The sequence below is a fragment of the Paenibacillus tyrphae genome, assembly GCF_000722545.1.
Lineage (GTDB): Bacteria > Bacillota > Bacilli > Paenibacillales > NBRC-103111 > Paenibacillus_G > Paenibacillus_G tyrfis.
Genome location: NZ_JNVM01000014.1, coordinates 57,672 through 161,631, shown reverse-complemented (window position 1 = coordinate 161,631; position 103,960 = coordinate 57,672). Strand labels below are relative to the sequence as shown.

Sequence of the window (103,960 nt, the reverse complement as noted above, 5' to 3'; positions counted from 1 at the left end):
AGGACTGCGTTTGTTGGCGAAGCCCAGCTGAACTGCGGGAACCGCAGGGATCGCTTGCTCAAGAAGAGAAGGATGCTTCTCTGTTCGCAAGAATCCCCCACCTCAGCGCCATTAGCGCAGGTGGTGGGAGTGTTCAATGCTGTTCACTATCTATGATAAGGATCCCCGCGCTGTTTGTAACGGCAGGTCGTAAAAAAGGCCGCCTATCTATCGGCGGCTTTTTCCCATTCAGTAACTTTAATCTTCACTTTGTTTTTCAAAGACTTTCTTAGCAACCGTTAACGCTGAAGCGGCACGCGGCCAACCTGTGTAGAAGGCAAGATGCGTGATGGCTTCCACCAATTCCTCCGGCTTCAGTCCATTCTCCTCAGCTAAGCGAAAGTGGTAGGGGAGCTGTTCGGTCATGCCTCCTGCCACTAATGCAGTAACCGTAATTATACTGCGATCCCGCAGAGATAACTGCTCTCTTCTCCACACGTCCCCGAACAGCACGTTCTCCGAATACATGACGAATGCTGGGGCAAGATCCCCATACGATTCCATTGCCTTGGACTTGATTTTCCGATGCGCCATAGATTACACCTCCTCTGTCGTTCTCTGAAGCATCTGGGCAACGCCGTTCCCGAACGACCAATCCTCGAATTCGGTATCGACGAGCACGACGAACACATCTTCTTTTCTCATGGGAAGAGTCGTCGACAATTTTGTTGCTAGTGTCTTGTATAAGCTAGTCTTCTGCTCGGTCGTTCTTCCTGACTTGCAAGTAATTTGAATGAACAGCAGTCCGTCACTTCGCTCTACGTTCAGATAATTTCTGCTGTAAACGAATTCTTCACGCTTATGGGCATGGAATACTTGGAAGCAATCGTCCACCGGCACATTGAAGTGTGCGATTAAGGCTTCCATAATCGTTTGACTGATCCGCTTTAACTGATGGGATTCATATTGCTGTTCCAAATAACTGACACGAATGAAGGGCATCTTAATCACTCCTTAATTGAGATACCCTCATTGTACTTCCTGTCTATTTATTTGTATAATGGAATAAGATTATAAACTATATCAAATAATTCGATTGAGGAGGCAGATATGGATTTAAAAGAACTGACCGCTTTTCAAACTATTGTTCAAGAAGGAACCTTCTCTCGAGCTGCGGAGAAATTAAATTATGCTCAATCGACCGTAACGAATCAGATTCAGCGGTTAGAGAAGGAACTAGGCGTACAGCTCTTCAAAAGGGGGTGGGACGTACAACTGACAAGTGCCGGACGGGTATTTGCGACGGAAGTGGATAACCTGATTCAGCATTGGAATAATGTCGCCGAACTTGCACGGGCGCTGCAACACGACGAAATCGGCAGTTTGCGAGTCGGCGGAATCGAATCCTTGGTGGACAGCGTGATTTCCCAATCTGTCCGCAGATTCCAGCAGCAAAAGCCACGCATGGCCTACCAGATCATAACAGGGAATACTGATTCCCTTGCGCAATCCCTTCTGCATGACGAGCTCGATTTTGCCATCTGTGGTGAGCCGTCTGAACCGCACGCATTTTACTTCGAGCCATTTTATTATGAGAATACAATTCTCATCGCGGATCGCAATCACCCGCTGTGTCGAAGAAGCCATGTATCCTTCGAGGACGTCTTAGACTATCCGCTAACTGCAGGGGGGAGCACATGCCTATACCATCTGCAGTTCTCCAAATATCTGTCCCGGTACAGAGAGTCACCTCTTCAACTGAATATGATTAGTCGAATCCCTGCCATCCCCAATTACGTCAAAGAAACGCTTGCTGTCGGCGTCGTGCTGGAGTCCACTCCGTTGATTCCGGAGGTTGAGAGGATTGACGTGGAGTTAGAATTGCCCCACATTCCGATCGGCCTTTTGCAGCCTCGCCAGTGCAACTACGCTGCTGAATCATCTGTGCGATTGCTTCAAAGAATCATTAAAGAGGAGATCGGCAATTATAAGGCACTCAATGCCCCCGTTCAAGAATAAGACTAACAGGCATCCAGAATAGAAGGATCGAAGATCAATTCCGCTGGCGGGTCGTTTTAAGTTGACGGGTAGGATAACGCGGTTAACTGTTGAAATAAATCGTTGAATAAAATCATTCGTTTTTCTCTAGAGGGGAGATTTAGAACATCTAATTTTGGAGAAACATGGTGCAAATTAATAGACTGTTTGGAATCATATATCTATTACTGGATAAGAAACAAGCAACCTCAAAAGAATTAGCGGAACATTTTGAGGTCTCCGTGAGAACGATACTGCGCGATATTGAGACTTTATCGGCGGCAGGTATTCCCATTTATACCTTGCAGGGAAAAGGCGGGGGAATATCGATCCTTGACCATTATGTTTTGAATAAGACTGTGCTAACCGAGGAAGAACAGCATCACGTATTATTTGCACTGCAAAGCTTGTCGTCCACAGATCATATTGATGTCAGCGGTATTCTTTCGAAGCTCCGAACTCTTTTTGATAAAACAAGTAATAGTTGGATTGAGATTGATTTCTCGCATTGGGCTAACCGGGAACCGGATCACGAAAGATTTGAAACGTTGAAAGAAGCCATAATCAAAAAGCAAGCCATCTCGTTTTCCTATTTAAACCCCTACGGTGACATTGCCAATAGGACAGCATATCCGTTAAAAGTGATCTTTAAAGCCGCGTGAACGGCGGCTCTGTTACACGAAACGGGCAGGATATATGTATAGCCACAGCAACTTGTGCTGTGCCAACAGCGTTTTATCAGTATTTTTATTGGGAAGGTATGAAGAAAACTATATATTATATCTCGTAGCAAAAATGATAAAATTGGGTCAATAGCCTATGAAGAGGGAGGGGGGGACTCTTGCCAATTATACAATTATCCCTGTTCATTAACGCACCTATTGAGGTATGTTTTGATTTGTCCCGCAGCATTGATCTCCACATGGAATCGACCTCACACACAAATGAAAGAGCGATAAAAGGTCGTACAAGCGGGTTAATTACAGCAGGGGAAACTGTGACTTGGGAAGCTACGCATTTCGGCATTCGCCAACAACTAACATCAATCATTACTGAGTTTGACCCACCTCATAAATTCGTAGATGAGATGGTCAGCGGTGCTTTTAAAAGGTTTAGGCACGAACATACATTTGAAAGACAAAATGGTGGTACGTTGATGACAGATAAATTCGATTACACGTCACCTTTTGGACTACTTGGTAAGTTAACAGACGTGATGTTTTTACGATCGTATATGGAACGTTTACTCATGCGGCGAAACGAATATATAAAAAATAAAGCAGAAAGTGAAAAGCGATACCCATTTTAAGTTCGTTAAGCTAACGGATAACGATAGCGAGGAGCTGCCGTAAGGGCAGCTCCTCTTGATGTCTATTGAAGTAACGGGCAGATTAGTTATAGTCTCTTTAGTACAGGTTGAAAATGATTATAGTAATCATATGCCTTGTTGCCTTGTAAACTTTTAAATATAATCAATGATATAAATCTACGATAACATCAATGATTTTGATTTCGAAATGAACAACCGTCTTGAGAAGGAGGAAGTACGAATGGTCGACATAAATGTATCTTTAGTGGAGCAATTGGTTTCAGCGCAATTCCCACAATGGAGTCATCTCCGAGTCAAACCAGTCGATTTAAGCGGCTGGGATAACCGAACATTTCGACTCGGTCACGAGATGAGTGTTCGGCTGCCGAGCGCGGAGGGATATGCCGCGCAAGTGGAAAAGGAACAACAATGGTTGCCACGACTTGCTCCTCATCTGCCACTCCCAATACCCACCCCGCTGGCGATGGGAGTACCTTCAAACGAGTACCCGTGGCATTGGTCCATTTATGGATGGATTGAAGGGGGGAATGCTTCGTTTGGCAGTATCGATAGTCATAATGATTTTGCAGATCAATTATCCCAATTCATTAGCGCCATGCAGAAAATTGATGCGAGCGGTGGTCCTCAGCCTGGTCCCCATAACTCTTATAGAGGCGCCTCGGTAAGTGTTTACGATGAGCAAACACGTAAGGCAATTTCAATGCTAGACGGTAAGATCAATACAGATGCCGCAACAGAAATATGGGAAGCAGCCCTCAAGGCCACACGGAATATCCCACCCGTTTGGGTTCATGGAGATGTACATCCTACGAATCTACTTGTCAAAGAGGGGCGCTTATGCGCGGTAATAGATTTTGGGTGTTCGGCGGTTGGCGATCCCGCATGCGATTTAACCATTGCGTGGACGTTCTTCTCTGGGGAAAGCCGAGAAACTTTCCGAGCAGGCCTCATGGTCGATGACTATACATGGCATCGCGCCCGTGGTTGGGCGTTGTGGAAAGCGTTGATCACACTTGCCGATCACACAAATACCAACGTATCAAAAATAGAAGAGGCTCAACGAACGATTAACGAAGTTATTTCCGATGAATTATTCCGCTAATAGCAGACGGCAGTGGAATAACAAAAGAGCAGATTGGCTATTATCCCACTTAGTAAATGATATGGAAAAAGAAATCGAAGAAAAAAGGAATCTTCTCCATTTAGATCTTGAATCGAATGGAAAAGAAAGATATTTTTATGTCGCTCTCCACAACGAGAAAATCATCGGGACGATTGAATATGGCCCTTCCAGCAAATTAATTCATGACCTTACACACGGTGCATTGGACATGCTCTTTGAGATTGGGACTGTTTATGTGCATCCCAATTTCCAAGGGCATGGAGTTGCAAATCTGCTGCTGAATGCGATATTTCTTACCTTGCAAGGAAAAGGAATCTCAGAATTTTGTTTGGATTGCGGTTATAAGAATGCTCAACAAATATGGAGAAAAAAATTTGGCGAGCCGACCTATTTGTTCCCTAATTATTGGAACGAGGGGACTGATCATATGATTTGGAGAAAAAGGGTTACAGGTCAGCCATTACGGTTTATTGTTACATAGTTTTTTTACGATACCGCAATGATTCATACCATGACAAGGCTGCCGCGTGAATGGCGGCTTTGTTACACGAAACGGGCAGGATATATGTATAGCGTAAGGAATGATAAACATGAAAGAATTAGAAGCTGCAATTCAATTAAGAGAGTCAGGAAATTTTGAAGAGGCACGATCGTTATTGCTTGAATTACTTGAACAACACCCGTTAAATCCCTCTATTTGGTATCAATGTGCTTGGATTCACGATGTTCTGGAATTAGAAAGTGAAGCAGTGGCTTATTATAAGAAATCCTTAGAACTTGGATTAAAAGAAGAGGAAAGACAAGGTGCATTCTTAGGGCTTGGAAGCTTATGCGAGAGGACATTAATTTCATCTATTACGCCAACGGATACGATAGCACGAGAAGGCTACCGACAGCAAATGGCTCGGTAAATTTTCCATCTACTTTGCCCCTGAGACAGCTACGCTGGTATTACCCCTAGACGATGAAAACTTTTTTGGTGATAATCCCCGAAGGCTACATGCGGTCCTATGTGTTATGCTTCAAACATGCATATATGCATTATGAAGTGCAGTTTTTTTGGAAATACTTGATGATAGGGTCTACAAAGAAAGAGACGCTAACCGTTGGAAGCCGTCTCTTCATCCATTGTTCAAATTGATCGTCAAAACTAGTCAACAGTCACGAGCGGTCCGGCAAGGTCAGCTTTACCGACACGGGACAGATTTGTTGAAGTAAAGGCAATACTTGTCCGCTGATCTGTGGAATCACGTTCCCGTCGCTGTTCCTTCCGGGAAGGGAGGCAATAAAGAGGGGCGGAGCCAAGAAACGATAATAAGCGAGAGGAGACATTTTTGCTATCGCATCAAGTTCTGAAAAGGAGAAATTTCGTGACATGCTCACAGGCATCGCTACTAACATTGCCAGAATAACAAAGTCTGCAGGTAGAAAATCCGTATATCATTTTACGAGAGCGAGAAATTTATCGGCAATAGCGCATTTTGATTCTTTATGGTCAAGCCATCGTATTTTGCCGCACTCTGAAGGCGATCGTCGCTTGGCAATCAAACAAATAAATCTTGAAGGGTTTGAACTAACTGTCAATGCACATCTTCGTATTCCTGCAGCTATGATGGAGGGGGAATGCACCATTGAACAATTCAGATCTTACCTGGACCGGCATGTTTTCTTTTGGCCGACTAGGCAAGAATGTCTCAAGATGCTGACCACTTATCAACGAAGAGAGCCTTCCGAACATTTTGCAGTGCTGGAGCTAGAAGCGAGCCCTCTGTTGTCGACAAACTGGGAGTCTGTGCGGTTGTCCAAGTACGATTCCGGCAGTTCGCCCCGATTTCCGAAGCACTGCAGGTACAGGAAGAGCCCTGAAATGTTTGTATCGCTTGCCGATTTTGGGTATAAGAGCAATTATTCAGTACCCGAAAAGCCGTCAGAAATCAAAGAAATCCTTATTGAAAATCAAGTACGCTTCATTACACGGTTTTTAAAAGCGGTGTATGTCGACAACGTCGAAGATATACCGAACCATTGGCTCGGATTTACCAAATCTTTGCATGTTCTTTTAGAAAAGTAACATCCTGTTTATGAAAAAAATATGGGATTAATCCCCATTCCGCTAAACTGCTCTTTAGTTGAGCTGATGAACGGTAACTAAAAGTGAAACGTGCTCTGTAAGCAGTAAATGATACCTACTTCTTCAAACATCTTCAGTTTTAAATCCGCAATTGCCGTTATATCATCCTCGTTATTTTGAAAACACCTGCTTCAGATAACTGCCCGTCCCTGACTTCCTCACTTTTCATCGGCAAAAACCGCAATTTAAAACTTTTAATCAGCCTATGTCTTGTCACTGAGAGTTGAACAGCCTGTTGTGGTTGCGCAATCGTTCCTCGTTAGCAGTATGACTGCCAGCAATCTTTTTCTCATGAGGATGAACGACCTTTCTTGGCTTTGCTGGATATTCAGTCACATTCAAACCATGTCTGTACTTGGGGCTAGGCAAGTTTTTAATCTGCGGAAAAAACACGTCACCGGCCAAATAATTTTTTGAAGTAACGGATACTTTATAGCTAAATAACAAAAAACGCGGTTGCCGGCATGGTTCGGCAGCCGCGTTGTACTAACGGACAGTTTAGTATCAAAAACAAAGAAGACCGAGAAAGTTATTCCTCGGCTTAGTAATGTTATAACAGATATATCACTTAGAAATAGGCGACATCGGGATCAGCGGTATGAGATTGTTTCGGAAATAGGAATCCTGTGGTGTAAGGTGACGATTGTCCTTTTAGTCGAAAAGCTTTTTCAATTTCAACTGCAGCATGACGTGCATCTTCTACGGTTCGTTTGCCGGTAATGATGTCGTTCATCAAGTTCAAAGCCATAAAATTCGCCGCTTCTTGATCGCATTTAGCCGTAGCTTCACCAGCCGTTCGGTCTGGATATAAACTACCATCAAACTTTGCTAAGTCATCAAAAAATTGAACCGGAACTTTATAATCAATGGTTTGTGCTAAATAATCAAGATGGGGGGTCGGTGTGTTATGAGGTACTGTATGAAGATGAACAACTGTCCGTTTCCAAGGACCATTATTATACCATGTAATTTTTGTCCAGCTTGCGTCATTTGGTAAACCATACTTGTTGATTAACAAATAAACTGTTTTTTTGGGTTCCCCGGTCCACCGCTCCAAAATTTTATTTAACATCGGAGGAATAAGGTGTTGGCCATGATATTCGCTCAACCTACTGTACATTTCGAAAAGTCCCTCCCTCTAACAGATGTAATATTATATGCTGGACATCTGTCCATAGTTTCAAGATATAAAAAAAGGTGTCCCGCAGCCATTTTCATGGCTTTTGGGACACCAATGTAGGTCCATATCATTTATCTGCTCTTTTATATTTCTCTAACTCAGCATTTAATCTAGCATTCTCTTCCAACAACTTTTGTACATCTGGTATGTCCTTGCCGGAAACCCAGCCATTCAAATCGTCTCTTCCTCTATACTCCTTCAACTTTTCGTGAATAACCCACCTAACGTGCCATTCTTCCGCAATATGAAATATGGATACATCTTCCATTACGGATTGCTTAAACTCTTGGAACTTCTCATAGTCTGACATGACGACAAAGTCGTATGGCTTTTGTCTTAGTGCTTCATCGGTTAAAACAAGCGCGAATCTTGGTTTACCTAGTTCTCCGGCATAATCATACTCCCAATGCGTATAACTCTTTGAATCATCGGGAAGCATGGTTCCATAGATTCCTCCGAGTATGAGGATATATACATCGGATTCATCGATCCATCTCTTAATCGTTTCCATGGGGCTTTCCAAAAAGAATGGCTCGATTCCAATTCCAGCAGGAATGTGACCAGCTTTAAGTACAGCTTCTACAGCGGCTTGACGTTCTGCAACCAGGTCAGCAAAAGTAGACGATATGAAGACTTGTAATTTTTTTCTCATAGGCCACCTTATGAAATGAAATTAATATAAATCATACCGTTGGCTCCGTTTATATGTCAATATTTGCTGAGATTTCAGGCTTCAGGTATTGCAGCCGGGGCTGCTTCTTTGCTAATCATGCCCTTTTTTGTATGATACAATCATGAGTTAATAGTCCTTTTTCACAAAAATTCAAATTAGGATGATGATCCAATGAACATTTTGCTTGTGGAAGATGATAAAACTATCGCGTCCGGACTCGAGTATTCTCTACAGCAAGACCAGTTTTCCACGGTTCTGTGCCATGACGTCGCATCTGCGAAAAAGGTCATAGCCGAGCAGTTGGATCAGTTCGCTTTATGTCTGTTCGATTTATCGCTGCCGGATGGAAGCGGGTATGAATTGTGTAAAATGGTGAAGGAGCAAAGTGATATTCCCGTGATTTTCTTGACAGCCGTTGATGATGAAGTCAATGTCGTGATGGGGCTTGATATGGGAGCGGACGATTATATTACGAAGCCTTTTCGAATTCGCGAGCTGCTCTCACGGATAAAATCGGTTTTGCGAAGATATCAGAAACAGCCGCAGGCCAAAACCATCATCGAAGTAGATGCTATCCGGATCAATACACTTGAAGGCAAGGTGTATAAGCATGGCGATGAAATTCCAGTGACGGCTTTGGAGTATCGGTTATTGCTGATTTTCGCGAACCATATCGGGCAGATCCTCTCCAGAAATCAGCTTTTGGAACAAATTTGGGATGTGGCCGGGGATTTCGTCAACGACAATACGCTAACCGTTTACATTAAAAGGCTGAGGGAAAAACTAGAGGATGATCCGAAAGATCCAACGTTCATTAAAACCGTACGCGGTTTAGGATATAAGGTCGGTGAGTAGCATGCTGCGTAATCGCGAGATCCGCCTCGTACTTTTGTTGATGTGCACGATAAGTCTGGTTATGCTTGCCGCCGCGGCTTTTTTTTCGCCCGCTGCCGTGGTCCTCGTTCTAATGACTTCCATTTTGCTCATTGGCTGCAGCTTCCTGTTTACGAGGTTGAGATATCGCGAGATTGAGAAGTTGTCCGGCTATTTGCGGCGTATTAGCGGCGGCGACTATTCCCTTGACGTCCGGGATAATCGGGAAGGGGAATTCAGCATTCTGAAAAATACGATTTATAAAGTAACCGTCACGCTGTCGGAGCAGAGTGCCCTTTTGCATAAAGACAAAATCCATCTTACCGACGCAATTTCGGATATATCCCATCAGCTCAAAGCGCCTCTAGCCTCCATGATGATCATGGCCGACTTATTGGATGACGCCAAGCTGCCCGAAGCGAAAAGAACGGAATTTACGCGCAATATTCGTATTCAGCTCGAACGGCTGGATTGGCTTGTTTCTTCGTTATTGAAGCTTTCGAAAATCGACGCAGGCACCGTACAGTTCAAGAAAGATGAAGTCAGAATAACCAAGCTTATTGAAAAAGCGTTACAGCCCGTTCTCATTCCGATAGACATCAAAGAACAGACGGTTTCGGTAACGGGCGATGACAGTGTCTCATTTCTAGGCGATCTGAATTGGACAACCGAAGCGGTAATCAATATTTTAAAAAACGGTGTGGAGCATACGCAAGCAGGCGGAACCATCGCGATTTCCTTTTTGGAGAACCCGCTATTTACAGAGATTAGGATTGAAGATAATGGCAAAGGTATCTCCAAGGAAGAGATCCCTCATATTTTTAAACGTTTTTATAAAGGAAAGAATGCCGGCGAGGGCAGCAGCGGCATCGGTCTCTCGCTGGCTCACAGCATTATAACGAAGCAGAATGGAGATATAGAGGTCCAGAGTGAACTTCATAAGGGAACCCAATTTCGGATTCGCTTCTACAAGCAAGTCGTCTAACCAGGGCTAAGTGACTAGACTGTCACTTTCAAGTCACTGTAAAGTCACTTCGGGCAGATATACTAAATCCATCGACAAACGTATGGAGGGTTCAGCATGGAAATTCTGAGGATCGAACATCTGTCTAAAGTGTATGGAAAAGGTGACACGGCGGTAAAAGCGCTTGATAACGTATCCTTCTCGGTAGACAAAGGGGAGTTCGTCGCCATCATCGGTCCGTCCGGATCGGGGAAGTCGACGCTTCTACATATGCTAGGCGGTGTAGATAAACCGACAAGCGGAAAAGTATTTGTGGACCGTACGGACATGTACAGTCTGGATGAAACGCAGCTGGCGATTTTTAGACGGAGACAAATCGGTTTAATTTACCAATTTTACAATCTAATTCCGATTTTAACGGTTGAAGAAAATATCCAGCTTCCGCTCTTGCTCGATCAGCATAAGGTGGATCAGAAACAGTTTGAGGATATTGTGAAGACGCTGAATTTGCAAAACCGCTTGAATCATCTGCCCAATCAGCTTTCCGGCGGCCAACAGCAGCGGGTCTCGATCGGCAGAGCGTTGATGAATCAGCCCGCTATCATCCTGGCAGACGAACCAACCGGTAATCTGGACAGTAAAAACGGCAGCGAAATCATTGACTTATTGAAAATGTTCAACAAAAGCCTGCATCAGACGCTGATTATGATCACCCATGATGAACGAATTGCTTTGCAAGCCGACAGAATTATCGCCATTGAAGATGGGAAGATTGCCAAAGACGAGGTCATTCGGCCATGAACATTATCCATAAGCTAACGCTCCGACATTTAATGAAAAATAAGAAGCAAACGCTGGTGACCGTGATCGGAGTTATGATTTCCGTGGCCATGGTGACGGCGGTTATAACGCTTGGCTCCTCTTTTCTGGTGTTAATGCAAAAGCAAACGATTCAAGAGTATGGAGAATGGCATGTCCTGTACAAAAACGTCAACAAAGATCAGCTCGAAGCAATCAAACAGGATGCGGCAACCCAACAATTAATCACTTCCAAGGAACGCGGCTATGCCCTGTTACAAGGAAGCCAAAATATCAACAAGCCTTATTTGTTCATTAAAGCGTTTAATGCCCAAGGCTTTAAAAACTTCCCTATTGCATTGAGTGAAGGGCGTCTGCCTCAACAAGCGAATGAGATCGTCCTTTCGGAAGCTATTGCCACGAACGCCAAAGTCACTTACCGGATTGGCGATCGTCTAACCCTTGATGTCGGGCAGCGCTCGAATCCTGCCGATCCTGGCGATACGAACCTTTCTCAAAACGAACATTTAAGATTCTTCAACGGGACTAGCGCGGAAACCTTAATTCATACGACAACCGAAACGTATACCGTTGTAGGCTTTATTAAACGTCCTTCGTGGGAGCAGACGTGGGCGCCGGGGTATACGGCCCTTACCTATGTCGACGAGAATATGGTGGACACCAACAAAACCGTTGATGCGAGCGTGGTCCTGAAGAAAGTCGATGGCACTGTATTTGCTCATGCCAATGACTTGTCCGCTAAAAACAACATTAACTCGTTTAAAACGAATGAGTCTCTATTGCGTTATTATGGCGTAATGGGTGGCGGGTTAGGCAAAACCTATAACTCGCTATTCGTCATTGTGGTGCTTGTTATTATCATTGGCTCCGTTTCCTTAATCTACAATGCTTTTGCGATTTCCGTCTCGGAACGGTCGCGTTATCTAGGGATGCTGTCGAGTGTTGGAGCAACGAGAAGGCAGAAGAGAAATTCGGTATTTTTTGAGGGAGCGGTAATTGGCATCATTAGCATTCCCTTAGGTATCATCTGCGGATTGATTGGAATCGGCATTACCTTTCGCTTCATTAACTCGATGCTCGAAGCTGCGATCGACGTTACGGAAAAGCTGACGTTGGTCGTTACACCTTCATCGCTCGCCATGACCTGTCTGATCTCGATCGTCACGATATTCATTTCAACGTATCTTCCAGCCCAAAAAGCATCTAAAATTTCTGCTATCGACGCGATTCGGCAAACCATGGATATTAAGCTGACGGGGAAAACGGTGAAAACCTCGAAGCTGGTCCAACTGTTATTCGGCATTGAAGCGGAATTCGGATTGAAAAATTTAAAAAGAAACAAACGCAGGTATCACGCTACGGTCTTCTCACTTGTCATTAGTATCGTGCTGTTTCTATCCGTGTCCTTCTTCACTTCCAACCTGCAGAGATCGCTTGATGTCTCCCAAAAAGGCTATAACTATGATATTGGGGTATACAAGAACGGTGAAGTGGCGACGCTCGATGAGCGTTTGGTGAAATCGATTGTGTCGTTGGAGGGCGTTACGGAATACAGCCTGATTAAACAGTGGTCCGGCGTCTTCACTTGGGTTGCAGAGAAGTCCATTCCTGAAGGGGCGAAACCCCCTTGGGATCCTGATCAGGGGCGGTATAAATACAATCTACAAGTAAATGCTTTAAGTGAAGACAAGCTAAAAGCCTATGCCCAAAAGGTCGGCACCGAGTACGCCAAGCTAACGAATCCCGCTCACCCAACCGCCATATTGATTGATGTCATGTCATATAGAGATAAAAAGGACAAAATTATCGAAACGAGAGGAATTCATGGCCGGGCAGGGGAAATGCTTGATCTCGTCTCCACGGATTCTAATGAGGAATCGGTCAGTAAAGTGGAGCTTGCCGCGGTAACCGATCAATTCCCGATGGGACTTGTTCAAAGCAGCTTTGAAGTTCATCTTGTTGTATCTGAACCGGTTTTCGACCAGTTAATGAAAAAAAGTAAGGATAAAGCGTATTCCGGACTTTACCTGAATAGTAAAGACCCTTTGAAAACACAGCAAGACATCGAAGAAATGAAGAAAGAGCTGGAAGTCTCGAACTTATTTCAACAAAGACAGCGCTCCGAACAAAAGATCCTGTTAATGTCCGTATTTGTTTATGGTTTTGTGGCATTAATTACGGCGGTTTCGATGGCGAATATTCTCAACACGATTTCGACGAGCATTGCCCTTCGCAAACGGGAATTTGCGATGCTGAGATCGGTGGGGATGACGCCGAAAAGCTTTAATAAAATGATGAACTACGAAAGCATATTTTATGGAATCAAGGCCCTAACCTATGGGCTTCCGGTCAGCGCAGTGATTATGGTGTTGATCTACCGATCCTTCATGTATAGTTTTTCGTACGGTTTCATCGTGCCATGGACCAGTATTCTGTATGTGATTGCGGCCGTATTTGTTATCGTGAGCTTGTCCATGTATTACGCGAGCATAAGAGTAAAGAAGGCAAACATTATTGATGCTTTGAAACAGGAGAATCTATAGATTAAGATTGGAAGGAATCGGATGCAAAGCGACAAGTAGGGCAGGTCGGAGAACATTCGGGCAACCGATACAATAGTAAAAACCCCCGTTGGCATAGCTGACGGGGGAAAGCAATAATGAGCTTACGGTACTTTTTTGTTATACTAATGAAATGAAAAGTCATAGCAAGCGTGGAGAGGATTGTTCGTTATAAATCATTCGATATTCATTATGGAAGATGATCAAGCCATTGTAGAAATGGTTGAGACTTATTTAACGAAAGAAGGATATGCGGTGACCGTTGCCGGGGATGGCGACGAGGGACTTCGGAAATTCGAGCAGGCGCAGGGGCGATTCGATCTGTTACTCGTCGACCTTATGATGCCCAAGATAGATGGAATGGAAGTCATCCGCCGCATTCGGGCTTACAGCCATGTGCCGATCTTGATTATGTCCGCGAAGGACAGCGACATCGACAAGGCGTTAGGCCTCGGGTTCGGTGCAGACGACTACATTGAGAAACCTTTCTCGATGATCGAATTGTCTGCGAGACTGAAGGCGATCATCCGGCGAGCGACGCAATACGCGAGCGTTGAGACGAAGGTTGCGCCGAAGCATAACATCCTGAACATGGGCGATTTACGGATCGATTTCGATAATTTCGCCGTCTTCAAGCACGAAGAGCCGATAAAATTGACATCCAAAGAGTTCGAGATTCTGCGACTATTCGCAGCGCATCCCAATCGCGTCTTTACGAAAGCACAAATTTACGCGAAGGTATGGAACGATGACTATTACGGCGAAGAGAACGTCATTAATGTTCATATGAGCAGGCTGCGGGACAAGATAGAAGATAACCCGTCAGAGCCGCGGTATATTAAGACGCTATGGGGCATTGGCTACAAGTGGGAAGGTCGCTAAGATGACGCTCATTCTATTGATGATGATCGCGATTCTTATCTGTTTAGTCATGTATCAGGCTGTTAATCGCGTGGGCCACCGCAAGCAATTGCGCCGGTTGCGATCAGAGATCGAACGCATATCATCCCTCGCTACCCATGAGAAGTTATTGCTCATGACGAACGACCGGGAGTTCAAAGCGCTGCTGATGGAGATCAACCGGCTCTTGGAGACGCAGCATCAGATGTACTCTGACTATGCCAAAATGGAAATATCGATGAAAAAGATGGTATCGAATATTTCGCACGATCTGAAGACCCCCTTGACCGTCGTACTGGGTTATATTGAGATGCTCCATCTCGATCCGGCGATGCATGCAGAGGAGCGCGAACGTCTGCTGGGCAAAGTGTATGTCAAAACCCAAGAGACGCTGGGGCTCATTCATGATTTCTTCGATTTGGCTAAGCTGGAGTCCGGGGATCAAGATATGCCGATGACCCGAATTCTCATGAATGAACGTTGCGGCACGACGATTCTGGCTTATTACGACATTCTTGCGGAGCAAGATTACCTCGTCCATATCGAGATCCCGGATCATCCTATTTATGGCTTCGGTAATGATGAGGCGCTGCACCGCGTGCTGAACAATCTGATCTCGAACAGCATTCAATATGGCAATCACGGCAAGCAGCTCGGTTTGACGCTCCGGGAAGATGAATCTTCTGTCTATGTGGATATATGGGACCGGGGAAAGGGCATTGATGCGATGCATATCGATCATGTGTTTGAACGGATGTATACGCTGGAAGATTCGCGGAATAAGTTCTATCAAGGCAGCGGACTGGGTCTTACCATTACGAAGCGGTTGGTGGAGAGTATGGGCGGGTCCATCCACCTCCGCAGCAAGCCTTATGAGTTAACGGTGTTTACCGTTCAATTGAAAAAAGTACAATACTAGCTCATGAATTGAGGAGGGTTAACTCATTTCATGAGTTTTTTTATGAGCATCATCGCACATAGAGTCAGCTTAAGAAATACGTAAGAGTGAAGTAAGAAAAAAGAGGATTACGTCCTGTAAGCTATAGTTATGAGAGAGCGAGAGGAGAAAAGAGTATGGAGCATATAGTACGAACGAATCGATTGACCAAGGCTTTTCAAGGGCAGGAAGTCGTCTCGAATGTCAATATGAATATGAAGAAAGGCGAAATCTACGGATTCTTGGGTCCCAACGGCGCAGGAAAAACGACAGTGATGAAGATGATTACGAATCTCGTCAAGCCGACGAGTGGGGAGATCGAGATATTTGGAGAGAAGCTAATGCCGAATTCCTATCATCTTCTGGGACGCATGGGAACAATTATTGAATACCCGGTGTTCTATGATAAGCTGACAGCCCGCGAGAATCTGGAACTGCATTGCGATTATATGGGGTACTACAACAAGAAGGCGATTGATGAAGCGCTGGAACTTGTGAATCTGGTCGATACGGGCAAGAAGAAAGTAAAGACCTTCTCGCTCGGGATGAAACAGCGCCTGGGGATCGCCCGCGCTATTACGACCAAACCGGAGCTGCTTATTTTCGACGAACCGATCAATGGACTCGATCCGCTAGGGATCAAAGAGTTAAGAGACGTATTCCGCATGTTGTGCAAGGAATATGGCACGACGCTATTGATCTCCAGCCACATTCTAGGCGAGATCGAGCAAATTGCGGATACAATTGGCGTCATTCAAGACGGTCGGTTACTGCGAGAGATTGCGATGGACGAAATTCGCGGCGAGACGACGAATTACATCGAGATCATGACGACGGATTGCAGCCGAGCTGCTTATGTCTTAACGGATAAACTTCAATTGAACAATATCCGAGTCATCGACAATCAATTCATACGAATCTATGACCAGCATATGGCACAAAGCGAAATTACTAAAACCTTGATCATGAATGAAGTGGTTATTGATTCGATTCATAAACGAAGCGGCTCGTTAGAGGATTACTTTTTGCAAGTGTTGAATGGAGGTGGAGTACATGCTTAATTTGATGAAGCTGGAGCTAAGAAAATTTAAGATCATGGGGTATATTCGCAGCGCGGTGATCGCTACTCTGATCATTTTCGGATTCATGATGTTGATGAGCTATTCGCCGAAGATGTACGGCATAAACGTATTTGAAAATTATAGCAGGGTGTTTTCTATGATAGATGTATTTGTGAGAGGGACATTTATTATTTTCGCGGCCGTCTTGCTGGGGCGATTCGTCATCGATGAGTTCAATCATAAGACGATTACCGTCTTGTTCACGTACCCGATCAAACGTCATAAAATCATTGCGGCTAAGCTTATGGTCGTGATCGCGTTCACCTTTTTATGTATCGTGGCTTCCATGATTATTTTGAGTACGTTGTATTTTGTCATCAACTCATTCACACATTTCGTATCGGGTGAACTGACGCTGACGCTCGTGTTGCAGCACGCTGCGAAATTAGGCTTCCATGCGCTGGCGGCAAGCTTCATGGCGCTGATTCCGCTCTACTTCGGGATGCGCAAATATTCTATTCCGACGACTATTGTATCCTCCGTCATCATCGTATTGCTGACCTGCTCGGACAGTGGCGGATTCAACTTGAATGACATTATTATCGTTCCAATTCTGCTAGCCGCGATTGGCATAGCGGTCGGATACATGGCGATTCGCAAAATTGATCAAATCGATATTCGTTAACTTGGGAGAGTATATTTGATATTTTTACGCGATTCCAAAGATTATTCCTAATCACTGGTTAATCAACAGATCTAATGCAGAAGAAAGGAAGATAAACATTTGAATAACAACATGAAGTTAGCTATGATTCTCCTGGTCGCTGCCAGTATCGTACTCGCTGGATGTACGAAAGAATCCTCCGTCACTAGTACACCAAGTTCGTCCCAGCAAAACTCTTCTATACCGACGAACATAAATGTAAATTCAGAAACATCGGACATTGGAGATGTATCGAATGCAGTACAAGGGGATATTTCTCAAATAGATGTAAATAACATTCATTCCCTAAAAATCAAGAGTAACGCTGCTACAGTTACAGTCATAGGCGACAAACAAATCAATCAAGCAGAATGGGAACTATCCAAGGGCAATTCAAAAGGAATGGATACCAACGTGACTACGTCGATCAAAGATGGAACATTATTGATTATGCTTAAACAGGAACAAAAGAAGAGCATAAATACGGGGCCATTGCCATCGTTAACAATCCGTCTTCCTTATAAAGACTTCAACTCCCTTGAAATAGATAACGGATTTGGCAACATATCCGTTGAGTCAGAATTGTCGGTCCAACACTTAAATGTGAGCAGCAGTGCCGGCAACATCACCGTAACGGATGTAATTGGCATGAAAAGCAGTAACATATCTACTAACCTTGGTAACGTCGAATTCGATCTACCTAATCAATCAGTACCTCTATATGTAAATCTATCAACAAAACTAGGAAAAATTGATAATCGAGTTTCTCTTGAAAAAGAAACAAATACCACAACGGTTGTTTCCAATGAACTTCATGGATATGTGGGTGAGGCTCAATCCGAGAGTGCAACGCTCAACATTTCCACACAGACGGGCGAAATTCTGTTCAAAAATTGAAAAGAGGCACAGTACTCGATATTGACTCATCAAGTACAGGAAAAGTGGATCTCGTAAACGAAAGTGGGAACCCCTTTGATCAATACAGGAAAATTGTAGGGAAGGAACGAGGCACCGTAATTATCAATCTATATGATGGTAGTCGTAATAATCCCATACTTAAAGGTAAAATCTACATTCACGTGGTTGAATAGTAACCATCAGAACCCCCGTCAGGGTATCGGCGGGGGATATTTTTTGTATGTAGGATTGCCCTCCCAGTGGGGGGAGTACCAGCGTAGCTGTCACCACCCGCAAGGATTAAATTGAGAATTTTGTTTATCACCACGTTATATTCGAATTGTGCGTCAGTAATGCCAGCTTCGAATAGCTACTGCTTTAATTTCAGTCGCTTATTGAAACTTATGAAGTTCGAATTGCTTATGTCATGTGTTTAATCTGGAGAGAGAGCAGTATGTGCGGGCAAACATCCTGTTTTTCAAAATAATAGAGGCTCGTAATAATTTTACGCTTACAAAATAAATGTAAACAGACGCAACTGATCAGATGTCAGTTGCGTCCTAACCACTATAATATTTTTCTAGAATATTAAGCACAGACTTTACTGCTTCTTTTGTAATAGTAGTTTTTGCTTTTGTTCTTGCATTTTGAGTAACAGTAACAATAAGATTTCTATATGTGTACGTCGCCATATCAGTTCTATCCAATAATTCAGGATCGGCTCCGTCATATCCAGAAGTCGACTCCCAAGCAACCAAGTTTTTTCCCATATCTACTGCTGTATAAGCAAATCGTACATATAACTGGACTGATTTATCGTTATTTTCAAATATAAATTGTTCTTGTGTTGGATTAAGATCACTAACTCCACCTCCAAGAGTTATTGTGTCTTTCTTGTTAAATGTAAAATCTCTTTCTATTAAAAAAATTGTCTTTATTGGTGGAGTTAAAGAGAAACCATTTATAACTATATTGTTTTTAACATCCTCCATTAATTTTGTGAAATCATCGTAGTTTGGTTTGTGTTCAATTTCTATATTGCTGCTGTTGGATGCTTTGCTTGGTGGTATTTGTTGATTAGCTTCATCCTGACAACCTACTAGACAGATGGAAATTATCAAACTGCTGATTAAAAGTAACGAACTCTTTCTCATAATGACCTCCATTACATAAAATTTACTTATAAATAAAATGTTACATCCTTGTAGAACTATAAATACAAGTTGCCTTGAAAATTTTCATTAGTTCTATCATTTCAAGCTGAGTATCTGCTTTAGGTTCGGAGAAATCGTCAGGAAACGTCTGTGTTTCTAATTCTTCTTGCAGCGCAGTAAATTGCTTCTAAATTTCACTTTTCGTCACGTCTGCTTTAATAAAGAGTGCAATTTTCAGGGTCAGTGTCTGCATTGCTGTCACCAGGGGAAAAGTAGAAGAATACTTAAATAGATCAAGAATTCTCTAACAGTATTTACTCGTGTCAATCGCACTTGGTGAATCAGCATTACTTAGTGTAAGCAGCCTGTTGAGAAACCCTCAACAGGGAGGGGAAGGCAGACCAAAGCCTGCCTTCCTTTTTTCATTTTCATTCATTACTTCGATTTTTGTTTATAAGTTCTTGTTCCAATCACAATTAATGCAATTGAGAGTAGGAAAATTGGAATTCCTGTATTAAGTTTCCCATAAAAAGAAGAAATTGCAGCCGCAAATATGATAAGGAATGTTATGCCTATCAATACCATGTCAGCTTTTTTTGGACTACTTCTTAGCACGAACTTCACACCAAGTACGATAATCAACGCAGACAATAAAAGAAATCCGATGATTAGCGCTGTTGTTCCAAACATGTTGCATCCCTCCTTTATTGTCATTATATTACATTAATTATTAGTTTGCGATCATGAGCGCTCCGGCCGACATAACAGCGGCGGTGATTGCTCCAGCCTGAGCACCGGGAACAAAGGCTAAGATTGCCGCAAGAAGCGCACACTTCCGGTCGCTCTTGTCCACAGGAAATTTTGATTTGAAGCCGCTTCGCAGCGGATATTTCCCGCGGACAAACGCGAACGCTATCGCTCCTCCAGTGCATACCCCGCCTCCGTATGCTTCTCTATTTCAGCCAAAAACCTCTTTCTCAACACTCTGACCCAACGAATAAGCTCATTTTTTGTCGAAATCATAAATCTCAGCAAGAATCAGATAAATAATTCCGACGATTAGAGTGATTATACTGTAAGTGGTTAAATTCCCCCCTACATAATCTAACCATTGTTTGAAAGAATCTGCGCCATAAACAGTGCTAGGTGATGATGTTGAATAAATGGATGCAGTTAAGTATTTGACTCCTGTAAGAAAAGCAGAAATAGCTAAAAGAATAACCCCAGCCGCTCTCCTGCTCATATTCATCACTTCCTTTCCTTAATACATAACAATACCATAATATTACTGATATTTAAAAAATCCCCACGCGTAAAGGTGGGGAAATAACAATTTTCTTAATTTGATGGAGGGGTAATATCAAAAACAGCAAAATGTACTCCAGTGGGTTTTTTTCATAAAAAAATCCCTCCCATTCTATTTCTAAAATACAAAAATGGGGCAAGCAATTTGCCCCATTCTCCTATGTCTATTTCGGGGTACGATAGTGTTTTCCCAATCTCCAAATTTCGTACTTAGTCGAAGCGTATTGTCGCAAGTCACCTTGTCCAACGGCTTCAAAATTGTTCATACCCTCATGAAAATAACCCTTGATAACAACAAAACCAATTTTAATCCCATTTTTATCAAAAAAGTTTATAGTCGATTCAAGATTATCGGTGTAGGGCATATCCAGTACGCCAGAAACTCTCGTTTGATCGGCCTCTTTCGTCATTATAAGATTGCCTAGACTTACACCGTCACCTTCAGAATTAATTTCCAATGTGCCTTTGCTTTTCATATACACTGTACCACTTTCTTGCTCGTATGCGACCACACCCCCTGTATTCTCTGCAACAAAACGAATTGGCACATATATGTGGTCTTTGTACATTATGGTGCCGTATTCTTCTCCAAGTTCTCTATTTGTCCCGTCAATGTTGTACTTAACCGAGGTCATCAAGAGAGCGCTAATCGTTTGGTTTATCGTGTCGCCAGCAAAAACGCCCAAACTGAAACCAAACAATGTTCCAAGACACACTAAAATAATCACAACTTTCTTCATACAATCTCTCCTTCTCATTTTATAAAAACAAGAAAAATAGTACATAAGCATTGTATTCAGTGTTGGATTTGTACAATAACCATTTATTATTTTTAAGGTTTTCAAAGGGAAATAACCTAGCTAAAGTTCATATCAACCCTAGCTAGGTTACATATTATGGCAAATTCAAATTAATGTCAACAGAGTAATCATAATCATAAGAATTTGGATTGTATTGCACAGTTCTTGCTTCATCATCAGTTCTTTTCTTATCCCGGTGGGCAGTGTAATTCGAGGTCCACAAGGTAGAAAAGTTATTGTTATAAAGGTAGGCATTTGAGAAACGACCTCCCCTTAAATACGATCCGTCCGTTAAATTCTTTACATTCTTAAATGCCAGCGAGAAACCAGATGACATTTCAATATTGTTTCCATTTTGATTAAATCCTCTCCCCGGCAACCAGTAGGAAACCCCCGAAATAGGATTATACGTAATAGGATCAAATGCATCAATTTGTACTTGACCATCAAAAGGAATCTTGTATACAAGATACACTTGGGAAGGAAGGTCTACTTGCCCACTAACCCAAAGGTCTTTAGTTTGATCTTCTTTGTCCTTTCCGCCATTTATGCAGAGTCTCCATCGGCCATCTTCCCAAAAAGCCCCCAAATCTACTCCATCAGGATAATCTCCTTCACCGCGTTTGTAAAAAATACCCGCCAATACATAAGGGACAACCCCCTTATAAGATGCAGAGTATACAGAAGGCAGTGTAACCATTGCTGAAACTTTAGAGAATCCTGTGTTTGCATCGATGTTAAAATAAGGTCCTGTATCAACGCAATGTTTTCCGGTCCATACTTTGCAAGACTCCAACGCCGCCTCAGTATTTTTTGAGGAAATCTTATTACGCGCATTGCTTGGCACCGCAATTGTATGTCCATTAGGAAGTGTAACTTCCCCATTCACCGCTTTTGCGAAATACATCTCTTTTGGGTCATATTTGCCTTGAGCCACCTCCTTCGCTCTCAAATTGGATCGAATTAATCCATTTGAAAGATTTGTCGCCTGTGTCATGTTCAGATTATTCACAGAAATCTCGCGGGCAACAACATCTACGTCATTTCCCAACTTTTGAATAATATCTTTAGGAAGCCCAAACGATTCGAGTTTTTCAATATCATTTTTTTTCTTCTCTGTAAGAACAATTGTGTCGTTAATAAACAAACTTTGTTCAGTTTCCTTTGGTGCATCAGCAGAGACAGAGCTTCCCGATAGACACAAAGTCAGCGCTAACGAGGCAGACAAAACGCTTTTTCTGATATTAACGGCCAAGAATAATCCCTCCAAATTGAGTGATTTTGAACAATGGTCGGCCGACTGTTTGTCCAAACATAATTTATCACAATGTTATAAAATATGGGATAGGAATTGGTGGCTATTTTTTGTTCTCATGATTAGTAGATATAAGCAAAGTACTTGCAGTGATTACCAAACAATCGCTTCTACTTTGTAAAAATTCATCGAATCGCTGTATTTCATGTAAGAATTAGACGATAATCGAAATAAACAGTTCATTGTAAGATGAAACTGACTTTGCTATAATTAACCAATGTAAAATTATAGAATAAAAAGGAAGATTATGTATATGGTTGATATTTTAAATCACAATAAAACCATCTCCGATATTATCTTCCAACTTAGAAAAGAGAAAAACTTGACATATGCAGAACTTGAGGAGTTAACGGGTGTGGGTAAACCTGTACTTCAAAAACTCGAAAAAGGATCGACCAAGCGTCCTGAATTTAAAACGGTCAAGGCAATCACAAGTGCTTTCCCCGAAGCTTACCAAGAACTGATAGAATGCTACATCACAATAGAAAATCGAACGGAAGTTTTATATGAAGTTCTGCAAGATGTATTATCAAGCGAGAAGAAGCCAGCGCTAGCTTCTAAAGTCGCGTTGCGGTTGCTTGAAAACCCTAGTAACGAAACGGAAGACTCTTTGCAACGACTTTATTACTTTACGCAAGAGGTTAGTGATTCTAGCCTAAGATTAGAACTGTATAACGTCATTGTGAAATATTCGAGAAAGCATGGCGTTATGAACTATATTGCGAAAGGCTTATTACAGAAGTATTTGATCGAACGAGCAGATTTCAAACGTATTGACCAATCATTCCAACAAGGACTAGAAATCGTGCATTATACTGATTTCTTAACTAACGATGAAAACGTAATCTATCACTATAGGATGGCTTTACATGCTTATGCTACAAAAAACTATAGGGAATGCATTGAATTTGCTGAAAACGGACTGGTGCTAGAAAGAATGCAATCGGAATTAAAGGCGAGAGTACACCTATCTATGATTAATTCCCATTTAGTATTGAAGAACTATAATAAAGTTGAAGAGTTATTAGATGTTTTTGAAAAATACGAGTACGATTTTGTTTACGAGGCGGCTAAAATTACACGGGGAATAACCAAAGCAAGAAAAGGGGAATATGATACTGCAATCCCTCAACTTGAAAATCTCCTTGAAAAATGTAGTCAGCAGTATCGTTTACATATAGTAGACGAGCTTTTGGAGATTTATTTAAAGATGGATAATTTGGATGCGTGCTCGAAACTTTTAGAAAAAGAGAATGAAATAATGAGTACGTGTCCTGATAGCCCTAATGCTTGCAGAGCGAAAGGGAAGTACCATCGACACAAAGGACATTATCAGTTAACTATTGGTGTAATTGATGAGGGAGTAAAGAGTTTCGCCAGTAGTCTGCAATATTTGAATAAGATTAATGCTTTTGAAGAAAAAGATGCTTGCATGCGCGAGTTTTTTTATTGTTTAACCAAAAATTCAATAATACTTAATAAGGAGTTTATGGATATAATTTATATTATGGCATATAATGTAAATGAATAAGCGTCAAGGAGGGAAAAGATTATGAAGAAAGCAATTTTTTTTTCCATTATTCTGTTTTTATCTTTGAGTGGCAGCTTTTACAATACCCCAACTTACCCCATAGAAAAGCAAACTCAAATTATGATGTATAGTGAAGTAGATCCGGGATATTAATTTCTTTATGTTGTATTTGCTGTTGCTGATTCGATAAATAGAATAGAACAAATGAACAGGCATATTTGCCTGTTTTTTTCTTTTTCAGAGTAAAATGTTTCTCATTTCTTGGATTAACTGGAAAATAAGAAAGATGATTTAGACTTATATTATAAAAAACGTTTTAGGAGGAGGAGCGGTGAATAGTCTAGTAGCAGATTGCAGCGACGAAATATTACATCACGATATGAAAGCCATCCTACAGAAAATGGACAGGGCAGTGCGACAAGGCGAAAGCTTAACGAGTGAATCGATGGTTCGATTGAGTCAACAATTAGATACATACGTTTTAATTGCTCAAATTCGAAAAATGCGGTGTGTGAGCTAGAAATCGTTATTTGAGGTGTGTTTATGCAAGAGGATAGAAGAACTGGAATTGTTAGAGTAGTGGACAATTTAGGAAGAATCGTAATTCCTACGGAACTTAGGCGTATGTTGAATCTTAATCCCGACGTTAAGACAGAGTATTTCTGCGATGACAAGAGAAAGGCGATTATGGTTTATAGATATCATTGCAATGAATGTTTGTTTTGTTCAGGTAAGGAACAAACCATTTACTTCAAAAAATTTTATATTTGTATGCCCTGTATTCAAGGCCTTCCGGCACTTCAAGTTTTCTTAGCGCGGGTAGAACGTGAACGAGCCAACGAGAAAAAAAAGATAAAAAAAATTACCGAAAGAAGAAAAGAACTATTGGATCGACTGCATAAAGCGATGAAGGAAAATCCGGAAGCTTCGCAGAGAAAAATAGCCGAAATCTTAGGAGTTTCACAATCATGGGTTAGTCAATTGATTAGGAACCAACCTATAGATGGGTCGGGTGTCGGGTGCTAAACACCATATAAAAGGAGTCCTGGATGTCGGTCCGGGGCTCCATTTATTTTCTCAAAAAATATGAGATTTTTTCGCAAATTGATTGCGACGCAACACCTTAATCAATCGTCGTAGTCACTATTGACCTTTTAATCTCCGCTTATTTGGACAATATTGCATAGCCTAATGAAACAAGGAACTCCAAGCGACCGTCGGGGTAGATTCCAACCCCAATTATAAGCGTTCATTAATTTTGATCAGCAATTCCTTTAAGGTTCGCTTCTCCTCTGCGGTAAGGGCTTGAACGATTTCGTCCTCCACGCATTGGAAGGAATCATTAAAGTCTTCAATCAATTCAACAGCTTTGGGCAAAACATATAGATTTTTTTGCCGTTCATTATTGGCAGGGATCTTGCGCTCGATAAATCCTCTTTTCTCAAGGCCCTGAAGCATGCTTGTAATACTGGCTCCTCGCACGTGAAACCGATCGGCAAGGTCCTTTTGAATAATATTTTTATCTTGGTTTTCGTAGATATAGTCGATTATTTTTCCTTGTTGAGCGTTTAGACCCAACTCTTTTATGCTCTCGTCCGCTCTTTTCTTTAACTTAAGGCCGATAATCTGAAACAAATCCAGATAAGGCGTATCCTTACGGGGCTTCATGATCGTACCTCCTCAAATTATTAGAAGGCTAACTGTCGGTAAATAGACTATACAGAAAACTAGCATACACGTCAAGAAAAACTTAGTTTATTGACAGTTAGTATTCTAACAATTATACTTCTAAGTGATAAAATACCACGCTAAGGAGGAATAAGAAAATGAAGAATGTAACTCAATACTCTCCGTTAGAAAAAGTGACTGCAATTACGAATGTGCGTATTTTCGATGGAGAAAAAGTGATCGAGTCAAGGAGTGTTGTCATCAAAGGGGAAACCATTATTGCGGTGGGCGGCGACATTCCGGCGAATGCAACTATCATCAATGCTGAGAATTCAACATTATTGCCCGGCTTGATTGATGCGCATGTCCACACTTCCATCGGTGGATTACGAGATGCATTAAATTTCGGCGTGACGACAGAACTCGAAATGAACGGTGATTTTACGGAAAGAGGGCGCGTGATCCAATTGAAAAATGTGGATGACGTCGCCGATGTCCGTTCCGCAGGCACGGCGATCACCGCTCCGGGTGGTCATCCGGATGAATTGCTGCCAGATGGGGATGAGATTCCAGAATTCGTATTAAAGGAATTGGAGAAGTTATCGAAGGAAGACCGGGAAGCTATGCTAGCCGCTTACGCCCACGATCACGAAGAAGTGCCGCAAGTAACGACGGTGGAAGAAGCGATCAAACATGTGCATACCCAGGTGGAGAATGGCGCCGACTATATAAAAATCATGATTGAAGAAGGAACAGTCATGGGTGCCCCTGGCCTGCCTGTTTTAAGCGACGAGATTCTAAAAGTAGCCGTGGAAGAAGCCCATAAGTTCGATAAAGTCGTTATCGCCCACGTCTTGACCGCTCATTCTTCGCAAACCGCCATCGATCTTGGAGTGGACGGATTGGGCCACCTGTTTATCGACAGGCCTGAGTATACGTCGGAGTTAGTGCAATCCATCGTCGATTCTGGCGCGTTTGTTACACCGTGCTTGGTGTTGAACTCATCCATTCTTGGGAACCCAGCATCGGAATTAGCGAATGACCCGCGTGTTTATTCCAAATTAAGTCCGGAATGGATCGATATTTTGAACTCTAGCTTCAATACTTTCCCGCAAGGGAAAATGGAAAATAGCTTTAAAAATGTGATGGATCTTCACAGTGCCGGAGTGGATATTCTGGTCGGGACGGATGTCGCCCCCGTTCCCGTTCCGAATCTTGGCGGCCTTGCTCATGGAGCCAGTGTACATCATGAATTGCAATTGCTGGTTACGGCCGGGTTCACTCCAATAGAAGCGCTTCAGTCGGCTACCTCGAAACCGGCCCGTCGGTTCGGTCTTCATGATCGTGGCCGTATTGCCGAAGGTGCGCGCGCTGACCTAGTACTGGTCAATGGCGATCCGACAACCAATATCTCGGATACCCTATCCATTAAAGCCGTATGGTTCAAAGGTGTGCAAAAACTAAGTTAATCATTTTTACTCGTCTTTGTAATTAAACTGCTCGTTAGTTCAGTAATAAAAAGCTCTACGTCGAAGCCTTGTGTTTGTATCCGTTATCGAAAAACAGGCAAGAGTTGACTAACAAGCCATCATGTAAACGTCCAACGATTGACATTATGCCGCACTGTCCTTATAATTTGGTTGGTTGACCAACTAAAAAAGGCGGGATCGGATGAGTACACAGGAGAAAAGACAACGATTAATCGACGCGGCTTATAAAGTATTCGTAAAAAAAGGGTACCTTAACGCATCGATCAAAGATATTGCAAGCGAGGCCGGAATGACGTCGGGGCTGGTTCATTATTATTTTAAAAATAAAGAGGAGCTGCTGCTTTCCGTACAGGAAGAGGTCCAACAACGTTACCACAAGCAATATGACGGGCAGCCGGATGAGGCCGCAACCCCCGAAGCCGTGCTGCTCGAAATCAAATCCAGAGCGGAAGACCATCCCGACTGGTACCGCTGGCGGTATGAACTGTATTCGCTTGGGATGAAAAGCGAGAGCGGTCTTCTGGAACGGGAAGTCGCGTCGATTCTCAAGAACGGAAGGGAGAGCCTTTCCGCGCCGCTGCAGCACTTGGTGGGCGATTCCGCTAACGGCTCCGCGCTTGCAAGTATCCTATTGGCCTGCTTCGACGGGCTGGCGCTTCAGAAAATCGTCGACAACGAGTTTGATCTTGACCGGTCATATCGATTGTTGATCGAGCTTCTTGAGCTTTATGTAAGCAAGAGCGAAGGGGAAAGCAGATGAAGAAAATAGTCATCAGTCTGTTCCTCTTCCTGCTCACGGCTCCTTCTCTTTCACTAGCGGCAGAAGAGCGTAATCGTGATACGGCCCGACAAATCGACGCATTGATGAACAAAGCGCTGGCGAAATATCATATTCCGGGGGCTTCGCTGGCGGTCGTGCATCGCGGGCAGACCATCTATCAAGAGAGCTGGGGGACCATGAGCGACGGGTCGGCCGTCACGGCGGACACGACTTTTCTGATCGGTTCGGTCAGCAAGCCGCTGACGGCGCTTGCCATGATGATGCTGGCGGAGGAAGGCAAGCTCAAGCTGGATGAACCGATCGAGACGTACATCCCTTGGTTCACGTATCAAACGGACAGCGGTAAATCGATAGCGGTACGCCATCTATTGGAGCAAACGAGCGGGATCGGCGCTTATGACGGCATGAAGGTAACGGACCGGGAAGATCGCGATCGGGAAAAGGGGATTGCGCAAGCGGCTGCAGAGCTGAGCGGGGTCAAGTTGGGCCATACTCCGGGCGAGGCCTACGAGTATAATTCGGCGAACTATTTGCTTTTGGGGGCTATTGTTGAGGCGGTATCGGGTCAGTCGTTCTCGGCATTTATGGATACCCGTATCTTTTCTCCTCTTGGCATGAACCGCACGGCCGCCGATTACGAAAGCGCGGTTAGAAAAGGATTCGTGCCCGGTTATCGTTCATGGTTCGGGAAGCCGGTGAAAGGCGAAGGGCTGTATGACCCATCAGGAGCGCCTTACGGCTATATGTCCTCAAGCTCGGCCGATCTGGCCAAATTCATCAAATTCATGCTGTACGGCGGAGAATTGATATCGGAACAAGGTCTGAAGCAATTACGAACGCCGCCGGAATCTAACAGACGCTACGGCCTGGGCTGGCACTTCCCGAGATCGGGGGAGAAGTATCCTTACCATACGGGGGCAACGCCGGAATACCGCTCGGAGCTGTTCATTATGCCTGAGCAGGATCTGGGTGCCGTTCTATTGATGAATAAATACCACGAGCTGGAAGCCGTCGCGTATTTAAGCATCATGGAGGGAATCCGCTCCATCATGAAGGGCGAGAATCCCCATTTGGCAGAAATGAACGACAGCACCCAGTGGTTGACGCTCGGGGTTGTCATCTTGTTTGCCGCGGTATCCGTACTCAGTTTCATCCGCCTGCAACGCAAAACGGCGATAAATCAACCGTTGTGGGTGTCAGTGGGAGTTCTCTCTCTGGTCCTTGCAGCCGCGCTTATTCCATTATTTACCTATAGTATGGGCGTCTCGTGGAGAACGGTCGGCCTATTCCTGCCGGACATCGAATTTCTCATGCAATGTCTGATCGCGGTATTGGCCGTGCACGGGCTAGTCATTTTCCTCTTCCTTGCCATGAAACGAAAACGGCAAATCAAAAGGGCCTGTCCGAAGGTCTAAGCAGACCTTACGGACAGCGCCCTTTGCGCGTTTCTTAATCCGTATCGTTCGACCACTTCAGCACATCGAACAACTTGAACACCAAGCTGAGCAAAATCGCCACAACCGTAGCAAGGGCCATACCCTTCAGCTCAAGATGCCCCCATTTGAACGCCGCCCCGCTTAGACCGACGACCAGCACAACCGTAGTCAGAATCAGGTTCGCAGGCTTCGAATAATCGACCTTCGTCTCGACCAGCATGCGGATGCCGGATGCGGCAATAACGCCGAACAGCAGCAGCGAAACGCCACCCATCACCGGGACGGGAATGGTTTGGATGAGCGCCGATAGCTTGCCGACGAAGGAAAGGACGATAGCCATGATCGCCGCCAGACCGACGATCCAGACGGAATAGACCCGGCTGATCGCCATGACGCCGATATTTTCCCCATACGTCGTATTGGGGGTGGAGCCTACCGCCGCGGAGATCACGGTGGAGACGCCGTTGCCGAGCAATGACCGGCTGAGTCCCGGGTCCTTGGACAGATCTTGGCCGACAATGTTGCCGGTCACAATCAGGTGGCCGATATGCTCGGCAATGACCACCAGCGCGGCAGGGGCAATAATGGCGATGCTCGTCCAATCCCAAGCCGGCGTATAGAAGGTTGGCAGCGTCAGCCAGCCTGCTGCGCCGACCGCCTCTTGGACATGCACAAGCCCGAGCACGCTGGACAGCACATAGCCAACGATGATGGCGATCAGGATCGGAATGATTTTGAGAATTCCGCGAAACAGCACCGACCCGAGCGTGCCGACCAGCATCGTGACCACAGAGACCGTGACGGTCGTGGCATCCGGGGACCAACCGGCGGGCGCGCCGTCCGGAGCGATGAAGCCGGCCATCTTGGAGGCCGTCGGAATGAGCTCGAGCCCGATCACCGCGACGATCGCCCCCATGGAAGCCGGAGGGAATACGACGTCGATCCAGGCCGTTCCCACATAACGGATCAGCAGGGCGACGATGATGAAGATGACGCCGACCACCAGGAAGCCGCCGATCGCGGCGTTGTACCCTTTTTGCCCCAGAACGACGAAAACGGGTGAGAGAAAGGCGAAGCTCGAGCCGAGGTAAGCAGGGATTTTCCCCTTGGTAATGAACAGGTACAGCAAGGTCCCGATGCCGTTCATCAACAGGATTGTGGCCGGGTCGACCTTGAACAGGATGGGCACAAGAACCGTGGACCCGAACATGGCGAACAGATGCTGCAGCCCCAGCGGCAAGCTCTTCCAGAAGGGCGGTCTCTCATGAACTTGGATGATTCGCGACATTGAAGTTCCCCTTTTGATCGTTTGAATTATTGTTATCTACCGTATTATAGTGCATGCACAGAGGCATGAAAAGCCGAATTTGCACAATCGCGTCGGCGAGGAGAGGCAGGGTAGAAAAGCTAGGCGATCAGACATATTGACCAGATGGTCAGCATATAATACAATGTTACTAACCAATTGGTCAGCAACGTGAAAAGGAAGTGAAGCATCTGCCTTTACAGCTGTATGAACGGGAAAAAATCCTCGAGGCCTGTTTGTCTGTCTTTGCGCGCCATGGATACAAGAACACTTCGACGGAGATGCTGGCGGAGGCGGCCGGTATTTCCAAGGCTTTGATCTTTCATCATTTCACCAGCAAAAAGAAGCTGTATTTCAGCCTGTTGGAGCATTGCTTTGAGAAGGTCAGGACGGCGGTGCAATTTGATGCGGTTTCGGAGCATGATGATTTTTTTGAAGTGATAGACAGACTTGGCCGCGTCAAGCTCGACTACTTTCGCAAGCATCCCGATGAATTGAAGTTGGTGTATGAGGCTTTTTATTCGCCGCCGAATGAATTAAAACAAGATATTGAGGAAAAGTATGGTCAAGCGATTACGGAGAGGAATCAAGCATTAGAGAAGTTATTTGAAGCGGTTCCCCTTCGGGAAGGGGTGGACCGGAAGCAGGCGTTCGAGCTGATTACGATGACAACGAAGCATTTCGAAAATAAGTTTTCTGCGGCGTTCTCGGATATCGGTGTGATGGATGACGAGGCGGCTGACCGCCTGTTCGATGAGATGAACCGTTTTTTTGGCATGATCCGATATGGAATTGCAGAGTAGAGGAAAGGGGTAAGTGATATGGAAAAAATCACTGGCAGCGATTTTGCCTCACCGGAAACGATGCATGATTTCATGGCGTTCTATAAGCGGCTTGCCGGGCAGCAAGAGCCTCTCTACCGCCTCGATGACTTTTTCGGGATGGGAGGAGCATGGCTTGCTTTCCGGCACGAGGATGTCGTTGCGATCCTGAAGGACCCTCGGTTTGTCAAAGATGTGCGGAAGCTCGCACCGCCGCAGGATCAAGGGGAGCCCGGCCAGAAGTACGCATCCGTGAGCAAGTTCAGGCAATGGTTCAAAGAGATGCCGAATATGCTGACGGTCGATCCGCCGGACCATACCCGCTTGCGCAGGCTGGCGTCCAAAGCCTTCACGCCTCACACGATCGAGGGCCTGCGTCCCCGGATTCAGCAGATTGCCGACGAGCTGCTCGATGCCGTGCAGGAGCGGGGAAGGATGGACCTGATTACGGATTTCGCCTATCCGCTTCCCATCACAGTCATTTCCGAGATGCTGGGAATTCCCGTTGCCGATCGGGACCAGTTCCGCGAGTGGACCCGTAAGCTCTTGAATGCTTCCCTGGACCCGAAACAAGAGGATACCGTCAGTGAAGTTCTGGATAAGTTTGTTGAGTATATCAAAACATTGCTGGCCGAAAAGCGCGCACATCCCGGCAATGACATAACAAGCGGCCTAGTCCAAGCTCACGATGAAGGAGATCAATTAAGCGAGAACGAGCTTCTATCGACCATTTGGCTGCTCATAGTCGCCGGGCACGAAACGACGGTAAATCTGATCGGCAACGGCATCTTGGCTCTGCTGAAGCATCCCGAACAAATGCGCTTGCTCCGCAGCGATCCTTCCCTGCTCCCCTCCGCGGTCGAGGAGCTGCTGCGCTATGCGGGCCCCGTTATGATTGCCAGCCGCTTTGCGAGCGAGGACATCCCCATGCACGGCAACGAAATTCGTAAAGGGGAGATCGTTCTGGTCTCGCTGGCGGGCGCCAATGTGGACCCGCACAAATTTTCCCATCCCGAGGTGTTGGATATTACGCGGGAAGAGAACGAGCATCTTGCCTTCGGCAAGGGCATCCATCTCTGCTTGGGAGCACCGCTGGCGCGTCTGGAAGGGCAGGTCGCTTTCGGCACGCTGCTGCAGCGGCTGCCTCATCTGCGCTTGGCAGTCGAACCGGAGCAATTGACGTATAACCGCAGCACATTGCGGTCTCTTACGAGCCTGCCGGTGCTGTTCTAGCCCGTAACGGTAATAGCTGCTTCTTGCTGCTCTTGATGAGCGGCAGGAAGCTTTTTTGTTGTTTCAAACGACAGGAGAGCTGCATCCTCAAAACCCGAAGCGGCAGCTATTCGTTAGCAGGTTCCGATCGATCCGCAAGCTTTTTAAATACCTCATTGATTATCCTCATCCGCTCCTCCACTTTCTTCGCAGCCGCGTCCAACGTAAAGCCGTCGTCCAAAAGCTCCTTGACTAAAAGAATTTTTTTTATACTGAGATAATCGTATTTTCTGGTCGTCCCTTCGCCTTCCTTAAACGATTGAATAATCCCTTTCTCTTCCCAGTAGCGAATTTGCCTCTGCGGAACGCCTGTAATGTCCGAGACTTCTCCAATACCAACAACTAATTTACTCAACAAATCAAAATCCAATAACGCATTGTCCAACGGTTCGTTAGGGTTCATAGGTTCACCTTCTACTTCAATGTTATTGAAAATATTTTACTACAATCGAATTATACTTACAATCAAAATTATATTATTGACAATGATTGTAGAAATGTTACAATCAAGGCGTGATATTTACGAAAATCGGTTTGCTTGAGGAGATGATGTTACGCCAATCAATCAACGTCTACAACGGTAGGAAGGGTTTACTGGGGAAATGAAGCACAATGCCTTGCAGACGAATAAAAGGAGGTTGCAGGATGACGGAATTCGTTGGGAAAGTCAGGCTATCATCCGAAAAAAATTATCCATGGATGACGGCCATACTCGTATGGTGCGCCCTGGTTGTAGTGTCAAGTTTATATATCACCCTGCCGATGGCATCCGTTTTTGCAAGCACATTTAAAGTCACGCCGGAGATCGCGGCATGGACAAGCAGCGCTTTTTCATTCGCTTATGCTATAGGCTTTCTATTATTCGGTCCTTTATCCGATCGATACGGCCGAAAGCAATTGATGCTTTCCGGTTTAGTTGCGCTGCTGTTCATTACACCGCTGCTTGGCCTCATGACCAGTCTGTCCGGGCTCATCGCACTCCGCGTTGTACAAGGCTTAGCCGCAGCGACTTTTGGCCCCTCGGCGCTTGCTTATGTTGCAGAAATGTTCCCGCTGGAAAAAAGAGTAGCGACAGTCGGCTTTGTCAGCACCGGTTTTTTGATGGCAGGGATTGCCGGACAACTATTCAGCAGTCTCGTTAGTCAAAATCTGGGCTGGCCTTATGTGTTCTATATCCTTGGGGCCTTGTATTTCTTATCGACGATTCTGCTCAGTAGCTTCCTTCCAAAAGGGGAGGCTCGCGGAACAGAAGCAAATGTACTGACCCCGTTCAAGCAAATGGTCGCTATACTATTCCGGAAGCCGTTATTCTTCTGCTACGTCATTACCGGGACACTGCTGCTTTCGTTTGTCGGCATGTACACAACGCTTGGAAACTACCTGACCCAAGCTCCGTTCGCACTAACTGCAAATCAAATTTTAACGGTGCGAGCCGCAGGAATTTTGGGTATGATCTTATCGCCTTTTGCCGGGCAGTTAGTAGCGAGGTACGGATTGAAGCCGGTACTGCAGGCAGGACTCATCTTCGGCGCAGCAGGTCTTACAGCGGTTGGAATTAGTTCCAGCCTTCCCGTTCTCATTGGCATGAGCGTTGTATTTGTTGCGGGGATTTCCATCACAGTGCCTACGCTGATCTCGTTGATTGGAAATTTAGCAGGGGAAGCGCGCGGCGCAGCCGTCACGTTATATACGTTTATTTTGTTCATAGGAGCGACGCTTGGCCCCATTATCGCCTTGTACCTGCAAAAAACAGGAAGCTGCGTCCTTACTTTGGAAACGTTCGCTCTTCTTTTGGCCGCGGCCTTTGGTTTATCGTATTTTGTCAAAACTCAATAAACGAGGAGGATCTCCATGGTTCATCTGCAAATCCCCGAAGGGTATGTGTTAAGAAGCAAGCACAATCAAAAGCAAAATCATCGCGATGTTCAAGTATTTCGGTATGAAAAAGCTTTCGGAGAGAACAACGGTCTGGGGGGCGAACACTATTCCTATGTCGTGGACAACAGCGATGATAAACTCATCGGGTTTACATGGATGGATCAAAGCTTATGCACAGGCGTGCTTCCAAGCAAAGAGGAGACAGCGTCCGCAGCCAAGGCATTTTTGGATAAAGTGGAACCAGGCTTGTTTGAAACGCTGCAAAATCTATGGATTGACAAGCACGACGAAATGATTGCCGTGAAGGACGATACGGGCCGAAGCCGCACGATCACGGTATCAGGGATGAAGTACAAATGCTATCTAAAAGAACAGGACGACTACGCTTGGGTGATCGTAGGCCCTGGTGGGAAGATCATTACCTTTGAACAAGGAATCCTATGGAACAACGGACGAGTGACAGAAAAATGGCTGCATGATAGCTGGTTAAAAAATATTTGCCCATCCGGCCAAATCTAAGGAGGAACCTCAAATGTCCATTCAACAACATCCTTTCCACGTATCTACCGGTGAAAAAGAAGCGCTTGTTTTCATTGAATACCAGAATGAATGGCTCTCAAAAGACGGAAAAATTCATCATTTGATCGAGGATCATCAACAATTTGCCGATTCGGTTGAAAGCTCCAAAAGATTACTGGAGGCAGCAAGGAAAAGCGATATCCAAATTATTCACTGCGGCCTGTTCTTTGATGAAAACCATGTGGAACTAGGCAATACAACGTATGGTTTGCGCGCCGGCATTTCCACATTCAAAACCTTTATTAAAGGGACGCCGGGAAGCCGGTTCGGAGAAGCGTTCACACCTGAACCTGGGGAGTTTGTTGTATCGGGCAGAACCGGGGCCAGCGGGTTTGCGGGATCCAATTTGGATAGCTTCCTTCGAAATCAGGGGATCAAAAAAGTATACATCGCAGGTTATGCGCTTCACGTTTGCGTAGAATCTACTCTCAGACACAGGCACGACCTTGGTTATGAAATGACGGTTATCGAAGACGCGACAGCCGCTTTTACACAAGAACAAAGAAAGCATGTTCTCGAACACGTCGTTCATCATTTCGGAAAATCGATTACCGTGGATCAATTCATTGAGATGCATAAGATTTCAACGATCTCTGAAAAAAGGAGATAAAGTAAACAGGCCGGAGATGATCTCTCATTCGAGGGATTCCCGGCCTTTGTTCTGCACTTAACTGGCTTGAAGCTGGCGCCACATGGTCACCATATCGATCCAGCCGCGGTGCTCGGCAATTTTGCCATCGACGACGCGATATTGGCGGTACAGCGTGACATCGATGGAGTTGCCCGTAGGGGAGGCTCCGAAAAACGTTCCGGTATGCGTGCCTTTCACGGTCATTCGGACAAGGACCTTCTCCCCCTGGGCGATCATCTCTTCCACGGTGTAGCGCTTATCGGGAAAGGCCCCCAATATTTTGCCGGCAAATTGCTTCAGCCCTTCTTTGGATTCATAAGTGAGCTCTTGATAATCGTCCGATAAAAACAGGTCCGTACATTCCATGTCGCTTTCATTCCAGAATGCCTCGATAAACGCCGTAACGGTTTCGATATTTTTCTGCTCGATCGTTTGCATCACCCAACATCTCCTTCCTTTCGGTTTAATTGGCTTGAAGCTGGGGCAGCAGCGTTCCGGTATCGAACCACCCGCGATGCTCGGCAATCTGGTCGTCGACGACGCGAAATTCGCGGAACTGCGTGATCTTTACCGATCGGCCCGTAGGCGCTTTGCCGGCAAACACGCCTTGATGCATGCCTGTGATGACAATTCTGGCCGTGACCTTCTCGCCTTGCGCCAAAATTTCGTCTACCGCATAATGCCGATCCGTAAAGGCTTCGCCGAGCTGCTCCGCAAAAAATTGATCCGTGCGATCCAGCTCGCTTCGATTCCCGGCAGCTTCGATAAACGCGGTGACGATTTCGATATTTTTCTGTTCCATCGTTTTCATGGCAAGCATCTCCTTGGTTGTTCGATTATATAGCTGCTTCAACTCCGGCCGCGAGCTTCCGGATGAGGTCTACGAACATCCCGACCGCACTTTCGACTCTTCCCCGTATTCCCTCGTCCGACGGATGACCTTCCGAATCAAAGCTATGGAACCCGGCTCCGATGGAAATCCACTCGGGACTGTTAACGCCATGCAAATTGCGCACAATACCTTGAAGATGCAGCAGCGAGCTGACCCCCATCGGACCGCCGGCGGAACTTACGGAAAGCACCGGCTTCCCGGCAACCAGACCGGCATGCATGTAGTCCAGGGCGTTTTTCAGCACTCCCGATATGGAGCCGTGGTATTCCGGGGTCGCGAGGATGAGGCCCTCGGCGTCCGCGACCGCTTCTGTTAAACGCTGGACATTGGGGTGAAGCGCTTGGTCATCGGGGGAATACAGCGGCAAGGGCAGCTCCCGCAGATCAACCAACGTGACCGATATATTTTGGGCTTTCAACAGACGTTCGATGGATCGAAGAAGAGACGTGCTCGTAGCGACTTCGCGGTTACTGCCGGCAATCATGGTTATTTTCATAGGAAACATCACCTTTCACTCTCATTTTGATGGTTGCAAACCGATGGGTTTGTGATAACATGTGACTATATTGTCACTCTTATAATATGTGACCATATGGTAACATGTCAAGGGGCAAAAAATAAAATCCTAAAGCTTGCTGTCTCAGAAGGAGGTGTTCTTATTGGAAAATGAAATCTTCAAGGCATTGGCCGACCCCAGCCGGCGCACGCTCCTCGATCTGCTTCACGCCTCCGACGGGCGAACGCTGAACGATCTTTGCGCGCCTTTGCAAATGTCGAGATTCGGCGTCATGAAGCATCTGAACATTTTGGAGGAAGCCGGTCTCATTACGACCCGCAAAGTCGGCCGGGAAAAGCTGCATTATTTGAATGCGGTACCGATCCGTCAAATCTACGACCGGTGGGTTAGCAAATACGCCGAACCTTGGGCTATCGAACTAACATCTCTGAAAACCGAACTGGAGCGTGAAACGACTATGGACAATAAACCCCGGCATGTCAACCGGATTGCCATTAAAGCGACACCTGAACAAATCTGGCAAGCCATCACCGATCCGGCCAAAACCTCGAAGTTTTGGTTCAATTGCTCGATCCGATCCGATTGGGAGGTCGGATCTCCTTTCGAATTGCGGAACCCGGAGGGGAAGAAGCAAGTCGAAGGCACCATTCTCGCCTTGGACCCTCCTCATAGGCTGACGATGAGCTGGAAGTTTCTTTCGTTCCCTCATGCGGCCGGCGATTCCCCGTCACGCATGACATGGGAAATCGATCCGCATGCCGAGCTGCAGGGAGTGACTCTCGTAACGGTCGTGCATGATGAATTCGAGCAGGCTTTGAATACTGCTGCCATTCTTGAAAATGGCGTGCCGATTGTCCTCTCGGGCATGAAGACATTCCTTGAAACCGGGGCAACTCTTGCCGGGGATTAACAGCAGGCGGGTGGGAATCCGCTGGAGAAAACATAAAAAGAAGGAGTAAAAATCGCGTGGATTTTTACTCCTTCTTTTTCAATTAATGCTGGTTCTTCACGACTTCTTGGCCACGAACATTCCAAGTTAGGGCAAAGATCACGGCTGCAATCGCGCAAGAAGCGGTCAGCAGCATAAACCCTGCGTCCCACCCGGAGGCGCTGACGCGGGTTGGAAAAAATGAGGCCCGTTCTAATGAGTCTAGTCCGAAGGTTTGCAAATAGGAACAGACTATGACAGTATAAGTCTAATACGAACGAATGGAGCTAGAGAAATTATGTCTAATTTGCCAAATTGTCCGAAATGTAATTCAGCGTACACTTACGAGGACGGAAGCCTTCTGATTTGCCCGGAATGCGCCCATGAGTGGACGCCAGAAGCAGATACGGAACATCGCGAAGACCACAAGATTGTCAAAGACGCCAATGGAAATATTTTAAACGATGGCGATACGGTAACGGTCATCAAGGACCTGAAAGTAAAAGGGAGCTCATCGGTCTTGAAAATGGGAACAAAAGTTAAAAATATCCGTTTGGTTGACGGGGATCACGATATTGATTGCAAAATCGATGGTTTTGGAGCGATGAAATTAAAATCCGAATTTGTTAAAAAGATTTAGTGCGGTTTAAAGGTTTAAAGGAAACTGGCGAATCTATATTTGGAGGCCCTCTGTTGCGGAGGGCTTTTTTGCTGTAAAAAACAATGATCATGCCGTCATACACAGACAGATCCGCCGAATAGATGATAAGATGGAGGAAGAGGAAAAGATTACTTTTTTGGCAGGAAGGAAAAGAAAAAAACTTGAGATTCCTATCCCGTTTTGTCCAGCGCTTCCGTCGATTGCAATGGAAGTTGACCTTGTTTTACATTCTCACAACGATGGTTGTTCTGCTCGTGCTCGAAATGGTGGGCGTTCTGATTATGTTTGGCATAGCCAAATATAATGTCAGACAAACGCTTGCCTACGAAGTAGGGATGGTGGCACAGAACGTAGGCTCCAACTTCACGGGACCCTTCATCAATCGAAATCAACTATACGAAGCTCTGAGGGATTGGCGCCTGGAAAACGGCACCGAATTTCAGGGGTTTTCCGCCGTGATCGATCCTGAAGGGCAGCTGATCGCTGTCGCAGGAGAGCATTGGCCCGAGGCGGGCGGGTTCGGGGCAGGATTGCCTGCAAGCGTGCAGCAGCACATTCGGACGGCACTGGCTTTGGAACCCGCCTCGATTCCCATCATGAACACGTCTACCTACGAGGAAAAGGGCACCATCTACGTTGTGGCTCCGATTGTCAATTCGAAGGCGACCAAGGGGGCCTTGGTGGTGAAAGCCGAACAGGTCCGGTCGTCTGCGAACAATTTGTGGGAGTTTATACCGAAAGCCTTTCAATTTTTCGGCTTCAGCATCATCGCCTTTTTTATAGGCGCGGCGCTTGTCGGTCTCGCTTTCGGAATCGTAACGTCGCGAAGTCTTGTGCGGCGTTTGCGAAGGATTCTGACGTCGGCTGACCGATGGAGTCAAGGCGATTTTACCACCTTTGTTGACGATCCCTCCGGCGACGAGTTGGGGCAGCTGGCGCACCGGCTTAATCAAATGGCGAAGCAGCTCCAGCATCTGCTCCGGACGCGGCAGGACCTTGCGGCGCTGGACGAGCGCAACCGGTTGGCCAGAGAGCTGCACGATAGCGTGAAACAGCAGATGTTTGCTGTCTCGATCTGGGTGAATACGGCCAAAACTTTGATCGGTCAGGATGAGCAAGCGGCGCGGTCGCATCTGGTCGAAGCGGAAAAGCTGATACGTCAAACGCAGCAGGAACTGCGCGCGCTCATTCATCAGCTGCGTCCGGTGGCCTTGGAGGGCAAGGATCTGGCGCATGCCTTGGAGGATTATGTGAAGGTCTGGCAAGAGCAGACGGGGATTGCTGTAGAGGTGGAGGCGCACGGCGGGCAGCAGGTGTCTCCGCTTATAGAAGAAGCCTTCTTTCGCATCACCCAGGAGGCGCTGGCTAATATTGCCCGCCACAGCCAGGCGAGCGCGATGAAGCTCTCTCTGGCATGCGGCGAGACGGTGACGCTCTCCATCCGCGACAATGGGTGCGGATTCGATGTCCGCCTCGCAGACCGGCAGGGCGTCGGCCTGTCCTCCATGCGCGAGCGGGTGCAGGCGCTGGGCGGCCATATCGATATCCGCAGCGAGAAGGGACACGGCACGACAATTGTCATCCGCTGCAAGCAAACGGAGATTCAAGCGGTGTAAAAGAACAAGATTCCTTATTCGAATGGAGCGGGCAACATGACAAAGACGGAACCGATCACAATTCTGATTGTCGACGATCACTCGATTGTACGTCAGGGCTTGTGCGCATTGTTCAAGATTCAGCCCGATTGCCGGGTCGTAGGCGAAGCCGATTCGGGAGAAAGTGCCGTCCGCTTAGCCGCCGAGCTTGTGCCTGACGTCGTTCTCACGGATCTGGTGATGCCCGGCATGGACGGCGTAGAGGCTACGAGACAGGTCAAGCAAGTCAGCCCCCGTTCCCAGGTGATTGTGCTGACCTCTTATCATGAGGACGAGCATATTTTTCCTGCTCTGCGCGCAGGAGCGCTCTCCTACGTGCTTAAGGATATCGAACCGGAACAACTGGTCGAGACCGTGCGCAGAGCCGTACATGGCGAGTCGATGATGCATCCGCGCGTGGCTGCGCGGGTTGTTCAGGAGATACGCGATACGCGTCGGACGGATGACAGCCCGTTCGCCGAGTTGAGCGACCGCGAGCTCGAAGTGCTGCGCCTGATCGCGGGCGGGCTGACGAACGCGGAGATTGCCGAGCGCCTGATCATCAGCGAGAAGACGGTGAAAGGCCACGTCAGTAATATTTTAAGCAAGCTGCATATGCTGGACCGCACCAAAGCAGCCGTTTTCGCTTGGCAGCAGGGACTTATGCGCCCGGACGAAGAGTGAATGCTGCTTTTTTCATTCGATTTCTTTCAGCATGCACCTATCCAATCCACCGGCTCCCCTTTTAAGGGGAGCCGGTTTTGTTTATAACGGACCTCTGGTCGGGGGGATAAACAGATCTGCAGACGCGTCCCATTTCAGCTTGACTGCCCTATGATTAAGGAGGAACAGGTCACATTTTCCATATTGCGGAATGGTCCGCTGTGGATGGCCGGTTCGTAATTCGATTCTTAGAAATAGGGAGTTGTTCTTGATGGATACCGTGAAAAATCCTCTCTTGCAAGCAACCGGCAATCCGTCTTCGCGGGTCGTACGTTGGCCGTCCTGGATCGGCTACGCTGCGGCTGCTTGGTCATTGGTTTACGGGCTGCTTGGCTTGTACTGGGCTTTAGGGGGCAGCGGCTTTCCCTTCGGCGAAGGGGATTCCCAGCCCAATATGTCGTTCTTGGGCGGCATACATGCGAATAGCGGAGCGCCGGTAATAGCCGTTCTCGGTTTCGTTGGCGCTTTAGTGGCAGTAGCGGCAACGCGGCTGCAGCAGAAAGGAATCGTTCATGCGGCCGTTCTGGCTTTCGCTTGCGCCGCTTCGGTCATCCTGTTGATCGCCATTCCGGACGCCAGAGTCATTATGGCCGTTGGGTATGCGCCTATATGTCTGATCGGCGCTCCCTTCGGCTGGCCACCGGTCAATTATTGGGAGAAAGCCCTCCCTTGGGAAGTGATCAACCAGTTCATTTGCATGGCAGGCGGGTTCCTGTGGGTCGGGACAGCCCTCGCATCCTACCGCCGATCCCGGCAAGCCTGCGGGAGCTGCGGCCGGACCGGCAGCGGCGCCGCTGCCGGCTGGACAACACCCGAAGCTGCCGCGCGTTGGGGGAGATGGGCCGTCTACGTGGCGTTCATTTTACCGTTCGGCTATGCCGGGATGCGGTGGGCGTGGGCATTCGGCATTCCTCTCGGAATTGACCGGGAGCTGCTTCAGGAGCTTCACACCAACGGCCTATGGTTGGCCGGCGCGGGCTTGGCTACCGTAGCGGCTGGCGGCTCGGTCCTTACCTTGGGGCTCATCCAACGCTGGGGCGAGATCTTCCCGCGTTGGACGTTAGGACTATCCGGCAAGCGTGTTCCTCCGGCGCTTGCGATTGTTCCCGCAACCTTTATTACCGTCGTGGTGATGACCGGCGGGCTGACGGTCATTCGCATGAATTGGTCTGGTTTTCTCAGCGGCGCTTTTATGACCAATCCGATGATGTGGTGGCCGGTTTGGGGGATCTCGCTGGGAGCAGCCACGCTCGCCTATTATTACCGCAGGCGTGGGCAGTGCCCGGTGTGCGGCCGTGAATAATCGCTCGAACGAAGAGGAGGATCGGTATGGATAGGATGTCGCTTCAACTTAAGAACAAACCGGGAATCGGCTTCAACCGGTGGCCGTCCTGGATCGGATCTGGCGCGATCGTCTGGTCGGCGCTCTATGGAGCTCTGCATCTCTACTGGCTGCTAGGAGGGCCCGGGTACCCCTTCAAGGATCAGCCGCTGGGATTGTTCTCAGCCATGGTGACCTATCTTCCGGCCCAAGCCGGAGGTGCTGTCTTTGTCGTTCTGTGTCTATTGGGCATCGGCGTTGGCCTTGCCATGCAGCGGCCGTGGGGAACGGTCGTCCCCCGATGGCTGATTCTCGGCTATGCCTGGGGAATGGCTGCCGCCTTGCTTCTCTTGGTGCCGGATATCGGCATGATTATGTTCATGGCCTATGCCTTCCTGCTCAAAGCTCAGTGGAGCTGGCAGCTGTCGAATCAGCTCCTGTGCATGATCGGCGCGCTCCTATGGATCTTTGCCGCAATGGCCTATCGGCGAAGAGCGCGTCATGCCTGCGAATACTGCGGACGAACGGAGAACGGAACATCGGTTCCGCTTGTCCGCTGGGGGCGCTGGATGACCTGGATCGCCGCGCTCGCGCCGCTGCCTTATGCCATGTCGCGCTTTGCCTGGGCGCTGGATATCCCGTTAGGGATCGATCCGCAGGACCTTCAGCATTTTTCAAAAGCAAACGAAGCGGCCCATGTCATAGAATGGGTGTTTGGAACGGTATGTATCGGCGGCGGCCTCCTTACGCTCGGATTGATCCGGAAATGGGGGGAGGTCTTTCCCCGCTGGTTTCCGTTCATTGGCGGCAAAAGGGTACCGATTCGGCTCGCGGTGATTCCCGCCACGGGCGTAGCTATTGCGGTGACTGCGGCAGGCTTTGTCTTTACCGTATCTTTTTTCGCCGCCACCCTTCGCCTCATGCCGGTGGACCAGATTGTGCTCCGTCAGCTCTATGGCGCAGTAGGCCCGATGCTGTCCTGGGTGCCTTGGGGGGTGGCCCTTGGTCTTGCTGCTATGACCTACTATTACCGGCGGCGCGGTCGATGCAACCATTGCGGGAAGGCGTAAGACAGGGCATCTTATAGCCGCTTCCCGAGGCGCCCAACTGCACGGTAGAGCGTGACCATATCAAATGTTAATAAAATCTTTATCTTTACCTTACTTTTTTTTAAACGTTACTCTTTATCCTTACAGAATGAAAGCGTAAGGAGGAAACGTAGATGAAGAAGTGGGTTTTTTTGCTTGTCATGCTTTTGCCGCTGGGGTGTGAAGCCATTCAACAGGAACCGCAAGCCGTAAACGTGGAATACAGCAAGGCGGGCGACCAAGTTCAAGAGGCGGCTCCCCAAAAGAAGACTCAAACAAAGACTCAAACGATAAAAGTACCCAAAAGCCAGATTTACCAAGGCAATCTGCTGTTGGTCAACAAGCAGTATCCGGTGAGTGAAGAGGGCGTTACGGCCGATGTGGTCAACCTGTTTCAGCATAAGGAGCTGGCCCAGGGATACGTGCTGCTCGATAAGACGATCCGGCTGTCGCAAGGCGTGGCGCAAAAATTTCAAACGATGGTCGATGCCGCTGCCAAAGAAGGGGTAAGTCGTTTTATGATCAGCAGCGGTTACCGGGACAGCCAAGAACAAGCCCGGCTGTACAAAAGTATGGGCGCCGATTATGCGCTGCCTGCGGGCTACAGCGAGCATAACTTAGGCTTATCCCTTGATATCGGATCGACGCAAACGGAGATGAACCGCGCCCCGGAAGGAAAATGGCTGCAAAAAAACGCCTGGGCTTACGGGTTTATTTTGCGATATCCCAAGGACAAAACGGATATCACGGGCATTAAATACGAGCCGTGGCATTTTCGTTATGTAGGCTTGCCGCATAGTGCGATCATGCAGGAGAAAAACTTTACGTTGGAGCAATATTTGGATTTCCTGAAGGAGCAAAAGAAGGTTTCGGCGACGGTAGAGGGCAAAGCCTACGAAGTCTCGTATTATCCCGTGTCCGGTAATACGTCGATTCCGGTGCCGGCCGGTCGCAGCTATGAACTATCGGGAAACAATATGGACGGCGTCATTGTGACCTTGCTTCCTTGATCGGAACGCATACGGCCTAAGAGGGGCGTATTCCCCGTATTGCGGCGGGGGATAACCGCTTTTGTTCTCGCTGCTCAGCCAGCAGATGCAGCATCCAAGCTTGAACGCTTCTTGTATACGGCGTTGCATAGAGAGGATGCGCCAGGTTGCACGTTTCCATGGGATCGTCGGTCAACAGATAAAGCTCGTATTCGTCGTGCTCAGGGGTTGTTTTGACGTGCTGGCAGGTTTCGTCCTTGAGTCCGGGATGGCTCCAGAATTGGATAATGTCAAAATAGCGGGCAAGCTTCCATAATTCCCGTCTGCCATTCAGGTAGAGGGCCGCGGTGACCGACTCGACATGATTAGGCTGCACGACAGACGGATAGGGCTCTCCGAGCGGATTGATCTGGTGCTGTCCCCGGGTCACATCGTCGTCGGTCATGAAATAGACCGGCTCCTCCGCGATGGCCGTCTGGTTCTGCCCAGCAACCAACGGGGTGAGGTCGCGTCCGGCCAAGGGCCGGGCCTCGCTGAAGCGGCTTTGCAACTGCTCCCTTATCTGGTCAACGGGAGCATTCGCCAGTCCGAGCATCGTGGGCAGGAGATCAACATGGCTGGTAAGGGCATGGACATGCTTCGGCTGCGGGAACAGACGCCGGTTATGAATGACGAGCGGGACATGCAGAATTTCCTCGTAGGCACAGTAAAATTTCTGATGGAGGCCGCCATGCGCCCCCAGCAATTCCCCGTGATCGGAAGTAAAGATCACGATCGTATTGTCGTAGAACGACGAGCGGGTAAGCGCTTCGAATACCTTGAGCATTTGCCGGTCGGCGTTCTTTTGCAGCTGGTAGTAAAGTTTACGGTAGAACGGATGATCGGTAATCGGCTGCAAGGCTCTCGGATAAATATCCCGGTAGCTGGCTTGGCAGCGCGGCTTCGTGAGCAAAGACTCGTGCATCGTCGGTGCAGGAGCCACCTCCGGCATCGGCTCCACCTCGAAGCGGAACACGGGGAGCCGCGCCGTAAGATCGCCGTATAGCACAATATCGTGCGGGTTCACGAACGAAGCGACGATTAGCCAAGGCGGGGCGTCTCGATCCTGCTGTTTCCGGGCATCGAGAGACGCGATCAGCCCGGCGGCCTCCGCGGCATAGATTTCGTCCCGGCCGCTCAACCCGATGGCAGCGGAAGAGCCGGAGTTCCGGGGATTTTTGCCGTGAGGCTCCGGGCCGATCCAACCGGAAAAGCCGTAGTTGTCCAACCGATTCGCCCCGTCATACAGGTCCTCCAGCGTTTTGTCCGGTACGCCCGTTAACGGATCGTAGCTGGGCAGGCCCGCATGCGTGCCCGGCACCGTGATATTTTCGTACGAGACGTGCCATTTTCCTTTATAGTAAGTCTCGTAGCCGGCCGCCCGAAAGTAATCCCCTATAGTAGGCACGGTGTTCCGGTCCAGCCAGAACATATCCGAGTCGAAAGCTTCTTTGGCGATTCCGTCCGTCTGGCTGACGCCATGGAGTGAGGGGAAGTGGCCGGTCAGCAGCGTTGCGCGGCTGGGGCAGCATGCGGCGCTCCCGATATAATGGCTGTGGAATTCCAGCCCGTGGGCCTTCAACAGCTGATGCGTCCAGAGGTTGTGCCTGCGCCAGTCCCGGATTTCCGCGTTTTCGTAAACGGGAGGGTACCGTTCCTCGTCGACAAGAAGTACGAGAAAATTAGGCTTTTCCAGAAGCTGCGTCATGACAACACATCCCAAGGTTAGTTAGTTTATCTTAAGCTATGTCGCCGGACGCCGAAATAGTAGCGTACCGGTGCATGCAGCGCCGGAAGTTCTGGTACAATGGAATGGTTAACTCTATGCAGAGGGTGAATGCGATGAAGCGTATCACGATTTTGATCGCGGATGACGAGATGGCGATTGCCGATTTGATCGGACTGCATCTAACCAAAGAAGGCTACCATGTGATTAAAGCAGCGGATGGGCAGGAAGCGATTCAGGCCGTTCAGACGCAATCGATCGATCTGGCGATTTTAGATATTATGATGCCCAAAGTGGACGGTTACGAAGTGACCCGGCAAATCCGGGAAACGAATCATATGCCGATCATTTTCTTGAGCGCCAAGACATCCGATCTGGACAAGATCGCAGGCTTGGTGAGGGGGGCGGATGATTATATGACCAAGCCGTTCAATCCGATGGAGCTGATCGCCCGCGTGAACGCCCAACTGCGGCGTTCCAGACTGCTCAGCCAATCGTCGGCGGAGAACAAACCCGTGCTGGAAACAGGAGGCTTGGCCATTTATCCCGATCAGCGCACGGTTACTTTATATGGCGAATCGGTCGATCTCACGCCGAAAGAGTTCGATATTCTGTATCTGCTGGCCAGCTATCCGAAGAAAGTGTTCAGCGCGGAAAATATTTTTCAGCAGGTATGGGGCGAAGATTACTATGAAGGCGGCAATACGGTGATGGTTCATATCCGGAAGCTGAGGAAAAAATTACAAGAGGATGAACGTAAACATAAGCTGATCAAAACGGTATGGGGGGTGGGATATACATTCAATGGCTAGCATGGTGCGCACCTTTCGGTCCAAAATGATCCTGCTGCTCGGTTTAAGCATGCTGTTCGCGGGCACCATTACGTATTTGTTCTATAAAATCCTACAGTTTTATTACCGAACGTTCGTGAAGTTTGAGGATCCGCTGGCTTACGTGCGCATGTTCATCAACATTGTCGGAGATATTAACTTTTTTTTGCTGTTTTTCATTCCGCTCGCGACGTTGTTTTTCTTTATCCTCACCAAGCCTTACGCCACTTATTTCAATAAGATTTCCAAGGGTATTCATCATCTGGCGAGCGGCGATTTTAAGCAGCGCGTCCACATTTCCTCCCGCGACGAGTTCGAGGACATTGCGACGGACATCAATCTGGCGAGCGAAAAGCTGCAGCAGGCCGTCGAAAGAGGAGACTTTGCGGAGAACAGCAAGGATCAGTTGGTCCTGAATTTGGCGCATGATTTGCGCACGCCGCTGACTTCGGTGATCGGTTATTTGGATTTTATTTTGAAGGACGAGCAGTTGACCAAGGAGCAGGTCAGACAGTATGCGGATATTGCTTTTCAAAAATCGCAGCGTCTGGAGAAGCTTGTCGACGAGCTGTTCGAAATTACGAGAATGAATTACGGTATGGTTGCCTTCGAGAAACAAACCATCGATCTCAGTGAGCTGCTGGTCCAGTTGAACGAGGAGCTGTATCCTGCCTTCGAAAAGCATCAATTGACGGCCCGGCTGCAGGTGGCCCCCGGTTTGTCGGTATTGGGCGACGGAGACCTGCTGGCGCGCGTGTTCGAGAATCTGCTGACCAATGCCATCCGTTACGGAAAAGACGGCCGGTTCGTGGACATGAACGCTTATTCCGAAGCGGAAGCGGTCGTAGTTCAAGTGATCAATTACGGGACTCCGATCCCGTCCGGTGAGCTGCCGCACATCTTCGATATGTTCTATACCGGCGACAAGGCGCGCACGTATCAAGAGGGGAGCACGGGTCTCGGCCTATATATCACGAAGAACATTGTGATGCAGCATGACGGAACGGTGACCGCCCATAGCAGCGCGAACCGCACCATCTTTGAAGTGCGTCTGCCGCAAACAAATTAAGAAAAATTTTAAGATTACCCTACTTCTTTTTAAACAGTATTTCCTATCCTAAGAGTGAAGGAAAGGACAGTGCTGGGGATGAAGAAGCGGGTTTTTTTTGTTATCACGCACAGAAAGCGGGAGTGATCCGATGAACAACAGGAAAGCTGCCATGCGGCTTGGCCATGACGGTCAGACGGCGATTGCCGATTCATGCTGAAGCCAGGAATGAAACGATGGACCCGGAGCGATGCGGCGGCGGCCCTGCTGTTTCTCGCGCCGAGCGTCGCAGGATTCGCGCTGTTCTACCTTACTCCGTTTGCCGCGGGGGTGTACGACTCCTTCCTGGATCGCCCGGTCGGGGGCCGATTCGTTGGGCTGGCGAATTACAGCGAGCTGCTTACGGGCGGTTCGTTTCGGAAAGCGGCGTCCAATACGTTCTATTTTACCGCGGTCAGCGTGCCGCTCATCATAGGGCTGTCTTTAGGACTGGCGCTGCTGCTGAACCGGAAGATGTACCTACGCAATATGCTGAGAACGGCTTACGTGCTGCCACTTGTCGTCCCCGTAGCCTCGGTTGTTCTCATCTGGCAGATGCTGTTCGACTGGAACGGTTCGCTTAACGCGTGGCTGAATTACTTCGGGCTCGCACGTGTGGATTGGATGAAGACGGAGGCGGCCCGGCATGTGGTTATGGTCATTTATTTATGGAAAAACGTTGGCTACAACATGATTTTATTTCTGGCCGGGCTTCAGCAGATTCCGAACGATTACTACGAAACCGCCCGGATGGAAGGCGCCGGACGATTCCGACAGTTCGGCAGCATTACGCTCGTATATTTAACGCCGACGATGTTTTTCGTCGTCATCATGTCCATCACGGGCTCGTTTAAAATATTCCGGGAGACGTATTTGATTGCGGGCGATTATCCGCACGACAGCATCTATACGCTGCAGCACTATATGAACAATATGTTCATGACACTTGAGCTGCAGAAATTGACCGCGGCGGCGACATTGATGGCGGGCTGCATTCTGCTTGTGGTTTTCGCGTTGTTTGCGCTGGAGCGCCGTTTCCGGCAGTTTATGGAATAGCGGGAGGAGAGTCTGCTGCGAAGTTCAAGAGCTTGGCAAAAAGGAACGTTAACGGTCGTCATGGCCGTCATCGCGGCGGTGCTGCTAATGCCCATCGTGATTACTTTCACAAACTCGCTGATGACCGAGCAGGAAATCCGCGTCAATTATGGGCTGATCGGGAAAATGAACGACGTTGCCGCAGGGAACGCGAACCGGTTTGTGAATTTAAAGCTGCTGCCGGATCTGGCGTCGCTGGAGCAGTATGCGAGCGTGCTGGTCCTCGATTCAAGCTTTCTGAGGATGTTTTGGAATTCGGTCTTCCTGGTGGTGCCGATCATTGCGGGACAGACCATCGTCGGCGCGCTGGCGGCCTATGCCTTCGCCAAGCTGCGTTTTCGGGGCCGGGATGCGCTGTTTCTCGTCTATGTCCTGACGATGCTCATGCCGTTCCAAGTGACGCTGGTGCCCAACTATATGATGGCCGATAAGCTGGGGCTGCTGAACAGTCCGTCTGCGGTTATATGGCCCGGCGTGTTCGCGGCATTCGGCGTGTTCATGCTCAGGCAGTTCGCGCTGCATATTCCGTTTTCCTATATCGAGGCGGCCAAGATGGACGGGGCCGGGCACGTGCGGATTTTCAGCGAGATCATTGTCCCGATGCTCAAGCCGGGGCTGGGGGCGCTCGTTGTTCTGCTGTTCGCGGATTATTGGAACATGGTGGAGCAGCCGCTTATTTTTCTGGACGATTCGTTCAAGCAGCCGCTGTCGGTTTATTTATCGAAAGTGCGCGAAGGCGAACGAGGGATTGCTTTCGCTGCGTCCATGCTTTATATGACACCGATGGTGCTGCTGTTTTTGTATGCGGAAACTTACTTTATCGAAGGCATCCAGCTGTCCGGCATCAAGGGGTAGCTTTGTACGGTTAGGAGACGGAGGACGCGGAAATGGGACCGAACGAAGAGCCTGTAGAACGTAGTCGCAAAAGAAAGCTTCGCGCGGTGTTCGGCAGCTTTATCGCGCTGCTCGCGCTGTTCACCTTATTCGGCAATACGCTGCAGTCGTTGACCTTGCCGAAGGTCAGAACGGAGAAGCCGACGCAGGAGGGCTTTGTCTATACGCTTGAAGGAAGCGGGAACCTGAAGCCGATCGCGGAGGCCAGGCTAACGAATCCCGGCGGCTGGAAGGTCAAAGCGGTTCACGTGAAGGAAGGGGAGCGGGTGACGAAGGGGCAGGCGCTTGTCACCTATGACAGCACCTCCGCCGAACGGGAATTGCAGGATGAAAAGGCGCAATGGGAAAAGCAGCAAATCGAGCTGCAAAATATCCAGGACCGCTTCATTGTATCGGCACAGGAAGCGGACGAGATGAAGAAGCGGAGCGCTAGCCGCGATCTGGAGAAGCAAAAACTCGATCTGGGCATCCAGGACCGCAAAATCAAGCAATTGGGCGACCGTCTGGCCAGCCAAAAAGAAATTTCCGCCCCGTTCGACGGGATGGTTACGAAATTGAATGCCGTCGTGGGCTTGGCTTCCGCGGGAGAGCCGGATCTTGTGATCACGAACGAAAGCCGGGGCTACCGGTTCGAGTTTATCGCCGATGCGCCGCTGTTGACCAATCTGGGGATTACCCTGGAGGACAAGGTGCAGGTCGAAGTTCAGGCCATAGGAGATCAGCAGCCGGCCATGCTGGAAGGCGCCATTCTGGAATTGGCGGATGCCGAGCCGCGCATGGGGGGCTCATCCGGCAAGGCGACCAATCCAACCGCTGCGATTGCCCGGAAAGTGGTGCGGGTGAAGGTGGCGGACTCTGAACTGAAAGGAGGTGAGCAGGCACGGGTCAAGCTCACGAAGCGCTCGCAGCAAGAGGGGTTGTTGATTTCGAACGAGGCCATACATGAGGATCGTGACGGCAAGTTCTTCTATAAAGTGGAAGAAAGGAAAGGCGCTTTGGGTAATGTGTTTATTGTGCGCAAGGTACAAATTCGTGCCACGGAAACGAACGACAAAGTAACGAAGATTCCGCGGGACAGCGTGTACGAGAACGATCTAATACTTCTGGAAAGCAGCGAGCCCTTGCAGGATGGCAACCGGGTGCGGCTGCAGTAGCCGCGCACCAATATAATCATTCGATGGAAGAGAGGAATCTACGATGAAAAAACGATTGGGGCTTGGATTCGCCTGCGTGATTCTGGCCGCGACAACCGCATGCGGAAACAGCAAGGAGACGATGGCAAGCAAGGAGACGACGGCAAGCAAGGAGCAGCCGAAATCGAAAGAGGGAAAGACGGTCGTGACCTTATCTCTAAAAGAGCCGAACCCGTACTACGAGGCGGCTGCGAAGAAATTCAAGGAGAAGTATCCCGACATCGACCTGCAAATCCAGAGCTTCAAGCAGCCGGGTGAAGAGCGTGTCGATATGGAGAAATATATTAAAACGACAAATACAGCACTGCTATCGGGGAAAGGCGCGGATATTATCGAAGTGACCAGCTTGCCCGTCGATAAATATGTGAATCAAAAGCTTCTCTTGAACATGAGCGATATGCTGAACCAGGACAAAACGGTGAATAAAAGCGACTTGCAGACGAACGTTTTGGACGCGATGAAAAGGAACGGCGGCTTGTATACGATGCCTGCCAGTTTCTTCTTGCGGGCACTCATAGGGGACGGGGACGCTCTGCAGGAGGCGAACGTGAAGGTCGACGACAAAAGCTGGAGCTGGAAGCAGTTTGGAGAGATCGCCCGAAAGCTGGTGCAGCAGACCGAGAGCGGCAAGGACCGCCGCTATGCCTTGGGGAATGAGTCGCCGGAAGTCATCCTGCAGGAATGGGTGGTGGACAGCTACGGAGAATTTGTCGACCCCTCGACCCGGAAAGCCAAATTCGACTCCCCGGCGTTCACGGACTTGCTGCGGCAAGTTAAAAAGCTGTATGACGACAAAATCCTGACGGCCCGACCGGTGGACAACGAAAGGCCGCTATTCACCTCCGCAAGGATATTCTCGCCTGCCGATTTTATCGGACATTATACGAATCCGAAGCTGCTGCAAAAGCCGCACCCGGAAGGAAAAACCGGCGGAATCCGGATTGTTACCACCTCGGAGCTTGCGATACAAGCCAAATCTGCGGTCAAAGAGGATGCATGGAAGTTTATGGCCTTCTTGCTATCCGAAGAAGTGCAGTCGTCTCCCTACGAGGAAAGATTTTCACTCCTGAAATCGGTGAACGAAAAGAAGTTGGATGAGCTTCAGAAGCAAACGAAGGGCGGAGTGTATAAGCTTGCGGATGGAAAAACGGCGAAGGTGTCGGAGGAGGATTTTGCCCGATTCAAGCAGTTCCTGCATACGGCTGATGGTTATAGCGACTGGGACGTTAAAGTGCTGAACATCATATATGACGAGGCCGAAGCGTTCTTCAGCGGCCAGAAGTCCGCGGAGGAAGTCGCGAAGCTGATCCAGAACCGGACGACCACCTACTTGAACGAATAAGGAGTAAGCATGGCGGGAAAAGCCGACGTATGCCGCAACCGTAACGATTGCAGTCGCAGCAGCGGCAAAAAGCCGCTCCGCGTAATATAATGGATCAAGATGCGGAAAAGGAAGGACGGTATCTTTTGAGAAAATATATTATAGCTTCGATCGTCTGCGTATTCGTAGTGATTACCGTTGCGGCTTACGGGGCAAGCTCCTCTCTGGACTTTCTGACGTCTGAGAAATTCGTCATCAACGGGGCAGACAAAAGGTTGTCCGTGATCAACTATAACGGACACGCCTATGTTCCGCTGCGCTTCGTGGCGGAACAGATGGCAGCGGACGTTTATTTCCGAGAGGACAAGCGGACCACTTATATTCAGCAATACAGCGTCAAATTCGACGAACGGATCTTGACGCCCGTTCCCTCCGTTGCCTATGAGAAGAAAACCGAGAGCGGAATCGTCTGGATGCAGGAGATTCCGCTGCTTGATGGCAACGCATGTTGGACGGATTGCTTCAAACCCTACACGTGGCCCAGCCCGGCATCCGAAATTATCAAGCAAGCCGAATACCCTCCGGTGGCCGTGAAGCCGGAATCGGATATTGTCATTACCTACCCGAAGGGCATGAAGCCCTTGATGCTGGAGATTACTATGGTGTCCGAATCGGACGCCGGCAAAAAAGAGGGTAAGGCGGTGCCCTTGGACGGGAATCGGCTGCACTTACCCAAACAACCCGGACGCTACACGATCTCGATCAATGCCAACTGGGATCAAGGCCAAGCGAGATCTATTTTTGCAATCGATGTGAAATAAAGTTAATAAACTTCGTAGCACTGGCCGGTCTGTTTGCCTTCGATGCTCTTCTGATACGCGGCGGCCGCTTTGCCGGCGGGAACGGGCACGAATCCGGCAAAATAACCGGCATAATCGTTCCACGATTCTTCCAGCACATTTGGACTGACGGTGTTAATCCGGATGCCCCGCGGCATTTCGATCGCAGCCGACTTGACGAACGCCCGGATGGCGCCGTTGGCCATCGCGGAAGAGGTTCCTTGCGCGATAGGATCGTCCATTAAAATGCCTGACACCAGCGTAAAGCTGCCGCCGTCATGGACATAATTCAATCCGAGCAGAACGATATTGACCTGGCCTTTGAGCTTGCCGTCGATGGCAACCTGATTATCCTCCGGGGTCATATCGGCCAGTGGAAGAAACTTGGCACTTCCCGCCGTGACAACGACCGCATCGACTTTTCCTACTGCTTCGTACATCGCTGCGATGCTCTCCGTTGATGTCATATCTACGGTCACATCGCCACCGCGCCGTGCCGCTTTTATAATCTCGTGGGTATCCTTCAATCTGTCGACGACAGCTCTGCCAAGCGTTCCCGTAGCGCCAATAACTAATATCCTCATCGGTTAACCGCCTTTCAGTTATATTCATACAAATTCTACCATGCATTTGAGTCCGGTTCAATTGCGCCTCCGGATGATCGAAAAAGCAGCCGTCCCCCGATGCGCCGGGAAACGGCTGCTTTCTATGGTTGCTGCGGCGAAACGAATTTCGCCCCGATCTGTTTCAATACAATCGCCACATCTTCACGGGTAAATTGACCGTCTCCGTTCAAGTCATTGTGTCCGTACGGCGAGTTCAAATAAGCGAGAACTTCACGGATGCCAATCCCGTCATGATCGGTATCGAGATCGGCCAGCCTGCGCTGCATTTGCTGTATGGCGTCTCCGTAGACTACCTTGAGGCTTACGGCCGCGTTCGTCTGCCCGCTAAGGCTGCTTACCGCGCCGGCTTGGATACGGAATTCCAGATCATCCCCCGGCTGCAGCGGACCGCTCGCGGTGAAGCCTGCTTCAGCGTCTCCCGGCGTGTAGACGACATCGGTTACCGACAGCGCCGTGTTGCGGCTCATATTGGTGACGCTGAAGTAGGACGCATCCGCAACGGACCGCAGCGGCTCGGAGAAGGTCAGCCGCACCTTCATCCCCTCCATGACCAGCTTCGTCAGCACCGGCGTTCCGGCTTGAGTCACGCGAATGGTGTACAGCTGGTTCGTCCCGTCCTGTGCGGTAACCAGCACTTCGATGACATTTTGTGCGCCGGATATCAAGGGTAGCGCCGGGCTGTCCATGCCGCTTTGAACGAGAACGTAGCTGCCGCCGTTGATTCGGACCTGAACCGTAGCGGCCGGGTTGCCATCCGGCAAGACGGGCTTCACCGTGAGCGATGGGACGGAACGGCTTACCGTCATGGAATAGTCCGTTACCTGGCTGGAAAAGTCAAGGTGTCCGGGCGAAACGGTTAAGTCGGACAAGCTGGCCGCGCTATTCTTTAGTCTCGTTACGGTGAGCGTATATATTTTTTCCACGGACGGGTCCTCGGCCAATACCTTGATCTCCAGCGTATTGCTGCCCACCGTCAGAGGCAGGGTAGCCGAAGAGCCGCTCGCCGCCGGTATGTAGCTGCCTCCGTTGGCGCGAACGTAGACGGAGGCGTTCGCATCGGATAACGCGGGCGTTACCGCCAAGCTGGACGTGGAGTACGGGACGTCCGCCATCGTATAGGCCAGCCTATCGTATGCGAACGGTTCGTTCAAGGTCCCCGGGGTCACGCCTAGCCCGCTTATCCCTGCGTTGTTGCTTTGCCGCTTCACGGTCATCGTATAGGTCGTCGTTGCCGTTCCGTTTTCCGCGACCACTTTGACTTGGATGCGGTTGTCCCCGACGTTCAGGGCAAACGGCTGGCTGGGCAAGCCGCTGCTAACCGTTGTGAAGCCTCCGTCGTTGATCTGAAGCTGCACGGTCGCTGCCGTATCGGCCGTCGTCGGTGTAACCGTCATTTCCTGGGTCGCATAGCCGACATCCGCCAGAACATACCCCATAAGCTGCGGTTCAAAAGGGGGACTTACTGTGGTCCCGGAGACGGTTAAAGCGCTCAACTTCGCATTCGTGCCAGGCGCAGCCCGCATGACCGTAACCGTATACGTTTTATTGACCGTTTTATCGTTCGATGTGGTCTGCACCGTAATCGTATTACTGCCGACGTTCAAAGGAACTGGGGTGGACGCCGTCCCGTCGGTAGCTGCCGACCCGTTGATGCTGAAGGAGGCGGCGGGGTCGTCCAATACCCCGGTGAGCGACAGGCTGCTCGTCGCATAAGGAACGCTTGCCGTGTAGCTCGTCGTGGAAGCCTGGAAAGGTGGGGTTAACGCCGCTCCGCTTATACGCAAATCGCTCAAATCCCCATCGTTCGTCGCAGGGAAGTACACATGGATCATGTACGTTTTGATCGTGGATGAATCGGCCGAGGTAACTTTGATTTGAAACTTGTTGTCTCCCCGATTCGTCGCGATATAGCCGGTCGACGTATTTTCGCCCAGCGTGATCCAGGCGCTTCCGTTCATCGAGTACGCCATCGTCACCCCGGAATTGGCAGGAACGGCGGCGGTGTAGAAGCCTTGTTCGGAGCTGCGCATCTTCACCCAATATTCCGTCACGTTTGGTGAAAATGCGGGCGAGAGCGCCCCTGCGCCCTGATGAATGCTTGTCAGATCGGTATCTGCTTCGTTACCTGCCGCATGCGTATGCCAAGGGAAAATAACAATAAACATCATAGCCGTTATCATGACCATCAAAAGCTTGGAAATTCGCACAAAACGTCCTCCTTCATGATGATAACCACCATTGTAAAAAAATGTATGGCATTCTCGTTGCCACGTTTCGAATGCTTGGGAAAGCAGGAGGTTTCCATGCTATGACCGGGTCAGCCTTCCCGGTAGTCCTCGACAATGACCTCGACCGCCCCGGTCTCGGGGTCCATCACGAAGCCGTGAACAGGGATCGCTTGGGGGAAAAGCGGATGTCTGCGGATCATTTTGACGCTGTGCATCACGCCTTCCTCCGCACAGCTAAAGCCGCGCAAAAACTTTTCCATGCGAATGCCGGAATTTTCAAGCGTCTCGATTACTAGAGGATCGATGCCATGCTCCGCGAATTTGTTCACCATGCGCGCTGGATCAATCTCTGTCATGCCGCAGCCGTGATGTCCGATCACGATCACTTCGCGCGCGCCCAGTTCGTAGACGGCGACCAGAAGGCTGCGCATGGCGCTGCCGAACGGCTGGGTCAAAATCGCGCCCGCATTTTTGATGAACTTCGCATCTCCGTTCTTGAAGCCCAGCGCCTTCGGGAGCAGTTCGCTAAGCCGCGTATCCATACAGGTCAGCACGGCGACTTCTTTATCGGGATATTTGTCCGTTAAGTAATCTTCATACCGTTTCTCGGCAACGAATTTTTTATTGAACTCCAGTAAGCTCGGGACAATTGACATTGTGTGTGACCTCCTTGCTGCACGCTAGATTCTTATGTTTAAGTCTAGCATCAAATGCAGGAGAATGAATAGTAAAAATCTGTTTAACATTGGTGCGGGATTCCGGGGAGAGTGTCAGACATTGGGCAAAAAAAGCCAAAGCTTCCGCGGCGTACGTGCCGGAGAAGCTTTGGCTTTAGCTGTTTCTGCTGCGGAGACGAAGGGTTTCGAGTTTACACAAATACGGACAGTAATTTGCCGACCGCAAGCTCGGCGTCGACATCAACGCAGACCCGGATCGGGCTGCCGATCGTAGGATTACGACGCAAATCTGCGACGGTCATCCCCCTGCATAACGTGCTTTCGCATTCGACTTTTACCTTCATCGTCCTGGCGGCCATCATCGCTGGTTCCACCGCGGCCAATACGGTAAGCGGATCATGAAGCGGAGCGGAATCGAGAAAGTAGTTCGACGCCCGGTAGTAACCGAAGTAGAAGGGCATCGAATCGCAAATAAAATCGACGATTTTCCGGTTTTCTTCCTTGCCATGACGCTGTAAGAAATCGAGATGGTGCCGGGTCAACCGCGTTTTCATGGTGACGTCCAAGCCGACCATCGTCACAGGCAATCCCGAGCTGAACACGGCGTCCGCCGCCTCGGGATCCCCCCAAATGTTCGCTTCGGCTACCGGGGTGACATTGCCGGGAGAATGAATCGTGCCGCCCATGACATACACGTGCTTGATTTTGGCCGGGAGCGCCGGATCTTTGGCCAGCGCCTGCGCCAGATTCGTCAGTCTTCCCAACGTGACCAGCACCAGCTCTTGGTTCAGCTCATCCGCCTTGCGGATGATAAAGTCATCCGCTGCTTCCGCCAAAGGCTGTTGGTCGGCTGGAGGGAGCTCGACATTGCCGATGCCGTTCACCCCGTGCACATGGGTGGCAAAGCTGCCTTCAAGCTTCCGCACCAGCGGTCCTTCCGCGCCTTGAACGACAGGCACCTCATAACCGGCATCGGCCAGCCGAAGGAGCCGCAGCGTATTGTCCGTCGCCTGCCGGACGCTGATATTGCCGAAGACGGTCGTAATCCCTTCCACTCGAACCGCAGGAGCTTTGAGCGCATACAGAATGGCTAGGGCATCGTCGATTCCGGTATCCGCATCGATTATTATTTTTTGAACATGATCCATGTGATCGGCCTCCTTAGTATTTCATTATTCCTTGATTCCCGTATTCGCAACGCCTTGAACGAAGTAGCGCTGGGAAGCAGGATCAGCACCGGGATGATGATCGCGATTACGGTCATAGCGAACATCGCGTTCCACAGCGCTGTCGTAAAGTCGCTCAAGGCGACTTGAATAACTTTTAATTTCTGGGAATGCGTAACGAGCAGCGGCCAGAGCCAACGCGTCATCGATATCGCTTCCGATATCCGTATCAATAAGAATCCGGTTTATGATCAGGTCCCTTTCTTGTATCTTCTCCGAAGTTCTATGCTTTTACCGTCGCAATAGATCGTGGGGCCTCAAACTGTAATCGCTTACACAAGCCGTGCTGTAACCTCCCTATATTTCTAATTTGGTTATTGTAATGATATGATGATAACAAAAAGGACGGTAGAACATTATATCTTTTCGGTCAATTTGTTATAGGATTCGGCTAAATAATAGTTAGAAGAGGGCGCAGCGATGAACGAGCTGAATTTTATTTTCTTCATAAAAAATCCCGAACAAACCTATATCCAAGCCCATCAGCACGGATGCTGCGAGCTCGTCTACTATTTTCAGGGAGACGGCATTACCCAAATCGGGTCCAGGCAGCATACATTTCGGGAAGGGACGTTTGCGCTCATCTCTCCCCACGTGTTGCATGACGAGAATCACAAGAGCGAGGAATCGGAGGTGATATGCATCGGCTTCCATTCCGGCTATCCGGGTATGAAGGATTTGAATAGTGTATATGAGGATGACGAGGATCGGACGATCGGGCAGTTCCTCCTTCGCATGAAGCGGGAGTTCACAGAGCAGCGGGAGGGGTATTCCGAGATGCTCGATTTGATGGTGGCCGAGCTGATTATCCATCTTCAGCGGCTCCTGAGAATCCATGTGATGCCTCCGACGCAGGAAGATCAGATGCAGTACGTCATCAACTTCATGGACGAACATTTTCAACAGAACATATCGGTGGAGACGCTGGCCACGATGTCCGGCTATAGCTATGACCGCTTCCGGCATCTGTTCAAGGAAAAGACCGGCGCGGCACCGCTAAGATATTTGTTTCTCAAAAGGCTCGAACTGGCCAAGTCGCTGCTGCTGAATACGAAGATGCTCGTATCGGAAATCGCTTCGGAAACGGGATTCATTAACGATGCCCAGTTCTGCAGCATATTCAAGCGCGAAACGGGGCTGACCCCTAAAACGTTCCGCAACAAATTTGTGTAATTCGATCTTATAGGAGAGGAGGCGGCAGAGATGAACAAAACGGATCGTTTGTTAGCCATCGTCATCGAATTGCAGCGCAAAGGGGTGCTGCGGGCGGAGGATTTGGCGGCCCGCTTCGAGACGAGCACACGGACCATCTACCGGGACATTCAAGCGCTTAGCGAGGCGGGGGTTCCGGTTGTCGGCGCTCCGGGGCAGGGTTATTCCTTGATGGAGGGGTATTTTCTGCCTCCGGTGAGCTTTACGGTGGAAGAAGCGGTGGCGCTGCTGATCGGATCGGACTTTGTCGAACAAAAGTTCGATACCGGATACGGCGCGAAGGCGCAGAACGCCCGGGGCAAGATCGAAGCCGTCTTGCCGGAGAGCGTCCGCAGCGAGGCGTCCCGGATTCGCGCGACCATGCGGCTGCTGGCTGCGGGCGACGCGCCGATCAGCGGGCGGGAGAAGCAGTACTTGGAAGCGCTGCGTCAGGTGATATTGGAGCGGAGGAAGGTTAAGTTCCATTACTCCAAAAACAGGCCGGAGGTTGACGGGAGTCGCCATAGCCACCGCACGGCCGCCCCTTACGGGCTTATCCTTGTTCGCGGTACCTGGATCTTGCTGGCGCATTGCGAGCTGCGGCAGGAGCTGCGCCATTTCCGGTTATCCCGAATGAACGGCCTGGCTGTTCTGGAGGACCCGTTCTCGTTTCCTCCGGATTTTCAATTGCAGGATTACTTGCCTACGGATGACCGGAACGTCCGGGTACGTATTCTGGTAAGTCCGGCGATCGTGGATCGGGTGAAGGAAACGTGCAGCTTTTACCTGGAAGCCTTCGAGGATCGGGAGGAAGGCTTGGTCATCACGTTTCGCGTCCGGCAGCCCGAGGAGCTGCTGCATTGGGTGCTCGGCTGGGGGGCGAATGCCGTGGTGATGGAGCCGGAGGCGCTGAAGATCCGGGTCCGGGAAGAAGCCGAAAAGATGCTGAAACGCTACTGACATACTGTTGTCAGTAGCGTTTTTGTATAGTAAGAGCAGATGATGAAAAGGAGCTGGGATAAGCTATGAATACAACGGAAATTTTGCGGAGTTTTGAGGAAATTACGGAGCATTACATTCAGGAGCTGGAAGGCTTCAGTATGGAACAGTTGAAGCAGCAGCCGGGAGAGAACGAATGGTCTCTCGGACAAATGTACCGGCATTTGATCGGCGCCGCATTGTACCTGCAGCTTGCCAACGCGGAGCGCTGCCTGGCGCCAGATGGGAATGACGCCGTATCCGCAGGCGAAAAGACGGAGGTGGGGGCAGCCATATTCGAGCAAGGAAGCTTGCCGCCGGTGCGCATTCAGGTCCCGCCTTCACCGCAATACACGCCTCAGCAGCCCGAAAGTAAAGAGCAGCTTGTCGAAGGACTGAAATCCGTCGTGCGCCGAATGTACGAAATCGCACCAAAGCTGGAAAATGCGCCACTGCACCATACCGTCGCCCATCCTCGCTTTGGGGGACTGACCGCGGAGGAATGGTTCAAGCTCGTTGAAATGCATTACCGCCACCATCTCATGCAGAAGGACCGCTTGAAGCAAGCTCTCTTGCTTAACACTTAACTGCGGCGAGAATGAACAGGAGGAATGACAAATGCCGGACCAATCGGTACCCGGGCAAGAGCGCTACTGGATCGGCGTCGTCTCCGCTTCCCATGTAAGCCGGGGCGTGCAGGGCGGGTTCGCCCAGCTGTGCCACGGCAAGTCTGCGCCGCTCCGGAGGATGCGCCCCGGAGACTGGCTCATTTATTATTCTCCGCGTACGGACATGAAGGAAGGGGAGCCGCTGCAAGCTTTTACCGCTATTGGACAAGTGGCGGACGACCGGGTTTACGAATACCGGATGTCCGATTCCTTCGTGCCGTTCCGCCGGGATATCCGCTATGTGCCCTGCAGCGAAGTGAAAATCGCCCCGCTGCTGGATCGACTCAGCTTTACGCGCGGGAACCGGCATTGGGGGTATAAGCTCCGCTCGGGCCATTTCGAGATCGCCCGGGAGGATTTTCTGACAATTGCCGGAGCGATGCTGGGTGAGGCGGGAACTCTCAAAATAGAGACCGGAAATATACCCATATCTTGAGGCTGGACTTGCCCAAGCGACGAGCTTGGGACGGTCCGGCTTTTCTTTTTTTTAGGGAGACTGTAACTTACCCACCGACGTTCTTGTTCGGGGAAGTCAAGGGCGGATTTTCTACCTTGCCCGGATGGGCGCAATCTTTGAAAAGCTTTACGGCATAAAGGATTACATGACGCGGTATACAGAGCATCAACAAAGTGGAGGGTTCGCCGCCCGAAGATTGGCGGAGCTTGGCTATAGCGACGAGCAAGTTGAGAAACTGTTACGGAGCGATTGTTTTTTATAGAGTAAACAAAATGGGAAACTAAGCCAAAAAACCACTTAGTCAGTACTACCGATTATCGACGTGGTGGTTTTTTTAGCCCTTCTGTTCAATTTATTGACCAGCTATTTTCGTCCCCACAGTGCCATTGCAATAATTTCTATTAAACCCACTACGATAAAAACTATTGATCCTACCATAAGAGATGTTTGAAGATCTACGTTCAAAATGCTAGGCAAAATTGTGAATAAAATAATAAAATTCAAAATATTCCATGGTAGTCTTTTTTTAAAAAAATTAAGTAGTACTTGTTTCATTGTACAATTTCTCCCTTTTAATTTTGTTTAAATTTTACCATATTATCGAATTTCTTGCGCTATGCTAACTACTGCATCTGTTACAGGAACAATTGCTGCTATGCAAGCAACTATGCTTTTCTTTTCGGTGACTCCTCCTGCTTGGTTTGCTTCTGCGGTGACCGCCGTTGCAGCAGCAGGAGCATGGATGCTTATAAACACAGACAAAGGAGCAGGCACTTACATAGACTTTTATGGATGGAACCATTGGTATAACAGTCCCAGTTCCTATTTTCCACTCTTATTAACTCTGGGCGGCGATTTTGAATTCGTGGAATAATGCAAAAAACGGCTCTTGTTCGCGGCAAGAGCCGTTTTTTTTGTTTTTCTTCGAATTTATTATCGAAGTCCTTGGCTTCTCAAACGATAGGTATGGGTCCCCCTGTTCATCGGCCCTAAAACCCAAGCGATCACAGCCTCGGGTTCCGTCGGTATTTGTTACGGGCCTCGTAGGGTAACTTTTTACGGTATGGCTCTATGGGGCAGGCCGCGGCCAAGCCCCAAAGAACTGCGGACCTCTCCGCCGGGTTCCCATTACAGCGTCTGTCCGCTGTCGACCGTAATGATCTGGCCGGTCATGGCTTCCTGTTCCAAGGCGGCGCAGATCATGCGGGCGATATCCTCGGGCGTGGAAATGCGCTGTAGCAATAGCTGCGGAGCCAATCGCTTCATTTGCTCTTCTTTGCCTTCCCACCACCGGGTCGCGACGGCTCCGGGAACGATGCAGGAGACGCGGATATACGGTGCCAGGGCGCGCGCCAAAGATTTCGTCAGGCCGTGTACGGCCGCTTTCGATACGGCATACGGCAGCGAAGAGCCTAATCCGGTGATCCCGGCGATGCTGCCTACATTCACGATGGCTCCCTGCTTGTTGCTTTTCATGAAAGGGGCCACGGCTCTCGCGCAGAAAAACATCCCCTTCACATTGACGCCGTAGAGCTCGTCCCATACCTCGTCCGTTGCCGCTTCCAGATCGTCCATCGGAATGTGCCGGGTAATCCCGGCATTATTCACGAGCAGATCCACGGTCCCGAATTGCCGGACCGCCTGATCGACCATATGCCGCACTTCCCGGTCTTGGGAGATATCGGCCTGGATAGCTACCGCTTGACCACCCTTGTCCTTGATGCTCTGAACCGTTGCTTCCGCGTCGGCAGCGGATCGCGAATAATTTACGATAACGGCCGCCCCCCGTTCAGCCAACGCAAGACAGGCCGCTCTGCCGATCCCCGTACCTCCGCCCGTGACCAGCGCTACTTTATTCTGCAAATTCATCGAAAATGCCCTCCTTATGCTTCGCTGCTTGTTATAAGTCGATTGTACGCCAGGAATCACATTCTGTATAATTGAATTAAGTGAATGCTGAGTTCATAAAATTTGAATTCGATAACCCGAGGGATGAGAATGGACCTGAAAATGCTAAAAACCTTTCACACAATCGTGCAGCACGGCAGCTTCATTCGCGCCGCGGAAGAAATGAATTATGCCCAGTCGACCGTCACGATGCAGATGCAAAAGCTGGAATCCGACTTGGGCGTTCAGCTGATCGAGCGCGGGAAGAAAATCCGGCTAACCGAGGCGGGGCGGCTGCTCTACGAACAAAGCCTACCGATTGTCAGAGACATGGAGCGGGTACAGCAAAATATGTCCGAGCTGCAATGGGGGATGGCGGGAAGCCTTCGTTTGGGCGTGACGGAACCGACGGCAAGTTACCGGCTGCCGGGCGTTTTGAAGAAGTTTCTAACTCTCTATCCGAAGATTCGCATTACGGTGGAGTTTGGAAGTACGCCGGCGCAGAGCGAGCGGCTTCTTCAAGGCGACATCGACTTGGCACTTTGCTCCGCGCCGGATTTGGGGGCCGAGCTCTACTTCGAGCCTCTGTTCAAAGAGCCGTTTCTCGTCTTGATGCCCGAAGACCACCCGCTGGCGAAGCAGGAGGTCGTCGAACCGGATCAGATCCGGGACTATCCGCTGCTCATCACCTCAACCACCTGTCCGTATCGGCGGAAGCTGGAGATGGTCATGCAGGATGCCGGGGGTATGCCGTTAAACACGATGGAAATCGGCAGCATGACGGCTTTGAAATATTATGTCGCCGGCGGATTAGGCGTTGCTCTGGTGCCGAAGATTACCGTAGATTCGCTGCCGGAAGGAACGACGGCCCGGGCCATCAGCGGCGATCTCGTCGAGATGACCCTCGGCCTGCTCTGCAAAACGTCGGAGTATCCTCTGAAGCTGGCGGGGGCTAAGCTGTATCAATTTCTCAAGCAAGAGCTCCGGTAGACAAAACAAGCCCCCGCCGCAAAAGGCAGGAGCTTTTCCTAGCTCATTTATAAGGGAACTGCGAGGAATACCCGCTGAACTGCTGCTGCGCTTGCTGAAGCTTCTGCTGCTCCTCGGCCTCCAGCTTATACCATCCGTTCTGAAACATCAGGTTGAACAGGTCGCGGGCGCTTTGATGCGTTTCCGTCAAAATCTGAAGCATATCGGTATGAAGCTGCTCGTGGCTGGCCTCGCGGACGGCCACGTTGAAGTTGTCGGTCAACAATTTGCATGTGGCCAGTCCGTCGTTAAGGAAGTCGCGGTCGTTCATCTCCGGTCCTTTAACCTGCGGCAGCTGTCCGGATTGCGGGTTGGCGATTTCGTTAGGGTTCTGGGCTTGCTGGCCTGGCATCGGCTGCATCCTCCTTACATTTGAATTATTGAGACGCCTGCTGCGGACGCGGCAGGTTGGCCATAGCGGTGGTATTGTTCACTTGCAGATGCGTAAGCAGCTTTTCATAATGGCGCTGATGCATCTGTCCGGCTTTGTCGAGCGCCTGCTTGATTTGCGGATTGGTCGCCTGCTGGGCAAAAAAATGAAATTTCTTAAAAGCCGAGAGTTCCCAAGACAGCGCGTCCTTAAGGTAAAGCAAATCTTTCGTTGTAATCACGCGCGGCGGAACGGGAATCGGCGGCTGCGTCTGCTGAGCGGGAGGGGTCATCGTCGCTGGCATAAGCTTGCTCCTTTTCTGGTGAATTGGCGTACATGGTATAGAATGAGCCATTCAGGGACGAATATGCTTGGCGGAAAATGGAGAACCGGCAAGTCGAGCGGGCCTGTCTTTCCAAGCCTTATAGGATCTTCCACGATCCTGTAGGGCTTATTTGTATAGCTTGAACTGACTTGGAAAAATTTTGTGTCACCTTAACTTACATAGACAGTCAAAAAAGCTATGAAAAACGATTGATTTTTTAAGAAAAGTGAGTATAATCGAAATTAACAAAATATTTAAAAAAGAACCACTGTACCGATAATAGGTACAACAAAGGGGGCGGCTTATAAGCTTCCATCATCTTGGAGCCCGGAAGTGACGCGGGAAGGACCATTTGGGATTTGGGATGAACGGATAGCGCTACATGAACATCTCCTTCCATGCGCACAATAGCTACGATGCCGTTACTTATTTTTTACAAAAGGGGGTAAGAGATGGTGGTTAACTACATCCTTCGGCGAATCGTGTTTATGATTCCGGGGCTGATCGGGATTGCACTGATTACATTTATTATCTCAAGAGTCCTGCCCGGCGACCCGGCGGTGATGCTGGCAGGCGAACAAGCCCCTCCGGCTGTAGTTGAGAAAATTCGTCAAGAGATGGGGCTGAACAATCCGCTCTACGTACAATTTATCGATTACGTCAAGCAACTGCTGCAAGGGGATTTCGGATTGGCCTGGCATACGGGCAATACGGTGCTCGGTGATTTTGCCACACGCTTCCCCGCCACGCTGGAGCTGACCATTGCGAGCTTCATCATTGCCGTCCTCGTTGCCGTTCCCGTCGGTATTATCGCCGCTACGAAGAAAGAATCGGTCGTTGACCACATTTCGCGTATTTTCTCACTTATCGGGGCCTGTGTTCCCGTCTTCTGGCTCGGATTGATCCTCATCTCCATTTTTTATTCCAAATTAGGCTGGGCTCCGGCGCCGCTGGGCCGCATCGGCGAAGACATCAACCCGCCAACCCACGTTACCGGATTATACTTGCTCGACAGTCTGCTTTCGGGAGATTTCATTGCCTTTCAGAAAGCGCTGTCACATCTGATTCTGCCTGCTATCTGCCTTAGTACGGGGACGATGGCGATCATCGCCCGCATGATGCGCTCCAGCATGCTGGAGGTGATCGGGCAGGACTTTATCCGCACGGCCCGCGCCAAAGGGATTTACGAACGCACCGTCATTCTGAAGCACGCCCTCGTGAACGCGCTGATTCCTACTTTAACCGTGCTCGGCTTGCAGTTCGGCTATCTGCTGGGCGGCGCAGTCATTACCGAAACGATCTTCGCTTGGCCGGGGATCGGCGGCTATGTGACCGAATCGATCCTGGCTACCGACTATGCGCCTATTCAGGCATTTACGCTAATCAGCGCCGTTCTGTACAGCGTCATCAATTTGGCGGTGGACCTGCTCTACGGATTTATTGATCCGAGAATTCGATATGAATAACCGCCGGGGAAAGGAGAGATCGACACGTGAGTAAATCTACAGCTTCCATTCCGGCTGCCAAGGCAAAAATGCGGGAAAGCAGCAAGGCGGCGGCGACGTTCAGGCTGCTGCTTCGCAACCGGCTGGCCGTGATCGGCCTTGCGTTTATTGTCATCTGGTCCGTATTGGCTCTGCTCGCGCCGGCCATCGCTCCATACGGGCCGAACGAGACGAATACGGCAGTTAAGCTTCAGGCTCCGAGCGCGGCGCATTGGTTCGGAACGGACAATTTCGGCCGGGATATTTTCAGCCGGGTGCTCTACGGAGCGCAAATTACGATCTGGTCCGGCCTGATCGCCGTCGGCATTTCCTTCTGCGTCGGCGTTCCGCTGGGCGGGATCGCCGCTTATTACGGCGGGATGCTCGGCAATATCATCATGCGGATCATGGACATGCTGCTCGCATTTCCTTCCCTGGTGCTGGCGATGGCGATCGCCGCTTCCATGGGGCCGGGACTGACCAGCGCGATGATTGCGGTCGGCATCGTCGGCGTCCCCGAATTCGCGCGGCTGATGCACGGGCAGACCATTTCGCTGCGGGAGAAAGAATTCGTCGAAGCGGGGCGGGCCATCGGTTTGAAAGACTCCGTCATTTTGTTCCGGCATATTTTTCCCAACGCCTTGGCTCCGCTTATGGTGCGGGTGACGCTCGGCATGGGCTTCGCGATCCTGACGGCGGCCAGCCTGAACTTCCTGGGGCTTGGGGTCAAGCCGCCGACGGCAGAATGGGGCGCCATGATTTCCGAAGGCCGCGGCTACATTATTTCCGGCGACTGGTGGATCGTGACCTTCCCGGGCTTGGCTATTGCCACCTCGATTCTCGGTTTTAATCTGCTTGGCGACGGTCTGCGCGACGTGCTGGACCCGCGGCTTCGCTCAAGCAAGTAACTTTATATGCTGGACCATCTGACAACTTTGAGGGGGAAGAACACATGAAGAAGCACCAATGGTTAGCCGGACTTGCCGCAAGCGCATTGCTCTTGACGGCCGTGGGCTGCAGCCCGAATGCGAACCAGAAGCCCGACGCCTCCGCCGCGCCGGAGCAAAGCAAGAAGGACAAAATCATCACGATTGCCTACTCGGACGGCGGTACGACGATGGACCCGGCCGAAGCGAGCGACCTGACCTCCGACACGCTGGTCGTCGCCGCGTACGACCAATTGGTGACGTACGGGGTCAAAACCGTGGACGGCGGGCAGGTGGCGAAGACCGACGAGATCAAGCCGATGCTGGCCAAAAGCTGGACCGTATCCGACGATAAGCTGACCTACACCTTCAAGCTGCAGGAGAACGCCAAGTTTCAGAGCGGGAATCCGGTAACGGCGGATTCGGTCGCCTTTTCGCTCGACCATCTGAAAAACTCCAAAGCAGGCAGCTTCCTCTACCAATTGTCCGGCATTAAAGCTTACACCGTGAAAGACGCGCAGACGATCAGCATCCAACTGGAAAAAGAAAACCATACGTTCCTGCAAATGCTGGCACTCTATAACTTCTCCGTTCTGGACGAGAAAGTGATCAAAGAAAAGGGCAATGACTTCTTGGCCAAAAATGCAGCCGGTTCCGGTCCGTTCGCCATCGAAAAATGGGACCCGGCCTCGGAAGCCGTCATGACGGCAAACAAAAACTACTGGCAGGGCGCTCCCCAGGTGGACAAAGTGACGATGAAGTTTTTGAAGGAAGCTTCGAACCGGGTCATGCTGCTCGGCAAAGGCGATGTCGACCTGGCAATCGAGATTCCTCCGAAGGACGTCGCCGATCTGAAAAACAACGCCAACCTGACGGTCAAGTCCGATGCGAGCAACCGGATTCTGTATTTTGCGCTCAATACGACCAAGAAGCCGTTTGATAACGTGAAAGTCAGACAAGCGCTTGCCTATGCGGTTCCTTACGATCAATTGGTGCACGATGTCATGTACGATCAGGCCAAGCAGCTGAAAAGCGCGGTGCCGAGCAACACGCCGGGGTACTCCGATTCCGGATTTACCTATAAGCATGACTTGGATAAAGCGAAGCAACTGCTGAAAGAAGCCGGCTATGAGAACGGACTCAGCTTCGACCTCACGCTTGGATCGGGCTTCCAGGATTGGGAGGACGACGCCGTCCTGATGCAGGCCGAATTCGCCAAAATCGGCGTCACGATGAACATCCAAAAGGTCGCACGCGCCCAATTCCTGCAAATGCAAAGAGAGCGCAACCTGACGGCTTACATCTCGAAATGGACGTCTTTCGTCAACGATCCGAGCTACCATCTGGGCTTCCTGCTGTACGGAAAAGGCAGCTCGAACTACGGCAACTACAAGAACGCGAAGGTTGACGAGCTGTGGGAGAAAGCCAACAACGAACCGGATCAAGCGAAGCGCAACGAGATGTACAAGCAAGCGCAGGAGCTGATTACGGCGGACGTGCCTTGGCTGTACCTGTACGAATACAACCGCATTGTGGGGATGAACAAAAACCTGAAGGGCTACGTGTACTACCCGGATGAAATTCTCCGCTTCTATCCGATGAGCAAGGGGCAGTAACAGTTCCAAGCAGAAGGGAAGGCTAAAGCGATGGATTGGAAAAAGACCGTACTGGAAGAAATCGATAAACGTCAAGACGAGCTTATAGACTTGTGCTGTAAATTGATTCAATTTCCAAGCGAAAATCCGCCGGGTGATACCCGCGACATCAGCAAGTTTATTACCGATTACTTGAAGGAAGCCGGAATCGAGACGGCCACGCACGAGTCGGAGCAGCATATGTTCAATCTGCTGTCCACCGTGGGGACGAAGAGCGACAAGCATTTGCTCTTCTGCGGGCACACCGATGTCGTGCCAGCGGGTGACTTGTCCCGCTGGGACTTCTCTCCCTTTGCCGGGGAGGTGAAGGACGGCTACATTCTCGGCCGCGGCGCTTCGGACATGAAATGCGGCTTGGGTGGACTGATCTTTGCCACGGCATTATTGAAACGTCTCGGCGTGCCGCTGGCGGGGGAGCTGTCCTTGTTTATCGTGCCGGACGAGGAAACCGGAGGACACTTCGGCGTGCCGTGGGTGCTGGAGCGGGGCTTGATTACGGGGACGGCGGCGGTTATCGCCGAGCCGTCCTCTCCGGAGCATCCGACCATCGGTCAAAAAGGCAGCGCCTGGTTCGAGTTTACGGTCGAGGGAACGCCGGGTCACGGCAGCCTGTCGCCGTTCAAGGGCGACAGCGCGATCGTCAAAGCCGCCAAAGCGATCGAAGTGCTGCAGCGGCTGACGGACATGAAGCCGAACATTCCTGAGGAAATGCGTGACATTATCGAAATTTCGAAGAAATATGTCCGCGAGCGGGAAAAGACCGATGTCAGCGCCGTCTACGATCACGTGACGGTCAATATCGGGACGATTCACGGCGGGACGAAAGCGAACGTCGTCGCAGACCGCTGCACGATCGAAGTCGACTCGCGCGTGCCGTTCGGTATCGACTACCGTGATGTATTGAACGAAGCGAAGCGTCTGCTGCTTGAAGTCGGGATCGACGCCGAGCTGAAGCCGATCGGCTTCCGGGGCAATGCGAACTGGACGCCTTCGAGCGAGGAGATCGTACGTTACTTGGTCGAAAGCATCACCGATGTCAGCGGGAAGGAAGCTTACGGCGTGCTGCAGTGGGCGTCGAGCGATGCCCGCCACTTCCGAAATCACGGGATTCCGGTGCTGCAGTACGGGCCGGCGGAGCTGTCTACGATCCATAACTTCAACGAGCGCGCGCCGGTTTGGCAAGTCGTTCAAGCGGCCAAAGTGTATGCGCTGACCGCGATTAAATATTTGGGCACGACCGACGGCAGCTAACGGGAACCCACCCAGAAAAGGAGGACGGGGCAATGAACGCTTTACTAGAGGTTCAGGGACTGCAAACGGAGTTCGTCACCCGTTCCGGCGTGGTGAGGGCGGTCGACGGGGTCGATCTGGTGCTGCACAAGGGGGAGACCTTGGGGGTCGTCGGCGAATCGGGCTGCGGCAAAAGCGTCACCTCCATGTCCATCATGGGGCTGCTTCCCAAGGGGGTCAGCCGGATTGCCGGCGGAGACATCCGATATAACGGCACAAGCCTTCTCTCCCTGTCCGCCGCGGAGCTGCGAAAAATTCGCGGCAACAAGATGGCCATGATTTTTCAAGAGCCGATGACTTCGCTCAACCCTGTGTTCAAGATCGGTTCGCAAATTGCAGAGACGGTCCGCTTCCATATGAAGGTGAGCAAGAAGGAAGCGTGGAGCAAGGCGGTCGAGATGCTGACCAAGGTAGGCATTCCCCGTCCCGAGCAGATCGCCATAGAATATCCGCATCAGCTGTCGGGAGGGATGCGGCAGCGGGTCATGATCGCCATGGCGATGGCGTGCGGCCCCGAGGTGCTGATCGCCGACGAGCCGACGACCGCGCTCGATGTAACGATTCAAGCGCAAATTCTGGACCTGATGCGCGAGCTGCAGGAAGCGCAGGGGACGGCCGTGCTGCTCATTACCCACGACCTCGGCGTCGTGGCGGAGACATGCCAGCGGGTCGTGGTAATGTATGCCGGGCAGGTGGTCGAGGAAACCGACGTGAAGACGCTGTTCCGGCAGCCGAAGCATCCGTATACCCGGGGGCTGCTGGCTTCCTTGCCGCAGCTCGCGGGCGAGCAGCACCGTCTGGAGCCGATTCCGGGCAGCGTGCCGAATCCGGCGGAGATGCCCAAGGGGTGCCGGTTCGCTCCCCGCTGCGCTTTCCGGACGGACGTATGTGATACCGTGCCTCCGGAGCTGACGGAGGTCGAGGCCGGGCACAAATGCCGCTGCTTGCTCGTTCAGGAGGGACTATTATGAGCGCATTGCTGGAGATTCGTAATCTGAAGAAGCATTATCCAATCCGCAAAGGCTTATTTTCCAAGCAGGTCGGCGTCGTCAAAGCGGTCGACGGCGTCAGCTTGACCATCGAAAAAGGCGAGACGCTGGCGATCGTCGGGGAGTCCGGTTGCGGCAAATCGACGACGGGCCGTTCGATACTGCGCCTCATCGAGCCGACCGAAGGCGATATTATCTTCGAGGGAACCGACGTGCGCAAGCTGTCGCCGGAGGAAATGCGCAAGTTCCGTACGAAGATGCAAATCGTGTTCCAGGACCCATACGCTTCGCTCGATCCGCGGTGGACCGTGCAGCAGACGCTGGAGGAGCCGCTCCGTACACACGAGAAGCTGCCCGAGGACGAGGTTAAACGCCGCGTAGCGGAGCTGATGGAAGTCGTGGGACTGTCCTCGTACCATGCTCACCGTTACCCGCACGAGTTTTCCGGTGGGCAGCGGCAGCGGATCGGGATAGCCCGTGCGCTCGCGCTCAAGCCAAAATTCATTGTATGCGACGAGCCGGTATCCGCGCTGGACGTGTCCATCCGGGCCCAGGTGCTTAATCTGATGCAGGAGCTGCAGGAGCAATTTTCGCTCACGTACATGTTTATTTCCCACGATCTGTCCGTCGTGAAGTTCATCAGCGACCGGGTCGGGGTGATGTACTTGGGCCGCATGGTGGAGCTGGCGCCGACCCAGGAGCTGTACGACAAGCCGCTGCATCCTTATACGCAGGCGCTGATGTCGGCCCTGCCCGTGCCCGATCCCGAGACGAAGCGGGAGCGAATTATTTTGACCGGCGACGTGCCGAATCCGCAAAATCCCCCCGCCGGGTGCGCGTTCCATACCCGGTGCCCGGTCGCCAAGCCCGAATGCGGGAGCGTCCCGCCCGAATGGAAAGAAGTCTCTCCCGGGCGGAGCGTGGCTTGTCACTTGTATTCATGATAAATTTAAAAGTGATGGGCAATTATGGGTTTGGGGGCAATAGGTCATGCTGAAAACGTTAGATAATGCGCTGGAACTTTTGGAGTATTTTACAAGGGAAACACCGTCTTGGGGAGTGCGGGAATTGGCGAAAGAGATGGACATGAGCCACTCGATCGTTCACCGCATCTTGACGACCTTCGAGTCCCGCGGATTCTTGATTCAGAACGACGAAACGAAAAAGTACGAGCTGGGAACGAAGCTGTGGGAATACGGTTCGATTATTAGGGATAACCTCCGTATTTCCGATGTGATCCTGCCCGTTATGCATACATTGTCCGAGGAAACGGGTGAATCCGTTTTCCTCACTTGGCTGGACGATCACGAAGGCATCTGCGTGGAAATTGCGGAAAGTCCGCAGCGAATCAAATATGCGATGTCCTCGGTCGGAGACCGGACGCCGCTTTATGCCGGAGCCTCCAACAAGGTCATTATGGCGTATTTGCCGAAGGCCGCTCAGGAGGCGATCATCGACAAGGGCTTGAAGCCCAAAACCGGCAAGACGGTCATCGATCCGGAGAAGTTGATGGAAGATTTGGCGGCGATTCGCAAGGCGGGCTGGGCTTACTCTGTTGGGGAATACTCCGACGCGACGTTCGGGATTGCGCTTCCGATTTTTAACAAGCAGCGCGAAATCGTGGCGTCGCTTACGCTCGCCGGACCGGAGTACCGGATGCCGGAAGCGAAAGTGTCGGAGGTGCTGGATATGATGCGCAGAAAGCGCGACGAGATTGAAGCCTGCCTGCATAAGCTGAGCATCTCGTCGGTCGCCGGACGGCGTCATCCGATATCCTGACAAGGAATGTAAGCATTCCCGCCCGCTGATCGCCGATTGCCGACCGATCGGAAAAACGCAAGTTTTTGAAGAGGAGAGGGGAATGACACCATGTCTTTACAGCAAACGTTGCTTGTCTATGAAACGATGGATAGCGCCTATGTTAACGGGAACCAAATCAAGGAGCTGTTCGCAGCCTATCCGGAGGTAGAGGTCACCGTCCAGACGGTGCACGGGGAGAAGGGCTCGACCGATTTTGTCAAAATCGTCATCCCGGGTATAAAAGGGAAGTGGAACGGTGGGTCTGCGCCGACGTTCGGGATTATCGGACGGCTCGGCGGCATCGGAGCCCGCCCGTCCCGGATCGGCATCGTGTCTGATGCGGACGGCGCCGTGGCAGCGGTAGCCAGCGCGCTGAAGCTGGCGGACATGAAGCGGAAGGGCGATCATCTCCGCGGTGATGTGATCGTCACGACCCATATCTGCCCGGATGCGCCGACCCGGCCGCATGAGCCGGTCGATTTCATGGACTCCCCCGTCGATATTTTGACGATGAATCAATATGAGGTCGTACCGGAGATGGAAGCGATCCTGTCCATCGATACGACAAAGGGCAACCGGGTCATCAACCATAAAGGCATCACCATTTCGCCGACGGTGAAGGAAGGCTATATTTTGCGGGTCAGCGACGATCTGCTGCGCATTATGGAGATGACAACCGGTCAGTACCCGGTCACCTTCCCGATCACGATGCAGGACATTACGCCTTACGGCAACGATCTGTACCACATCAACAGCATCCTGCAGCCTGCGGTCGCTACGAATGCACCGGTAGTCGGTCTGGCAATCACTGCGCAATCGACCGTTCCGGGCTGCGGCACGGGGGCAAGCCACGAGGTGGATATCGCCGCTGCGGTGAAATTTGCCATCGAAACGGCGAAAGAAGTCACGAACGGCACCTGCTCTTTCTACAGCAAGGATGAATTTGCGAAAATTCAGCAGCTTTACGGCTCGATGAAGGTTCTTCAGACGATGGGCGGCACGTCCGTCAACGCCTAATACCCGGTCCGGAGCGGATACGCCGGCAGAAACGGAGATGGCTGAAGTGAAGAAATTAGGTACCGTTACCATCGGGCAGGCGCCCCGCCCGGACGTGACGCCGATTTTGGAACGGCACTTGGGAGATCGGGTTGAACTGCTGCAGGTCGGCGTTCTGGACGGGATGACGAAGCAAGAGATCGCCGCCTCGCTGTCTCCGGGCCCGGAGCATTATGTGCTGACCTCGCGGCTGGCCAACGGCGATGCCGTCGTGATGGCACGGGAAAAAATCGCGCCGGTGCTCCAGCAAAAGATCGATTGGCTTGAGGAACTGGGCTGCCGGCAAATTCTTGTTCTCTGCACGGGGGTATTCGACGGATTGACGACGAAGAAGGCCCGTCTGCTGGAGCCCGACGTGCTGCTTGCTCCAATCGTCGCGGCGATGGTTCGCGGGATGCGGTTTGGCGTCCTCGTTCCTTTGGTCGAGCAGGAGGAGGCCTTGGCGGAGAAGTGGCGACATTGCGGGCTTGACCCGTTCATCGCGGCCGCTTCGCCGTACGATTTCAGGGAAAAGCAGGCGCTTGCCGCATGCATGGAGCTGAAGGGCCAGGCGGACATCGTGCTGCTCGATTGCATGGGGTACACGGAAGCGATGAGGGCGTTTGTCGCGAGGCATACGGGGCTGCCCGTGATTTTATCCAATGCGCTGATGGCCAAGGTGATTTCGGAGATGATCTGAAAGGCAAGTCAAATTCGCAAGATAGGAAGTTATGCTATGGATACGTCTTTGATCAAAGTAAGCTCCGGCCTGCTGCAAAGCTGCCTCGGGCTCAAGCCGCACGAGAAGCTGCTGGTGGTCGCCGACGACCGGAAGAAAGACATCGGCGAAGCGTTATACGAGGCGGGGAAGCAGCTCGGGGCCGAGGCGATGCTGATGGTGATGAAGGAGCGGGAGAAATCGGGACAAGAGCCGCCCTCTCCGGTTAGCGAGGCGATGAAGCAGGCTGATGTCGTCATCTGCGCGACCGAGCATTCCCTCACCCATACGAAAGCACGCAAAGAGGCGGCCGCCCAAGGAGCCCGCTTGGCAACGATGCCCGGCATTACCCGGGATATGTTCCTGGAAGGCGCGATATCGGCCGATTACGATAAAGTCAAACGGGTCACCGAGCAAGTGGCCGATCTCCTAAGCCGTGGCAAGCAGGTAAGAATCGAGAAGGACGGCAAGACATTGGCCTTCTCGATCGAAGGGCGCAGCGGCATTCCGAGCACCGGCGTCTACGTGAATCCGGGAGAGTCGGGGAATTTGCCGTCCGGAGAAGGCTATATCGCCCCGGTGGAAGGGACCGCTTCGGGACAAATCGTGGTCGACGGCTCGATTGCGGACATCGGCAAGCTCTATAGTCCGGTGACGATCACGGTGGAAAACGGACGCCTCACCGAGGCGGAGGGAGAAGCTGCCGAGGAGCTGCTTCGGAAGCTCGGTGACGGCCATGGCCGGCTCCTCGGCGAGTTCGGCATTGGCACCAACGACAAGGCCAGAATTACCGGCGTCGTGCTGGAAGACGAGAAGGTGTATGGCACGATCCACGTGGCCTTCGGCAGCAACCACACGTTCGGCGGAACGGTCGAAGCCGGAGTCCATATTGATTTGGTCGTGAACCGGCCAGACGTCTATATCGACGACGTGCTTATTTTAGACAATGGCAGGCTGCTGGTTTAACCCGATAGGTCTGCTCTAAACCGAAGCGCCGTTAAGGGGGGACGCGATACGTTCCTTTCCTTAACGGCGCTTTTCTTTTCGAGACAAGGTCCTTAAGGGAATTGGCAGTGGCGAATACGATCGCAGAACGGATCGGCGATATGCCTCAGCTTCGGCCCGAACTTGCTTCGAGGAGCCATTTCCATTTAAAATTTGTCTTTGAGGAGAAATCGGCCGGTTGATTCCATGATGTGAGGTGCATGTTATGTCATTGAAACCTGTCACCGCTTCATTTTTTCAGCAGCCGACGCTGGAGCTGGCCCGTTCCTTGCTCGGCATGCTGCTTGTGAAGGAGACCGAAGCCGGTACGGCATCGGGCTGGATTGTCGAGACCGAGGCCTACATCGGCCCGGAAGATCGGGCGGCGCACAGCTTCGGCAACCGAAGGACGCCCCGAACGGAAGTGATGTTCGGCCCTCCCGGCCACGCCTATACCTATGTGATGCATACGCATTGTCTCATCAATGTGGTCAGTGGGCCGGTGGACCATCCGCAGGTGGTATTGATTCGGGCAGTTGAGCCATACACGGGAACGGAGCTTATGTACGAACGCCGCGGCCGGGATAAGAAGGAGCGGGAGCTGACCAGCGGCCCGGGGAAGCTGACGAAAGCGCTCGGCATTACGATGGACGATTACGGCAGGCCGCTCTTTGAATCGCCGCTCTATATCGCCGAAGGAAAACAGCTCGGGCCGGTGGAGACCGGTACCCGGATCGGGATCGAGAACAGCGGCGAAGCCCGCGATTATCCATGGCGTTTTTGGATCGGCGGCAACCGGTTTGTCTCGAAGTAGAGGAGGTAGCTAGCGTATGAACCCATTTACGCAGCGGGTCATCGAGATTATTCAAGGCATTCCGGAAGGGTATGTCATGACCTACGGTCAAATCGCCGGGCTGGCCGGAAGTCCGAGAGGGGCCAGACAGGTCGTGCGCATTCTTCATTCGTCAAGCGGCAAACACAGGCTGCCCTGGCACCGGGTGGTCAACGCCCGAGGGGAAATTGGAATCCAGCAGGAGGAAGGCCGCATGCTCCAAATGCTGTACCTGCGGGGCGAAGGCGTCGAGGTTGCCGACAACGGACAACTTGATTTGGACCGGTGGCGCTTCATTCCGCTTGACGAGTAACGGCTCTGCAGCGCAGATCATTATGCCATTCCCGGGAGAAGGTTCATGTTCAAAAAAATTAGCTTAGCCCTCCTCTACCTTGCCGCGGCTTATCTCATCTACAGGTACGGTGAAGAGATCGTGAGGTGGTTTCAAGCCTCCAACCACATGGCTCTGGTCATCCTTGCGGCAACGGTCCTGGCCTTATTTCCGGTCATCCCCTATCCGGTTGTCGGCGGGGTCATCGGCGCAGCATTCGGGCCGGTGCTCGGTGCGGCGATCACATGGACGGGCTCGACGGCGGCTTCGTTGCTCATGTTTTTATTTGTCCGTTACGGGTATCAGGAATGGGGCCAGCGAATGCTGTACCGCTACGAGCGTCTCGGCAAGCTGACCGTTCTATTCGAGCGGAACGCCTTTTTGACCGTCCTTTTCGCCCGGCTCATTCCTTTCATTCCGTCCGTTATCATCAATGCGTATTCCGCTTTAAGCCGCGTTTCCTTTGCCGCTTTTACCGCGTCATCCGCACTGGGTAAAATCCCGGCGATGCTCTTGTTCGCATTCGTGGGCAATACTTTGATGACGGAGCCGGGAGCGGTATGGCTTGCCATTGGAATTTACGGGGGCTTCCTCGCGGCCACACTACTGGCCTACCGGCTATGGAAACGAAGCAAGGAGCCGGTCCCAAGCGACCGGAAGGCATAAAAAAGAGAGGCGCCGCCAAATGGTGGCCCTCTCTTTTTGCTCTATAGACAAGACTTACCGCTGAGCGGCAGGCCGGCGGCTAAGCTCCGCCAGTGCTTCCGACTGCATAATTCTTTCTTCAATTCGATCGAAGCCGCGAGCGGCTGCGCCGCCCTCGAAGCTGTACAAGAAGCGGGGCGCCGAAGGCTTGACTTGGGCTTCCACTTTCTGAGCGCGGGCAACAAGCTCCGTGCGCTTCTCCTGCATGGCTGCGTAGGCCGCTTTCGTTTCCTCCAACTGCTGCGAGAGCTCTTCCAAGCGCTGCTTGGCGGCTTCGTACCACTCCGAGCATTCCAGCGACTTGTCCAGATAATGCAGCTTCGCTTCCATGGCTTGGCGGGCCTCCTCTTCGCGGCCGTCGGCCAGCGCTTCGGCCGCATTTTTCTCGCATTGGGCAGCCAGTCGGTTGTAGGCGTCGATTTGCATTTTCAGCGACCGTTCCGCGCCGGACTGCTTATTCAGCGTTCGCTGGACCTCATCGATTTCCTCCTTCATGGTGCGGAGGTAATGATTAAGCATCATCACCGGGTCCTCCAGTTTGCTCAGCGCCTCATGTGCGGCGGCTCTCGATAGATCAGATAGTCTGGTTAAAACTCCCATGGTTGTTTTAGCTCCTTTTGTCATATTTTATAGTTTGATGTAGATTTGCGTAGATTAGTAGTTATGATAAGGGTTCATGACCGCGTAGTCGTCGTACGGCGCTTTCGGGACAAGCAGGCTGAGAACAAAATAGATCAGCGTGACAGTTCCGAAGCTGCAGAAGGCGGCGATGACGACCAGCAGGCGAACGAGCGTCGGGTCCAGGCCGAACCAATGCGCGAGACCTCCACAAAGGCCAGTCAGTCTGCTGTTGCTGCGGGAGCGGTATAATTTTTTGTTCATAAAACATTCTCCTTTTTCGAATATATATCTTTCATTTTCGTTAGTCGGTTGTTTTGTGCTTGCTTCATGTCTTTATTGTAGTCTGCATTCGTTCTTGCGAAAACCGACCTGTGGCGGTTTTTGAACTGGACCTAAGGAGGGGAAGGTATTCAACCTAAGTCGGAGTAAATGTAAATTTTTACCTTCAACAATTCCATAATTTGTTTATACTAGTGTTATTATCCTATTAAAGTTGGGGAGTAGAGTATGAAAAACGATCAAGGTTCTGAGAACGTTCCTAAAGCCAAGGGGGAAAAGGGGGAAAGGTTTACGTCAAGCGGCTTCATTCTGGCCGCGATCGGGAGCTCGGTGGGGCTCGGCAACATGTGGAAGTTTCCTTATATTACGGGCAAGCATGGGGGAGCGGCATTTTTTCTGTTGTTTATTGTTTGTTTGATCATCGTGGGGCTGCCGGTACTGCTGGCCGAGATGACGATCGGCCGGGGCGGCCGGGCGAACGCTTCGCTTGCCTTCTACAAGCTGACCAATAAAAAGGTATGGGGCTACTTCGGTTTTTTATCTGTCCTTACCGCTTTTTTGGTCATGTCCTACTACGCCGTTGTTGCCGGGTGGACGCTGCATTATACCTTGGAATCGTTTACAGGATTGCTGTTCCAGCAAGGCGCCGATTATAAGGATAAGTTCGTTACGTTCGCGGGCGGGTATTGGCCTTTGTTCTGGCAAGCCGTCGTTATGATCATCACCGCCTGGGTTCTTGTGAGGGGCGTCTCCGGGGGGATCGAGAAGTTTAATAAAATTTTGATCCCGGGCTTCCTGATCATTTTGCTGGTGCTGATGTTCCGTTCGCTTACGCTTCCTGGCGCCGGTGCAGGGGTCGAGTTTTTCTTGAAGCCGGATTTCTCCAAACTGGATGCGGAGTCCGCTCTCATTGCCTTAGGGCATGCCTTCTTCTCCTTATCGCTTGGGATGGGCATCATGATCACGTACGGATCGTATGTCGACAAGAGACAATCCCTCGGCAGCGCAACGCTGGCGATCGGGTTCGGGGATCTGATTTATGCGTTTATTGCCGGGATCGTTATATTTCCGACCGTCTTTTCTTACGGTTTGAAGCCTAGCGAAGGGGTAGGACTGGCATTCATGGCGCTTCCCGCCGCGTTCGCCCAGATGCCGTTTGGCGCAATCTTCGGAGGGTTGTTCTTCCTGCTGCTCGCGATCGCCGCATTGACCTCCGCCGTCTCCATCCTGGAGGTACCGGTTGCGTATGCGATGAACCGCTGGAGCTGGACCCGGAAGAAAGCGGCGGTTATCGTGTCCATTGCATGCTTTATAGTCGGCATCCCGTCCGCCCTCTCGGTCGGCGGTGTGCTCGGCACTTTCACCCCCGGCGGAAAGTCGATCTTCGATTGGGTGGACTTTATGACGGCTTACGTGCTCATGCCGATTGGCGGCTTGGTCGTTACGCTGTTTACGGGCTATGCGTGGAAATTGGCTGGGGAAGAAGCTGGCCTCAACGGCTTCTGGTACCGCGCTTGGATGTTCCTGCTGAAGGTCGTATCGCCGATTATGATCATTCTGGTGTTCCTGTATTCGGTCGGTCTTCTGTCCTTTTAGGACGGTAGAGGAGGGTCTTCGGCTCTCCTGAGGTTTTTGAGAAAGTGGTCAATTGAGGTAATAGAGGTGCACGAGGGGGTGGAGTATCTACTTCCGGTCGCTGTTGTCTGCAGGAAATCTTTATTGGAAGCCGCTTAGCAGCGGATATTTCCCGCAGACAAAGGCGAACGCTACCGCTCCTCCAGTAGATACCCCACCTCCGTATGATCTCTATTTTATTCAGAAACCACTTTCTCAACACTCTGAGGAGGGCTTATGGCTCTCCTCTTTTTGCTATGTCAGCGGCCTTAGGGTCTGTCTTGCCTGGCCGGCTCCGGGACAGCCTTCCTTATATAGGCGCCATAATGAGGAAGAAGCCGCTGGTAAGCAGACATGACCTCCTCGGGGATGTCGACATGGACGATATATCCTTTGCCCCGGGGGCCGTAGCCCTCTTCGTTATCGCAGAGCCGGGGAATTTCCCCCATGATTAGGGAGATGAAGCGCTCTATTTCCCAGACGGGTCCGATCCGTCCGGGCAAATCGTATGTCCATGTTTTCCCTTCTGCCTTCAGCTGAGGGACAAACGCCGCATAATTGATAAATTCAATATCCGACAAGCTTCTCCAAGCTTGCTGGAACGTAGCGAATGTTCGCTGCTGCATGGTCGGGTCCTGCATCAGGATCACGCGCCGGGGAGTTCTACCCATCTTCTGAAGAACCGCCAGCGCATTCGACGCATTATTGCCGCAATGGGTCGATTCGGTCTCAAGTATGATCTGTTCCTTACGGACGCCGGCATGGATAACGGCAGCATCAAGCAAAATTTCCGCCTCCGATCGATGCTGCACATTGATAGCCGCATACTTCGCCGTTTGCTTCACGCTTTCTTGCAAAAAGGAGGTCGAGTGCCCCGTCCCGCCGACAATCATGAATTCTTTGGCTAAACCGTTCTGGAACGCTTCCGCTGCTTGTTCGACGGTGTTCAAAATGCTGCTGCCCAGCAAGATGAGCAGGTCGGCTTGTTCGGTCCCGCAGGCGTTTAGCAGTTCGCTGCGGGATAAAGTCGTCAGATCCCTGCGTGCCAAGAACCGGGCGATTCGATTCAGATCGGCCGTGGCTTGCGCCTGTTGTGCTTCATTGTCCCACTGCATCGTTATCGTCTCCCTTTTGCCAATATACATTTATTATGAAGGGCCGATATCGGCTTTTCAATGGAACGCGGGGGTTGAAACTAAGTTTAATATCGGTCGGACCTAATTTTTTAACTTGTAAAATAGTAAATAATTGGGTACCATGAAGAAAATTATTTTAGGGAGCTTTTGCAGATGAAACAAAGCTTTAAAAATACATTATTTTCTCTAGCTGCCGTCTCCGTCTTATCTTTTAATATAGCTTCTGTCTCTGCGGTAGCTCCTGCAGCAAATGGAGCACAAAAACCTGTTGATGCTGTCACGAATTATTTTAACGCACTTAAATCGGAAAAAATCGATGACATGATCCATCACTCCATTGATACAAATTACGCTGATGAAGCCTCTCAAAGAAAAGGCTATACCCAAGATTTCAAAGATGATCAGCTTTTAGGGTTCGAGATTGTGTCTACTAGAACTATTGATGACAATACAGCGGAAGTAAATGTTAAGTTAAATTACAAGGAAATGCGCCAAACCCCTGCTTTACCTTTCAAGGTCATTAGAGCAAACGACAGATGGAAAATACTAATTGAACCTTTTGAAATTAAATTAGATAAAACAGTTGTGAAGGGTGCACCTAAACAATTCATTAAGTACGACGACAATCTTTAACTTGCGTACTCTTCTAAAGTAAGAGGATCCGCCATGGCGGGTCTTCTTTTTATCTTCTTCCAAATATATATAGCCGTGCCGCGACTAACGGTAGAAAGTTTACTTCATTCCTTATAAGTATTAAAGTAAAAAGAAGGGAAGAGAGTCGTTTTCGGAAAACATTTGCCCGATGGGAACAAGGGTGTCGTGAAGGAGAAGGTAACGATGAGTTATGAAATCAACGCCAGCCGGGAACAGACGGGGCTGCGCGTATTGGTGATAACGGCCGTTCCGGCCGAGAGGGATGCCGTGCTGCGCGGGCTGCGGGGCGACGCCAGGTTCGACGTCGTGGCCGGAGGCGTCGGCCCGGCCGCGGCGGCGGCAAGCGCTGCGAAGGCTTTGGCCGCGGCCGAGTACGGCCTGGTTGTCAGCGCCGGGATCGGCGGCGGCTTCCCCGGCCGGGCGGAGATCGGCTCGCTGGTAGTGGCCGACGCGATCGTCGCCGCCGATCTGGGCGCCGAGACGCCCGAAGGCTTCCGCAGTGTGGACGAGCTGGGCTTCGGCTCCAGCCGGATCGCGGTCGACGCCTCTCTCGCTGCGCGGTTGACGGAGGCGCTGCAAAGAGCCGGGCTGCCGGCGCATACCGGTCCGGTGCTCACGGTGTCCACCGTGACCGGCACGGCGGCGACTGCCTCGGAGCTGGCGGCCCGGGTGCCGGGGGCAGCGGCCGAGGCCATGGAAGGCTTCGGCGTGGCGGTGGCTGCCCGCGACCTCGGGATACCGGCGCTTGAGCTTCGCGCCATCTCGAATGCGGTCGGCCCGCGCGATCGCGAAGCCTGGCGGATCAAAGAGGCGCTGGACGCGCTGGAAGCGGCGGGTGCAATTTTACTGGAGGTGTTACGATGAAGATCGCTTTTTCTCCTTGCCCGAATGATACGTTTGTGTTTCACGCTTGGGTTCACGGGCTGGTGCCCGGTGCTCCGAAGCTTGACGTGACGTACGCGGATATCGATATTACCAATCGGCTCGCGGCGGAGCCCGGGGGACCGGATGTGCTCAAAATATCATTTGCGGCGCTGCCTTGGGTGCTGTCCGAATACGCACTGCTGCCCTGCGGGGGCGCGCTTGGACGAGGCTGCGGACCGCTGGTGCTCACGAACAATCCGGCGGTCAGCGCTGAAGGTCCGGCCGCTTTGGCCGGCCGGCGGGTCGCGGTGCCGAGCGACCGCTCGACCGCGTATTTGCTGTTCCGCTTGTGGGCGGCCCAGCAGGTTCCGGGCGGTGTGGGCGAGATCGTTGTGATGCCGTTTCACGAGATTATGCCTGCGGTGCGGGACGGTCAAATCGATGCCGGGCTGGTCATCCATGAAGCCCGGTTCACGTACCCTTCATACGGCTTGACCCTACTCTCCGACCTGGGCAGCTGGTGGGAGGCGGATACGGGCCTGCCCATTCCGCTTGGGGCAATCATCGCCCGCCGGTCGCTGGACCGCACGGCGATCGTCGAATGGACCCGCGCCTCGGTCAAGTACGCGTGGGAGCATCCTCAAGCCTCCCAAGATTACGTGATGAACCATGCGCAGGAGCTGTCTCCGGAAGTCGCCCGCGCGCATATCGACCTGTACGTGAACGAATACACGGCGAATCTGGGCGAGAGCGGTTACGGCGCAGTGGAGGCCCTGCTTGGCCGGGCGGCGAAGGAAGGGTTGGCTCCGTTCTTCGACTTGTCCCTCCTGCGTTGAGGCACGGGACGAACCAGTCAACCGACGGATAGATTACATGGCCCGGGAGGCGAGAGACGCATGTCCAAGAAAGAAAGCGAGCTGCCGATCTTATTATTTGCAGACCAACCGTCTTGGGAAGCTTGGCTGGAGCAGAATCATGTCGCATCGGCCGGAGTAAGGCTGCATCTGGCGAAGAAGCAAGCGGATGTCGTGACGTTAACGTATCAGGAGGCGCTGGAAAGCTCCTTGTGCTACGGCTGGATCGACAGCCGGAAGGAAGCTTACGACGAGAGTACTTGGCTTCAACGGTTTACGCCGCGCGGCGCGAAGAGCATCTGGTCCAAGGTGAATAAGGACAAAGCGGAAGCGCTGATCGCAAGCGGCCGGATGCAGCCCCCCGGTCTCCGGGCGATTGAAGCCGCGAAGCAGAACGGGCAGTGGGACAAGGCGTACGAGTCGCAAAGCCGCGCCACGGTACCCGATGATTTGCAAAGCGAGCTGGACCATAATCCGCAAGCTAAAGCTTTCTTCGAAACGCTCGATAGCCAGAACCGATACGCCATCCTGTTCCGGATTCACAGTGCGAAAAAGGTGGAAACGCGGGCGAAACGAATTCAGCAATTCGTGACGATGCTGGAGCGAGGCGAGAAGATTTACCCGTAGAAGCAAACAAGCGAGGCCTTCAGCCCGAGGGTCTCGCCAAATTTTTAATCTTATTTTAATCTTCGCTTCAGCTAAAATTAAGGCAGACCAGTTACGATAGGCCACAAGAACGGAGAAGGTGTGCTATTCGCGCTCCATTACACTACCATGTGTAGTGTATCCGGCGCCGATGATGCTATACTGATGAAGCGGGACTCGATGTTTTTTTGCATCAGGCGTACCGTAAGGGAATTTTTTTTCGTTAATTACACTACATGTTGTAGTGTAATTTAGGGGGTCAAGCGAATCTGCCCATGAAGAAAACAGGCTGCACCGCAGCTAATATGATGAAGGAGGAATAATTATTATGAAATTGAAGTTGGTCGCTTTTGCCGTAGGTGCTGTCGTAGTCGTCGGAGGGGGATATGCCGCTTACGATTATTACGCGGGGAACCATGTGGCGGTACAGAACGTGATTCCTGCGAATGCCACGGCGCAGGCTGCCGGGGGGGCCGTTGAAGCAAGCAAGCTGGACGGGCAGTGGAACATCAGCCCGGATTCCAAAGTATACTTCTCGGTCACGACCTCCAAGGAAACCGTGAACTTCGAAGGCAGCGCAGTGAAAGGGAGCTGGACGCTTGATTCGTCCGATCCGTCCAAGATGAAAGCCGAGGCGGCGCTCGACCTCAAATCGATCTCGTCCGGCAACTCGCAGAGGGACGAGCATGTCCAAGGGGAGAAGTTCCTGAACGCCGCTGCGAACCCCGAAGCCAAATTTACACTAAAATCGTTCGAGAACTTCCCTAAGACGTGGAAAGAGGGGGAGAAGGTTTCTTTCGACATGACCGGTACGCTTACCGTGAATGGCAAACCCAAGGACGTCACGTTCAAGAGCGACGCGGTTTACAGCCAAGACGCGATCCGTATGGAAGGCAGCACGGTCGTTACCTTTGAAGATTTCGGCTTGAAAAATCCTCACGCGGTTGTCGTATCCACCGAGAACAACGTGACCGTGCAATTAAGGCTCATCTTGAAAAAATAGACTGCCCGTACACCGCAATCGCGCATTCGTTGGCTGCCGGACACGAAGCCACAACGGCCTGCAGCCACGAACCGGCGCGTTTTTTTTGCGCTCTCGCATCCGTTCTCAACAGCCGCCTTCCCCAACCCTCCAATTACCATGGAAGTTAATGCTTTTAGACCATCCAAAAGTTGCCCGATTTGTGTCCTTTTCATCTTGTCAGTGCGGTTCTCTTTGATTATAGTGTGAGCATACCGAAGAATAAGGAACCTAGACGATCTTGCTTTTCACTACGTACAGCATGAAGGCGCAGATAGGACGGATAACCGATGTGGAAAACGCAAATCAAGAAATTGCAACGTGTACCCCTGCGCGGAACGGTGCTGCCGGTCTACGATTTGCGGCAATGCTTGCGTCTGCGCCTACCGGAGGAGAAGCCGACGGCAAAATCGCGTGTGATTGTAATGGAAGCGGAAGGTCGGGACGTAGGAATCGTGATCGACGAGGTGACGGAAGTGCTGCGCGTTCGGGATGCCGAGATCAAAGCCGCCGGCTCCGTTATGCGGATCGATGACCGGTACCTTCGCGGAATTTATCGGCAGGACGACCGCTTCTTTATTTTGCTCGACATGGACCGTCTGCTGGAAGGCGCGGCGGCCGGGGAAGCCGTACAACCGTAGCGCAGCGCTCAATCCGGACGGCAACTGCCGGTTAAGCTTGCCAACCGCCTGTCCGTTATGGTAGAGTTGTAAATAACTTGAACAAGAGGAGGTGAGGTAGGATGAATCACGAGATGGTGAACAACCGTATTAGCCAGCTGTTGATGCTTTTGGCTGGCATTGTGCATGCTTTTTCCGTCAACGGGAGAGGTCTGTCCAAAAATGACTATACGGTTTCACCATTCGCGAAAATAATCCTACCTTAACCGCAAACGGATGCCAGTCCGAAGAGCCGTAGGGATTTTTTCCTGCGGCTCTTTTTGTTGCATACAAAGGTTAGGATCACAACAAGGAGGATTCCTTAAGATGATCGTTAACTGTCAAAATATAAAAGCGTACCATGGCGCACAGCTTGTTCTTGAAGATGTAAACTTGGATATTCAGCAAGGCGAACGCATCGGACTGATCGGTCGCAACGGCAGCGGCAAATCGACTTTATTGCAATTGATCGCCGGGCAGCTTCGTCCCGACGCCGGGCAGCTTACCGTACGGAGAGGAACCCGAATCGGCTATTTGACGCAAATTCCGGCGGAGTTCGAAGGCCGGACCGTCTATGACGTGCTGGCCCTCGGCCATCGGGAGCTGCTGGAGTGCCGTTTGAAGATGACGGAGCTGGAGAAGCTCATGTCGGAGCCGGACGCCGCAGACGGCCCGGACCGGCTGGCCGGGTGGCTGGAGCAGTATGCGGCGCTGCAGGAGAAGTTCGAGCGCGGGGGTGGCTACGAGCTGGATGCCGTCATCGAGCGGGTCGCGGACGGCCTGCGGATTGACCGCGGCAGCTATACCCAGACGTACGCCACGCTGTCGGGAGGAGAGAAGACCCGCATCAATCTGGCCTCGCAGCTGATTCGCAAGCCCGAGCTGCTGCTACTGGACGAACCGACGAATCACCTTGACCTGCACGGCGTCGAATGGCTGGAAGATTATTTAACCCAATACGACGGTTCGTGCCTGATCGTCTCGCACGACCGGTATTTTCTGGACCGGGTCGTCACGAAGATCGTCGAGCTGGAGGACGGCGAATCACAGTCGTATTTTACCAACTATACCGGCTATATGAAGGAGAAGGAGGCGCGGCTGCTTCAGCAGTTCGCCGACTATCAGGAGCAGCAGAAGAAGATCAAGAAGATGACGGAGACGATCAAGCAGTTGGAAACGTGGGGACGGATCGGCGATAACGGGAAGTTTTTCCGGCGGGCGGCTTCGATGCAAAAAGCACTGGACCGCATGGAGAAGCTGAAGCGGCCGGTACTGGAAGCGAAAAGCGCCGATTTCGGCCTGACGCAGGCGGACCGTTCGGGGCGGAAGGTTGTGACGCTGGAGGGCATCGGCAAGAGCTACGGGAGCCGGAAGCTGCTGGACGCCGTCGACGGAGCCCTGGCTTACGGAGACAAGGTTATGCTTATCGGGAAGAACGGATCGGGAAAATCGACCTTGTTCAAGCTCATCCTTGGCGAGGAAACCGTCGACGAGGGCCGCTTCGAATGGGGCGCGCGCGTGGACATCGGCTATTTGGCCCAGCAGGAGTACCCGGATGCGCCGAAGAAATCGGTGCTGGATTATTTTCGCAGCGAAGCGGGTCTGGAGGAAGGGGAGGCCCGGGGGATTCTGGCCAAATATTTGTTTTACGGCCCGGATGTGTTCAAATCGGTCAATCTGTTGTCGGGCGGGGAGTGGACGCGGCTGAGGCTGGCGCTGCTGGTGCTTCGCAAGCCGAATCTGCTGCTGCTCGACGAGCCGACGAACCACCTGGACATCGCCTCGCGGGAAGCGCTGGAGGAAGCGCTGGAGACATTCCCGGGTACCGTGCTCGCCATCTCGCATGACCGCTATTTCATCAACCGGCTGGCCGGGCGCATCTGGGAGCTGGACCATGGCAGGATCACCGTCTATCTGGGCAGCTTCGACGAGTATCAGGAGAAGCGGAAGCAGCGCGGAAGCTCGGGTGGGATTTTTGCCGTTCAGAGCGGGGACGCCACTCCTCCTACGGCCGTGAAGGCAAAGCCTGCGGTTCCGGCCTCGGCTCAGGGCAGGGCGGACGGGCGTGGGAAAGCGCCGGACCGCAGTAGGGAGCGCGACATGCTAGAGCGGTCCATTGCCGAGGCGGAAGAGCGGCTCGCCGCCATAGATGCCGCCATGCAGGAGCAGGAGGCGGGTACGGACGCCCTTTTGCTTAGCGAGCGATGGGCGGAGCGGGAAGCCGCGCAGGAAGAGCTCGACCGCCTCTATGAGCAGTGGTTGGCAGAGGGAGAGGAATAAGCGGGGCAAAGACGAAGGACCGTTTCGCGCCAGAGGATGAGGCGTGGAACGGTCCTTTTTTGGTTAAAATATATTCAAGCGCTGTCGGTCAGAAGGCCGAGCGTCTCCCGGCTTAAAGCAATTCGTTCGCCGGAGAGGCGTTCCAGCGTGAAAAGCGGAACCAGTTCAGTCGCTTTTACCGGTTCGGGGCGGTGAAGCAGGCCGGCTGCATAAGCCAAGTGGCCGATCAGCCGCTCCGGCGGAATGCCGGCAGTGCGGAGAGTGGCCAGAGAGAGGCTGCGATCTCGCTTGGACAATCTGCCGCCCTCCGGCCCACAGAGCAGCGGAACGTGGCAGAAGCTCGGCGGGGGCGTCTCCAACAGCTCGTACAGGACGAGCTGCCTCGGGGTCGAATCGAGAAGATCTGCTCCCCGCAGCACATCGGTGATCCCCATGGCGGCATCGTCGACGACGACCGCCAGCTGGTAACTGAACTGTCCGTCCGCGCGTTTGACGACAAAATCGCCAAGAGCGCCGGGCGGCACGTGCTGTATGCCCGCCATGCCGTCCTCGAAGGAGAAGGAGCGCTCCGGAATGGCCACCCGCAAGGATGGTGGCTTAAGCTGGGCCTTGCGCCTGCGCTCCTCCTCGCTGAGCGCCTTGCACAGCCCGGGATAAACGGCGCCTTCCGAGGCAAGGCCGTGCGGGGCGCTGGCGGCCAGCTCCGCCCGGCTGCAATAGCAAGGATAGAGCTGTCCGCTGCGCTGCAAGCACCGGACCGCCTGCTCGTACAGCTCCAGCCGCTGGCTTTGCAGATAGGGGCCGAAAGGGCCGCCGGTGGCCGGACCTTCGTCCCAGTCCAGTCCCATCCAAGTTAAATCTTCTACGATGAGCTGAGTATATCCCGGGCGGGAGCGAGGCCCGTCGATATCCTCGATACGCAGCACGAACGTACCGGAGGCGTGCCGCATTTGCAGCCAGGCGAGCAGCGCCGTGAAGGCGTTGCCGATATGCATCGGTCCCGAAGGCGTCGGGGCGAACCGTCCGCGTCTCATCGAATCACCTCGCAGGTATACAAAAAAGAGCAGGATCTCCCCTGCCCGGTTGGTTATGTATGATGAATGTGATCCCTTAGTAAATCAATGGCGGAGCCGACGGGATACTCTCCGTTTCACTCCGAGACTGCGAAGTAACGCTATCGAAGTAAACGCTCCGACGAACCCTATGGGTTCTCATCCCTTTGCAATGAAGTTAATCAATGGCGGAGCCGACGGGATTCGAACCCGCGGTCTCCTGCGTGACAGGCAGGCATGTTAGGCCTCTACACCACGGCTCCGCGTTAGGGACAACAATGATAATAACACAGCCGCCCGATTTTGGCAAGTAGCTCGGAGAGAAGAATAGGCTGGATGAAGGAAGCCGCATCGGTCCCTGAAAGTAATCTACACCCGCTCTTTTCCCAGTTCTTTCGGTTCCTGACTACAAATGGACACATTCCTGAAATTGAACGTTGGTTAGTCACAAAATATTCACAAATGTCGAAATTTGTTTTTCCACGGCTCCCTCTTCGGAGGTATAATCTATAAGTATATAGGGTTCCGTTTCGACCTGATCATGCTCCCGAAAATGTGAAAATTGTAACAAGCGTGAGGGGAGGCCTCCGAACGGGCTTCTCCTCGCTTCCTATATTTTCGAGAAAAACATGATGTTTGCATCGCCTGACCAGGTATCGACACAATTAACGGACTTCTATTCCAAAGTAAAGGAGGACGTTCTCTAATGTCAGTAGCATCCACTCAACAAGCGGTAGTTGCAGCCGAGCCCACCCGGGAATCCTTGGATGTGCTTGATCAGTTGATGAAGCCCGAGGTGCAGGAATCTTTAACGGTATTGGTCGAGAATTTGCCGAAGCTGGCAGAAATGGTGACCATCCTCACCAAAACGTACGATTTGGTGCAAAATGTAGCCACGGACCGCGTATTTATCGAAGACATCAAAGGCGGCGTCGAAGAATTCGTGAAGCCGATTCAGGACACAGCCAAAGGTCTGGCGTCCGCGGCAATCGAAGCGAACGACCGTGCACAGGACGAATCCACAACGATCGGTCTGTTTGGTTTGCTCAAAATGCTGAAAGACCCGCAAGTACAAAAGATGTTCCGTTTTTCTCAGGCATTCTTGGATGTCTTGGCTGAGCGCCAGCAGCGTCAATAATAAAGGAAAGCTGAATCAAGGAGCGGATGAACAGGATGGCTAAGCAAATTTTGATACTAGGCGGCGGCTACGGCGGATTGCTGAGCGCCCTGACGGCCCGGAAGTACATGACGGCGGAAGAAGCGACGATTACGGTCGTCAATCGTTATCCGACGCATCAGATTATTACGGAGCTGCACCGGCTGGCTGTGGGCAACCTGACGGAAAAAGCGGTTGCCCTGCCGTTGGAAAAGCTCTTGCGCGGCAAAAATGTCAATCTTCAGATCGATACGGTCGAAGAGATTCGCCCGGACCAGAAAGAAGTTCTGATGGCCAGCGGCAAAACGTACGATTACGACGTGCTCGTTATTGCTCTCGGCAGCGAAACGGCGTTCTTCGGCATTCCGGGTCTGAAGGAGCACAGCTTCATTCTGAAATCCGTGAACGACGCCAACCGCCTTCGCGCGCATGTGGAAGCTCGCATCGACGAGTACAGCCGCACGAAAAACAAAGCCGATGCGACATTCGTTGTCGGCGGCGGCGGCTTGACCGGCATCGAGCTTGTCGGCGAATTTGCGGACATGTTGCCTAAGCTTTGCCGCAGCAAAGGCGTCGATTTTAACGATATTTCCCTTTATACCGTGGAAGCGGGTCCGTCCATTCTGGCCGGCTTCGCACAAGAGCTTGTCGAGCGTGCACAAACGAGCCTCGAAAAGCGCGGCGTGAAGTTCTTGACCGGCGTTGCGATTACGGAAATGCAGGAGAATACGGTATTCCTGAAGGACGGCAGCTCCATCGAGACGAACACACTCGTATGGACCGGCGGCGTACAAGGCAACTCCGTCGTGGCCAACTGCGGTATCGAAGTCAACCGCGGCCGCGCAACGGTAACGGAAGGCTTGCAATCCACGTCCCATAAAGATATTTTCCTCGCCGGCGACAGCGCGGTCGTTATGGGCAACGAAGGACGTCCTTACCCGCCGACAGCGCAATTGGCTTGGCAAATGGGCGAGACGATCGGACATAACATTTTCGCTTACTTCAACAATGCGCCGATGGATACGTTCACGCCGGTATTTTCCGGTACGCTGGCGAGCCTCGGCCGCAAAGATGGGATCGGCACCGTCGGCGGAAACCAAACGCGCCTCAAAGGCCTTCCGGCTTCGCTGATGAAAGAAGCAAGTAACATGCGCTATTTGACCCATATTAACGGTCTGTTTACATTGGCTTATTAATTTTTAACTAGAAGGCACCCTGCCGGGTGCCTTCTTTGTTTATGTTACTCTTGCTTTTTAGTTAGCATTCACTTACAATATGGTCATGATGAAGAAACCGCATATCGATAGCAAGAAAAAAGATATTTTGCAGGCGGCCATGCGTCTGTTCGCTACCAAAGGGATCGACGGCATTTCCGTCAAAGAGATTGGGGATGCGGCTGGCGTCACTGATGCCGCCATTTACAAGCATTTTAAAAGCAAGCAGGCGATGGCGCTCGAAGCGTTCTCCCATTACTGCGGCGGCTATACGCGCTTGATCGACTATATGGGCGGTCAACCGGGGACATTCCACAGCCGGTTCCACCGCTTGATCGACGAAGTGCTGCGCATGCATGATGAGGAGCAGTACGGCATGCTGCTGCTTGCCCAGCAGCACGAAATTTTCGCGGAAGCCAGCCGCAGCGGGGAGAGACAGCTATTCGACGCCCTCGTTGCCTTCATCGAGCAAGGCATCGAGCGCGGAGAGCTTCCCGATCAGGATGCCAGGTTGTCAGCCGTGCTGATTCTTGGCGCATTCAATCAAATGGCGCTTTCTAGCCTGCACGGGGAGCTTCCGGCCCGCTTGGAGCCGCTGGCATCGGAAGTGAAACAGAGGTTTTCCCATTTATTAGGTCAGCTTTGACCTTTTCTTTTTACATAAAAAGTTAGTGAATGCTAACTAAAAGGAGTGAGTTTAGTCATGAAAAAAGTTTTGATCGTACAAGGAAATCCGGTGGAGCACAGCTACGGATGGGCGCTGGGGGATGCTTATGTGGAGGGGGCCGCGGCTGCCGGGGCCGAGGTTCGGGTGATTCGTTTGGCCGAGCTTGACTTTAACCCGAATCTATCGGGCGGTTACAAGAATAAGCTTCCGTTGGAGGACGATCTGGTCAAGGCGCAGGAGTCGATCCGGTGGGCGGAGCATCTGGTCTTTACGTATCCGATCTGGTGGGGTGGTCCGCCTGCGTTGCTCAAGGGCTTTCTTGACCGCGTCTTCCTGCCGGGCTACGCTTTTAAATACAAGAAAGGCTCCCCGCTGCCCGATCAGCTGCTCAAAGGCAGAACGGCGAGGCTGATCGTGACGATGGATGCGCCTGTCTGGTATTACCGGCTCGTGCAAGGCCAACCGGGTCATCGGATGATGAAGGTGTTCACGCTGCAGTTTTGCGGCATCCGGCCCGTCAAGGTCACCTCGATCGGTCAAGTTGGCAAATTGACGGACCCGGAGCGGGAGCATTGGCTGGTGAAGATGAACCGTCTGGGACAAGCTTTGGCGTAAGCGAAAAAGAAGCCTGTGCCCTCCACAAAGGGGACACAGGCTTCAAGCGCATATCAGTGGGAAGCCGCCGCTTCGGCCGCCGGGTCCAGCTTCTCCTTGCTCATCGCGAAAGCTGCAACCAGCGCCAAGCCTGCCGGGATCAGGCTCCAAGCAAACGTCAGGACGACCGAGGACGATAGCCCTTCCGTAATCGTACCCAACGCTTGCGGAGGGATCTGGGCGCGGGTGGCCGGGTCCAACAGCGCATGCGGGTCGCTGAAGTCGATGCCCTGCGGGACGGCGGCTTGACCGCTACCTGTAAAGGCATACGTCAGCTTCCGGGTCAGCGCATGGCTTTGGATGATGCCGAACAGCGTGATGCCAAGCGTCATGCCGAGCGAGCGAAGGAAATTGAGCGTAGACGTCGCCGCCCCGCGCTGGCTGGCCGGGAACGACTGGATCGCCGCGTTGCTGAGCACGGAAAAGGAAGCTCCGATTCCGAGGCCTGTCAAGATCATGTACAGCGTGACGATAAAACGCGGCGATTCCGGCGTCAAGGTCGTGAGAAGGGCAAGACCCAGCACAAGCAGGGCCAGCGTCGGAATCATGATCGACCGGAACGGCATTTTCGTCATCAAGAAACCGCCCAAGGTCGCCGTCACGACCGAGCTGAGCATCATCGGAAGCAGCATAAGGCCGGAATTGGTGGCCGTGCCGCCAAGCACGCCTTGGATGAAGATCGGAATGTACACGGAGGCCGTGATGAACGCCGCCCCGCTCAAGATCGCAACGGCATTGCTTGTCGCGTAGAGACGGTTCCGGAACATGCCAAACGAAATGATCGGCTCTTCGGCGCGCTTTTCCACGAACAGGAACAGCAGGGTAAGGACCGCAAATCCGGCGAACAAGCCCAAGATTTGAACCGAGCCCCAAGCATACTGCTTGCCGCCGAACTCCATCGCGAACATGAGGCAGACGACGGCTCCGACCAGCGTCATGGCGCCCCACCAGTCGATCCGCTGCTTCGAATGAACCGGCGACTCTTTATAGAAGAGCGCAATCATGATGAGCGAGATTAAGCCAAGCGGCAGGTTGATATAGAAAATCCAGCTCCAGTGGATGTAATCAGTAATGTAAGCCCCGAGCAGCGGACCGAAAATACTGGACATGCCGAATACTGCGCCGAATAGCCCACCGAGCTTTCCCCGGTTTTCCGGTGTGACGGTGTCGAACATGATTGTGAACGCAATCGGCACCAAGGCCCCGCCGCCAATGCCTTGAATCGCGCGGTAGATGCTTAATTGTACGATCGAAGTGGCTGTTCCGCAAAGAACGGAGCCGAGCATAAAGACGATGATTCCGAAGACGAAAAATCGTTTACGTCCATACATATCGGATAGCTTGCCGAAGATCGGCATCCCTGCCATTTCTGCCACCATGTAGGCGGAGGTCGCCCAGACGAATTTATCGAGTCCGCCTAGCTCGCCGACGATCGTTCCGATCGCGGTCGCCATGATGGTATTGTCCATCGAGGCCATCAGGATTGCAAGAAGCAGCCCCGCTACGACCATCCCGGTTTTGTTGGTTGATTTGCCCATGAGTTGATGTCTACCTCCGATATGAAATGTTTTAAGCTTTATATACATACTATACCTTAGCCTAACTGACAACTGGTTGTCAGGATTCAAAAGTTGGATATAAAGTTTTTTTGAAGATATGGGATCGCATTGGTTACAGGTATCGCATGCCGATAGGGCGTACCATAGCCCCTTAAAAAAAGACGCTCCCGCTCAATAAACGAACGGAAGCGCCATTATAACGAATCAAGCCTCGTCTTCCTTGATGCGGAAGCTGCGGGCAATGTAGAGCACCGGCGTCGAAGCGACGGAGATGACGAATTTGAATAAGTAGGTCGTCAGCAAAATTTGCAGCCAGACGTCCAGCGTGTACACCCCGGCGAAAGCGATGGTGCAGAAGACCAGCGAGTCCACAAGCTGGCTGAGCCCCGTACTGCCGTTCGTCCGGATCCAGAACTGGTTGTACACCGGAAACCGCTTCTTCAGATAGCTGTACACCCTCACGTCGAGGAACTGGCTGATAAAGTAGGCGCATAGACTGCCTGCGGCCAGCCGCGGCATTAAGCCGAATATCGTCTCGAGCGAGCTCTGTGCGATGTCGCTTTCCTGCGGCGTGAACACGAGCGCCATCTGCATGATGACCGTCGAAGCGACCAAGCTGAAAAAGCCAAACCATACCGCCTGCTTGGCTTCCTTCGTCCCATACTTCTCGTTGAGCAGGTCTGTCGACATGTAGATCGACGTGTAGACGGTGTTGCCGAGCGTCATCACGATGCCGAGCATCTCAATCGTTTTGACGACTTGGATGTTGGCCAGCACGGTGGCGAAGCCGATCCAGGCATACAGTCCTTTCTTCCCGAACAAACGATAGCAAAGTAGAAACAAAGCAAAATTCACGACGACAAACAAAATTCCCCATGCCAAATTAAACATTTACCGTTTCCCCCTTAGTTTTGATAACGCGGGATGGTCTCGAACCGCGGATGGGCCAGATGCCCGATCGAATACCAGAATAGCAGAAACGCCCAAGAAAAGGAATGGAACGATTTTACATAAAAAACCCCCTGAAAGCCGCAGCATCGTTTGACAACGCGCGGTTCAGGGGATTTTCGAGCGGTAAACAATAAATGGGTCCGTTAGAGAAAGCCCTTATTTCTTAGCGGCGAGCCAATCGCTGATGGCACTGGTATCGGTATCGGACAGTCTGCCCTTGAATGAAGGCATTCCTCCTCTGCCATTCGTCACAATTGTCGCAATTTGGTCTTTGGAGTACTTGCCCCCTACCTTCGTCAGGTTGGGACCGACGCCGCCTTCAAAGTTCACGCCGTGACAGCTGATGCAATTTTGCTTATAGATCGCTTGGGCATCCACGGTAGTGGTTCCGCCTCCCGGGGCGGGGGTTGCGGCTCCTTGATCCGCAGGCGGCGGCGTTTTGGCGGGTTGATTACAAGCAGACAGTGAGACGACAAGGAGAAGGGCGACACAGACGAATGTTTTGTTCATTTGGCGAGCTCCTTTGGGAAAATGCTTGAGCTTGTCGGCCGAGGAACCCTGGCCATCAACAAGCTTCGATCCCTGTCCGTTCAGGGACGTCTGATCTAGGTTTTCCTGCGCCGCTTTTTTCATGCACGGCTGCGGCGGACAAGACGCTCGATCCAGGCTGCGGCCCTTGCTATAATAGAGCTGGAACGGGGAGCTGTCCGTTCGAAAAGGAGAAGGGGGAGAAGCGCATGCTTTTCATTGACAATAACGGCATTACCGATCCCGCATTGAACCTGGCGCTGGAGGAATATGCTCTAAAGCAGCTTCCGACGGACCATGATTATTTGTTGTTTTATATCAATGAGCCGTCGATCATTATTGGGAAAAACCAGAATACGGCGGAGGAGATCAACCGGGAGTACGTCGAGGGTCGCGGCATTCATGTCGTGCGGCGTCTGTCCGGCGGCGGGGCGGTATACCACGATCTCGGCAACCTTAATTTCAGCTTCATTACGAAGGATGACGGCAAGTCCTTCCACAACTACCGCAAGTTTACCGAGCCGGTGATCCGGGCGCTGCATCGGCTTGGCGTCGAGGCGGAGCTGACGGGGCGCAACGATATTCAAGTCGGGGAGCGGAAAATATCCGGCAATGCGCAGTTTGCCACCAAAGGGCGGATGTTTACCCACGGCACGCTGCTGTTCGATTCGCAGATGGACCATGTCGCATCCGCGCTGAACGTCAATCCGGAGAAGTTCAAGTCGAAGGGCGTGAAATCGGTCCGCAGCCGGGTGGCGAACATTACGGAATTTTTGAGCGGGCCGATGACGATTGAGGCGTTCAAGCAGCATTTGCTGGACTCGATCTTCGAAGGATCGGAGGTTCAGCGGTATGAGCTGAGCGCAGCCGATTGGGATGCGGTACGGCAGCTTGCGGACGAACGGTACCGGAGCTGGGACTGGAACTACGGCAAGTCCCCGGCATTCAACGTTCACCGCGTGAAGCGCCTGTCTGCCGGCACGTTCGACGTCCGGCTGTACGTGGAAGCGGGAGTGATCCGCGAGGCTGCAGTATATGGCGATTTCTTCGGCCAAGGGGATGCGGCCGAGTTTGCCGCCAAGCTGCAAGGCGTCCGTTACGATACGGCTGCACTGACCGGGGTGCTGGACGATGTGAATTTACAGCACTACTTCGGACAAGTGACCAAGGACGAGTGGCTGGAACTGCTGTTATAAGCGGTGTATTTTGACCGGATGCTTCGGGAAAAAATGATTGTAAACCAATCGTTATCTGCCGGAACCTTCTCCACGACGGTATACTAAAGACTCAAATGGTAACGAAGTGGGGGACAGCGGATGAAATTGATCGAGAAACAAGGACTCTCGGAGCAAGAGCTGCGCGATATTCGGGCACTCGCAGACCTGTGTAATGCTGAGGACAGCATTACGCTGAAGCTGAACTGGGAAATGCTTTCCGAACGGCCGGCCGGGGTAACGAACGACTTTTTGATGTATGAAGGGGAAAAGCTTATCGGGTTTCTGGGGATCTACTCTTTCCGGTCGACGGAAGCGGAGATCAGCGGCATGGTGCATCCGCAGCACCGGCGGAAGGGCGTGTTCACCCAACTGGCCGATGCGGCGACCGAAGAATGCAGGCGCCGCGGGATTCCGAAACTGATCTTTATATGTCAGGAGCGTTCGGTTTCGGGCAAAGCGTTCCTGCAGGCCCGGGGAGCGGTCTATTCGTTCTCCGAGCACTGGATGGAGATGCGGGTACCGGACGGGCAACCGCCGCAAGTTCCGGATACGCGGCAAGCGGAAGCTCTGGAGCTCCGATTGGTGACGGCGGACGATGTCGAAGTACTGACGGAGCTCAATCGGCAGGGGTTCGATATGTCGTATGAGGATGCTAAAGTATTCGCGGAGAAAACCGTGACTGACGGGAAGGAGAACACGTATGTCGCGGAGCTGGGCGGCAAGCCGATCGGCAAGCTGGCTGTACGCGTGGATGAAGGTGCCGCCTTTATTTTCGGCTTCTGCGTATTAACGGAGTACCGGGGACGCGGATGCGGGCGGGAAATTTTGGCCCGGACGATAGAGCGCATATACCGGGAAGGCGGAACGGTGCGCTTCGAGCTGGAGGTTGCGGCGGACAATCCCCGGGCGCTCGGGCTGTACGAGTCGTGCGGCTTCCGGGCGCTAAACGCAAACGATTATTATACGATTGAGCTCGACGGATAGGCGGGGATTGATCGGCAGCAGAACGCAGGTGCCTCGGGACGAGAGGCCGCCTGCGTTCTTTTTATAGCGTAAGGGTCGGCAAGCACGGCTTTAACACACCGTTCGCCGCTGCTGCCGAGCGCATTTTGCATTGACTTTTAAACCTACATGTAACTATAATTGTTACAACCAAGGGACCGTAGAATAGAGAGAAGATGCCTCTGTCCCAATTACGGATAAGAAAGAGATGTGTGGTTTTATGAATCGGGTAGGAAAGGTTGTGCTTGACCAAAATCGGATTGCGACGCTGATGATGGACAATGGGCGTCGGACGCGGAACGGAGGCGTGGGCTTATGAGCCGGATCGAAGCTTCGGCGCAAGGCTCCGTGCCGTCGCGCCGGATATGGATGGTGTTCATCTTAGGCTCATTGTCCGCATTTGGGCCGCTGTCGCTCGATATGTATTTGCCCGCATTGCCGAAGCTGGCGGGCGATCTGAACAGCAGCACGTCGATGGTCCAGCTTAGTCTGACGGCTTGTCTGCTCGGGCTGGCTCTCGGCCAGCTGTATGCCGGGCCGGTCAGCGACGTGCGCGGCCGGCGGCTGCCGCTGCTGATCGGTCTGATCCTCTACGGCGTGTCTTCGGTGCTCTGCGCCATCGCGCCATCTGCAGAGCTGCTTGTATTGCTGCGCTTTATCCAAGGGATGGCGGGCTCCGCAGGGATCGTCATTTCACGGGCCATCGTGCGGGATATGTACTCGGGAACGGAGCTGACGAAGTTTTTCTCACTGCTGATGCTAGTGAACGGGGCGGCGCCGATTCTTGCGCCCATCGCGGGCGGGCAGCTGCTGGAAGTTACCTCTTGGCGTGGCGTGTTTGTCGTGCTTGGCCTGATCGGCGTTCTGATGCTGATCGTGGTCGTGCTGGCCCTGCCGGAGACACTGCCGCAGGAGCGGCGGTCCAAGGGAGGCTTGGGAAATACGCTCACGACATTCCGCCGTCTCCTGAGCGACCGAACATTCATGGGCTATGCCCTGGCGCAGGGCTTCGTCATTGCTGCTATGTTCGCTTACATTTCGGGCTCGCCCTTCGTGCTGCAGGATATTTTCGGCGTGTCGCCGCAAGGGTTCAGCGTCTGCTTCGCGATTAACGGCCTCGGCATCATTCTCGCAGGGCAAGTCACGGGCCGGCTGGCCGGACGGGTCAGCGACAAGCGGCTGCTGGTCAGCGGGCTGGCGCTCGCTTCGGTCGCCGGTGTGGCGCTGCTGATTGCGATCGTGTCGGGAGCCGGGCTGTATGCGATTCTGGTGCCTCTGTTCTTCGTCGTATCCAGCGTCGGGATCGTATCCACGGCCGGCTTCTCGCTGGCGATGCGCAACCAGAGCGAATCGGCGGGAAGCGCCTCGGCTCTGCTCGGCGTACTGTCGTTTATCTTCGGCGGAATTGTGGCGCCGCTGGTCGGCATCGCCGGCAATCAGACGGCCGTGCCGATGGGGATCGTGATCGCCGCAGCCGATGTCAGCTCGGTGCTGTGCTATTTGCTGCTGGTACGGCGGCATGAGAATAAAGCTTAATGGTTAAGAAGCCTTCCGCAGGGCATGGGTTGGGACCGACCTCATGGCGGAGGGCTTTTTTTGTATATTTTGCAGCTTGGAACGCCGCGAAAAAGAACGAAAAATCGCGCAGTGTAGCGCTCTATCGGATAAAATCGTTTCACGGGGAACATTGTCGGAAAAAGTCCTTTTCCAGGTGCAGGAAACCATTTTTACAGCGCGAATTTATCGGTATATGCATAGGATACGCCTGCCTGCTTCGGAAGCAAGTTCGTACGTGATTCGACAGCTCGGGAGCGGAAATCCCCTTGATTACGGCGTGCTGTCGAAATCCGCTTTGTAGAATCCTGTTATTCGACATGGCGAAGGAGAGAAATCGAGTGAGGTTTTGGTTCCAATTCCGCAAGCTGTTTTTCTCCGTCTTCCAAATCCGTATGAGAACCTTGTGATCGCCACCGGGCTGCTGGTGCTCACAAGCTCGGTTCTTATGCCGATTCTGGAGCCGGAGCAGTTTCCCCGGGTTTACGACGGACTGTGGTGGACGGTCGTTACGCTTGCTACGGTCGGCTACGGGGACGTGTTTCCAAAAACCGATCTTGGCCGATTGTGGGGCATTCTGCTCATTGTCGGCGGGGTCGGTTTGTTTACCTTATTTATCGGGAGGCTCTATGAAATGGTGGTCGAACGGCAAGAGAGAAGGAAGAACGGAGACTTGGATTATACGAAGCACGGCGGCGGCCATGTTGTCGTCATCGGCTGGAGCGGCCGCGCCCGGATTACGATCAAAAACATCCTCAAAAACGAGCCGTCTACGGACGTCGTGCTGATCGATGACCGGCTCGCCACAGCGCCGCTGGATGAACATAACTTCTTGTTTATCCGGGGGATTCCTTCCAGGGACAAAACCTTGCACCGCGCCCGGGTGGCGGAAGCCCGGGAGATCCTTATTTTTGCCGACGAGTCGCTGAAGGTGGAGAACCCGTATAATGCCGATGCCCGTACGGCGTTCATTCTGACAAGCGTCGAACGGATCGCGGGGAAGGTTCAGACCACGCTGGAAGTGGTGCTTGAAGAAAACCTGTCCAATTTCACGAAAATTGCCTCGAATACGCATTTCAAAATATCCGATCAGTCGTTCGCCGAGCAAATGTATTCGGGACCCGAGCGAAAGGCGGCGGAGCGATAACGGCACCGGCCGGTCCGTCAGTTAGAACAAACAACCCCTTCTTCCGCTACGGATCGAAGGGGTTGTCTATGGGGCAAATCGAGGATCAGTTCACCCACTGCACGACTTGCTCAAGCGATTGCCTTGTTTTCGGACGTGGTTCACTCACGCGGTAGCCGAAAGCGGCCATGCAGGAAATGCCGAAGTTGCCTTGAAGAATCCCTTCTTCTCTGAGAACCTGCTCCGCTTTGGCTTTGTCGAACCCTTCGATCGGGCACGAATCGATGCCGACTTGAGCGGCTGCCGTCATCATGTTACCCAGAGCAATATAGGTTTGCCGGGCTGCCCATTCGAACATCACGCGTTCGTTGTCGAGCAGGTCGAAATCTACTTCCAGAAACTTGTGATAGATGCTGGTAAAGTGGGCGCGAATCTCTTCCGGAAACTGCTTGACGTTCGTCAGCATGTTTTGAATATAGTCTGAATTGGCGACCATATCGGCTTTTGTGCGGGAGAGGATGACGACAAAATGGCTGGCGGTCGGCAGCTGCTTGGAGGCTCCCCAAGCGAACGGCAGCAGCTTTTCGCGAATTGCGGGATTCTGCACGACGACAAATTTCCACGGTTCGAAGCCAAAGGAGCTTGGCGACAGTCGCCCGGTTTCCAAAATGAATTGGAAATCGGCATCGCTTATTTTTTTGTCGCTGTCGAATTCCTTGCACGCATGCCTGAACTGAAACGCCTCGATAATTTGCTGTTTTCTTGCTTCCATAAATAACGCCTCGCTTTCGGATAATAAGAGTTCCTGTTCAGCATTATACCCTTTCGTATCCGGATGCATAAGTACGCACATTTTTGTTATATAGTTCTCATTTGTATACCGTGATGACAAAGAGGCCCGCGGGAGCTGTCTCCCCGGACCTCTTTGTCATCACGCCTTTTTGCACGGGGTGGCGAACAGTAAGGGTTAAGACGCGGCAGCCTTGGCTTCCCGGGCGAACTCGATGCGCACCTTGAAATAGTCCCCGTCGATGTCGATGCGAAGCTGTCCGCCCTGCAGCTCGACGATGCTTTTCGCAATGGCGAGCCCAAGGCCCGAGCCTTCGGTATTCCGCGACGTGTCCCCACGCTTGAATCGTTCGAAAATTTCATCCACATCGAAATTAAGCTCATAGGCGGCAACGTTATTGATCATAAAGACGACTTTGTCCGCTTCCTCGGTTAGCGTGAGGTGTACCCGGGTATGCGGCATCGCGTATTTGAGCGCATTGCTGATCAGGTTCTCGAAGACGCGCCATGTCTTGCGCCCGTCCAGCGGAGCGGTTACCTTCGGGTTATCCACCCGGACGCGGAAGGTGAGCGTGGAAGCTTCGATTTTGTCGCTGAATTCGGCCAGCGCCTGCTGCAGCAGGTCGGCGACGTTGACGTGCTCCAGCGCCAATTCGACGGACCCGCTCGCCATTTTGGACGCTTCGAACAAATCGTCGATCAGCACCTTCAGCCGCTGCGTTTTCCGGTCCAGCACCTCGACATAGCTCGCGACGGTCTCCGGGGGCAGGTCCTTATGCTTGAGCAAATCGACGTAATTCATAATCGAGGTGAGCGGCGTCTTCAGATCGTGAGATACGTTCGTAATCAGCTCGGACTTGAGCCGTTCGCTTTTCGTCTCGCGTTCGACGGAGGTCTTGATGCTCTGCTTGATGTTGTTCAGCAGGTGCGCCAGCCGGGCCAAGTTGCCGCGGCCCTTCTCCTCGATCGTATGGTCGAACCGGCCGGAGGCGATGGCTTCCGCGCCGGTCATAATCCGAGCCAGCTGCCGGATTCGGCGTAGGAGGTAGGGGACGACGACACACGAGTAAAACAGCACATAGCCGGCCGACAAAAAGAACGGGCTAAAATTGCCGCGGAACCGGTTGTTCATCATATAATCGACAGCGGTGATCAGGATAACACCGAGCAGCAAGGTCAGGACAAAGATCAAGCCAGCCTTGAACAGGATGTTTCTATGGATCAGAGCATCCCGAAAGTAGCTCTCCAGCTTGCGGCATAGCCCCGCGTTCCACTGTTCCCGAAGTGCCTGCGGATTGCGCAGCAGCAGTACGGTGTCGCCAAGCAGGAGGCCCAAACAGCCGATCAGCAGCGCCAGCAGCGTCCATTGCGCGAAATGGTTCGGACCGATAGGCAGCCGGAATAAGGCGGCGTAGCTTCCGTAGCTTAACGCAAACACGGTCAGAACATAAAAGAGCAGCAGGCGAAGCTCCAGCGGAATCTGGCGGATGACAGCCGTATAGTTCTGCTGTACAACCTCGATCCCAAAACGATTTCGGCGC

At 51.5% G+C, this 103,960-nt stretch carries 111 protein-coding genes and 1 tRNA gene (1 of these 112 running past the window's edge); 77 read left to right on the top strand and 35 right to left on the bottom strand.

Annotated elements, in window-relative coordinates:
- Positions 1–237 precede the first annotated feature (237 nt).
- Complete coding sequence (locus tag ET33_RS18125; RefSeq protein WP_036684723.1) at positions 238–573, bottom strand: carboxymuconolactone decarboxylase family protein; 336 nt, start codon at positions 571–573, stop codon at positions 238–240.
- Between the two features lie 3 nt (positions 574–576).
- Positions 577–981 (bottom strand): tautomerase family protein, encoded by a 405-nt coding sequence (locus tag ET33_RS18120; protein ID WP_036684720.1) that lies wholly within the window; start codon positions 979–981, stop codon positions 577–579.
- A gap of 108 nt (positions 982–1,089) precedes the next feature.
- Between ET33_RS18120 and ET33_RS18115 the strand changes: the two genes are divergently transcribed.
- From ET33_RS18115 to ET33_RS38490, 7 genes are all read left to right on the top strand, one after another.
- Entirely contained in the window at positions 1,090–1,998 is a 909-nt protein-coding gene (locus ET33_RS18115) for a LysR family transcriptional regulator (RefSeq protein WP_036684717.1), read from the top strand.
- Positions 1,999–2,162: 164 nt separating this feature from the next.
- On the top strand, positions 2,163–2,678 hold the full coding sequence (locus ET33_RS18110) for a helix-turn-helix transcriptional regulator (protein ID WP_051775422.1): 516 nt from the start codon (positions 2,163–2,165) through the stop codon (positions 2,676–2,678).
- Between the two features lie 179 nt (positions 2,679–2,857).
- Positions 2,858–3,325: an SRPBCC family protein gene (locus tag ET33_RS18105; protein WP_036684715.1), complete on the top strand. Its 468-nt coding sequence runs from the start codon at positions 2,858–2,860 to the stop codon at positions 3,323–3,325.
- A 241-nt stretch (positions 3,326–3,566) separates the two neighbouring features.
- Positions 3,567–4,448, top strand: a complete 882-nt coding sequence (locus ET33_RS18100; protein ID WP_036684713.1) for an aminoglycoside phosphotransferase family protein — start codon at positions 3,567–3,569, stop codon at positions 4,446–4,448.
- A complete protein-coding gene (locus ET33_RS18095; protein ID WP_051775420.1) occupies positions 4,432–4,950 on the top strand; it encodes a GNAT family N-acetyltransferase in 519 nt (172 codons plus the stop codon). The genes ET33_RS18100 and ET33_RS18095 overlap by 17 nt, the downstream gene beginning before the upstream one ends.
- Before the next feature lie 109 nt (positions 4,951–5,059).
- Entirely contained in the window at positions 5,060–5,380 is a 321-nt protein-coding gene (locus ET33_RS18090) for a tetratricopeptide repeat protein (protein WP_179223733.1), read from the top strand.
- A 464-nt stretch (positions 5,381–5,844) separates the two neighbouring features.
- Positions 5,845–6,540 (top strand): DUF7002 family protein, encoded by a 696-nt coding sequence (locus ET33_RS38490; RefSeq protein WP_152570665.1) that lies wholly within the window; start codon positions 5,845–5,847, stop codon positions 6,538–6,540.
- 628 nt (positions 6,541–7,168) lie between these two features.
- On the opposite strand, the gene ET33_RS18080 is transcribed toward ET33_RS38490, so the two are convergent.
- Together ET33_RS18080 and ET33_RS18075 are read right to left on the bottom strand one after the other, a co-directional pair.
- On the bottom strand, positions 7,169–7,720 hold the full coding sequence (locus ET33_RS18080; RefSeq protein WP_036684708.1) for a hypothetical protein: 552 nt from the start codon (positions 7,718–7,720) through the stop codon (positions 7,169–7,171).
- Between the two features lie 127 nt (positions 7,721–7,847).
- Positions 7,848–8,432, bottom strand: a complete 585-nt coding sequence (locus ET33_RS18075; RefSeq protein ID WP_036684706.1) for a DUF4062 domain-containing protein — start codon at positions 8,430–8,432, stop codon at positions 7,848–7,850.
- A gap of 192 nt (positions 8,433–8,624) precedes the next feature.
- On the opposite strand from ET33_RS18075, the gene ET33_RS18070 reads away from it, so the two are divergent.
- The 9 genes from ET33_RS18070 (at position 8,625) to ET33_RS18030 (ending at position 18,168) form a co-directional block, all read left to right on the top strand.
- On the top strand, positions 8,625–9,308 hold the full coding sequence (locus ET33_RS18070) for a response regulator transcription factor (RefSeq protein ID WP_036684704.1): 684 nt from the start codon (positions 8,625–8,627) through the stop codon (positions 9,306–9,308).
- 1 nt (position 9,309) lies between these two features.
- Positions 9,310–10,311 carry a sensor histidine kinase gene (locus ET33_RS18065; protein WP_036684702.1) on the top strand — a complete coding sequence of 334 codons (1,002 nt, stop codon included), beginning with the start codon at positions 9,310–9,312 and terminating at the stop codon, positions 10,309–10,311.
- Between the two features lie 96 nt (positions 10,312–10,407).
- Positions 10,408–11,091 (top strand): ABC transporter ATP-binding protein, encoded by a 684-nt coding sequence (locus ET33_RS18060; RefSeq protein WP_036684700.1) that lies wholly within the window; start codon positions 10,408–10,410, stop codon positions 11,089–11,091.
- Entirely contained in the window at positions 11,088–13,652 is a 2,565-nt protein-coding gene (locus ET33_RS18055) for an ABC transporter permease (RefSeq protein ID WP_036684697.1), read from the top strand. Before ET33_RS18060 ends, ET33_RS18055 begins: the two co-directional genes overlap by 4 nt.
- Positions 13,653–13,862: 210 nt before the next feature.
- Entirely contained in the window at positions 13,863–14,552 is a 690-nt protein-coding gene (locus ET33_RS18050) for a response regulator transcription factor (protein ID WP_036684695.1), read from the top strand.
- Between the two features lies 1 nt (position 14,553).
- Complete coding sequence (locus tag ET33_RS18045) at positions 14,554–15,489, top strand: HAMP domain-containing histidine kinase (RefSeq protein ID WP_036684692.1); 936 nt, start codon at positions 14,554–14,556, stop codon at positions 15,487–15,489.
- A gap of 155 nt (positions 15,490–15,644) precedes the next feature.
- Positions 15,645–16,568, top strand: a complete 924-nt coding sequence (locus ET33_RS18040; RefSeq protein WP_036684690.1) for an ABC transporter ATP-binding protein — start codon at positions 15,645–15,647, stop codon at positions 16,566–16,568.
- Entirely contained in the window at positions 16,561–17,253 is a 693-nt protein-coding gene (locus ET33_RS18035) for an ABC transporter permease (protein WP_036684688.1), read from the top strand. The genes ET33_RS18040 and ET33_RS18035 overlap by 8 nt, the downstream gene beginning before the upstream one ends.
- A 99-nt stretch (positions 17,254–17,352) precedes the next feature.
- Positions 17,353–18,168 (top strand): DUF4097 family beta strand repeat-containing protein, encoded by an 816-nt coding sequence (locus tag ET33_RS18030; protein ID WP_036684686.1) that lies wholly within the window; start codon positions 17,353–17,355, stop codon positions 18,166–18,168.
- A gap of 560 nt (positions 18,169–18,728) precedes the next feature.
- Here ET33_RS18030 and ET33_RS18025 read toward each other — a convergent pair.
- The 5 genes from ET33_RS18025 to ET33_RS18005 form a co-directional block, all read right to left on the bottom strand.
- Positions 18,729–19,322 (bottom strand): hypothetical protein, encoded by a 594-nt coding sequence (locus ET33_RS18025; RefSeq protein ID WP_036684685.1) that lies wholly within the window; start codon positions 19,320–19,322, stop codon positions 18,729–18,731.
- A 435-nt stretch (positions 19,323–19,757) separates the two neighbouring features.
- Positions 19,758–20,012 carry a hypothetical protein gene (locus ET33_RS18020; RefSeq protein ID WP_036684684.1) on the bottom strand — a complete coding sequence of 85 codons (255 nt, stop codon included), beginning with the start codon at positions 20,010–20,012 and terminating at the stop codon, positions 19,758–19,760.
- Positions 20,013–20,325: 313 nt separating this feature from the next.
- Complete coding sequence (locus ET33_RS18015; protein WP_036684681.1) at positions 20,326–20,565, bottom strand: hypothetical protein; 240 nt, start codon at positions 20,563–20,565, stop codon at positions 20,326–20,328.
- A 226-nt stretch (positions 20,566–20,791) separates the two neighbouring features.
- The gene (locus tag ET33_RS18010; RefSeq protein WP_036684679.1) at positions 20,792–21,367 is read right to left on the bottom strand and encodes a stalk domain-containing protein; all 576 of its coding nucleotides are present in this window, start codon (positions 21,365–21,367) and stop codon (positions 20,792–20,794) included.
- Positions 21,368–21,521: 154 nt separating this feature from the next.
- Complete coding sequence (locus ET33_RS18005) at positions 21,522–22,682, bottom strand: hypothetical protein (protein ID WP_036684677.1); 1,161 nt, start codon at positions 22,680–22,682, stop codon at positions 21,522–21,524.
- Between the two features lie 313 nt (positions 22,683–22,995).
- Here ET33_RS18005 and ET33_RS18000 point away from each other — a divergent pair, with 313 nt between their 5' ends.
- The 3 genes from ET33_RS18000 (at position 22,996) to ET33_RS36480 (ending at position 25,299) form a co-directional block, all read left to right on the top strand.
- Positions 22,996–24,273 carry a helix-turn-helix domain-containing protein gene (locus ET33_RS18000; RefSeq protein ID WP_036684675.1) on the top strand — a complete coding sequence of 426 codons (1,278 nt, stop codon included), beginning with the start codon at positions 22,996–22,998 and terminating at the stop codon, positions 24,271–24,273.
- Positions 24,274–24,294: 21 nt separating this feature from the next.
- Positions 24,295–24,426 (top strand): hypothetical protein, encoded by a 132-nt coding sequence (locus ET33_RS40275; RefSeq protein WP_268808325.1) that lies wholly within the window; start codon positions 24,295–24,297, stop codon positions 24,424–24,426.
- Positions 24,427–24,816: 390 nt separating this feature from the next.
- Entirely contained in the window at positions 24,817–25,299 is a 483-nt protein-coding gene (locus ET33_RS36480; protein WP_051775419.1) for an AbrB/MazE/SpoVT family DNA-binding domain-containing protein, read from the top strand.
- A 213-nt stretch (positions 25,300–25,512) separates the two neighbouring features.
- Here the strand turns inward: ET33_RS36480 and ET33_RS17985 are convergent, their stop codons facing one another.
- Positions 25,513–25,941 carry a MarR family winged helix-turn-helix transcriptional regulator gene (locus ET33_RS17985; protein WP_036684671.1) on the bottom strand — a complete coding sequence of 143 codons (429 nt, stop codon included), beginning with the start codon at positions 25,939–25,941 and terminating at the stop codon, positions 25,513–25,515.
- 158 nt (positions 25,942–26,099) lie between these two features.
- On the opposite strand from ET33_RS17985, the gene ET33_RS17980 reads away from it, so the two are divergent.
- The 3 genes from ET33_RS17980 (at position 26,100) to ET33_RS17970 (ending at position 29,627) form a co-directional block, all read left to right on the top strand.
- Positions 26,100–27,410, top strand: a complete 1,311-nt coding sequence (locus ET33_RS17980) for an amidohydrolase family protein (protein ID WP_036684669.1) — start codon at positions 26,100–26,102, stop codon at positions 27,408–27,410.
- Between the two features lie 202 nt (positions 27,411–27,612).
- Positions 27,613–28,191, top strand: coding sequence for a TetR/AcrR family transcriptional regulator (locus tag ET33_RS17975; protein ID WP_036684667.1), 579 nt, complete (start codon positions 27,613–27,615; stop codon positions 28,189–28,191).
- Positions 28,188–29,627: a serine hydrolase domain-containing protein gene (locus ET33_RS17970; RefSeq protein ID WP_036684664.1), complete on the top strand. Its 1,440-nt coding sequence runs from the start codon at positions 28,188–28,190 to the stop codon at positions 29,625–29,627. Before ET33_RS17975 ends, ET33_RS17970 begins: the two co-directional genes overlap by 4 nt.
- A 34-nt stretch (positions 29,628–29,661) precedes the next feature.
- On the opposite strand, the gene uraA is transcribed toward ET33_RS17970, so the two are convergent.
- Entirely contained in the window at positions 29,662–30,936 is a 1,275-nt protein-coding gene (gene uraA / locus ET33_RS17965; RefSeq protein WP_036684662.1) for a uracil permease, read from the bottom strand.
- A 200-nt stretch (positions 30,937–31,136) separates the two neighbouring features.
- On the opposite strand from uraA, the gene ET33_RS17960 reads away from it, so the two are divergent.
- Both ET33_RS17960 and ET33_RS17955 read left to right on the top strand, forming a co-directional pair.
- Positions 31,137–31,757 (top strand): TetR/AcrR family transcriptional regulator, encoded by a 621-nt coding sequence (locus ET33_RS17960; RefSeq protein ID WP_258959098.1) that lies wholly within the window; start codon positions 31,137–31,139, stop codon positions 31,755–31,757.
- 18 nt (positions 31,758–31,775) lie between these two features.
- On the top strand, positions 31,776–33,008 hold the full coding sequence (locus ET33_RS17955) for a cytochrome P450 family protein (RefSeq protein WP_036684659.1): 1,233 nt from the start codon (positions 31,776–31,778) through the stop codon (positions 33,006–33,008).
- Positions 33,009–33,114: 106 nt separating this feature from the next.
- Here ET33_RS17955 and ET33_RS17950 read toward each other — a convergent pair whose 3' ends face one another.
- The gene (locus tag ET33_RS17950; protein ID WP_036684657.1) at positions 33,115–33,450 is read right to left on the bottom strand and encodes a MerR family transcriptional regulator; all 336 of its coding nucleotides are present in this window, start codon (positions 33,448–33,450) and stop codon (positions 33,115–33,117) included.
- Positions 33,451–33,692: 242 nt separating this feature from the next.
- Between ET33_RS17950 and ET33_RS17945 the strand changes: the two genes are divergently transcribed.
- Genes ET33_RS17945 through ET33_RS17935 form a run of 3 tightly spaced genes read left to right on the top strand, consistent with a single transcriptional unit; the run spans position 33,693 to position 36,114 of the window.
- Positions 33,693–34,883 carry an MFS transporter gene (locus ET33_RS17945; RefSeq protein WP_036684655.1) on the top strand — a complete coding sequence of 397 codons (1,191 nt, stop codon included), beginning with the start codon at positions 33,693–33,695 and terminating at the stop codon, positions 34,881–34,883.
- A gap of 15 nt (positions 34,884–34,898) precedes the next feature.
- Positions 34,899–35,444, top strand: coding sequence for a hypothetical protein (locus ET33_RS17940; protein WP_051775418.1), 546 nt, complete (start codon positions 34,899–34,901; stop codon positions 35,442–35,444).
- 13 nt (positions 35,445–35,457) lie between these two features.
- Positions 35,458–36,114 carry a cysteine hydrolase gene (locus ET33_RS17935; protein ID WP_036684651.1) on the top strand — a complete coding sequence of 219 codons (657 nt, stop codon included), beginning with the start codon at positions 35,458–35,460 and terminating at the stop codon, positions 36,112–36,114.
- Positions 36,115–36,171: 57 nt separating this feature from the next.
- Here the strand turns inward: ET33_RS17935 and ET33_RS17930 are convergent, their stop codons facing one another.
- From ET33_RS17930 to ET33_RS17920, 3 genes are read right to left on the bottom strand one after another with little or no spacing between them, the layout of a single operon-like run.
- Positions 36,172–36,573 carry an ester cyclase gene (locus tag ET33_RS17930; RefSeq protein WP_036684646.1) on the bottom strand — a complete coding sequence of 134 codons (402 nt, stop codon included), beginning with the start codon at positions 36,571–36,573 and terminating at the stop codon, positions 36,172–36,174.
- A 25-nt stretch (positions 36,574–36,598) separates the two neighbouring features.
- Positions 36,599–36,946, bottom strand: a complete 348-nt coding sequence (locus tag ET33_RS17925) for an ester cyclase (protein ID WP_036684642.1) — start codon at positions 36,944–36,946, stop codon at positions 36,599–36,601.
- Positions 36,947–36,971: 25 nt separating this feature from the next.
- Entirely contained in the window at positions 36,972–37,523 is a 552-nt protein-coding gene (locus ET33_RS17920) for an NADPH-dependent FMN reductase (RefSeq protein ID WP_036684639.1), read from the bottom strand.
- Positions 37,524–37,686: 163 nt separating this feature from the next.
- Here ET33_RS17920 and ET33_RS17915 point away from each other — a divergent pair, with 163 nt between their 5' ends.
- From ET33_RS17915 to vanY, 7 genes are all read left to right on the top strand, one after another.
- Positions 37,687–38,454 carry an ArsR/SmtB family transcription factor gene (locus ET33_RS17915; protein ID WP_036684636.1) on the top strand — a complete coding sequence of 256 codons (768 nt, stop codon included), beginning with the start codon at positions 37,687–37,689 and terminating at the stop codon, positions 38,452–38,454.
- A gap of 316 nt (positions 38,455–38,770) precedes the next feature.
- The gene (locus ET33_RS17910) at positions 38,771–39,112 is read left to right on the top strand and encodes a zinc ribbon domain-containing protein YjdM (RefSeq protein ID WP_036684632.1); all 342 of its coding nucleotides are present in this window, start codon (positions 38,771–38,773) and stop codon (positions 39,110–39,112) included.
- 182 nt (positions 39,113–39,294) lie between these two features.
- Positions 39,295–40,749 carry a sensor histidine kinase gene (locus ET33_RS17905; protein ID WP_235206743.1) on the top strand — a complete coding sequence of 485 codons (1,455 nt, stop codon included), beginning with the start codon at positions 39,295–39,297 and terminating at the stop codon, positions 40,747–40,749.
- A gap of 36 nt (positions 40,750–40,785) precedes the next feature.
- The gene (locus ET33_RS17900) at positions 40,786–41,451 is read left to right on the top strand and encodes a response regulator (RefSeq protein WP_036684627.1); all 666 of its coding nucleotides are present in this window, start codon (positions 40,786–40,788) and stop codon (positions 41,449–41,451) included.
- Between the two features lie 250 nt (positions 41,452–41,701).
- Entirely contained in the window at positions 41,702–42,793 is a 1,092-nt protein-coding gene (locus tag ET33_RS17895; protein WP_036684622.1) for a hypothetical protein, read from the top strand.
- Positions 42,794–42,819: 26 nt separating this feature from the next.
- Entirely contained in the window at positions 42,820–43,881 is a 1,062-nt protein-coding gene (locus ET33_RS17890) for a hypothetical protein (protein WP_051775416.1), read from the top strand.
- A gap of 152 nt (positions 43,882–44,033) precedes the next feature.
- The gene (gene vanY, locus ET33_RS17885) at positions 44,034–44,909 is read left to right on the top strand and encodes a VanY-A/VanY-F/VanY-M family D-Ala-D-Ala carboxypeptidase (protein WP_036684614.1); all 876 of its coding nucleotides are present in this window, start codon (positions 44,034–44,036) and stop codon (positions 44,907–44,909) included.
- Between the two features lie 16 nt (positions 44,910–44,925).
- Here the strand turns inward: vanY and ET33_RS17880 are convergent, their stop codons facing one another.
- Positions 44,926–46,635, bottom strand: a complete 1,710-nt coding sequence (locus ET33_RS17880; protein ID WP_036684611.1) for a sulfatase-like hydrolase/transferase — start codon at positions 46,633–46,635, stop codon at positions 44,926–44,928.
- Positions 46,636–46,769: 134 nt separating this feature from the next.
- Here ET33_RS17880 and ET33_RS17875 point away from each other — a divergent pair, with 134 nt between their 5' ends.
- The 7 genes from ET33_RS17875 to ET33_RS17845 all read left to right on the top strand — a co-directional run bounded on the left by ET33_RS17875 (position 46,770) and on the right by ET33_RS17845 (position 53,894).
- On the top strand, positions 46,770–47,465 hold the full coding sequence (locus ET33_RS17875) for a response regulator transcription factor (RefSeq protein WP_036684608.1): 696 nt from the start codon (positions 46,770–46,772) through the stop codon (positions 47,463–47,465).
- Positions 47,458–48,552 (top strand): HAMP domain-containing sensor histidine kinase, encoded by a 1,095-nt coding sequence (locus tag ET33_RS17870; protein WP_036684605.1) that lies wholly within the window; start codon positions 47,458–47,460, stop codon positions 48,550–48,552. The genes ET33_RS17875 and ET33_RS17870 overlap by 8 nt, the downstream gene beginning before the upstream one ends.
- Positions 48,553–48,759: 207 nt before the next feature.
- Positions 48,760–49,626, top strand: coding sequence for a carbohydrate ABC transporter permease (locus ET33_RS17865; RefSeq protein ID WP_036684756.1), 867 nt, complete (start codon positions 48,760–48,762; stop codon positions 49,624–49,626).
- Between the two features lie 60 nt (positions 49,627–49,686).
- On the top strand, positions 49,687–50,520 hold the full coding sequence (locus tag ET33_RS17860) for a carbohydrate ABC transporter permease (protein ID WP_051775415.1): 834 nt from the start codon (positions 49,687–49,689) through the stop codon (positions 50,518–50,520).
- Positions 50,521–50,552: 32 nt separating this feature from the next.
- Positions 50,553–51,713, top strand: coding sequence for an efflux RND transporter periplasmic adaptor subunit (locus tag ET33_RS17855; RefSeq protein ID WP_036684600.1), 1,161 nt, complete (start codon positions 50,553–50,555; stop codon positions 51,711–51,713).
- A 43-nt stretch (positions 51,714–51,756) separates the two neighbouring features.
- Positions 51,757–53,094, top strand: coding sequence for an ABC transporter substrate-binding protein (locus ET33_RS17850; protein ID WP_036684597.1), 1,338 nt, complete (start codon positions 51,757–51,759; stop codon positions 53,092–53,094).
- Between the two features lie 125 nt (positions 53,095–53,219).
- Positions 53,220–53,894 (top strand): stalk domain-containing protein, encoded by a 675-nt coding sequence (locus ET33_RS17845; protein WP_063761662.1) that lies wholly within the window; start codon positions 53,220–53,222, stop codon positions 53,892–53,894.
- 2 nt (positions 53,895–53,896) lie between these two features.
- On the opposite strand, the gene ET33_RS17840 is transcribed toward ET33_RS17845, so the two are convergent.
- The 5 genes from ET33_RS17840 to ET33_RS17820 form a co-directional block, all read right to left on the bottom strand.
- Complete coding sequence (locus ET33_RS17840) at positions 53,897–54,496, bottom strand: short chain dehydrogenase (protein ID WP_036684594.1); 600 nt, start codon at positions 54,494–54,496, stop codon at positions 53,897–53,899.
- A gap of 122 nt (positions 54,497–54,618) precedes the next feature.
- Positions 54,619–56,745 (bottom strand): cadherin-like beta sandwich domain-containing protein, encoded by a 2,127-nt coding sequence (locus ET33_RS17835; RefSeq protein WP_036684592.1) that lies wholly within the window; start codon positions 56,743–56,745, stop codon positions 54,619–54,621.
- Positions 56,746–56,855: 110 nt separating this feature from the next.
- A complete protein-coding gene (locus ET33_RS17830) occupies positions 56,856–57,422 on the bottom strand; it encodes a beta-class carbonic anhydrase (protein WP_036684590.1) in 567 nt (188 codons plus the stop codon).
- A 212-nt stretch (positions 57,423–57,634) separates the two neighbouring features.
- Positions 57,635–58,591, bottom strand: a complete 957-nt coding sequence (locus tag ET33_RS17825) for a nucleoside hydrolase (RefSeq protein ID WP_036684588.1) — start codon at positions 58,589–58,591, stop codon at positions 57,635–57,637.
- Positions 58,570–58,815 (bottom strand): hypothetical protein, encoded by a 246-nt coding sequence (locus tag ET33_RS17820; protein WP_036684585.1) that lies wholly within the window; start codon positions 58,813–58,815, stop codon positions 58,570–58,572. The genes ET33_RS17825 and ET33_RS17820 overlap by 22 nt, the downstream gene beginning before the upstream one ends.
- A 274-nt stretch (positions 58,816–59,089) precedes the next feature.
- On the opposite strand from ET33_RS17820, the gene ET33_RS17815 reads away from it, so the two are divergent.
- The 4 genes from ET33_RS17815 to ET33_RS17800 all read left to right on the top strand — a co-directional run bounded on the left by ET33_RS17815 (position 59,090) and on the right by ET33_RS17800 (position 61,942).
- Positions 59,090–59,842 carry an AraC family transcriptional regulator gene (locus tag ET33_RS17815; RefSeq protein WP_036684581.1) on the top strand — a complete coding sequence of 251 codons (753 nt, stop codon included), beginning with the start codon at positions 59,090–59,092 and terminating at the stop codon, positions 59,840–59,842.
- 30 nt (positions 59,843–59,872) lie between these two features.
- Entirely contained in the window at positions 59,873–60,820 is a 948-nt protein-coding gene (locus ET33_RS17810; RefSeq protein WP_036684578.1) for a helix-turn-helix transcriptional regulator, read from the top strand.
- Between the two features lie 65 nt (positions 60,821–60,885).
- On the top strand, positions 60,886–61,425 hold the full coding sequence (locus ET33_RS17805; RefSeq protein WP_036684574.1) for a DinB family protein: 540 nt from the start codon (positions 60,886–60,888) through the stop codon (positions 61,423–61,425).
- Positions 61,426–61,456: 31 nt separating this feature from the next.
- On the top strand, positions 61,457–61,942 hold the full coding sequence (locus tag ET33_RS17800; protein WP_036684570.1) for an EVE domain-containing protein: 486 nt from the start codon (positions 61,457–61,459) through the stop codon (positions 61,940–61,942).
- A gap of 384 nt (positions 61,943–62,326) precedes the next feature.
- On the opposite strand, the gene ET33_RS17795 is transcribed toward ET33_RS17800, so the two are convergent.
- Positions 62,327–62,518 (bottom strand): hypothetical protein, encoded by a 192-nt coding sequence (locus tag ET33_RS17795; RefSeq protein ID WP_036684566.1) that lies wholly within the window; start codon positions 62,516–62,518, stop codon positions 62,327–62,329.
- 100 nt (positions 62,519–62,618) lie between these two features.
- Between ET33_RS17795 and ET33_RS17790 the strand changes: the two genes are divergently transcribed.
- A complete protein-coding gene (locus tag ET33_RS17790; protein ID WP_036684563.1) occupies positions 62,619–62,837 on the top strand; it encodes a hypothetical protein in 219 nt (72 codons plus the stop codon).
- Between the two features lie 254 nt (positions 62,838–63,091).
- Here ET33_RS17790 and ET33_RS17785 read toward each other — a convergent pair whose 3' ends face one another.
- Positions 63,092–63,832: an SDR family NAD(P)-dependent oxidoreductase gene (locus tag ET33_RS17785; RefSeq protein ID WP_036684560.1), complete on the bottom strand. Its 741-nt coding sequence runs from the start codon at positions 63,830–63,832 to the stop codon at positions 63,092–63,094.
- A gap of 129 nt (positions 63,833–63,961) precedes the next feature.
- Here ET33_RS17785 and ET33_RS17780 point away from each other — a divergent pair, with 129 nt between their 5' ends.
- Positions 63,962–64,840, top strand: a complete 879-nt coding sequence (locus tag ET33_RS17780; RefSeq protein ID WP_036684555.1) for a LysR family transcriptional regulator — start codon at positions 63,962–63,964, stop codon at positions 64,838–64,840.
- 43 nt (positions 64,841–64,883) lie between these two features.
- On the opposite strand, the gene ET33_RS17775 is transcribed toward ET33_RS17780, so the two are convergent.
- Together ET33_RS17775 and ET33_RS17770 are read right to left on the bottom strand one after the other, a co-directional pair.
- The gene (locus ET33_RS17775; RefSeq protein ID WP_036684552.1) at positions 64,884–65,231 is read right to left on the bottom strand and encodes a spore coat protein; all 348 of its coding nucleotides are present in this window, start codon (positions 65,229–65,231) and stop codon (positions 64,884–64,886) included.
- A gap of 25 nt (positions 65,232–65,256) precedes the next feature.
- Positions 65,257–65,553: a ferritin-like domain-containing protein gene (locus ET33_RS17770; protein WP_036684550.1), complete on the bottom strand. Its 297-nt coding sequence runs from the start codon at positions 65,551–65,553 to the stop codon at positions 65,257–65,259.
- Between the two features lie 473 nt (positions 65,554–66,026).
- On the opposite strand from ET33_RS17770, the gene ET33_RS17765 reads away from it, so the two are divergent.
- From ET33_RS17765 to ET33_RS17705, 13 genes are all read left to right on the top strand, one after another.
- On the top strand, positions 66,027–67,040 hold the full coding sequence (locus ET33_RS17765) for an ABC transporter permease (RefSeq protein WP_407668105.1): 1,014 nt from the start codon (positions 66,027–66,029) through the stop codon (positions 67,038–67,040).
- Positions 67,041–67,108: 68 nt separating this feature from the next.
- A complete protein-coding gene (locus ET33_RS17760; protein ID WP_051775423.1) occupies positions 67,109–67,966 on the top strand; it encodes an ABC transporter permease in 858 nt (285 codons plus the stop codon).
- Positions 67,967–68,010: 44 nt separating this feature from the next.
- Positions 68,011–69,600, top strand: a complete 1,590-nt coding sequence (locus ET33_RS17755; protein ID WP_036684544.1) for an ABC transporter substrate-binding protein — start codon at positions 68,011–68,013, stop codon at positions 69,598–69,600.
- Positions 69,601–69,630: 30 nt separating this feature from the next.
- On the top strand, positions 69,631–70,890 hold the full coding sequence (locus ET33_RS17750; RefSeq protein ID WP_036684542.1) for a M20 family metallopeptidase: 1,260 nt from the start codon (positions 69,631–69,633) through the stop codon (positions 70,888–70,890).
- 32 nt (positions 70,891–70,922) lie between these two features.
- Positions 70,923–71,900, top strand: a complete 978-nt coding sequence (locus ET33_RS17745) for an ABC transporter ATP-binding protein (RefSeq protein WP_036684539.1) — start codon at positions 70,923–70,925, stop codon at positions 71,898–71,900.
- Positions 71,897–72,862, top strand: coding sequence for an ABC transporter ATP-binding protein (locus ET33_RS17740; protein ID WP_036684536.1), 966 nt, complete (start codon positions 71,897–71,899; stop codon positions 72,860–72,862). Before ET33_RS17745 ends, ET33_RS17740 begins: the two co-directional genes overlap by 4 nt.
- A gap of 46 nt (positions 72,863–72,908) precedes the next feature.
- Complete coding sequence (locus ET33_RS17735; RefSeq protein ID WP_036684534.1) at positions 72,909–73,697, top strand: IclR family transcriptional regulator; 789 nt, start codon at positions 72,909–72,911, stop codon at positions 73,695–73,697.
- Between the two features lie 90 nt (positions 73,698–73,787).
- Entirely contained in the window at positions 73,788–74,735 is a 948-nt protein-coding gene (locus tag ET33_RS17730) for a DUF1177 domain-containing protein (RefSeq protein WP_036684530.1), read from the top strand.
- A gap of 37 nt (positions 74,736–74,772) precedes the next feature.
- Complete coding sequence (locus ET33_RS38485) at positions 74,773–75,453, top strand: AroM family protein (protein WP_036684527.1); 681 nt, start codon at positions 74,773–74,775, stop codon at positions 75,451–75,453.
- Positions 75,454–75,489: 36 nt separating this feature from the next.
- Positions 75,490–76,437, top strand: a complete 948-nt coding sequence (locus ET33_RS38480; RefSeq protein ID WP_036684524.1) for an aminopeptidase — start codon at positions 75,490–75,492, stop codon at positions 76,435–76,437.
- 244 nt (positions 76,438–76,681) lie between these two features.
- On the top strand, positions 76,682–77,269 hold the full coding sequence (locus tag ET33_RS17715; RefSeq protein ID WP_036684521.1) for a DNA-3-methyladenine glycosylase: 588 nt from the start codon (positions 76,682–76,684) through the stop codon (positions 77,267–77,269).
- Between the two features lie 16 nt (positions 77,270–77,285).
- Entirely contained in the window at positions 77,286–77,600 is a 315-nt protein-coding gene (locus tag ET33_RS17710; RefSeq protein WP_036684518.1) for an MGMT family protein, read from the top strand.
- A gap of 45 nt (positions 77,601–77,645) precedes the next feature.
- The gene (locus ET33_RS17705; protein WP_036684515.1) at positions 77,646–78,284 is read left to right on the top strand and encodes a TVP38/TMEM64 family protein; all 639 of its coding nucleotides are present in this window, start codon (positions 77,646–77,648) and stop codon (positions 78,282–78,284) included.
- A 54-nt stretch (positions 78,285–78,338) separates the two neighbouring features.
- Here ET33_RS17705 and ET33_RS17700 read toward each other — a convergent pair whose 3' ends face one another.
- The gene (locus ET33_RS17700; RefSeq protein WP_161783548.1) at positions 78,339–78,923 is read right to left on the bottom strand and encodes a PspA/IM30 family protein; all 585 of its coding nucleotides are present in this window, start codon (positions 78,921–78,923) and stop codon (positions 78,339–78,341) included.
- Between the two features lie 54 nt (positions 78,924–78,977).
- Complete coding sequence (locus tag ET33_RS17695; protein WP_036684511.1) at positions 78,978–79,205, bottom strand: PspC domain-containing protein; 228 nt, start codon at positions 79,203–79,205, stop codon at positions 78,978–78,980.
- 246 nt (positions 79,206–79,451) lie between these two features.
- Between ET33_RS17695 and ET33_RS17690 the strand changes: the two genes are divergently transcribed.
- A complete protein-coding gene (locus ET33_RS17690) occupies positions 79,452–80,819 on the top strand; it encodes a sodium-dependent transporter (protein ID WP_036684507.1) in 1,368 nt (455 codons plus the stop codon).
- 287 nt (positions 80,820–81,106) lie between these two features.
- Here ET33_RS17690 and ET33_RS17685 read toward each other — a convergent pair whose 3' ends face one another.
- On the bottom strand, positions 81,107–81,952 hold the full coding sequence (locus tag ET33_RS17685) for an ElyC/SanA/YdcF family protein (protein WP_051775413.1): 846 nt from the start codon (positions 81,950–81,952) through the stop codon (positions 81,107–81,109).
- 174 nt (positions 81,953–82,126) lie between these two features.
- On the opposite strand from ET33_RS17685, the gene ET33_RS17680 reads away from it, so the two are divergent.
- From ET33_RS17680 to abc-f, 8 genes are all read left to right on the top strand, one after another.
- The gene (locus ET33_RS17680) at positions 82,127–82,606 is read left to right on the top strand and encodes a DUF4878 domain-containing protein (RefSeq protein WP_036684505.1); all 480 of its coding nucleotides are present in this window, start codon (positions 82,127–82,129) and stop codon (positions 82,604–82,606) included.
- 204 nt (positions 82,607–82,810) lie between these two features.
- Positions 82,811–83,491, top strand: coding sequence for a futalosine hydrolase (locus ET33_RS17675; protein WP_036684501.1), 681 nt, complete (start codon positions 82,811–82,813; stop codon positions 83,489–83,491).
- Positions 83,488–84,327 carry a 1,4-dihydroxy-6-naphthoate synthase gene (locus ET33_RS17670; RefSeq protein WP_036684497.1) on the top strand — a complete coding sequence of 280 codons (840 nt, stop codon included), beginning with the start codon at positions 83,488–83,490 and terminating at the stop codon, positions 84,325–84,327. Before ET33_RS17675 ends, ET33_RS17670 begins: the two co-directional genes overlap by 4 nt.
- A 60-nt stretch (positions 84,328–84,387) precedes the next feature.
- Positions 84,388–84,972 carry a YdeI/OmpD-associated family protein gene (locus tag ET33_RS17665; protein ID WP_036684495.1) on the top strand — a complete coding sequence of 195 codons (585 nt, stop codon included), beginning with the start codon at positions 84,388–84,390 and terminating at the stop codon, positions 84,970–84,972.
- A gap of 346 nt (positions 84,973–85,318) precedes the next feature.
- Positions 85,319–85,993 carry a YceI family protein gene (locus ET33_RS17660; RefSeq protein WP_036684492.1) on the top strand — a complete coding sequence of 225 codons (675 nt, stop codon included), beginning with the start codon at positions 85,319–85,321 and terminating at the stop codon, positions 85,991–85,993.
- Positions 85,994–86,301: 308 nt separating this feature from the next.
- Positions 86,302–86,652 carry a chemotaxis protein CheW gene (locus tag ET33_RS17655; RefSeq protein ID WP_051775412.1) on the top strand — a complete coding sequence of 117 codons (351 nt, stop codon included), beginning with the start codon at positions 86,302–86,304 and terminating at the stop codon, positions 86,650–86,652.
- Positions 86,653–86,753: 101 nt separating this feature from the next.
- Entirely contained in the window at positions 86,754–86,897 is a 144-nt protein-coding gene (locus tag ET33_RS39255) for a hypothetical protein (RefSeq protein WP_167336435.1), read from the top strand.
- A gap of 100 nt (positions 86,898–86,997) precedes the next feature.
- On the top strand, positions 86,998–88,950 hold the full coding sequence (gene abc-f, locus ET33_RS17650; RefSeq protein WP_036684489.1) for a ribosomal protection-like ABC-F family protein: 1,953 nt from the start codon (positions 86,998–87,000) through the stop codon (positions 88,948–88,950).
- 74 nt (positions 88,951–89,024) lie between these two features.
- On the opposite strand, the gene gluQRS is transcribed toward abc-f, so the two are convergent.
- Both gluQRS and ET33_RS17640 read right to left on the bottom strand, forming a co-directional pair.
- The gene (gene gluQRS, locus ET33_RS17645) at positions 89,025–89,984 is read right to left on the bottom strand and encodes a tRNA glutamyl-Q(34) synthetase GluQRS (RefSeq protein ID WP_036684486.1); all 960 of its coding nucleotides are present in this window, start codon (positions 89,982–89,984) and stop codon (positions 89,025–89,027) included.
- Positions 89,985–90,188: 204 nt separating this feature from the next.
- A tRNA-Asp gene (locus tag ET33_RS17640) sits at positions 90,189–90,265 on the bottom strand.
- Positions 90,266–90,708: 443 nt separating this feature from the next.
- Between ET33_RS17640 and ET33_RS17635 the strand changes: the two genes are divergently transcribed.
- The 4 genes from ET33_RS17635 to ET33_RS17620 all read left to right on the top strand — a co-directional run bounded on the left by ET33_RS17635 (position 90,709) and on the right by ET33_RS17620 (position 93,654).
- A complete protein-coding gene (locus ET33_RS17635) occupies positions 90,709–91,140 on the top strand; it encodes a DUF1641 domain-containing protein (RefSeq protein ID WP_036684484.1) in 432 nt (143 codons plus the stop codon).
- A gap of 35 nt (positions 91,141–91,175) precedes the next feature.
- Positions 91,176–92,354 (top strand): NAD(P)/FAD-dependent oxidoreductase, encoded by a 1,179-nt coding sequence (locus tag ET33_RS17630; RefSeq protein ID WP_036684481.1) that lies wholly within the window; start codon positions 91,176–91,178, stop codon positions 92,352–92,354.
- An 85-nt stretch (positions 92,355–92,439) separates the two neighbouring features.
- On the top strand, positions 92,440–93,018 hold the full coding sequence (locus tag ET33_RS17625; protein WP_036684740.1) for a TetR/AcrR family transcriptional regulator: 579 nt from the start codon (positions 92,440–92,442) through the stop codon (positions 93,016–93,018).
- Between the two features lie 57 nt (positions 93,019–93,075).
- Positions 93,076–93,654, top strand: a complete 579-nt coding sequence (locus ET33_RS17620; RefSeq protein WP_036684478.1) for an NAD(P)H-dependent oxidoreductase — start codon at positions 93,076–93,078, stop codon at positions 93,652–93,654.
- A 53-nt stretch (positions 93,655–93,707) separates the two neighbouring features.
- Here the strand turns inward: ET33_RS17620 and ET33_RS17615 are convergent, their stop codons facing one another.
- The 3 genes from ET33_RS17615 to ET33_RS17605 form a co-directional block, all read right to left on the bottom strand.
- Entirely contained in the window at positions 93,708–95,231 is a 1,524-nt protein-coding gene (locus tag ET33_RS17615; protein WP_036684475.1) for an MFS transporter, read from the bottom strand.
- A 225-nt stretch (positions 95,232–95,456) separates the two neighbouring features.
- Positions 95,457–96,143 (bottom strand): queuosine precursor transporter, encoded by a 687-nt coding sequence (locus ET33_RS17610; RefSeq protein WP_036684472.1) that lies wholly within the window; start codon positions 96,141–96,143, stop codon positions 95,457–95,459.
- A gap of 216 nt (positions 96,144–96,359) precedes the next feature.
- The gene (locus ET33_RS17605) at positions 96,360–96,713 is read right to left on the bottom strand and encodes a c-type cytochrome (protein ID WP_036684737.1); all 354 of its coding nucleotides are present in this window, start codon (positions 96,711–96,713) and stop codon (positions 96,360–96,362) included.
- 227 nt (positions 96,714–96,940) lie between these two features.
- On the opposite strand from ET33_RS17605, the gene ET33_RS17600 reads away from it, so the two are divergent.
- The 4 genes from ET33_RS17600 (at position 96,941) to ET33_RS17580 (ending at position 101,651) form a co-directional block, all read left to right on the top strand.
- Positions 96,941–97,927: a lipoate--protein ligase gene (locus ET33_RS17600; protein ID WP_036684470.1), complete on the top strand. Its 987-nt coding sequence runs from the start codon at positions 96,941–96,943 to the stop codon at positions 97,925–97,927.
- A 120-nt stretch (positions 97,928–98,047) separates the two neighbouring features.
- Positions 98,048–98,932 (top strand): GNAT family N-acetyltransferase, encoded by an 885-nt coding sequence (locus ET33_RS17595; RefSeq protein WP_036684467.1) that lies wholly within the window; start codon positions 98,048–98,050, stop codon positions 98,930–98,932.
- Positions 98,933–99,265: 333 nt separating this feature from the next.
- Positions 99,266–100,486, top strand: coding sequence for a Bcr/CflA family multidrug efflux MFS transporter (locus tag ET33_RS17590; protein WP_036684465.1), 1,221 nt, complete (start codon positions 99,266–99,268; stop codon positions 100,484–100,486).
- 424 nt (positions 100,487–100,910) lie between these two features.
- Entirely contained in the window at positions 100,911–101,651 is a 741-nt protein-coding gene (locus ET33_RS17580) for a potassium channel family protein (RefSeq protein ID WP_152570662.1), read from the top strand.
- 85 nt (positions 101,652–101,736) lie between these two features.
- On the opposite strand, the gene ET33_RS17575 is transcribed toward ET33_RS17580, so the two are convergent.
- Both ET33_RS17575 and ET33_RS17570 read right to left on the bottom strand, forming a co-directional pair.
- The gene (locus ET33_RS17575; protein WP_036684736.1) at positions 101,737–102,402 is read right to left on the bottom strand and encodes an NAD(P)H-dependent oxidoreductase; all 666 of its coding nucleotides are present in this window, start codon (positions 102,400–102,402) and stop codon (positions 101,737–101,739) included.
- 195 nt (positions 102,403–102,597) lie between these two features.
- Positions 102,598–103,960: the 3' portion of a sensor histidine kinase gene (locus ET33_RS17570; RefSeq protein ID WP_036684458.1), read on the bottom strand. It continues 989 nt past the right edge of the window; only the last 1,363 of its 2,352 coding nucleotides appear in the window; its start codon lies beyond the right edge, outside the window; its stop codon occupies positions 102,598–102,600.

Excerpts from the sequence above, each read along its gene's own strand:
- ET33_RS17670 (WP_036684497.1), top strand. The coding sequence starts at position 83,488 with ATGAAGATCGCTTTTTCTCCTTGCCCGAATGATACGTTTGTGTTTCAC.
- ET33_RS17765 (WP_407668105.1), top strand. The coding sequence starts at position 66,027 with ATGGTGGTTAACTACATCCTTCGGCGAATCGTGTTTATGATTCCGGGG.
- ET33_RS17795 (WP_036684566.1), bottom strand. The coding sequence starts at position 62,518 with ATGAAACAAGTACTACTTAATTTTTTTAAAAAAAGACTACCATGGAAT.
- ET33_RS17655 (WP_051775412.1), top strand. The coding sequence starts at position 86,302 with ATGTGGAAAACGCAAATCAAGAAATTGCAACGTGTACCCCTGCGCGGA.
- ET33_RS39255 (WP_167336435.1), top strand. The coding sequence starts at position 86,754 with ATGAATCACGAGATGGTGAACAACCGTATTAGCCAGCTGTTGATGCTT.
- ET33_RS17815 (WP_036684581.1), top strand. The coding sequence starts at position 59,090 with ATGAACGAGCTGAATTTTATTTTCTTCATAAAAAATCCCGAACAAACC.
- ET33_RS17950 (WP_036684657.1), bottom strand. The coding sequence starts at position 33,450 with ATGAACCCTAACGAACCGTTGGACAATGCGTTATTGGATTTTGATTTG.
- ET33_RS17865 (WP_036684756.1), top strand. The coding sequence starts at position 48,760 with ATGAAACGATGGACCCGGAGCGATGCGGCGGCGGCCCTGCTGTTTCTC.
- ET33_RS17985 (WP_036684671.1), bottom strand. The coding sequence starts at position 25,941 with ATGAAGCCCCGTAAGGATACGCCTTATCTGGATTTGTTTCAGATTATC.
- ET33_RS17850 (WP_036684597.1), top strand. The coding sequence starts at position 51,757 with ATGAAAAAACGATTGGGGCTTGGATTCGCCTGCGTGATTCTGGCCGCG.
- ET33_RS18095 (WP_051775420.1), top strand. The coding sequence starts at position 4,432 with ATGAATTATTCCGCTAATAGCAGACGGCAGTGGAATAACAAAAGAGCA.
- ET33_RS17710 (WP_036684518.1), top strand. The coding sequence starts at position 77,286 with ATGAACCCATTTACGCAGCGGGTCATCGAGATTATTCAAGGCATTCCG.
- ET33_RS17775 (WP_036684552.1), bottom strand. The coding sequence starts at position 65,231 with ATGCCAGGCCAGCAAGCCCAGAACCCTAACGAAATCGCCAACCCGCAA.
- ET33_RS17860 (WP_051775415.1), top strand. The coding sequence starts at position 49,687 with ATGGCCGTCATCGCGGCGGTGCTGCTAATGCCCATCGTGATTACTTTC.
- ET33_RS17740 (WP_036684536.1), top strand. The coding sequence starts at position 71,897 with ATGAGCGCATTGCTGGAGATTCGTAATCTGAAGAAGCATTATCCAATC.
- ET33_RS18000 (WP_036684675.1), top strand. The coding sequence starts at position 22,996 with ATGGTTGATATTTTAAATCACAATAAAACCATCTCCGATATTATCTTC.
- ET33_RS17675 (WP_036684501.1), top strand. The coding sequence starts at position 82,811 with ATGAGTTATGAAATCAACGCCAGCCGGGAACAGACGGGGCTGCGCGTA.
- ET33_RS17575 (WP_036684736.1), bottom strand. The coding sequence starts at position 102,402 with ATGGAAGCAAGAAAACAGCAAATTATCGAGGCGTTTCAGTTCAGGCAT.
- ET33_RS17875 (WP_036684608.1), top strand. The coding sequence starts at position 46,770 with ATGAAGCGTATCACGATTTTGATCGCGGATGACGAGATGGCGATTGCC.
- vanY (WP_036684614.1), top strand. The coding sequence starts at position 44,034 with ATGAAGAAGTGGGTTTTTTTGCTTGTCATGCTTTTGCCGCTGGGGTGT.
- ET33_RS17625 (WP_036684740.1), top strand. The coding sequence starts at position 92,440 with ATGATGAAGAAACCGCATATCGATAGCAAGAAAAAAGATATTTTGCAG.
- ET33_RS17745 (WP_036684539.1), top strand. The coding sequence starts at position 70,923 with ATGAACGCTTTACTAGAGGTTCAGGGACTGCAAACGGAGTTCGTCACC.
- ET33_RS18090 (WP_179223733.1), top strand. The coding sequence starts at position 5,060 with ATGAAAGAATTAGAAGCTGCAATTCAATTAAGAGAGTCAGGAAATTTT.
- ET33_RS17975 (WP_036684667.1), top strand. The coding sequence starts at position 27,613 with ATGAGTACACAGGAGAAAAGACAACGATTAATCGACGCGGCTTATAAA.
- ET33_RS17660 (WP_036684492.1), top strand. The coding sequence starts at position 85,319 with ATGAAATTGAAGTTGGTCGCTTTTGCCGTAGGTGCTGTCGTAGTCGTC.
- ET33_RS18065 (WP_036684702.1), top strand. The coding sequence starts at position 9,310 with ATGCTGCGTAATCGCGAGATCCGCCTCGTACTTTTGTTGATGTGCACG.
- ET33_RS17790 (WP_036684563.1), top strand. The coding sequence starts at position 62,619 with ATGCAAGCAACTATGCTTTTCTTTTCGGTGACTCCTCCTGCTTGGTTT.
- ET33_RS17970 (WP_036684664.1), top strand. The coding sequence starts at position 28,188 with ATGAAGAAAATAGTCATCAGTCTGTTCCTCTTCCTGCTCACGGCTCCT.
- ET33_RS17620 (WP_036684478.1), top strand. The coding sequence starts at position 93,076 with ATGAAAAAAGTTTTGATCGTACAAGGAAATCCGGTGGAGCACAGCTAC.
- ET33_RS38490 (WP_152570665.1), top strand. The coding sequence starts at position 5,845 with ATGCTCACAGGCATCGCTACTAACATTGCCAGAATAACAAAGTCTGCA.
- ET33_RS17735 (WP_036684534.1), top strand. The coding sequence starts at position 72,909 with ATGCTGAAAACGTTAGATAATGCGCTGGAACTTTTGGAGTATTTTACA.
- ET33_RS17690 (WP_036684507.1), top strand. The coding sequence starts at position 79,452 with ATGAAAAACGATCAAGGTTCTGAGAACGTTCCTAAAGCCAAGGGGGAA.
- ET33_RS18115 (WP_036684717.1), top strand. The coding sequence starts at position 1,090 with ATGGATTTAAAAGAACTGACCGCTTTTCAAACTATTGTTCAAGAAGGA.
- ET33_RS18060 (WP_036684700.1), top strand. The coding sequence starts at position 10,408 with ATGGAAATTCTGAGGATCGAACATCTGTCTAAAGTGTATGGAAAAGGT.
- ET33_RS17955 (WP_036684659.1), top strand. The coding sequence starts at position 31,776 with ATGGAAAAAATCACTGGCAGCGATTTTGCCTCACCGGAAACGATGCAT.
- ET33_RS17615 (WP_036684475.1), bottom strand. The coding sequence starts at position 95,231 with ATGGGCAAATCAACCAACAAAACCGGGATGGTCGTAGCGGGGCTGCTT.
- ET33_RS18010 (WP_036684679.1), bottom strand. The coding sequence starts at position 21,367 with ATGAAGAAAGTTGTGATTATTTTAGTGTGTCTTGGAACATTGTTTGGT.
- ET33_RS18075 (WP_036684706.1), bottom strand. The coding sequence starts at position 8,432 with ATGAGAAAAAAATTACAAGTCTTCATATCGTCTACTTTTGCTGACCTG.
- ET33_RS17750 (WP_036684542.1), top strand. The coding sequence starts at position 69,631 with ATGGATTGGAAAAAGACCGTACTGGAAGAAATCGATAAACGTCAAGAC.
- ET33_RS17805 (WP_036684574.1), top strand. The coding sequence starts at position 60,886 with ATGAATACAACGGAAATTTTGCGGAGTTTTGAGGAAATTACGGAGCAT.
- ET33_RS18070 (WP_036684704.1), top strand. The coding sequence starts at position 8,625 with ATGAACATTTTGCTTGTGGAAGATGATAAAACTATCGCGTCCGGACTC.
- ET33_RS17760 (WP_051775423.1), top strand. The coding sequence starts at position 67,109 with ATGCGGGAAAGCAGCAAGGCGGCGGCGACGTTCAGGCTGCTGCTTCGC.
- ET33_RS17705 (WP_036684515.1), top strand. The coding sequence starts at position 77,646 with ATGTTCAAAAAAATTAGCTTAGCCCTCCTCTACCTTGCCGCGGCTTAT.
- ET33_RS17780 (WP_036684555.1), top strand. The coding sequence starts at position 63,962 with ATGGACCTGAAAATGCTAAAAACCTTTCACACAATCGTGCAGCACGGC.
- ET33_RS17715 (WP_036684521.1), top strand. The coding sequence starts at position 76,682 with ATGTCATTGAAACCTGTCACCGCTTCATTTTTTCAGCAGCCGACGCTG.
- ET33_RS18080 (WP_036684708.1), bottom strand. The coding sequence starts at position 7,720 with ATGTACAGTAGGTTGAGCGAATATCATGGCCAACACCTTATTCCTCCG.
- ET33_RS17770 (WP_036684550.1), bottom strand. The coding sequence starts at position 65,553 with ATGCCAGCGACGATGACCCCTCCCGCTCAGCAGACGCAGCCGCCGATT.
- ET33_RS17925 (WP_036684642.1), bottom strand. The coding sequence starts at position 36,946 with ATGAAAACGATGGAACAGAAAAATATCGAAATCGTCACCGCGTTTATC.
- abc-f (WP_036684489.1), top strand. The coding sequence starts at position 86,998 with ATGATCGTTAACTGTCAAAATATAAAAGCGTACCATGGCGCACAGCTT.
- ET33_RS17940 (WP_051775418.1), top strand. The coding sequence starts at position 34,899 with ATGGTTCATCTGCAAATCCCCGAAGGGTATGTGTTAAGAAGCAAGCAC.
- ET33_RS17630 (WP_036684481.1), top strand. The coding sequence starts at position 91,176 with ATGGCTAAGCAAATTTTGATACTAGGCGGCGGCTACGGCGGATTGCTG.
- ET33_RS18110 (WP_051775422.1), top strand. The coding sequence starts at position 2,163 with ATGGTGCAAATTAATAGACTGTTTGGAATCATATATCTATTACTGGAT.
- ET33_RS17910 (WP_036684632.1), top strand. The coding sequence starts at position 38,771 with ATGTCTAATTTGCCAAATTGTCCGAAATGTAATTCAGCGTACACTTAC.
- ET33_RS18050 (WP_036684695.1), top strand. The coding sequence starts at position 13,863 with ATGGAAGATGATCAAGCCATTGTAGAAATGGTTGAGACTTATTTAACG.
- ET33_RS18020 (WP_036684684.1), bottom strand. The coding sequence starts at position 20,012 with ATGTTTGGAACAACAGCGCTAATCATCGGATTTCTTTTATTGTCTGCG.
- ET33_RS17830 (WP_036684590.1), bottom strand. The coding sequence starts at position 57,422 with ATGTCAATTGTCCCGAGCTTACTGGAGTTCAATAAAAAATTCGTTGCC.
- uraA (WP_036684662.1), bottom strand. The coding sequence starts at position 30,936 with ATGTCGCGAATCATCCAAGTTCATGAGAGACCGCCCTTCTGGAAGAGC.
- ET33_RS17895 (WP_036684622.1), top strand. The coding sequence starts at position 41,702 with ATGGATACCGTGAAAAATCCTCTCTTGCAAGCAACCGGCAATCCGTCT.
- ET33_RS17825 (WP_036684588.1), bottom strand. The coding sequence starts at position 58,591 with ATGGATCATGTTCAAAAAATAATAATCGATGCGGATACCGGAATCGAC.
- ET33_RS17610 (WP_036684472.1), bottom strand. The coding sequence starts at position 96,143 with ATGTTTAATTTGGCATGGGGAATTTTGTTTGTCGTCGTGAATTTTGCT.
- ET33_RS17855 (WP_036684600.1), top strand. The coding sequence starts at position 50,553 with ATGGGACCGAACGAAGAGCCTGTAGAACGTAGTCGCAAAAGAAAGCTT.
- ET33_RS17900 (WP_036684627.1), top strand. The coding sequence starts at position 40,786 with ATGACAAAGACGGAACCGATCACAATTCTGATTGTCGACGATCACTCG.
- ET33_RS18055 (WP_036684697.1), top strand. The coding sequence starts at position 11,088 with ATGAACATTATCCATAAGCTAACGCTCCGACATTTAATGAAAAATAAG.
- ET33_RS17605 (WP_036684737.1), bottom strand. The coding sequence starts at position 96,713 with ATGAACAAAACATTCGTCTGTGTCGCCCTTCTCCTTGTCGTCTCACTG.
- ET33_RS18015 (WP_036684681.1), bottom strand. The coding sequence starts at position 20,565 with ATGAGCAGGAGAGCGGCTGGGGTTATTCTTTTAGCTATTTCTGCTTTT.
- ET33_RS18045 (WP_036684692.1), top strand. The coding sequence starts at position 14,554 with ATGACGCTCATTCTATTGATGATGATCGCGATTCTTATCTGTTTAGTC.
- ET33_RS18120 (WP_036684720.1), bottom strand. The coding sequence starts at position 981 with ATGCCCTTCATTCGTGTCAGTTATTTGGAACAGCAATATGAATCCCAT.
- ET33_RS17730 (WP_036684530.1), top strand. The coding sequence starts at position 73,788 with ATGTCTTTACAGCAAACGTTGCTTGTCTATGAAACGATGGATAGCGCC.
- ET33_RS17945 (WP_036684655.1), top strand. The coding sequence starts at position 33,693 with ATGACGGAATTCGTTGGGAAAGTCAGGCTATCATCCGAAAAAAATTAT.
- gluQRS (WP_036684486.1), bottom strand. The coding sequence starts at position 89,984 with ATGAGACGCGGACGGTTCGCCCCGACGCCTTCGGGACCGATGCATATC.
- ET33_RS17685 (WP_051775413.1), bottom strand. The coding sequence starts at position 81,952 with ATGCAGTGGGACAATGAAGCACAACAGGCGCAAGCCACGGCCGATCTG.
- ET33_RS17810 (WP_036684578.1), top strand. The coding sequence starts at position 59,873 with ATGAACAAAACGGATCGTTTGTTAGCCATCGTCATCGAATTGCAGCGC.
- ET33_RS17590 (WP_036684465.1), top strand. The coding sequence starts at position 99,266 with ATGAGCCGGATCGAAGCTTCGGCGCAAGGCTCCGTGCCGTCGCGCCGG.
- ET33_RS38485 (WP_036684527.1), top strand. The coding sequence starts at position 74,773 with ATGGCTGAAGTGAAGAAATTAGGTACCGTTACCATCGGGCAGGCGCCC.
- ET33_RS17880 (WP_036684611.1), bottom strand. The coding sequence starts at position 46,635 with ATGACGCAGCTTCTGGAAAAGCCTAATTTTCTCGTACTTCTTGTCGAC.
- ET33_RS17920 (WP_036684639.1), bottom strand. The coding sequence starts at position 37,523 with ATGAAAATAACCATGATTGCCGGCAGTAACCGCGAAGTCGCTACGAGC.
- ET33_RS18100 (WP_036684713.1), top strand. The coding sequence starts at position 3,567 with ATGGTCGACATAAATGTATCTTTAGTGGAGCAATTGGTTTCAGCGCAA.
- ET33_RS17870 (WP_036684605.1), top strand. The coding sequence starts at position 47,458 with ATGGCTAGCATGGTGCGCACCTTTCGGTCCAAAATGATCCTGCTGCTC.
- ET33_RS17680 (WP_036684505.1), top strand. The coding sequence starts at position 82,127 with ATGAAACAAAGCTTTAAAAATACATTATTTTCTCTAGCTGCCGTCTCC.
- ET33_RS17935 (WP_036684651.1), top strand. The coding sequence starts at position 35,458 with ATGTCCATTCAACAACATCCTTTCCACGTATCTACCGGTGAAAAAGAA.
- ET33_RS17755 (WP_036684544.1), top strand. The coding sequence starts at position 68,011 with ATGAAGAAGCACCAATGGTTAGCCGGACTTGCCGCAAGCGCATTGCTC.
- ET33_RS17700 (WP_161783548.1), bottom strand. The coding sequence starts at position 78,923 with ATGGGAGTTTTAACCAGACTATCTGATCTATCGAGAGCCGCCGCACAT.
- ET33_RS40275 (WP_268808325.1), top strand. The coding sequence starts at position 24,295 with ATGAAGAAAGCAATTTTTTTTTCCATTATTCTGTTTTTATCTTTGAGT.
- ET33_RS17840 (WP_036684594.1), bottom strand. The coding sequence starts at position 54,496 with ATGAGGATATTAGTTATTGGCGCTACGGGAACGCTTGGCAGAGCTGTC.
- ET33_RS17820 (WP_036684585.1), bottom strand. The coding sequence starts at position 58,815 with ATGACGCGTTGGCTCTGGCCGCTGCTCGTTACGCATTCCCAGAAATTA.
- ET33_RS17785 (WP_036684560.1), bottom strand. The coding sequence starts at position 63,832 with ATGAATTTGCAGAATAAAGTAGCGCTGGTCACGGGCGGAGGTACGGGG.
- ET33_RS36480 (WP_051775419.1), top strand. The coding sequence starts at position 24,817 with ATGCAAGAGGATAGAAGAACTGGAATTGTTAGAGTAGTGGACAATTTA.
- ET33_RS18025 (WP_036684685.1), bottom strand. The coding sequence starts at position 19,322 with ATGAGAAAGAGTTCGTTACTTTTAATCAGCAGTTTGATAATTTCCATC.
- ET33_RS17665 (WP_036684495.1), top strand. The coding sequence starts at position 84,388 with ATGTCCAAGAAAGAAAGCGAGCTGCCGATCTTATTATTTGCAGACCAA.
- ET33_RS17595 (WP_036684467.1), top strand. The coding sequence starts at position 98,048 with ATGAAATTGATCGAGAAACAAGGACTCTCGGAGCAAGAGCTGCGCGAT.
- ET33_RS18035 (WP_036684688.1), top strand. The coding sequence starts at position 16,561 with ATGCTTAATTTGATGAAGCTGGAGCTAAGAAAATTTAAGATCATGGGG.
- ET33_RS17930 (WP_036684646.1), bottom strand. The coding sequence starts at position 36,573 with ATGCAAACGATCGAGCAGAAAAATATCGAAACCGTTACGGCGTTTATC.
- ET33_RS17980 (WP_036684669.1), top strand. The coding sequence starts at position 26,100 with ATGAAGAATGTAACTCAATACTCTCCGTTAGAAAAAGTGACTGCAATT.
- ET33_RS17635 (WP_036684484.1), top strand. The coding sequence starts at position 90,709 with ATGTCAGTAGCATCCACTCAACAAGCGGTAGTTGCAGCCGAGCCCACC.
- ET33_RS18040 (WP_036684690.1), top strand. The coding sequence starts at position 15,645 with ATGGAGCATATAGTACGAACGAATCGATTGACCAAGGCTTTTCAAGGG.
- ET33_RS38480 (WP_036684524.1), top strand. The coding sequence starts at position 75,490 with ATGGATACGTCTTTGATCAAAGTAAGCTCCGGCCTGCTGCAAAGCTGC.
- ET33_RS17890 (WP_051775416.1), top strand. The coding sequence starts at position 42,820 with ATGGATAGGATGTCGCTTCAACTTAAGAACAAACCGGGAATCGGCTTC.
- ET33_RS17600 (WP_036684470.1), top strand. The coding sequence starts at position 96,941 with ATGCTTTTCATTGACAATAACGGCATTACCGATCCCGCATTGAACCTG.
- ET33_RS17695 (WP_036684511.1), bottom strand. The coding sequence starts at position 79,205 with ATGAACAAAAAATTATACCGCTCCCGCAGCAACAGCAGACTGACTGGC.
- ET33_RS18125 (WP_036684723.1), bottom strand. The coding sequence starts at position 573 with ATGGCGCATCGGAAAATCAAGTCCAAGGCAATGGAATCGTATGGGGAT.
- ET33_RS17800 (WP_036684570.1), top strand. The coding sequence starts at position 61,457 with ATGCCGGACCAATCGGTACCCGGGCAAGAGCGCTACTGGATCGGCGTC.